This is a genomic window from Cellulosimicrobium sp. NPDC055967 (assembly GCF_042269845.1).
GTDB lineage: Bacteria > Actinomycetota > Actinomycetes > Actinomycetales > Cellulomonadaceae > Cellulosimicrobium.
Genome location: NZ_JBHJYJ010000006.1, coordinates 57,672 through 172,360 on the forward strand (window position 1 = coordinate 57,672; position 114,689 = coordinate 172,360).

Sequence of the window (114,689 nt, forward strand, 5' to 3'; positions counted from 1 at the left end):
CGCGGCCGACGCCGAGCATGTTGGCCAGCCGGGTGAGCCACTCGGGGAACAGGACGGAGAGCCCGGCGACCACGACGAACCCGACGAGCAGCAGGCGGCGGATCGCCTGGTGCCGGGCGTCGACCGTGGAGCGGGTGAGCAGGACCGTGACCACGGCGATCGCGGCGACGAGGACGATCTGGATGAGCATGTGCGCTCCCGTCTACTTGAACACGAGGTCGACCAGGATGTTCACGGAGTTCCAGAGCGACTGGCCCTTGGCCCGGGAGTAGTCCGTGTAGAGGACGTGCACGGGGTACTCGCGCCAGGGGAGCCCGGTGCGTCCGAGCTGCAGCACGATCTCGCTCGCGTGCGCCATGCGGTCCTGGCGCAGCTCGACCTGGCGCGCCGCGTCGACGCGGACGACCCGCAGCCCGTTGTGGGCGTCGGTGAGCCGCAGGCCGGTGCTCTGGTTCGTGAACCAGACGGCCGTGCGCAGGACCGCCCGCTTGAGGAGCCCGGGCCGGGTCCGCGCGTCGAGGAACCGCGAGCCGAAGACGATCGCGACGTCGTCGCGCCGGGCCAGCTCGACCATCGCGGCGGCGTCCTCCACCTGGTGCTGACCGTCCGCGTCGAACGTGACGAGGTACTTCGCTCCCGGCAGGTCGCGGGCGAACTCGATCCCCGTCTGGAGGGCGGCTCCCTGGCCGAGGTTGACGGCGTGGCGCAGGACCGTGGCGCCCGCCTCCCGAGCCCGCTGCGCGGAGTCGTCCGAGCTGCCGTCGTCGACGCAGACGATCCGGGGGAACGTCCCGAGCGCGTTCTTGACCACGTCGGCCACGACCGCGCCCTCGTTGTACAGAGGGACGACGAGGCAGGCGTCCTCGACGGGGCCGATGGCTTCGACGGGCGGGCGGCCGGGTCCCGCCGCGTCCGATTCGTGCATGTCGCTCATTGTTGCAGGCGACCGGGGAAGGTCGGGACCTTCGCCGCTCTCGGAGGGGCAGCGGCGGCAGGTAACCTTGCCGACGCGGCGTCCGCGTCCGACGTGGTCGCTGCGCACCGTCCCGACACGAAGGAGCCCGCATGGGAGTCCGGATCGCCCTGAGCGCCGACGTCGCCGACGACGCGTCGATCGGCGACGGCAGCCAGATCTGGCACCTCGCCCAGGTGCGCGAGGGGGTGTCGATGGGAGAGTCGTGCGTCGTGGGGCGCGGGGCCTACATCGGTACCGGAGTACAGATGGGCCGGAACTGCAAGGTGCAGAACTACGCGCTCGTGTACGAGCCGGCGTCTCTCGCCGACGGGGTGTTCATCGGCCCCGCCGTGGTGCTCACCAACGACACCTACCCGCGGGCCGTGAACCCCGACGGATCGCTGAAGAGCGCGGACGACTGGCACGCGGTGGGCGTGACGATCGGCGAGGGCGCCGCGGTCGGGGCCCGTGCGGTGTGCGTCGCGCCCGTGACGATCGGAGCCTGGGCCACGGTGGCCGCGGGCGCGGTCGTGACGAGGGACGTCCCCGACCACGCGATCGTCGTCGGGGTCCCGGCGCGGCGCGTCGGCTGGGTGGGGCGCGCGGGCGAGCCGTTGCGGCGCGACGGGGAGCACTGGGTGTGCCCGGTGACGGGTACGCGCTACGAAGAGCACGACGAGACCATCAGAGAGGTTGCGGCCGAATGAGCCAGACACTGATCCCCGCGGCGAAGCCGATCGTCGGGGACGACGAGCGCGCGGCCGTGGACCGCGTCCTGCGCAGCGGGATGATCGCGCAGGGACCTGAGGTCGCCGCGTTCGAGCAGGAGTTCGCCGAGGTGCTCGTCGGTGGGCGCACGTGCGTCGCGGTGAACTCCGGGACCTCGGGCCTGCACCTCGGCCTCCTCGCCGCGGGCGTCGGCCCGGGCGACGAGGTGATCGTCCCGTCCTTCACGTTCGCGGCGACCGCCAACTCGGTCGCGCTGACCGGTGCGACGCCGGTCTTCGCCGACATCGAGCCGGACCAGTTCTGCCTCGCTCCCGACGCGGTGCGGGCCGCGATCACGGAGCGGACCAAGGCCATCATGCCGGTGCACCTCTACGGGCACCCGGCGGACATGACGGCGCTGGGCGCGCTCGCGGACGAGCACGGTCTGCTCCTGTTCGAGGACGCGGCACAGGCGCACGGGGCGACCCTCGACGGACGCCCGGTGGGCTCGTTCGGCGCGTTCGCCATGTTCAGCCTCTACCCGACGAAGAACATGACGTCGGGCGAGGGCGGCATGGTCTCGTGCGCGACCGACGAGATCGCGCGCAACGTCCGTCTGCTGCGCAACCAGGGCATGGAGCGCCAGTACGCCAACGAGGTCGTCGGCTTCAACGCCCGCATGACGGACGTCCACGCGGCGATCGGCCGGGTGCAGCTCACCAAGGTCCAGGGCTGGACGGCGGACCGCCAGCGCAACGCGGCCTTCCTGTCGGAGAACCTCGAGGGCGTCGTCACGCCTCCGGTCGCGGACGGGGCGGTGCACGTCTACCACCAGTACACGATCCGTGTCGCCGACGACCGCGACCGCGTGGTGACGGCTCTCCGCGAGGAGCACGGTGTGGGTTCCGGGGTCTACTACCCGATCCCGAACCACCGCCTCGAGAGCCTGAAGCACTTCGCGCCCGGTCTCGACCTGCCCGAGACCGAGATCGCGGCGCAGCAGGTGATCTCCCTCCCCGTGCACCCGTCGCTCACCCAGGGCGACCTCGAGCGCATCGTCACCGCGGTCAACTCCGTCGTGAAGGCAGGTGCGTGATGGCAGACCTGCGTGCGGGCCTGATCGGGCTCGGAGCGATGGGGCGGCACCATGCCCGGGTGCTCCGCGAGATCGACGGCGTCGACCTCGTCGCCGTCGCCGACCCCGGCGGTGACCCTTATGGAGTGGCGGGCGACCTGCCGGTCCTGCCCGACGTCGACGGGCTGATCGGCGCCGGCATCGAGATGGCCGTCGTCGCGGTCCCGACCGTGTACCACGAGGAGATCGCGCTGGCCCTCGCTGCCGCGGGCGTGCACACCCTCGTGGAGAAGCCCATCGCGGCCACGAGCGCGGCCGGTCGCAAGGTCGCCGAGGCGTTCGCCGCGGCCGGGCTCGTCGGCGCGGTCGGGCACATCGAGCGGTTCAACCCGGCGCTCCAGGAGCTGCGTCGCCGCACGGAGGCGGGCGAGCTCGGGGAGGTCTACCAGATCGCGACCCGGCGGCAGGGGCCTTTCCCGGCGCGCATCGCCGACGTCGGCGTGGTGAAGGATCTCGGCACCCACGACATCGACCTCACGGCCTGGGTCGCCCAGAGCGCGTACCGTGCGGTCGCCGCGCAGACCACGCACCGCAGCGGACGCCCGCACGAGGACATGGTGACCGCGACCGGCCGCCTGGAGAACGGCGTCGTGACCAACCACGTCGTCAACTGGCTCTCCCCGATGAAGGAGCGCGTCACGATCGTCACGGGCGAGCGGGGTGCGTTCGTCGCCGACACGGGCACGGCCGACCTCACCTTCTACGCCAACGGCGTCATCCCGACCGAGTGGGAGGCCGTCTCGGCGTTCCGCGGCGTGTCCGAGGGCGACATCACGCGCTACGCGTTCGCGAAGCGCGAGCCCCTGCGGGTCGAGCACGAGGCATTCCGGGACGCCGTCCGGGGGATCCGCCAGGACGTCGTGACGATGGAGGAGGGCCTGCGCACCCTCGAGGTCGCCGAGGCCGTCCTGGAGTCGGCCGCGTCGGGGCAGACCGTCACGCTCTGAGCCGGCGCCCGGCGGCCCCGTGGTGGGGTCGCCGGGCCGACTCCCGACTCTCCCGGCGATCGTCCTGCGAGAACGTGCCCGCCTTGTGATACTGGCCGGGTTCGTCGGGGCGCGAGCAAGCCCTGGGTGATCTCTGCGACGACCGGGGTGAGCACGATGGCCAAGAGGTGGACGACCGTCCTGACGGTGCTGGCGGTGACCGTGACGTCGGCGGTGACGGGCAGCACCACCGCCGTGGCGGCCGGCCCCGCGACACGGGCTGCGACCTCTGCGGCTCCACGCGTCGCACCCGCCCCGCCGGCCGTGCCCGCACCGGTCGCCCCCGAGATCGACGAGACACCGCTCGAACCCGTCGACGCGTCCGGAGACGCCCCCACGGCGTCGGTGCCGTCGGAAGCGGGCGCTGCCGAGGGGCCCGGTGAGCAGGTGCTCCCCGAGGTCCCGGCCGACGACACGCCGAGCCCGGAGGGGACCTGGTCCGCGACCAGCCCGGCGACCGGTGCGACGACCGTCGTCGGCGTCACCTGGGACCTCGGGTCGGCAGGGGACGACGTCGTCGTCGAGGTGCGTTCACGTACCGGGACCGTCTGGACCGGGTGGACCGACGTCCACGCGGAGGACGCCGAGCCGACCGGGGGCGCCGGGGAGCAGCGCGACGGTACCGAGCCGCTGTTCGTCGGGGACGTCGACGAGGTCGAGGCGCGGATCCTTCCCGGGACCGGGCCGACGCCCGTCGACCCGGTCCTGGTCGTGGTCGACCCCGGCGCGGACGCCGGGACGGCGGGTGGCGGTGCGGGCGGAGCGGGCGGCCTCGGGCGGTCGCCGGCCGCGGGCCTCGTGATGCCTGCCGCCGCGCCGACGGCCGTGCTGCCCACCGCCACGAGCCGTCCGGCGGTCTACTCCCGCGCCCAGTGGGGGGCCGACGAGCGGCTGATGACGTGGACGCCCCAGACCGGCAACGTCGTCGGCGCGGTCGTCCACCACACGGCCGGTTCGAACGACTACACCGCGGACCAGCTCCCGGCACTCATCCGCGGCATCTACGCGTACCACGCGCAGTCCCGCGGGTGGGGCGACATCGGGTACAACTTCCTCGTCGACAAGTTCGGCCGCGTCTGGGAGGGGCGTGCCGGAGGGATCGACAGAGGGATCGTCGGGGCCCACGCCACGGGGGTCAACTCCCAGCGCTTCGGCGTCTCGGTCATGGGTAACTTCGACGCCGCGCAGGTCTCGGGGGCCGCGGTCGACGCGGTGTCCTCGGTCATCGCGTGGAAGCTCGACATCCACGGCGTGCGCGGAGCGGGCGGGAGCATCGTCGTCGGGCACCGGGACGTGGGGCAGACGTCGTGCCCCGGGGCCACGCTGTACGCGGCGCTCCCGCAGATCCGCTCCCTCGCGGCGGCCCGCCAGGGTCCCGTGAACGACCGTTCTCTCCGGAGGGACCTCGGGCTCGACAGCTACCCGGATCTGGTGTCGCGCACCGCGACCGGGGTCGCGACGCTCACGGCCACGGCCTCGGGGTGGGGGCAGACCCGCGCGGTCGGTTCCGGCTGGCCCGGGTCCCGGGTGATCGCCCCTGGTGACTGGAACGGGGACGGGTCCCCCGACCTCATGATCGTCGACCCGGCGTCGGGAAACCTGTGGCTGTACCCGGGCACCGCGAACGGCGGCTGGTCCGCGAAGCAGAAGATCGGGGTCGGTTGGGGCGTCGCGAACCTGATCGTCGGCGGGCACGACTGGAACGGCGACGACACGACGGACCTCCTCATGAGGCGGCACGACGGGACGCTCTGGCTCTACCCCGGCAACGGACGCGGCGGCTTCGGGACGCCGCGGCAGGTGGGCACCGGCTGGAACGCGATGAGCTCGATCGCCATGGTGGGAGACCTCGGCAACGGGCGCCCGGCGCTCGTCGCGCGGACCGGCGGCAACCTCTACACGTACACGGGTGACGGGCGCGGCGGGTTCGCGAGCGGGCGGACGCTCGTCGGGTCCGGCTGGGACGTGATGACGACCATCGTCGGCGCGGGGGACCTCAACGACGACGGGCTGCCCGACGTCGTCGCACGGGACGTCCAGGGAAACCTGTGGCGCTACGTGGGTGACGGTGCCGGACGGCTGCTCGGACGGTCGCAGATCGGGCACCAGTGGCAGGGGTTCACCGCGGTGCACCCCGCCGGTCGTGCAGGACGGGGCGAGGACTTCTTCGCGGTGGGCGCGGACGGCACGCTGCACCGTTACTCCTATCTCGGTGGCGCGGGCTTCACGCGGGCCGTGGGCACCGGCATCTCCGGCTCGGCCGTCGCCGAGGCCGTCGCTCCCGGAGACTGGAACGGTGACGGTCGGCCCGACCTCATGACCCGCCGGAGCAACGGCGACCTGTTCCTGCACGCCGGCACCGCGACCGGGAGCTTCGCGACGTCGGGGACGCGCGTCGGGACGGGCTGGGAGGTCATGACCCAGGTGGTCGGGGCCGGCGACTGGCTCGGGACGGGCGTCCCCGGTCTGCTCGCGTTCCAGCGGGGCACGGGACAGATCTGGCTGTACCCGGGGGACGGCCGGGGCGGGTTCGGGACCCGCGTCCTGATCGCCCAGGGCGCACAGTTCCTCGACCGGATCGTCTCGGCGGGCCACTGGCGCGGCGGGGCGGCGCCGGACCTCGTCGCGCGCGAGGCCGGCACCGGGCGGCTCCTGCTCTACCCGGGCAACGGCGGCGCACGGCTCGGGGCGGCCTCGGTGATCGGGACGGGGTGGGACGTCATGTCGAGCATCGTGGGTGCGGGCGACGTGGACGGCGACGGGCGACCCGACCTGGTCGCCACGCGCTCGGACAGGTCGATCGTCCTGTACTCGGGCAGCGGGTCGGGAGGGTTCCGGACGTGGCGGACGATCGCCACGGCCCCGTCGGGCGCTTCCGTCTCGTGAGCCGGTGACGCCTCAGAACGTCCTCGTGATGGCGTTCCACCCGGAGCCCACCTGCATCCGGGCGGCGAACCGCGTGCCGGTCCACGGATAGAGGTAGAACCGGCCGGCGGCGTCGGACGCGAGGAGGTCGGGGATCCCGTCCCGGCCGAAGTCGGCCACCGGGGTGAGGAGCCGCATGCCCTGCCACCCGGAGCCGATCTGCATCGGGCTGAACCCGCCCGCCCCGTCGCCGCGGTAGAGCAGGAGCCGTCCGGCGGCGTCGACCGCCAGCAGGTCCGACCAGCCGTCGCCGTCCCAGTCACCGCCGCCGCCGACCCACGAGATGACGTCCCAGCCGCCGCCCACGAGCACGGCGCTCGCGAGCCTCCCGTCGCCCAGACCGGGGTAGAGCCACATCCGGCCCGACGTGTCGACCGCCAGGAGGTCGGCGGACCCGTCGCGCCCGACGTCCCCGGGGGCGACGAGGAACCGCATGGAGCCCCAGCCATGGCCCGCCTGGACACGGGCGCCGAGCGTCCCGGCCGCCGTCGTCGGGTAGCGCCACAGGCGCCCGGCCTGGTCGACGGCGAGGACGTCGTCGCGCCCGTCGCGATCGAGATCGTTGGCGCGGACCGCGAGCCGCATCGTCTGCCAGTCGTGGCCCGCCGGGCGGCTGCCGACGAACCGGCCGTCCCCGTCCCCGAGGTATGCCGTCAGACGGCCGTCCGCCCACTGGCCGAGGACGTCCACGCGCCCGTCGTTGGTGGAGTCGCTGTCGAGCCGGCTCGTGCCGGTGAGCTTCCACCAGTCGGAGCGCAGACCGAAGGCGCTGCGGAACTGCGCGCCCGTGAGCGTGACGGAGCCTGCTGAGCCGGTGACGACGACCCGGACCACGCGCCCGCCCCACTCGCCGTCGCCGGTACGCGACATGACGTCGATGCTGCGGGGCGAGCCGATCTGCGGATACCGCGCGCCGACGTCCGCGGCCCGGAGCGAGACGCTCCACGCGTGCACCGGGTTGCCCTGCGCGTCCCACGGGTCCGGTCGGGACGGGAGGTAGGGGAAGGACCCGGCCGCGCTCCAGCCGCCGTTCGACGAGCCGAACTGGGTGAAGGCGAGGCTGCCGCCGTAGTGACGCACCTGCCCCGAGGTCGCGGCGACGGCGGCGTCCGTCGAGGCCGCCTCGTGGTGGCGCGTCTCGACCCCCGCCGAGGTGAAGCTCTTGTGCCCGGGATAGACCTGGCAGGCGGTGGTGTCGCACGTCTGCCACGAGCCCGACCGGTGCGCGCGGTCGTACGACGCGTAGGTGCGCGCGGCGACGGCCTGCGCCCGCAGCGCGTCCGCCGGCCAGCTCGACGGCGACTCCGCCGGCACGACGGAGCGCAGGTAGTCCTCGAGGCCCACCACGTTGACGGTCTGCTGCCCGGGGCTCGCCCCGGAGGGGACGGCTCGGACCGTGCCGCGGTAGTCCGTCTGCGTGCCGTCGGGCCTGATCAGACGGATGAACCCCGACGGCGCGGCGATGCTCAGGAAGCCGGGGGAGGCGCCCTGCGACCACTGTCGCCAGGTCCCGCCGACGAGCCCGTGCAGCACGAACCCGCCGGACCCACGGACGATGCGCCACTGCTGCGGCGTCGCGCCGCCGAAGCTGATCGGGGTGCCGGTCGAGACCGCGTCGCTCGCCGTCATGCCCGGGACCGCGAGGATGCGGACGTCGTTGTCCGTGTCTCCGCTGATGAGGACGCTGATCGTGCTCGCGGGCTGGGTGACCCGGGCCGTGCCGGGGTAGTACGCGTCCAGGATCTGCTGGTAGCCGACCCCCTGCGCGGCGGCCGCGCGGGCACCCCACTGCGACATCCCGCGGCCGTGGCCGAAACCTCGCCCCGCGACCGTCACCGTCGTCCCCGGACCGAGCACCACCCGCTCCTGGGTGAGCGTCTCTCCCTGCGCGGGGGAGACGCTCGCCGCGAACGACGCCCCGACCAGGACGGCCGTCAGGAGCGACGCCGTCATCCTCTTCCGTGCGCCCATGGGTGACCTCCGTAGCCCTCGGTCCGATCCACGGTAGGTCGGGTGACGAGAGGGCGCCCGGTGGGCAGGTACCCTGGTGCGTCGTCGGGCGCCGTGCCCGACCCGAGACGAGGGGGAAGACCTGGCCGGCGTCGTGCGGACAGTGCTCGGGCACTCGGCGTTCCGCTACCTGCTGGTGGGCGGCTTCGCCTTCCTCCTCGACCTCGGGCTGCTCGCCCTGAGCTACCGGGTGCTCGGCGCGCCGCTGTGGCTCGCGACGGCGATCGGGTTCTGGGGCAGCTTCGCGTTCAACTTCACGCTCCAGCGGCGCTACGCCTTCGGCGGTGCGATGCCGACCGGGCCCGCCTTGTGGCGGTACGGCGTCCTCCTGGCGGTGAACTCGCTCGCGAACATCGCGGTGGTCGGTCTCTTCGAGCACCTCGGGTGGGGCTACGCGGTCGGCAAGGTCGCGGTCACCGTCGCGCAAACCGTCTGGAACTACTTCGCCTACCGCTACTGGGTCTTCGGCGGGCGCGCGGCCCCCGCCGCTCCCGGCGACGACCGAGCAGGGCCCCAGGTGCCCGTCGAGCACGACCACAAGGAGAGCTGAGGATGTACAAGGGTGCGCGGATCGCCGCCGTCGTGCCGGCCTATCGTGAGGAGGCGATGATCGCGACGGTCGTCACCACGATGCCGGACTTCGTCGACGACATCGTCATCGTGGACGACTGCAGCCCCGACGGGACCTCCGACGTCGTCAAGGCGCTCGACGACCCGCGCGTGACGCTCGTACGGCACGAGGTGAACAAGGGCGTCGGCGGGGCGATCATCACCGGGCACCGCACCGCGATGGAGCTCGGGTCGGACGTCAACGTCATCATGGCCGGCGACGCCCAGATGGACCCGAACTACCTGCCCGACCTCCTCGACCCGGTGACGTCCGGCGGCTACGGGTTCGCGAAGGCGAACCGGTTCTTCCGCCCGGACTCGTACACCGGCATGCCTCGCTATCGCGTGTTCGGGAACATCGTGCTCTCGTTCATGACGAAGTTCGCCTCCGGCTACTGGCACCTCTTCGACCCGCAGAACGGGTACACGGCCGTCCGGACGTCCGTGCTCGAGAAGCTCGCGCTCGACCGCGTCGCGGAGCGCTACAGCTTCGAGAACGACCTGCTCATCCACCTGAACGTGGCCGGGACCGCGGCGGTCGACGTCCCGATCCCCGCCGTGTACGGCGCCGAGGTGTCCAGCATCCGTCTGGGCAAGGTCGTCCCCGAGCTGCTCAGCCTGCTCTTCCGCGGGTACTGGTACCGGATCTGGTACCGGTACGTCCTCTGGTCGTTCTCCGCCGTCGCGCTGTTGCTGTTCTCGGGCCTTCTCCTCACGCTCCTCGGCGTCGTCGCCGGGGTCTGGATCATCGCCGCGACCTGGGACTCACCGCCTGCCACGGCCGGGACGGTCCTCCTCGCGGTCACCCCGTTCGTGCTGGGCGTCCAGATGCTCGTGTCGTCGTTGCAGCTCGACATCCAGGAGAGCCCCGACACCCCGACGCTCGCACCGTTCGACGAGGGCTGACATGACTTCCCGCAGGCCACGGGTCGTCCTCGCGACGCGCATCTACTCACCCGAGCCGGCGGCGGCCTCGTTCCGTCTCCGCGCGCTGGCGCGGGCGCTCGTCGAGAGCGGCGCGGCCGTCACCGTCCTGACGACGACGGCACCTCAGGCACCCGCCCCCGAGGACCCGGACCCTGGCGTGCGCATCCGGCGATGGCCTGTGCTACGCGACCGCACCGGCTATGTCCGCGGCTATCTGCAGTACCTGAGCTTCGACGTCCCCCTCCTCCTGCGCCTGCTGTTCTCGACCCGCCCGGACGTGGTCGTGGTGGAGCCACCGCCGACGACCGGGTTCGTCGCACGCCTCGCGTGCGTGGTGCGGAGGGTCCCGTACGTGTACTACGCGGCGGACGTGTGGTCCGACGCGGCGAACTCGACCGGTGCGCCAGCGCCGGTCGTCGCCGCCGTGCGACGCGTCGAGGGCTGGGTGCTGCGCGGTGCGCGACGCGTCGTCGCGGTGACCGAGGAGGTCGCCGAGCGCACCCGGGCGCTGGGCGCCCGCGAGACCGTCGTCGTGCGCAACGGCATCGACACGGACGTCTTCCGGCCGGACGGACCCGTCCCGGACGGTGCTCCCGCCGGTCCCTACGCGATCTACGCGGGAACGACGTCGGAGTGGCAGGGAGCGGACGTGTTCGTGCGGGCCATGGCCACGGTCGCCGAGGCGGTGCCCGGCGCCACGCTCGTCGTCCTCGGGCAGGGCAGCGCGTGGGCGGACCTCGAGGCGGTGGCGCGCGCGCTGCCCGACGGCGGCGCGTGCGTCCGGATGCTACGCCCGGTCCCGCAGGCAGAGGCCGCGGCATGGCTGCGCGGCGCGGCCGTCGCCCTCGTGAGCCTGCGGCCCGGCCAGGGCTACGACTTCGCGTTCCCGACGAAGGTGCTCGCCGGCGCGGCCTCGGGGACACCCGTCCTGTACGCCGGCCCCGGCCCCGCGCGGGGGGTGATCGAGGAGAACGGCCTCGGCCGCGCTGTCGCGCACGACGTCGACGCCGTCGCTGAGGCGATGTCAGACTTGCTCGAGGCCCCCGCGGACGACGGCCCGAGGACGCGCAGCGCCGGCTGGGCGCGGTCGCACGCGTCGATCGCGGCGTCGGCGGCCGAGGTGGCGCGGATCGCCGTGGCGGCGTCGCGCGTCCCGGACCATAGACTAACGGCGCCGACACTGGGCGGCGTCCGACCATTGCCTGGTTTGACCGAGGAGCACGACGCGTGAGACAAGTCTGGGGAACCCTGCGGGACCTCCTCCCGCTCCTCCCGAGGCGCGCTCGCCGCTTCCTGGTCGGGTACTCCGTCGCGCTGAGCTCGCTGGCGCTCCTCGACGTGGCGGCGCTGGCGCTCCTCGCTCTCACCCTCACCTCGATGGTGGCGGGCGAAGGCGTGTCCCTGCCTGTTCTGGGGCAACTGCCCGCCGGAGGGATCCTCTGGATCCTGGGTGCGGTCTCCGGACTCATCGTCCTCAAGGGGCTGTTCAGCGTCGTCCTCCAGTGGGTCGCGACGCGACGGTTCGCCGCGTACGAGCTCGAGATCGGCGACAAGCTCTTCGACGCCTACATCCGCGCCCCGTGGACTGAGCGGCTCAAGCGCAACACCGCGGAGCTCGTGCGGCTCGCGGACGTCGGGATCGGCAACACGACGTCCGGCTTCCTCCTCCCCGTCGCGTCGCTCCCGGCCCTCGCGACGACGTTCCTGGCGGTGCTGACGGTGCTGGTGATCGCGCAGCCCGTGACGGCGGCGATCACCATCGCCTATCTCGGGATCATCGCGCTCTTCCTCTACCTCGCCGTCTCTCGCCGCGCGTTGGTGGCCGGTCGGGTGAACCGCGACTACTCGATCAAGGTCGGCCGGCTGATGACCGAGATGGTCGGAGCGCTCAAGGAGGTCACGCTGCGTGGCCAGGCCCCTGCGGTGGCCAGGGTGGTGCACGAGAACCGCCGCCACTCCACCCGGGCGCGATCGAACATCTCGTTCCTCTCGAGCGTGCCCAAGTACGTCCTGGAGACGGCGCTCGTGGGCGGGTTCGTCCTCGTCGGCGGCGTGACCTTCGCGCTCGACGGGCAGGCGGCCGCCATCAGCGCGGTGGCCTTCTTCGGCGTCGCCGGCTTCCGGATGGTGCCCGCACTCACCGGGTTCCAGGCCGTGATGACCCAGACCGCGTCCACGATCCCTCACGTCCGCGCGGTCATCCTGGACATCCAGGCGTCCCGCGGCTACATCGAGAGGGCGGAGCGGGTCGGGCACGAGCCCATCCACGGCGACCCCACCACGCTCGTGCTCAACGGGGTCTCCTTCACCTACCCGGGTGTCGAGACGCCCGCTCTGCGCGGCGTCGATCTCACGATCCCCCTCGGGACGTCGGTCGCGCTGGTCGGATCCTCCGGCGCGGGCAAGTCGACGCTCGTCGATCTTCTCCTCGGCCTCCTCGAACCGTCCGAAGGCTCGGTCGAGCTGGACGGCGTCCCGCTCCACGAGATTCTCGCGGACTGGCGCTCGCGTGTCGGGTACGTCCCGCAGGACGTTGCGCTCTTCGACGCGAGCGTCGCGCAGAACGTCGCTCTCACGTGGGAGGAGGACTACGACGTCGAGCGGGTGCGGTCGGCGCTTCGAGAAGCACGGTTGCTCGACGTCGTCGACGCCCGCCCCGGGGGGATCGACGCGAGGATCGGAGACCGCGGCGTCGCGCTGTCGGGCGGACAGCGGCAGCGGGTCGGCATCGCGCGGGCCCTGTACGCGCAGCCGCTGGTGCTCGTGCTCGACGAGGCGACGAGCGCCCTCGACTCGCAGACCGAGTCCGAGGTCACGGCGGCGATCAACGAGCTCCACGGCGAGGTCACGGTCATCGCCGTCGCGCACCGGCTGTCGACGATCCGCAACGCGGACATGGTGTGCTTCATGGAGGACGGAACGATCACGGCCCGGGGGACCTTCGACGAGCTCGTCGCCTCGGTCCCGGAGTTCGCCAAGCAGGCGGTGCTCGCCGGGTTGGCGGGCAGCGGCCCCGAGACGGCGCGGTGACCGTGGCGGGATCCTCCTCGCTCCCTGGCGCGCGCGGCGGGCGCAGGCCGCGGATCGCGCTGCTCGTCTTCAACGACGCGTCGACCGACGCCCGCGTGCTCAAGACGGCCGATGCGCTCGCGGCGTCCGGAGCGGTCGTCCGTCTGGTCGCGTTCTCGGCGCACCTCCAGGCACCACCCGGCCTCGTAGCGCGAGGTCGCGACGTCGAGATCCTCAGGGTTCCTGTCCTCGAGCTCGACCACGCACCGGCCCGGGCCGGTGCCTGGGCGCGTCGACAGGTCTCCCTCCTGCGACGCGGGCGTGGAGATGCCACGCCGCCGGTCGGCGCGCCGCGGAGCGACGGCCCGGGCACGACGAACGCCACGCCGGCACCGGTCGAGCTCCGCGGCGCGAAGGGCACGGTCGTCGACCTCTGGATGCGCATGCACCACACGCTGCGGCTGGCGTCGTACCACGCCCGCTCCTACCGCGCCCTGGTGTCGTGGCGACCGGATGCCATCCATGCGAACGACGCGAACACGCTCGTCCCCGCGTGGGCGGCCGCGCGGAGGCTCGGGGTCCCGTTCGTCTACGACTCGCACGAGCTCTGGACCCACCGGATCAAGGCGGGTCACCGCCCGGTGGCACGTCGGTGGGAGGCGTTCGTCGAGAGACGGCTGGCGCCCCGAGCGGCCGCCGTCGTGACCGTCTCCCCGAGCATCGCGCACCGGCTGAAGGACGTGCTGCGGCTTCGCGAGCTGCCGACCCTCGTGCGCAACGTCCCCGTGCGCTCGGGCGAGCCCGACCCCTCCCGGGGCTCGCTGCGACGGCTCGCAGGACTGTCCCCGCAGGATCGCGTCGTCGTCCACATCGGTGCCGTGACGATCGGGCGCGGGCTCGAGCAGCTCTTGTCCGTCCTGACGCACCTGCCCGCCGACGTCCACCTCGTGCTGCTCGGCCCCGCGTCGTCGACCTTCGTGGAGAAGCTCGACCGGCGCGCCGAGAGCCTCGGCGTCGGCCTGAGGGTCCATGCCGTCGGTGCGGTCCCTCCAGAGCAGGTGGCGCAGGCGGCGGCGGACGCGGACGTCTCCGTCGTCTCGATCGAGCCCCTGACCCTGAGCCTGCGCTTCTCGCTGCCGAACAAGCTCTTCGAGTCGCTCCACGCCGGGCTGCCCGTCGTCGCGTCCGACCTTCCCGACATCGGTCAGGTCGTCACCGACGCGGGTGCGGGCGTGGTCGTCGACTTCTCCGACCCGTCGGCTGCGGCGCGCCGGATCCTCGACACGCTCGAGGACGGGGACGCCTACCGCGCGGCGGCGCGGGCGGCGGCGCGCTCCCTCACGTGGCAGTCGGAGGTGCAGAACCTCGTCGAGGTCTACCGGCGGGTGCTCCTGCCCGGCACGGAGCGGCGGTCCCTCGTGCACCGGGCGGTCGCGGCCTGGACGAAGCACCGGCGGAGGCTGCCCGCCGGGCTCGGTGCGGTCGTGGACAGGGCGGTCCACCGGCTCCCCGGTCCTCTCCGGGACGCCTACGACCGTGCGGTGTTCGGGTTCTCCGCCGCGGACGAGGTCGCGCCGCCACCCCTGCCCTCGTCGGGGCGTCGGCTGTACGTCGCGCCGACGAACTACGCGGGGCAGGGAGACGCGTACGCCCGGGCCGTCGAGCGGCACGGGGGCGTGGGCGCCGTCTCGATGAAGGCGTCGCCCGGTCCCGGGACGCTCCTGTTCCCGGCGGACATGGTGGTCGGGAAGTCGGTCTACCTGGCTTCGAGCGGCTGGCAGCGCAGGCAGCGGGAGTACGTCTCGCAGTTCACCCATGTGATCGTCGAGTCGGGCCAGACCCTGTACTCGCCTGCGGTCCCGGGAGCGGTCGAGAGCGAGGTGCGCGACCTCCTGGACCACGGCGTGCGTGTCGCCCTGCTCTTCCACGGCTCGGACGTCCGCCTCCCGAGCGCCCACCTGGAGCGGGAACCGTGGTCGCACTTCGCGCACCCGCCGTTTCTCGGTGCGGAGCGGTACGAGGAGCAGGCGCGACGGAACCGCGCGCTCGCGGACGAGCTCGGGACCGCGGGCGTCCCGACGTTCGTGACCACCCCTGACCTGCTGACCGACGTCCCGTCCGCCCGGTGGGTTCCCGTCGTCGTGGACCCCGCACGGTGGTCGGGCGCCGCGCGCGAGGACGTCCTCATGCGGCGGGTCCCGGTGGTGGTGCACGCGCCGAGCAGGTCCGCGGTCAAGGGGACCGACCTCGTTGAGCCGGGCCTCGTGGAGCTGGACCGCCGGGGTCTGATCGAGTACCGACGGGCCGAGGGCCTGTCCTGGCGCGACATGCCGGCGTTCTACGGCGACGCGGACGTCGTGCTGGACCAGTTCAGGGTGGGGAACTACGGCGTCGCGGCGTGCGAAGCGATGGCCTCCGGGCGCTTGGTGGTCTCGTACGTCTCCACGGACGTGCGCGCCGAGGTGCGACGTGCCTCGGGCCTCGACCTGCCCGTCGTGCAGAGCACCGGCCCGGACGTGGTGCGCGTGCTGGCCGAGATCCTCGAGGACCGCGAGGCCGCACGTGACGTGGCGCTCAGGGGCCGGTCGTTCGTCGCCACCGTGCACGACGGGACACGGAGCGCCGAGGTGCTCAGCGCCTTTGTCGAGGGGGACGCATGACGTCCGAGCTCGTTCCCGTGGGCGCGTTCGACGCCTCCGCGGCCCGTTCGCCGCGGGTCGACGTCGTCGTCGCGGTCCACGACCTGACCCGGCCCGTCGGCAGGGCCGTGGCGTCGGCGGTCGGGCCGGCGGCAGGAAGCCCGACGGGCTCCGTCCGGGTGACGGTCGCGTGCCACGAGCTCGGTGCGGCACGGGTCGCGAACGTCCTCGACCCTCGGCTGGGCTCGTCGGTCCGCCTGCTGGAGGTGCGCGACGGCCTCGGCAGCCCGTCGGGCCCCTTCAACGCGGGGTTCGACGCCGCCACGGCGCCGTTCGTCTCGATCATCGGCTCGGACGACTTTTTCGAGCCCGGTGCGCTGCGCGCGTGGACCGACCGGGCCGAAGCGACCGGCGCGGACGTGGTGATGGCGCGGCTGCGCGCGCAGAGCGGGTCCGGCATCAACACCCCCCGCGCCCGTCCGTTCCGCAGCAGTCGTCTGGACCCGGTCAAGGATCGGCTCGCGTACCGGACGGCGCCGCTCGGACTGCTGCGTCGCGCGACGCTCGACCGGCACGCGCTCCGTCTGGACAGCGGCGTGAAGGTCGGCGGGGACCTTGCACTCGGCCTGCGGCTGTGGGCCCTCGCGGACCGCGTCGAACTCGGCCGTCAGGACCCGGCGTACGTCATCGGCGAGGACGCCGTCACACGCGTGACCACGACGCCGCGCCCGCTCACGGTCACGCTGGCACCGTACGAGTCGCTCCTCGCGCAGACGTGGTTCGCGCGGATGCCTCGGGCGTACCGCCGCGCGGTCGCGATCAAGGTGCTGCGCATCCACGTGCTCGGGGCGGTCGTCGCTCGGGGGCCGGCCGGCTCGTGGTCTGCGGCAGAGACGGCGTACCTGCACGAGGTGGCCCGCGGACTGGTGCAGGTAGAGCGCGGCGTCCTGAGGCCGTTCTCGGTCGCCGACCGCGTGCTGCTCGACGCGTGCCTCGATCCGCGGAGCGACGCGGGCCGCATCGTCACGGCCGTCGCGCGCCGTGCGCAGACGTCGCGGACCGGACGGCTGCTCCCGCCGAACCCGCTCCACGCCCTCGACCGCGAGGGCACGCTCCGCTACTTCGTCGCAGACAGGTTCTGGCGATGAGCGGCCCCGACCAGGGCGCGCTGCGTGTGGCGGTGACGACGGGCCCGGTCTCGATCCCTCCGACCTACTTCGTGGCGGAGCACCTCAGGCACATGCCGGACGTGGACGGGAGGGTCTTCGCGATCGCCGCGGACGTCACGGACCCGCGGCTCCGGGACCTCGTCACAGGGGTCGTGCCGTCCGGGGCGGGGGGGTGGCGGACCGTCCTCAGCTATCAGTCCGCCGTCCCACGGCTCCGCGCGCAGGTGCGTCGGTTCCGACCTGACCTGGTGCACCAGCACTTCGCGACGTGGAGCCTGGCGGGCGCGGGCGCGGCGGCCGACCTCGGTGTCCCGTTCCTGGCGACCCTGCACGGCTACGACGTGTTCCTCCGCTCCGCCCCGGTGAGAGACGTCTGGTCGTTCCTCACGGCGGTCAACCTCCGACGCTGCGCCAGCCGCGCGACGTCGCTCCTCACCGTGAGCGAGTGGCTCGCCGGGGAGGCCGTACGGCGCGGCTACCCGGCGCGCTCGGTGGAGGTGCACTACCAGGGCGTCGACACGGACTTCTTCACGCCCGGGACGCTGCAGGAGACCGAGCTTCCCGAGATCCTGTTCGTCGGCGGGCTCGAGGAGCGCAAGGGCATCCGCGACGCGATCCGGGCCTCGGTCATGCTCTCCGCGGACGTCCCGCACGTCCTGCGCGTCGTGGGTCACGGGAGCCTGGCAGGCGTGGTCGCGAGCGCCGCGCAGGAGCATCCGCACATCCGCCCCGAGGGACTCGTCGACCGTGAGCGCGTGCGGCAGGCGATGCGTTCCGCGGCGGTGTTCGTCATGCCGACCCAGAGCGACGGCGAGTGGCGGGAAGCGGCAGGTCTCGTCACCGCGGAGGCCCAGGCGTGCGGCGTCCCCGCGGTCGTGTACGACTCCGGAGGGGCACCGGAGATGCTCGTCGACGGCGAGACCGGGATCGTCGTCCCCGAGCGGGACACGCGCGCGCTGGCGGACGCACTCCGGGAGCTGCTCGCGCTGGACCAGCGCGAGCGGGCGACGACGGGAGCCCGGGCGCGTCGCTTCGTCGTCGAGGAGCGAGACTCACGGCAGAGCGCCGCCGAGCTGCGGGCGCGCTACGAGCTCCTTACCCACTGACCCACCTTCGAGACCCCTGGAGCGGACCCATGGCCGAGAGCAGCAGGCGGACGATGCTGATCGTGTCGTTCTCCCCGCTGGCGGGAGACGCCCGGGTGCTCAAGCAGATCCGGCACTTCGCCGCCTCGTACGACGTCACCACGTGCGGCTACGGGCCGACACCCCTGGAGGGCGTCGAGCACGTGGCGATCCCCGACGACGCGCGTCACGAGCTCGACGGACGGTTGGTGACGACCCGGGTCTACCCGCTCGTGCACCGTGCCGTCCCGGCGGTGCGGGCGGCCCGCCGCGTCTTGGCGGGTCGTCGCTTCGACGTGGCCATCGCCAACGACCTCGAGACGGTCCCGGTCGCCTTCGACGTCGCCGAGCCGGAGCACGTGCTCGCCGACCTCCACGAGTACTCGCCGCGTCTGCACGAGGACAACCCGGCCTGGGTCCGCCGGATCGCTCCGTACTACCGCTGGCTGGCCCGTCGCTATGCAGCGCGCGCCGGCGCGGCGACGACCGTCGGCGACGGGCTCGCGCGGGCCTACCGCGACGAGCTGGGCGTCGACTGCCGTGTCGTGACGAACGCCGCGCCGTACGCCGCGCTGTCGCCCGTGCCGGTCGTCGAACCGGTGCGGTTGGTCCACAGCGGAGCATGTCTCCGCAAGCGCAACCTGATGCTCCTCCTCGACGCCGTCGACGCGTCCACGACCCCGGTGTCGCTCGACCTCTTCCTCACTCCGAACGACCCTGGCTACCTGGGCGAGCTGCGCGAGCGCGCGGCGCGCAGCGACCGTGAGATCACCGTCCACGACGCGGTGCCGTACGACGAGCTCGTGGCGACGCTCAACCGGTACGACATCGGCGTGCACGTCCTCCCGCCGGTGAACTTCAACAACCAGTGGGCGCTGCCCAACAAGGTCTTCGACTACGTGCAGGCCAGGGTCGCGTTGATCGTCGGTCCGTCGCCCGAGATGGCGGCGGTGGTGCGGGAACGAGGGATCGGCCTCGTGACGGAGGACTTCTCCACGGACGCGCTGGCGCGGGTCCTCGACGCCCTGACCCCTGCGCGTGTCGCGGCGCTCAAGGCCGCCTCGGACGCGTCGGCGCACGACCTGGCGTCGGATGCTCAGGTCGCCGTCTGGGACGAGGTCATCGCGGGGCTCGCCAGGGTCGGTACCCGATGAGCGAACGCCCGTCGGTCCTCGTCCTGTCCTTCTCGAACATCGCGTCCGACGCCCGTGTCCTCAAGCAGGTACGCCTGCTCGCCCAGGACTACGACGTCACGACCTGCGGTCACGGCCCGGCACCCGAGGGAGTCACGGCGCACGTCGAGGTGCCCGCGGACCGCATGGCGTGGGTCAAGGACCGTCGGCTGCTGCTGTTGCGCCGCTACGCGGCGGTGTACCGCAGGAACTCGGCCGTGTCCTGGGCGCGGGAGCATCTCCCGGTCGGCGCGTTCGACGTGGTCCTCGCCAACGACGTCGAGGCGGTTCCGCTCGCGGTGGAGCTCTGCCCCCGTGGTGGCGTGCACGCGGACCTGCACGAGTACGCGCCGGGCCAGAACAGCGAGCTCCGGCGCTGGCGCTGGTTCGTGGCCCCCTATCTCCGTTGGCTCGTGCGGACACGGGTGCGCGGCGCCGACTCGTTCACGACCGTCGCTCCGACACTCGCACGACGCTACGCACGTGACCTGGGCGCCCCGGTCAACGTCGTCGTGAACGCCACGCCCTACGCGGACCTCGCGCCGCACCCAACGGCACGACCGGTCCGTCTCGTCCACAGCGGGGTCGCGCAGCGGAACCGCTCGCTCGAGCTCATGATCGACGCGGTGGAGGCTTCGTCGTCGGACGTCCTGCTCGACCTCTACCTCGTCCCCAACGACCCGGTGTACACCCGCGAGCTCGAGGAACGCGTCGCGGGCTCCGCGCGGGTGCGCGTGCTTCCGCCGGTCGCGTACGACGACCTCGTCGCGACGCTCAACCGCTACGACGTGGGCGTCTTCGTCCTTCCGCCGGTCAACCCCAACTATGCGGCCGCGCTCCCGAACAAGCTGTTCGACTACGTCCAGGCACGCCTCGGCGTCGTCATCGGTCCGTCTGCCGAGATGGAGGAGGTCGTGCGCGGCCATGCGCTCGGAACCGTGACGGAGTCCTTCACCGCCGAGGCGTTGCGCACGATCCTGGACGGCCTCGACGTCGAGAGGGTCGACGAGTGGCGGCGCGCCTCGGACCGCGCCGCCCGCGAGCTCTCCGCGGAGGTCAGGTCGCGGCCGTGGCTCGACGCGGTCGAGGCGCTCGTCGCCAGGAGGCCGGGGTGACCTCGGGCACGACCGACGTCGCGGGTGCTCCGCGCGTCCCGGTCCCGGCGCACGTCGACGCGCCCGCGCGCGGGTCGGCCCCCGACCTCGCGTGGTTGGACTGGCTGCGCGTGCTCGCGATCGTCGGCGTGGTCACCATCCACGTCGTCGGGTCCACGGCGCTCGCGCCCTGGGCGAGGACGTCGCGACTGGGCTGGCTCGCGATCTGGCTCGACATCGGCTTCGTCTTCGTGGTCCCGGTCTTCGTCATGATCAGCGGCGCACTGTTCCTCGACCCGGCTCGGTTTCGTGGCACGGGGGACTTCCTGCGCCGACGCGCGCTCCGCCTGCTGCCGGCACTCCTCGTCTGGCACCTCGTCTACTGGGCGTTCCGGGTGGTGTACCTTGACCAGGAGATCGGCGTCCGGGACTTCCTCGAGTTGACCGTCACAGTCGGCTCTACCCGCACCTCTACTACTTCTGGGTCGTGCTCGGCCTCGTCGTAGTGACGCCGGTGCTCGTGCCGTGGGTGGCCACGGCCCCGCGACGCTCACTCCTCCTCGCGGGGCTGTGCGCCGCGAGCATGCCCGTCCTGACGGTCGCGCTGCGGAACGGCCTCGAGGCCGCGCCCGTGTGGGTCGAGACCCCGTGGACCTGGTGGCTGTTCTATCTCGGCCTCTACCTGCTGGGGAGCGCGCTGCGGGACGTGGTCCTGCGGGGCGTGGCGCTCGTCGCTGCGGGCACCGCCGCGGTCCTGCTGGGCGCGCTGCTCACGTGGCAATGGCGCAACCCCGCGGCGCCCGGTTGGCTGCAGGTCGTCTCGCCCGTCTCCTACTACGGGCTTGGCGTGCACGTGGACGCGGTCCTCGTCCTCCTCGTCGCCCGCGCGCTCGTCAGACCGGGCGGCGTCGGCCGCGTCCTGGCACGTCCGGCTCCCGCGCGGGTCGGGCGAGTGCTCGGCGCGGCCACCCTCGGGGTCTTCTGCTCACACCTCCTCCTGGTACCGGTCGTGGCGGGGATCCCGGCGCTCGGGGGTGACGCGGCCGCGGGGTCCTCCGTCCAACTCGTCGCCCGCGTCGCGTGCGTGCTGGTGATCTCCTACACCGCCACGCTCGTCCTGCGGCGCGTGCCCGTCGTTCGGTCCGTGCTGTAGAGCGGTGCTAGCGTCGCCCTCCGTGCATGCTGATGTCTCCGCTCCCGAACGTGGACCCGACGTCGACGTCGTCGTCGCGGTCCACGACGTCCGTCGCCCCGTCGCACGGGCCGTGGGCTCGGCGCTACGGAACCGGGCGCGCGTGCGCGTCACGGTGGTCTGCCACGAGATCGGGGCGCACTCGGTGGCTCCGCTCCTCGACGGCCTGGGCGAGGGGGTACGCGTCCTGGAGCACCGGGACGGGGTCCGATCGCCGGCAGGCCCGTTCAACCACGGTCTCGACTCTGCCACGGCACCGTTCACGTCCGTCCTGGGCTCGGACGACGCGCTCGAGCCGGGGGCGGTCGACTCGTGGCTCCGGACCGCGCGGCGGGACCGTGCGGACGTCGTCGTCGCACGGGTGCGCCACGAGGCGGGCCCCCCGATGCGGACGCCGCCCGCGCGGCCCTGGCGCCGCGCGCACCTCGACGGGGTCCGCGATCGTCTGGCCTACCGCAGCGCGCCGCTCGGCCTGGTGTCGACGGCTCGGTTCGGCGCCCTGCGCTTCACCCCGGACGTGGAGGTGGGGGAGGACATCTCCTACGTGCACGCGCTGTGGTTCTCCAGTGCGGCCGTGAGTCTCGACCGCGGCCCGGCGTACGTGGTGATGGACGACACTGCGGGCAGGGTCACGAGAGAGTCCAGACCGGTCGGTACCGAGCTCGCCTACGTCCCGCGCGTCGTCCGCGAACTGCGAGACCTGCCGCAGGACGTCCGCGACGCGGTCGTACGGAAGCTCGTCCGTATCCATGTCTTCGGCGCCGTCCACAACCGGCCCGACGCCACGGCCTGGGGGCCCGACGACCGCACCGCGCTCCGGAAGGCCACGGTCGAGCTCCTTGGTGCGGCCCCCCGGGCGGCCGCGCCCTTCTCTCGTGCCGACCGGGCGCTGCTTGACGCGGTCCTGGACACGACGGTCGGAGCCGACGTCCTCGTCGCGGCCTCCGTCGCGCGGCGACGGTTCGGCCGGCCCGGGACGCTCGTGCCGCGCGACGTGCGGTGGTCGTTCCACCGCGAGGCCCCGCTACGGTTCATGGTCGCGTCGGCGCTCGCGGGTCGCTCGCGCCCGACGCGCGGGGCGGGTGCGGCATGAGGATCCTCGTGGTCACGGCGTGGTACCCCAGCGTGGACGACCCCGCGACCGGTGCGTTCGTCGAGAAGGACGTGCTGACGCTGGCGGCCGCGCACGACGTCGAGGTCCTCCATCTCGTCGCGCCCCGCCTCGCGTCCGGCGACCCGTTCTCGGTGCGTGGCGGCGTCGTCGTCCGGCAGGTGCCGATGGACCCTGCGCGGCCCGATCACTGGATCCGCGCGTCCCGGGCGGCGCGTCGTCTCGCGCGGGGGTTCGACGTCGTGCACACGATGGCCTTTCCGTCGCTCCTGCCGTTCCTCGCCCGCCGCCCGGGTGTGCCGTGGGTGCACACGGAGCACTGGTCGGGCATCTCCAACCCGAGCTCGCTCCCCTGGGCGTGGCGGGCAGCCATGCCGTTGCTCGGCCGCGCGCTCGCCCGGCCCGACGCCGTCACGGCCGTGTGCGAGTATCTCGCCCGGCCCGTCGGGCGTCTCCGGCGCGGACCGGTGGAGGTCGTGCCGTGCGTCGTGGAGCCGCCCGACGCCGTGGTGCCCCGGCCGCGGGCGGGCCGGCTCGTGGCCGTGGGCGGTCTCGTACCGGGCAAGGACCCGCTCACGGCCGTCGACGCCCTCGCGCTCCTCGCCGCGGACGTACCGGACGTGTCGCTGACCTGGGTGGGGGACGGGCCGCTGCGCGAGGACGTGCTGCGTCGGGCTGGGGAGCGGGGCGTCGCGGACCGGCTCCGGCTGGTCGGCCGCCTACCCGCACCCCGCGTGTTCGCCGAGCTCGACCGGGCCGACCTCTTCCTGCTGCCCACGCTCCGCGAGAACTTCTGCGTCTCTGCCGCGGAGGCGCTCGTCCACGGCCGGCCTGTCGTCGCCGGCGCGAACGGTGGTCACGCCGAATACCTGGACCCCGCGGTGGGAGAGCTGGTGGGCACGCAGTCCGGGGCGGCGTACGCGCGTGCGGTGTGTGCCGTCCTCGGACGGACCGCCGAGCTCTCCGCCGCGGACGTCGCCGCGACGGTCGGTGACCGCTTCTCGGCCGCGACGGTACGTCGGGGCTACGAGTCCGCGTACCGGCAGGTCATGCGCTGACCTCGCCCGGCGCGTCACGGAGCAGCACGTCGATGACGCGCTCCGCCGCGCGCCCGTCCCCGTACGGCGCGGCTCCGGTCGCTTCTGGCGCAGGACGGGTCACCGCGTCGCGGACCTGGTCCGGCTGGGCGAGGACGTTCCAGCCGAGTTCGACGGTCTCCACCCACTCGGTCTCGGTCCGCAGCGTCGTGCACGGGACGCGCAGGAGGAAGGCCTCCTTCTGCAGGCCGCCGGAGTCGGTGACGACGCCGGCGCTGGCGGAGACCGCCGCCACGAGGTCCGGATAGGCGAGCGGCGAGCGGGGACGGAGAGCTCCCGTCTCGAGCTCGATACCGTGCTCGGCGCACTTCGCGACGAGACGAGGGTGGGCGAGCAGCAGGACGGGCCGGTCGAGCCCTGCGAGGCTGGCGACGAGGTCGCGGAGCCGCGCGGGGTCGTCGGTGTTCTCGGCACGGTGCAAGGTCGCGAGGTAGTACCCCCCGGGTTCGAGGCCGGCCTCGGCGAGCAGCGGGAGCGGGCGGTCGGCAACGGCGTCGCGTACCTGGTGGAGGACGTCGGTCATGACGTCCCCGACGAGCACGGAGCGTGCCGCGAGCCCCTCGGCGGCGAGGTGGTCCATCGCCACCTGCGTCGGCGCGAGGCACAGGTCCGCGGCGTGGTCGGTGAGCACGCGGTTGTGCTCCTCGGGCATCCGACGGTTGAAGGACCGCAGTCCCGCCTCGAGGTGCGCGATCGGGCGATGGAGCTTGACGGCGCTCAAGGCCGCGGCGAGCGTCGAGTTGGTGTCTCCGTAGACGAGCACCCAGCTTGGGGCGTGAGCGTCGAGGACGGCGTCGAGCGCACCGAGGATCGCTCCGGTCTGGACGCCGTGGCTCCCGGACCCGACACCGAGGTGGACGTCCGGGTCGGGGATGCCGAGCTCCGAGAAGAAGACGTCCGAGAGCATCGGGTCGTAGTGCTGCCCCGTGTGGACGATGACGTGCTCGACGCCGGCGGCGGTCGCGGCGTGGGCGATCGGGGCGAGCTTGACGAACTGCGGGCGCGCGCCCACGACGCTGAGGATCTTCACGGACATCGATGCTAACGGGAGCCGGGCGTCAGGCTCCGCAGGGCACTCGTCGAGAGGTCGCCCTCGCGGCTGGCGTGCCCGTCGACGGCCCCGCGTGGGTGTCGGTCGGACAGCGGCTTCCTCCCCGCGTTCGGGAACGCTACGATCACGGCGCTCGGGGGGCCGTCGTCGACGGGTTCACCCGTTTCGAGCAAATCGTCGAGGAAGTCGAGATGCCCATGGCAACAGGAAGTTCGCGCACGGCCCGGTCCCGGGTCGTTGCGTTCGCGTGCGCGGTGGCGACGGTCACCGCGGGTGCCCTCTTCGCAGCTCCCGCCCAGGCCGCTCCCAGCACCCCGGACGGCGCCGACGCGGCGCTCGTCGCGGCCGCCCAGGAGCGGGTCGCCCACCTCCGGGCCTTCCGTCCCCAGGACACCGAGCCCGTTGACTCGGTCGCCGTCGAAGCCCTCGCCGCTCGGGCGTTCGGGGCCGAGCCCGCCGCGCTCGCCGTCGCGGCGGACGAGAGCGTCGACCGCGTGTACGGCCAGAACCGCTGGGAGACCGCCGTCGCCGTCTCGCACCTCTACGGCCTCGGCGACGGCGGGCGGTCCGGTGTCCTGAACGGTCGCATCGACGCCGACGAGCAGGCGGCGCCGGTGGTGTACGTCGCGAGCGGGATGGGCTACGCCGACGCGCTGTCGGCGGCGCCGGCCGCGGCGTTCAACCGCGGCCCGCTGCTCCTGACCCCGGCCGCCGCGATCCCGGAGGTCGTGCTGTGGGAGATCGAGCGCCTCCACCCGGCACGGATCGTCGTCGTCGGCGGAACCGCCTCGGTGTCCGACGCGGCGTACGCGCAGCTCGCGGCGATCCAGCCGAACATCCGGCGGGACGCCGGTCGGGACCGCTATGAGACGTCGCGCGTCGTGGTCCAGCGCGGCTTCGACTACGCCGCGCGCGGGATGGACGCCTCGAGGATCGCGTACCTCGCCAGCGGCACGGGCTACGCCGACGCCCTCGCGGCGAGCGCGGCCGCGGCGACGGTCGGTTCGCCCGTGGTGCTCGTCGACGGGCGGGCGACGACGGCCGACGCGGCGACGACGGTCCTCCTGCGCGACAGGCTCGGCGCGGAGTACCTCTTCCTCGCGGGCGGGGCGGCGTCGATCTCGTCGGCCTACGAGCGCAACCTCCTGGCTCAGCCCTGGGTGACCGTCCCGACGCGACTCGCCGGCAACGACCGGTTCGGCACCGCGAACGCGATCAACGCCTACCTCTTCGGCCTGCTCCACGCCGACGGCGTGCTGACGCCGGGCTCCGTGAACTACACCTCCGGCCTCAACTTCCCGGACGCCCTCTCAGCAGGGGCTATGGCGGGATACTTCTTCGAGCCGCTCTACCTGTCGCTGCCGTCGTGCATCCCTGCGCAGGCCGTGCGTGACCCGCGTTCGTGGGGAGTCACGAGCTTCTACGTCATCGGCGGCCCGGGCGTGCTCGATGCCGCCGTGGAGAACCTGACGACCTGCTGAGTCGCCCGGCCCTCGGTAGCCGGGGCCCTCGGACACCTCGTCCGGGGGCCCCGGTACGCTCCTGCCCGTGGCCTCCCCCCCTCCTTCCACCCCGGTGCCCTCCCGCGAGGCCATCGCGGCGTCGTCGCGGCTGCCGACCGCCGGCGTCACCGGCCTCGAATGGGTCTCGTGGCTTCGTGTCCTCGCGATCGCCGCCGTCGTGTGCATCCACGTCGTCGGTCACGACGCCATCGTCGACGGCGCCCGGGGGACGTTCCACGGCAACCTGGCGATCTGGCTCGACTTCGGATCGGACTATGCCGTCCCGGCGTTCGTCCTGGTCAGCGGGGCGTTGCTGCTCGACCCAGCACGGTATGCCGGGGCCGGGGCCTTCCTGCGCAAGCGAGCGCTGCGCCTGCTCCCCGCCGTGGTCGTGTGGCACCTGGTCTGGTGGGCCTTCTGCGTGGCGGTGCTGGGCGAGAACCTCGGCGTGCGCGCGTTCGTCGAGCAGTCCGCGACGGGGCGGCTCTACACCGCGCTCTACTTCTTCTGGATCGTGCTCGGGCTCGCGCTGGTCACCCCGGTGCTCGTGCCGTGGGTGAGCACGACAGGACGACGCCCGGTGTGCGTCGCCGGAGCCGCACTCGTCGGGATGACGGCTGCGTCCGCAGCCGCCGAGGGTGTCCTCGGGCTACCGGTCGCGTGGGTGCACACGGCCTGGACGTGGTGGATCCCGTACCTCGGCCTCTACCTGCTGGGCTGGGGCCTGCGCGACGTCGTGCTGCGCGGCTGGGTCCTCGCCGCGGCAGCCGTCGGCGCGGCGGGGATCGGCGTGGTGCAGTGGTGGCTCTGGGAGAACCCTGCGGCACCGGAGCTCGTGCGCCAGCTCCTGCCGACGACGTACTACGGCGTCCAGGTCCAGGTCTACGCCGTCCTCGTGTATCTCGTCGTCAAGAGCGTGGTGAGGCCGGGCGGTCTGCTCGGTCTGCTGGCCACGCCTCGCGCCGCTGCGGTTGGTCGTGTCGCGGGAGACGCGACGCTCGGCGTGTTCGTGCTCCACCTGATCGTGTGGAACCTGATGCTGGCGCTGCCTGTCCTGGGGGGCGCCAAGGCGGCGGGCTCGGCCCCGCTGATGCTCGGGCGTGTGGTCTTCGTCCTCGTGGTGACCTACGCGATCGTGCTCCTGCTCCGCCGGGTCCCGGTCGTCCGACGCGTCCTGTAGGCGCGTCAGGACGCGGCGCTTCTCCCGGGCCGTGATCTGGGCTAAGTTCCCTTCGTCCGCATTCTGTGTCGAGGCGGACATTCCGCGCATCCCTAGGAGGCGATCCCGTGGCGCGTCACTCTGCACGGACCACACCGAGGCCGAGCGTCACGAAGAGTGCGCCGGTGTCGGCACGTTCCGTCGCGGGCAAGGCTCTCTCGTACGGCGTCACCCCGTTGCTCGTGCTCTCCGTGGTGCTCGCACCGGCGGGGAGCGCCCTGCCCCGGTCGTCCGTGCTCGAGCCAACGGCGGGGCAGGCTGACGCGCCACCGGTCGCCGCCGCCCTGCCCCAGGTGGGTCCTCAGGCGGCTCAGGTCGAGACGCACGACGTCGCCGAGAACGGTGCCGTCGCCGTCGCGGAGAGCTTCCAGACCGCCGCCGTGACGTGGTCGTCCGAGATCGACGCAGCCGTGCCCGAGATCCGGCTGCGCGCGCGGGCCGTCGACGGGTCGTGGGGTCCATGGACCCACGTGGACCGGGCGACAGACGGAGCGGACGCCGCGACGAGCGACGTCGTGTCGTCGAGCACCGTGTACGTGGGCGACTCGGACGCGGTGGAGATCGCCACCGTCGACGACGACGCGACCCTGCCCGACGGCGTCCAGGTCACGACGGTCTCCTCCGAACCGACAGGCTCGGCGGCCGCACAGAGGTCCGGGGCCGCGCCGGTGGCTGGGGCCGCTGCGGTCTCGGCTGCGGAGACCCCCTTCCCGACGATCATCACGCGTGAGCAGTGGGGCGCGGCTCCGGCGTCCTGCGCCTGGGGCTCGGCAGCGACGCTCAAGGGCGGTGCGGTCCATCACACGGTGAACGCGAACGACTACACGTCGATGGCCGAGGCCATGCAGATCATCAGGAACGACCAGGCGTTCCACCAGTCCGGGAACGACTGGTGCGACATCGGCTACAACTTCCTGGTCGACAAGTGGGGGAACGTCTACGAGGGGGCCGATGGCAGCATCGAGCGAGCGCTCATCGGAGCGCACACCGGTGGCTTCAACACGGGCACGGTCGGGGTAGCGATGGTCGGCACCTACACGAACGTGGCACCCTCGACGGCGCAGCTCGACGGCGTCGCGAAGATCATCGCCTACCGGCTCGCGCAGTACGGCGTCGACCCGGCAGGGAAGGCAACGTTCACCGCGGCGAGCAGGACGGCCGGCGGCCGGTTCGAGGCCGGACAGTCGGTGGTCCTCCCCAAGGTCTTCGGTCACCGGGACACCCATCAGACCGAGTGCCCCGGCACGCTCGCCTACGGGAAGCTGTCGTACATCCAGAGCCGTGCCTCCCAGTACTTCGGAGAGCTCGGCACCGCGGTCGAGCGGATCTCGGGTGCCGACCGGTTCGCGACGTCCGCGGCGATCTCGGCCGCCACCTTTGCGCCCGGGGTGAAGGTCGCGTACGTCGCGAACGGCATGGCGTTCCCGGACGCGTTGTCCGGAGGACCGGCCGCTGCCGCCTCCGGTGCCCCGATGCTCCTGGTCGGGCCCACGACGGTGCCGAACCCCGTCGTGGACGAGCTCAAGCGGCTCCGACCGGAGCGGATCGTCGTCCTCGGCGGTGCCGGGGTGGTCTCCGCGGACGTGGTCACCCAGCTGAAGAGCCTGACGGCGACAGGGCAGGTGAGCCGCCTCTCCGGGGCCGACAGGTTCGCCACCTCGGCGGCGATCTCGACTGCCACCTTCGCCCCCGGAGTCGAGGTGGCCTACGTCGCGAACGGTCTGGCGTTCGCGGATGCGCTCTCCGGCGCCCCCGCGGCGGGGGCTCGGAAGGCGCCGGTGCTGCTCATCAGCCAGAACGCCGTCCCCGGGTCGGTCGCGGCCGAGCTCCGGCGGCTGCGTCCGGGCCGGATCGTCGTGCTGGGAGGCACCGGTTCGGTCTCCGCCGCCGTCGCGAAGCAGCTCGCCGAGTACACCCCGTCGAAGAGCGTGACCCGCGCCGCGGGAGCGGACCGCTCCGCGACGTCGGCCGCGATCTCGGCCGCGACGTTCGACCCTGGTGTCCCCGTCGTCTACGTCGCGAACGGGCTCAACTTCCCGGATGGGCTCTCCGGAGCGCCCGCGGCCGGAGCGGGTGGTGGGCCGGTGCTCCTCACCGTGAGGGACAGCCTTCCCGCTGCCGTGGCGGCGGAGCTCGAGCGGCTCGACCCCGCGCGGATCGTCGTGCTCGGTGGTCCGGGTGTGGTGTCCGACCCCGTGCGCGCCGCGCTCGCCGGGTACCTGAGCGAGCCCGCGCCCTGACCCACGCGCTCGGACGTGCCGCTCCTCGTCGAGGTGAGCGACCGGCTGCCGCGATGATCGGCGCCTCGCGTATCCTGCACGGTGGTCCGACCGCTCGACGCTGAACGACACCGTCGCGGTCCCCCGGATCCGGGACACGCTGCCGGACCGACCACCCGCTCGCCGGAAGGAACACTCGATGCGCATCGCCGTCGTCGCCCTGGGGAAGATCGGCCTTCCCCTGGCCGTCCAGTTCGCGTCCAAGGGACACGAGGTGATCGGAGTCGACGTCAACGCCGGTACGGTCGCCACGGTCAACGAGGGCCGGGAGCCGTTCCCGGGCGAGGCGTACCTCGCCGAGAAGCTCGCGGAGCTGGTCCCGGCCGGACGGCTGCGCGCGACCACCGACTATTCCGAGGCGATCCCGGGTGCCGACGCCGTCGTGCTCGTGGTCCCGCTGTTCGTCGACGAGGAGACGGCAGCGCCGGACTTCGGCTGGATGGACGCCGCGACGAGGTCCCTCGCGGAGCACCTGACGCCGGGGACGCTCGTCTCGTACGAGACGACGCTCCCCGTCGGCACGACGCGGAACCGGTGGAAGCCGATGCTGGAGGAGATCTCGGGACTGGTGGAGGGAGAGGACTTCCACCTGGTGTTCTCGCCGGAGCGCGTGCTCACGGGTCGGGTGTTCGCCGACCTGCGCAAGTACCCCAAGCTCGTCGGTGGGTTGTCCCCCGAGGGCGCCGTGCGCGCCCGCGAGTTCTACGAGGCCGTGCTCGACTTCGACGAGCGCCCGGACCTGGACCGCCCGAACGGCGTCTGGGACCTCGGCTCGGCCGAGGCGTCCGAGCTCGCGAAGCTCGCCGAGACGACCTACCGCGACGTGAACATCGGCCTCGCCAACCAGTTCGCGCTGTTCGCCGACAAGCAGGGGATCGACGTGCACGCCGTCATCGACGCGAGCAACTCCCAGCCGTACAGCCACATCCACCGGCCCGGCATCGCCGTCGGCGGGCACTGCATCCCGGTGTACCCGCGGCTGTACCTGTCGGTCGACCCCGACGCGTCCATCGTGCGCGAGGCCCGCGCGGTCAACGTATCCATGCCGGAACGCGTCGTGGCTCGTGCGACCGACCTTCTGGGGTCGCTCGACGGTCTGAACGCCGTCGTGCTCGGTGCCGCGTACCGCGGCGGGGTGAAGGAGACGGCGTTCTCCGGGGTCTTCGCCACCGTCCGGGCGCTGGAGGAGCGGGGTGCGTCGGTCCGCGTGCACGATCCTCTCTACTCCGACGCCGAGCTCGCCGCGCTCGGACTCGCGCCGTTCCACCTGGGTGACGAGGCGGACGTCGTCGTGGTCCAGACCGACCACGCCGACTACCGTCAGGTCGGTCGCGAGAGCGTGCCCGGCGCGCGCCTCGTCGTCGACGGTCGTGGGGTCACGGACGCCGGGCGCTGGGCCGGGGTGCCGCGCGTCGTGCTCGGGCGGGGCGACGCCCCCGACGCGGCCTGAGCCGCCGGACGGACCTCCCTCCGCGCGACGCCCGTCCGCCCGCCGGCAGGGCTCCTGACCTGCGCAGCCACCCTCAGCGGGTGGACTATCCTGCACGAGCGCCCTCGCCCGTCCCTGTCCAGCAGATCCCGAGGTTCTCCATGCGAATCGCCGCGGTCGTCGTCGCCTACGACCGACGTGACCTGCTCGTCGAGGCGCTCGACGCGCTCGCCGCGCAGACCCGTCCGCTCGACGCCGTCGTCGTCGTCGACAACGCGTCCCACGACGACTCGGCCGCGGTGGCGGGGGAGCACGTGGTGGGGGCGGACGTCGTCGAGCTGTCGCGCAACACCGGCGGGGCGGGCGGCTTCGCGGTCGGCCTCGCGCACGCGGTCGAGGCGCACGGGGCCGACCTCGTGTGGCTCATGGACGACGACACGATCCCGACGCCGACGGCTCTCGCCGAGCTGCTCGCCGCGCGCGACGCCTACCCGGGGCCGGTCGCGCTGCTGGGCAGCCGCGTCGTCTGGCACGACGGGCGGGACCACCCGATGAACACGCCGCGCCGACGGCCGGGAGCGTCCGCGGAGCAGATCGCGCACGCGCGCGAGGCCGGTGCGATGCCGGTGCGGTCGTCGTCGTTCGTCTCGATGCTCGTGGATTCCCGTGCGGTCCGGCACCACGGGCTGCCGGTCGCCGACTACTTCATCTGGAACGACGACTTCGAGTACTCGGCCCGGTTGCTGCGACGGGGGACGGGCCTGCACGTGCCCGCGTCCGTCGTCGAGCACCGGACCAAGAAGTTCGGGTCGACGGACGCGGACCCGGGCGAGCGCTTCTACTACGAGGTGCGCAACAAGCTCTGGATGCTGCTGCGGTCGCCGTCGCTCTCCCCGGAGGAGCGCGTCCTCTACCTCGGGGCGTCGCTGCGTCGGTGGGCGCGCACCTTCCGTGGCTCCCGGAACCGTGACCTCCTGCGTTCGGCAGGTCTGCGCGGTGCGCGCGACGGGCTGCTCCGCGGTCCGCGGCGCAACGCCGCGGTGCTGGCGGAGATGGGCGCGGTGACGACGGAGGTCGACGCGCTCGACGTCGGGCGCGGGCGGCGGGGGCCCGCGGCATGACCGACGCGTCGCTGCCACCGTTCTCGCTCCTGCTGCCGGTCTACCACGGTGACGACGCCGCCCACCTGCGCCGGGCCTTCCGGTCGGCGACGTCGGAGCAGGACCTCCCGCCCGACGAGGTGGTGCTCGTCCAGGACGGACCGGTGGGTCCCGCGCTCGGCGAGGTCGTCGCCGAGATCGAGTCGGTGGGGCAGAAGGTGACCGTCGTCCGGCTCGAGCGCAACGTGGGGCTCGCGCTCGCGCTCGAGGCGGGGCTCGCGCGGTGCAGCCACGAGATCGTCGCCCGCACGGACGCCGACGACGTGTGCCGGCCCGAGCGGTTCGCGCGCCAGATCCCGCTCGTCGCCGAGGGGTACGACATCGTCGGGTCCGCGATCCAGGAGTTCGTCTCCGAGGACGAGCCGGGCCTCGTGCGGGTACCGCCGCTGTCGAGCAGCGACATCGACTCGGGGGCGCGCTTCCACTCGCCGTTCAACCACCCGACGGTCGTGTACCGCCGGTCCGCGGTCGAGGCCGCGGGCGGCTACCAGGATCTGCCGCTCCTCGAGGACTACTGGCTGTTCGCCCGCATGCTCGCCCGTGGGGCCCGCGGCCGCAACCTCCCCGAGCCGCTCCTGCTCTACCGGGTGGGTGCGGGCGCGTACGCGCGGCGCGGCGGGACACGCCTGCTGCGGTCGGAGATCGAGCTCCAGCGCCGGATGCGGCGCATCGGCTTCACGTCGCGGGCACAGGCGCTGCGCAACGTCGTCGTACGGGGTGGGTACCGTCTCGTCCCGGAGAAGGTCCGGACGGCGCTGTACCGCACGTTCCTGGCGGACCGGAGAGGTTGAACGATGGCCGAGTGGCTCGCGACGTGGCCCGTCGCCGTCGCCTCCGTGCTCGTCCTGTTCCTGCCGGGCATCCTGCCCGCGTACGCGCTGGGGCTGCGCGGCCTCGTCGCGCTGGGCTCGGCACCTCTGCTCGGCGGCGGCGCGATCGGGGTCGTCGCGATCGTCGCAGGCGCCGCCGGGGTGCCGTGGGGGACCTGGCCGGTCGTCGCCGGGAGCGTCGTGATCGCCGCCGTCGCGCTCCTGCTCCGGCGGGCGTGCGGCCCGTGGGCACCCCGCCCCCGCGGCCCCCACCCGTCGCGACGCCTGCTCGCGGCGGTGGTGCTCGTGACGAGCGTGACGGCGGTCGTGCTCCAGGTGCGGCGCACGCTCGTCGCGGTCGGGGGACCGGATCGCGTGGCCCAGACCTTCGACACCCCGTTCCACCTGAACTCGGTCGCCCTCGTCCTCGATCGAGGCGACGCGTCCTCGCTCCACATGAACCTGACCGTCCCGGACACCCCGACGGCGTTCTATCCCGGTCTGTGGCACGGGATCGTCTCCCTGGTGGTCCAGCTCACCGGTACGGACATCGCCGTCGCGGCGAACTGGGTCTCGGTCCTCGTCGGCTCGGTCGTCTGGGTCGCGGGACTGCTCGCCCTCGCCCGGACGTTCCTGGGGACGTCGCCCGTGCTGCTCGGCCTGGTCGCGCCGCTGTCCTTCGCGTTCACGCAGTACCCGAACCGGCTGTTCTCGTTCGGCCTGCTGTACCCGAACTTCCTCTCCTACGCGGTGCTTCCCGCAGCCCTCGCGCTGTGCGTCCTGGCGCTGGTCCGCAGGACGGGCCCCCGCCGCCTGCCGCCCGCGGCAGGTGCCCTGCTCGGCATGGTCACTCTCGTGCTCGCCCAGCCGAACGGGCTGTTCGCGCTGTGGTACGTCGTCGTCCCGGTGGTCGTGACGGCCCTCGTCCAGACGACGGGGCGGTTGCGGCGCCGTGGCCACGGCCCGGTGGTCGCGGCGCTCCCGGCGGTGCTGACGGTGGCGGGTGCGGGGATCGGATACTGGGCGCTGGGACGGGTGTCGATGATCGACCAGTTCCGCGAGAAGAGCTCCTGGGAGGTGACGGCGTCGTGGCGGCACGCGGCGCGCGAGGTCCTCGACCTGACGGCGATGCACCCGTCGACCACGCCGAACTTCCCCGAGCCGGAGAACCTCGCGACGGGGGTCCCCAACCTGGTCGTGGCGGGTCTCGTCGTCCTCGGTGCCGTGGTGTGCCTGACCGTCGCGCGCTGGCGGTGGCTGCCCTTCTCCTACGGGATCGTCGCGGTCCTCTACGTCGTCGTCCGCGGCGTCGACAGCCCGCTGCGCCCCCTGCTCACGGGCTACTGGTACGCGGACCCGCAGCGCATCTCGGCGCTCCTGCCGCTGCTCGGCGTGCCGCTCGCGGTCGTCGGTGCGGGCTGGGCGGTGACCGCGCTGCTCCGCCTCGCGCGGGTGCCGACCGGCCCGTTCTCGCTGCACCCGGACGGACGGCGTGCGGCGCTCGTCGTCGCTGCCGTCACCGTGGTCCTCGCGGTCGCCGTGTCGGTCCTGCTCCCGCGCACCGCCACGATGCGCGAGTCCTTCGCCTACGTGTCCCACGTGTACCGGGTCGACCCGTCCGCAGAGGGGTCTGCCGGGCTGCTCGACGCGGACGAGATCGAGATCCTGGAGACGGTGGCCGAGGTCGTCCCGGAGGGCGTGGCCGTCGTGGGCAACCCGTGGGACGGGAGCTCGCTGACGTGGGCGCTCGCCGGGCGCGAGTCGGTCTTCCCGCACACGGGGATCCGGCTCGACGAGGACCGGCTCCTCGTCGCGGGCCACCTGCGCGACGCCCTCACCGACCCGAGCGTCTGCGAGGCCGTCGAGGACCTCGACGTCGGGTACGTCATGCGCGGCGGTCGGCTGCTGTGGGGGACTCCTCCGGCAGGGTTCGAGGGTCTCGACGGCCTCGTCGAGGCCGGTGTCGGCGAACTCGTCGCCCAGGAGGGCGACGCCCGCCTCTACCGCATCACCGCGTGCGGGCTCGAGGGCGACGGCGGCTCGTGAAGGTCCTGTGGCGGCTCTGCGGGGCCGACCACGCCGTCCGTCCGGCACCTGCCGAACGGCTACGCTAGTGCGGCTGTCTTCCAAGACTAGGAGTATGTGTGGACGCGGATCTTGTCGTCGTGGGCTCGGGGTTCTTCGGCCTGACGGTCGCTGAGCGGATCGCCGAGGAGTACGGCCGGAAGGTCCTCGTGATCGACCGACGGCCGCACATCGGGGGCAACGCCTTCAGCGAGGCGGAGCAGACGACGGGGATCGAGGTGCACCGCTACGGCGCCCACCTGTTCCACACGTCCAACGAGCGCGTCTGGGAGTACGTGAACCGCTTCACGGCGTTCACGAGCTACGTGCACCGCGTGTACACCACGCACCGCGGCGAGGTGTTCCCGATGCCGATCAACCTCGGCACGATCAACCAGTTCTTCCGCTCCGCGCACGGCCCCGACGCGGCGCGCGCGCTCGTCAAGGAGCTCTCCGCGGAGCTGGGCGGCAAGAGGCCGGCGAACCTCGACGAGCAGGGCGTCTCCCTCATCGGACGGCCCCTCTACGAGGCGTTCATCCGCGAGTACACCGCGAAGCAGTGGCAGACGGACCCGCGCGACCTGCCCGCGTCGATCATCTCGCGGCTGCCCGTGCGCTACACGTACGACAACCGGTACTTCAACGACGCGCACGAGGGCCTGCCGGTCGACGGCTACACGGCCTGGCTCGAGCGGATGGCCGACCACCCGAACATCGAGGTCCGCCTGGGCGTCGACTTCTTCGACACGACGCAGCCGGTCAACAAGGAGAACGTCGTCGGCAACGTCCCCGTGGTCTACACGGGGCCCGTGGACCGCTACTTCGACTACGCCGAGGGCGACCTGTCGTGGCGCACGCTCGACTTCGAGGAGGAGGTGCTCCCGGTCGGCGACTTCCAGGGCACCTCCGTCATGAACTACGCGGACGCGGACGTCCCGTACACCCGGATCCACGAGTTCCGGCACTTCCACCCCGAGCGCGACTACCCGACGGACAAGACCGTCATCATGCGCGAGTTCTCGCGGTTCGCGCAGCGCGAGGACGAGCCGTACTACCCGGTGAACACGGCTGCAGACCGGGAGCGCCTCCTGCGCTACCGCGACCTCGCGGCCGCGGAGCGCGACGTCCTGTTCGGGGGACGTCTCGGCACCTACAAGTACCTCGACATGCACATGGCCATCGGCGCTGCCCTGTCGATGGTGGACAACAAGCTCGCGCCGCACTTCGGCGGCGGGGCCGAGATCCAGAGCGGAGGAGTCGAAGAGTGACCGTCGCCCCCCAGGAGGCGTTCGTCGAGCCCGGCAAGGGAGCCGGGCTGCTCGACGTCCTCCGCCGCCGATTCCTCGCGCGCCTGCTGGTGCGCAAGGAGCTCCGGGTGCGGTACCGAGGATCCTTCCTCGGCCTGCTCTGGTCGTACGTGAAGCCGGCCGTCCAGTTCGTCGTCTTCTACTTCGCCGTGGGCGTCTTCCTGCGGATGAACGAGAACGTCGAGGACTTCGCCGTCTACCTGTTCTCCGGCGTCGTCGCCGTCAACTTCTTCAGCGAGGCGTTCGGCAACGCCACCCGCTCGATCGTGGGCAACGCCGCCCTGGTCAAGAAGATCTACCTGCCGCGTGAGCTCTTCCCCGTCGCGTCGGTCTGGGTCGCCGTCGTGCACTTCCTGCCGCAGCTCGTGGTGCTGATCCTCGGTGCGCTGATCGCGGGGTGGCAGCCGTCGCTGTTCGAGCTCGGTGCGGGTCTGCTCGGGATCGTCATCATCGCCGTCCTCTCGCTCGGCCTCGGCCTGCTCTTCGGGGCGCTGAACGTGCTGTTCCGCGACGCCGAGAACATCGTGGACCTGATGCTCATGGTCGCCACCTGGCTCTCGCCCGTGCTGTACCAGTGGCAGAACGTCAGGGACGCCATCGGGGACGGCGTCCTGTGGTGGATCTACCAGGCGAACCCCATGACCGCCGCGGTCGAGCTGTTCCACCTGTGCTTCTGGTTCCCCGGGACCGACCGGACGGGTGCCATGCCTCCGGGCCTCCTGTGGTCGACGATCTCCGCGGTCGTCCTCTCGTTCCTCGTCCTCCTCGCCGGACAGGTCGTCTTCCGGCGACTCGACGGCCGATTCGCCCAGGAGCTCTGACGTTGTCCACCATGGTCGAGACACAGCAGGCACGGATCGTCGTGGCCGGGATCGGCAAGCGGTTCGTCCTGCAGCACACCCACACGCTGAAGGACCGTGTCGTGCGCGCCATCGTCCGTCGCGGCGAGAAGCAGTCGTCCGACTTCGTGGCGCTGCACGACGTGAGCTTCGAGGTCGACGACGGCGAGGCGGTCGCGCTCCTCGGCCTCAACGGCTCCGGGAAGAGCACGCTGCTCAAGCTCATCTCGGGCGTGATGCGGGCAGACTCCGGCCGGGTCGGGGTCCGGGGCAAGATCGCAGGCCTGATCGAGGTCGGAGCGGGGTTCCACCCCGACCTGACGGGGCGGGAGAACGTCTACCTCAACGGCGCGATCCTCGGCATGACCGAGGCGGAGATCGACTCGAAGTTCGACGCGATCGTTGCCTTCAGCGAGATCGAGTCGTTCATCGACACCGAGGTCAAGTTCTACTCCTCCGGCATGTTCCTGCGGCTCGCGTTCGCCGTCGCCGTGCACACTGATCCCGACGTGTTCCTCGTCGACGAGATTCTGGCGGTCGGCGACGAGCCCTTCCAGAAGAAGTGCTTGGCGAGGATCCGCGAGCTCAAGGCGAGCGGCAAGGCGCTCGTGATCGTGAGCCACGACCTCAACATGATCGAGCAGCTGTGCGACCGGGCGATCCTGCTCGAGCACGGGCACGTCGTCAGCGACGGGCCGGTCGGAGACGCGATCGCCCACCTGCGAGGAGGAAACGGATGAGTGGACCCGACGTGAGCGAGACGCAGGGCGTGGAGGTGGAGATCGCTGCCGCGCTGACGCGTCGACTAGGGGGACGCGTCGCACGGGTCAGCCTGACCGAGACGGGACGGGGGATCGCGCAGAGGCTGGGGGCCGCGTGGTTCGACGCTGCGGTCCGCAGCCTCGCCCTGGCTCACCCCGGGGCTCCGCTCGAGCTCCTCGTCGTCTCGAGCGAGCACGAGCCCTTCCCCGCCCCGATAGACGTGGACCCAGCCGTCGCCGGCGGCCGCTTCGCCGAGGGCGACGCGGTCGGACGGGTCTCGGTCGAGGGTGAGCCCGGACGCCAGGAGGCGGTCGGCCGTACTCTCGTGGTCCCGACGACGACGCTCCTCGACGAGGCGGGCGAGTTCCACTTCCTCCAGCCCGACTCGCTCAAGCGTCGGGTCGTCGGTGGCGTGTACAAGAAGATCTACGAGAAGGCGCCGCTCCTTCTCGACGAGTGGCGTCAGGGGCGCAACACCCGTGTCGAGCACCGGCGTTCGGTCCTCCGCCCCCAGGTCGAGCACCTCACCACCGCCGGCGGCTCCCCGCTGACGACGGGGGAGGAGCCGGTGGCGTGGATCGCGATGCACTGGTTCGAGTCCGGCGGGGCCGAGTCGTGGGCCGTGCAGTCCGCCGAGCTCGCCGCGGCCGCCGGCTACCGGGTCGTGGTGACCGCGGACGTGGCCGCTCCGCAGCGCCAGCTCGACAGGATGCTCGAGATCACCGACGACGTCTTCGTCGCGGCGAACTCCCTCGCCGAGGAGGACTGGGGCGCGTTCCTCACCGCCCTCGTCCGCACGTACCGGCCGACGCTGCTGCACGTGCACCACTCGCGCCGTGCGTACGCGTTCCTGCCTGAGCTCCGTCACGTCGCGCCGTCCGTGGAGGTGCTGGACAGCACCCACATCGTCGAGCACCGTACGGGCGGGTTCGTCCGTCAGAGCATCGAGCTCTCGGACCTGATCGACGAGCACCACGTGATCTCGCCGGAGCTCCGTGACCTCTATCTGCTCGACTCGGAGGTCGACCGCCGCAAGCTCGTCTACCGGCCCCTGACCTCCGGTGTCCCGCCCGTCCCCGCGGCACGACGGCGGTCAGAGGGCCCGCTGCGGATCGGGTACCTCGGGCGCCTGGCGCCGCAGAAGCGGCCGTTCCTCTTCGTCGCGCTCGCGGCACGGCTGCACGCGAAGGCACCCGCCGACTTCGCGTTCGTCATGCAGGGCAGCGGCGTGCTCGGCGCCATGACGAGCGACCGCATCCGCAAGGAGGGCCTCGAGGGCGTGATCGAGCGGCGCCCCTGGGGGCCCGTCGGCGACTTCATGGACGACGTGGACGTGCTCGTGATCTCGAGCGACAACGAGGGACTGACGCTCACGTCCCTCGAGGCGGAGGAGCACGGCGTCCTCGTGCTGTCCGCGGACGTCGGGAGCCAGCGGACCGTCGTCGCCCCGATGCTCCTCGTCCCCCGCGCGCCCCGTGGCTTTCTCAGCGGTGCGACGCAGGCTCTCGTACGCCTGGCCGGAGACCCGGACGCCTACGAGCGCGCACGACGTGAGCAGACCCAGCTCATCCAGGCACTGCACGAGGTCGAGCCGGCCAGCGCGTTCCTCGCGCGACGGCTCGAGGAACTGAAGGAGAAGAACTGATGCGCGTCGCCGCTGTCGTCGTGACCTACAACCGTCGAGCGCTGCTCGAGCAGACGCTCGACGCGCTCGAGGCGCAGGACCGGCTGCCCGATCGCCTGGTGATCATCGACAACGCCTCGGACGACGGCACGGCCGAGTTCCTCTCGTCGCGCGAGTTCTCCGTCCCGGCCACCGTGCGCCGGCTCCCGGAGAACACCGGGGGCGCCGGGGGCTTCGCCACCGGGACCGAGCTCGCGTACGAGCTCGGGTACGACGCGATGTGGCTCATGGACGACGACACCGTCCCGCAGGTCGAGGCGCTCGGCGAGCTCGTCTCCGGGCTCGACCGCGCCACGGAGACGCTCGGGTACCTGCCGAGCTTCGCCTGCAGCATGGTCCTGTGGAAGGACGGCTCCCTCTGCGAGATGAACACCCCGGAGCCGACGTGGGACTTCGCGCGCCCGCTGGCCATGGGTGCCGACTTCACCCTGATGAAGTCGTGCTCGTTCGTCTCGGTCCTCATCACGCGAGAGGCCGTGCACGCGGTCGGCCTGCCGAGCGCGAACTTCTTCATCTGGTACGACGACGCGGAGTACACCCAGCGCCTGGCGAAGTACCGCCCGGGGATCTTCCTCCCGTCGTCGAAGGTCAACCACCTCCTGCCGCAGAACCGCGGGGTCAACTTCGGCGACGTCAACGACGGCAACATCTGGAAGTTCGAGTACGGGGTCCGCAACCAGATCGCGTCCGCGCGCGCCTTCCGCAGCCCGACGCTCGCGGCGTCGCTCGTCGAGAACATGACGAAGCAGCTCACCCGGTCGAGCGTGCCGTGGCGGCTGCGCCTGCGGCTGGTCAAGGCGGCCGCGAAGGGTGTGGTGTTCCGTCCCGAGATCGAGAAGCCGAGAACGACGCGATGACGAACGGCGCGGCGGCGTCCGCCTCTCCGGGGGCGGACGTCCCGACGACGGAGATCGGGCACGTCCGTGCCCTCACCGGAGTGCGGATCGTCGCGGCGGTCTGGGTCGTCGTCTTCCACATCCGGGGAAACCTCTACAGCGAGTTCCCCGGGACGGAGTCCTGGGCGGGGCCGCTGCTGTCGCACGGCGAGCTCGGCGTCGACCTCTTCTTCACGCTCAGCGGGTTCGTGCTGGCGCTCAACTACTCGGCCCGGATGGGTCGCTCGATGCAGCGGGTGTCGACGGCGCGGTTCTACTGGGCGCGGATCGCCCGCGTGTGGCCGGTGTTCTTCGTGACGCTCCTCGCGGCGGGTCTCTGGCACGGGCTGATCATGCGTGTCAGCACCGACCCGGTCCCGCCCCGGGACTTCACGGTGCCGAGCTTCCTGCGCCAGAGCTTCCTCGTCGCGCTGTGGACGGAGGGCGACACCGACCGCCTGATGTGGAACGGCCCGGCCTGGTCCGTCTCCGCCGAGGCCTTCGCCTACGCGCTCTTCCCGATCATGGCGCTCCTGTTCCTCCGGCTCGGCCGCTCGCTCCGGGCGACCAGCCTCTTCGTGCTCGCGTTCGTCGCACTCGTCCCGTTGCTGGTCTTCGTCGTCGCGTACGGCACGATGTACTACCCCTGGGCCTGGATGCTCCGCATCCTGTGCTGCTTCGTCGCGGGCGCCCTGGTCTACGAGGGCGTGCGACAGCTTCGGCTCACCACCCGCTCGCGCGCCGTCGCGAGCCACGCCGCGCTCGGGGTGATCCTGCTGATCCTGGCCTGGCTGTACGGGGTCGACGCCGTCGGCCACCCCGAGCTCGCACCGCTCGTGACGCCGCTGTTCGTCCTCCTCGTGGGGCTCCTGGCGATCGGGGACCGGCACGTCGTCAGGCTCCTCGGCACCCGGTGGTTCGTGATCGGCGGGGCCGCCTCGTACAGCGTCTACATGGTGCACATGCTCCTCATCGAGCCGGTGTGGTGGTCGCAGGGCCGCTTTGCGTGGATGGCGCCCGGGACGCCCGGGTCGAAGATCGCGTTCGTGCTCCTGCCGTTCGCCGCGCTCGCCGTGGGCTACGCGCTCTGGCGCTGGTTCGAGGAGCCTGCGCGGCTGGCGATCAAGCGCATGTCGTCGTCCGGGAGGACGCCGCCGCCCGGCCCGGTCGAGCGACCACGCCCGTCCGTCGGCGTACCCACGACGGCGCCCGAGGAGCGGGTCGGATGAGCGCCGGGACCGAGACACCGCGGACGACGTCCGCCGCTGGTACCGGCGCGGTGGCCGCCTCACCGCGGGCAGGGCGTGCCGTCGAGGTCGCGTGGGCGGCCTCGGGGGCGCTCGTCGTGATGCTGCTCGCCCTGGTCCCGCTCGTGCGAGCGCCTCGTTACTACTTCAACGACGACACGCAGATCGGCGCGTACGGGATCTGGTTCCGCATCGGCGAGCTCTTGCGCGAGGGCGGGTTCTCGTTCCTCGAGACGGACACCTGGGCGGCCGGGAACTACTTCGTCGAGGGGCAGTGGGGGCTGCTGAACCCCGTCGTGCTCCTGATCGGTCTTCTGGCGTCCTACGCTCCGGACGCGGTCGTGTTCTCGACCGCGGTGAAGGCGGCCGTGATGGGCGTCGCAGCCGTCGGCGCGTACGGCCTGGTCCGCGACTTCGGGGGGCACCGCCACTGGGCGCTCCTCGCGGGCATCGGCTTCCCGCTGGCGGGGTTCACCTTCTACATGGACGCGACCACCTGGGTGACGGGACTGTTCACCTCGGCGGGCATCCCGTGGTTCTGGTGGATGGCGCGCCGCGCGGCCCGCGGTCGCAACCCGGTCGGGATGCTCGTCGCCGGGTATCTCGTCGTGACGGTCGGCTACGTCCACGGCACGATCGCGCTGGTCTTCGTCATCTGTGCCGTGCTGGTCGACGCGATGATCGCGGGCCAGCGGCGGGGCGCTCTCGTCGTCCTCGGCGCGAGCGTCCTGCTCGGGCTCGTCGCCGTGGCGGTCTACCTCCCCGGCGTCCTCTCCGCCGACGTCACGGTGCGCCAGGGAAGCTCGATCCTCAACGACGGCTTCCTCGTCGCCGACCTCAACGGACTTCTCGCCTCCGCGATCTCGACGGCGAGACCCGAGGTCTCGGCCTGGTGGGGCGCGTTCGCCGTCGTCCCGATGCTCTACATCTCCTGGGCGCTCCCGCTCGTCGCGTTCGTCGACGTCCGCAAGATCGCACGCGACGCTCGGGAGCTCGTGGGGATCGGGCTGTTCCTCCTCGTCATGGTCCTGTGGGTCGTCGGGCCGAGCTATGCCGGCCCGCTCCGCATCCCGGTGCGGATGATGCCGTACGTCTCGCTCGCGGCGCTCGTCCTGCTCGCGGTCGTGCTCAGCCGCGCGCTCGTCGCGCGCGTGACCCTCGCGCGGGGCGCGGTCTTCGTCGCGCTCGTCCTGATCGGCGCCTACCTGGCGTTCGTCCAGGTACCCGGGTGGGGCAGGCCGCTCGCCGTCGCGGTGGCCGTCCTGCTCGTGGTCGGCGCGACGTACTTCGTCCTCCTCCGGACCACCGCCGGGCGGCGTGCGCTGCCGCTCGCGCTCGTGGCCGTCCTGGCGACCTCGGCGAACGTCGTGGTGCAGCACCGCTACCAGCCGGACCCACCGCTCGCCGACTTCGGCATGCCGTCGGCCGTGGCCGAGTACCAGCGACAGCTCGACGGGGTCGAGGAGAACGTGTTCGTCGTGGGTGCCCCGACGCAGGCCCCCGGCCCGGAGGTCTGGGAGGAGACGCTGCTCGCGAACACGTGGTACCTCAATCCGGCTCCGGTGCAGAACGTCTACACGCCCGTGGGGTTCGCGGCGTACTCGGAGACCCTGTGCGTGAGCAACCGGGGGGAGTCGTGCGCCGGCTCGCTCGACGCGCTGTTCGCGGAGGTGGAGGGGACGTCGTCCCCGCTCGTCGACCTCATGGGGATCGGCAACGTCCAGCTCGTCCTGTCGGCGTTCCCGGACGGTGTTCCCACGCCGCCTGCGGGCTGGCACGTCGCGACGACCGGGCACTCGACCGAGCTGTGGACCCGGGACGTCGCGGTGCCCGGACCCGGCCACGTGACCTACGCCTCCGACGGGGTCGAGGTGGTGGAGGAGTCGGTGAGCGACGACGTGACGACGCTCCGCGTGACGGACGTGCCCGAGTCCGGCGGGACGATCGTCCTCAGCCGGATGGCCTGGCCCGGGTACCGCGTCGCCGGCGGTGAGCTGGCGGCACCGACGGGAGACTTCCTCCTCACGGTCGAGCTCGACGGCGACAGCGTCGGCGAGACGGTCGAGGTGTCGTTCCGGCCGCCGGGGTGGACGCTGGAGCTCGGTGGCCTGGTCGTGGCGCTGCTGGGCGCGGTGGGGCTCTGCGCGTTCCAGGGGTTCCGGAGCCGACGGAGCACGACCCCCGCCGGCACCGAGGTGTGAGCGCGGCGGGTCAGTCTCGAGGGCGCATCCGGCGCCCGAGGACGACGTACGCCGCCCGGCGCTGCAGAGCGACGACCTTCGCCAGACGGTCACCGCGGCGCACGTCCTGCTCGGTGATCGTGGCGGGCGCCAGCTCACGCGCCAGGCGGTGGAACTCCGCCGCCTCCTCCGCCTGCTGCTGCATCAGGCGGACGGACCACTGGCTCGCGCTGACGCGGAACGACGCGAGGGACTCGCGCAGTGCGACGACCCGTCCCTGGACCATGACGTGGGCGTACGAGCCGGCGTCGATGTAGTACCGCAGGTCCTGCCACCACCCCGCGCGTCGCAGGGCGTCGGTGCGCATGAGCACGCAGGCGGGCTCGCCGAAGAGGTTCGTGCCTGAGCGCACGGTGGCCCGCAGCGCCTCGGCGCCGTCCACGACGCCGTCGAGGTCGCCCAGGCCCCGTGCACGGACGAAGACGTCTCCGCGCGCGTCGACGAGGTCTCGCTGCGACGCCACGAGCACGGCCTCCGGACCTGCCGCGTCGATCGCCGCGACCTGGCGGGCGAGCATGGTGGGGTGCACGAGGTCGTCCCCGCAGACGAGCTTGATGAGCTCACCCCGGGCGAGCTCGCTCACCCGGTTCCAGTTCCTCCGGGCTCCGCCGCCCGCGTCCGTCTGCACGAGCCGCACCCGGGGGTCGTCCGCGAACGCCTGGAGCTGCTCCCACGTGTCGTCGGTGGACGAGTGGTCCGCCACGACGAGCTCGAAGTCGTCGAAGGTCTGGTCCAGCACGGAGCGCATCGTCGCGGCGATGTAGTCGCCGTTGTTGTACGCGGGCACGACGACCGAGACGCGAGGGCTCACGTGGGGGCGTCCTTTCTGCTGTGGCTGTCGGCGGCACCGGTGTCGGCGACGTCGGGGGGCGCGGCCGCCGGTTTCTTGCGTCGGAACGAGAAGCCCTTGTGGCCGAAGTAGCTGATGAGCGCGGTGACGCAGGTGATGAGGAGCTGGGCGGGGATCGGCGCGAGCCCGAAGAGCTCGACGACGAACGGCAGGGCGACGAGGTTGACCCCGAGCGCGCTGAGGTTCACCACCTCGAAGCGGGCGAGGTCGAGCCAGACGTGCCCCGTCACCCGAAAGACGAACTTGCGGTAGAGCACGAACGCGCAGAGCACGGCCGCGACGTGCGCGCAGACGAGGCTCGCCATGTAGCCGAACCGGCCGAGCTGGTCGCGCAGGAGCATCTCGAAGACGACGAACCACGCGGTGCCGATGACGGTGTTGAGGCCGCCCACGATGAGGAACGCGACCCGCTGGTCCTTGACGAGGGTGAAGAGGGGGCCGAGCGACCCGTGCATCCCTGCGGGAGGGGCCGGGGTCGGCGATCCGGGGGCGTCCGTCGTCGGGGGCTCCGGGTCCATGACCATCGGGCGGGGTACCTCTTCTCGGAGCTCGCGGGCGCACCCGAGGGCGGACGGGCTGCGACAACCCAACGACTATAGTCTCCAGCGTGACGAACGAAGACCTCGACGGCGTCCTTCACAAGATCTCCGTCGTCGTTCCCGTGTACCAGGGTGAGCGCACGCTCCCGGCACTCCTCGAGGAGATCGAGAGGCTCTGTGTCCCGTTCGCGACACCGGCGGGGGCGCAGGCCCAGGTCACCGAGGTCCTGCTCGTCTTCGACCACGGTCCTGACGGTTCCGCGGCGGTCATCCGCGACCTCGCGGCGAAGTACGACGTCGTCCGACCCGTCTGGCTGAGCCGCAACTTCGGGCAGCATGCCGCGACCCTCGCCGGGATGGCCTCCTCGGGCGGCGACTGGATCGTCACGCTGGACGAGGACGGCCAGCACGACCCTGCGGACATGGGCGTGCTGCTGGACGCGGCGCTCGCGCAGCGGGCGACCGTCGTCTACGCGGCGCCGACCAACGCGCCTCCGCACTCCGCGTTCCGCAACGTGACGTCCAAGGCGGCGAAGCGCGTGATCGAGGCGCTCGCGGGAGGTACCGACACGTCGCTCTACCAGAGCTATCGGCTCGTCCTCGGGGAGATCGGTCGGTCCGTGGCCGCGTACGCGGGCCCCAGCGTCTATCTCGACGTGGCGCTCGGCTGGGTCGCGGGAACCGTCACCACGGCACCCGTCGCGCTCCGCGACGAGGGGGAGCGCCGTTCCGGGTACTCGCTGCGTCGGCTCCTGTCGCACTTCTGGCGGATGGTGCTCTCGAGCGGCACCCGGGGCCTGCGGATCGTGAGCGTGCTCGGTGCGGTCTTCGGCGTCGCGGGCGTGGTGGTCGCGGTCGCGCTCGCGATCGCCCGCATCGCAGGCGAGTCCGTCCCTGCCGGCTGGACGTCGCTCATCGTCGTGATGCTGCTGGCGACCGGTCTCATCCTGTTCGCGATCGGTGTGGTCGCCGAGTACATCGGGGTGGCCGTCAACATGGCGATGGGCAGGCCGCTCTATCTCATCGTGAGCGACCCTGCGCAGGGCCCGCTCGGACGCGCACGCGATCGATGAACCGTGCGGGGGGCGCGACGACCCTGGTCGTGGGCGCGGGGGGCCTGCTCGGCCGGGCCGTGACGCGCGAGCTCGACCGCCGCGGGACGTCGTCCGTCCGGGCGCGGGTCCGGTGGGGCGTGCGCGAGGACGCCGTCGACGACCTCGGGCGCTCGATCGACGAGCTGCTCCGGACGGCGGGCGGCGGGCCGTGGGCCGTGGTCTGGGCCGCGGGTGCGGGGGTCACGGCCTCGACTGCCGACGCGCTCGGCGCCGAGCTCGACGTCATCCGCGACGTGGTGTCCCGGCTGCGGGCGTTGCCTTCCGACGTCGCGGCACGGGGCGCGCTCCTCTTCGCCTCGTCGGCGGGCGGCCTCTACTCCGGGAGCGACGATCCACCCTTCACCGAGGAGACCGCGCCGCGGCCGCTGGCGGCGTACGGGCGCGCCAAGCTCGACGCGGAGGAGGCGTTCCGAGCGCTCGGCGGGGCGGGCACGCGCGTGGTGCTCGCCCGCATCGCGAACATCTACGGACCGGGGCAGAACCTCGCGAAGCCCCAGGGGCTCATCTCCCAGCTCTGCCTGGCCCACCACACCGCCCGGCCGATCGGGATCTACGTCCCCCTGGACACGCTCCGCGACTACCTCTTCGTCGACGACTGCGCGGCGATGGTCCTCGACACGCTCGACCGCGCCGCCGCACTCCCTGCGGGGAGCGACCCCGTGGTGAAGATCCTCGCGTCGCAGCAGTCGGTCTCGATCGCGACCCTGCTCGGCGAGATGCGCCGCATCTACAAGCGACGCCCCCAGGCGGTGCTGGCGGCGTCGCCGTTCACCTCTCGTCAGGCGCTCGACCTGCGGTTCCGGTCCCGCGTGTGGCCCGAGCTGGACCACCGCGCGTTCGTGCCGCTCCCGGTGGGCATCGCCGCGACGGGAGCCGACATCGGCCTCGCGCTGCGGTCACGGACGCGAGGCTGAGACCGGGGGACCGGTCGTCTAGAGTGGTCGGTCGGCCGCACGACGACTTGGCAGGAGCAGCGCACATGAAGATGCTGGTGACCGGCGGAGCCGGTTTCATCGGGTCCAACTTCGTCCACCAGAGCGTCCGGGAGCGCCCGGACGTCCAGATCACCGTCCTGGACGCGCTCACCTACGCGGGCGACCGCTCGTCGCTCGATCCTGTGGCGGACCGGGTCCGCCTGGTGCAGGGCGACATCGCGGACACCGACGTGGTGGACCCGCTCGTCGCCGAGCACGACCTGGTCGTGCACTTCGCCGCCGAGTCCCACAACGACAACTCGCTCAACGACCCGTCGCCCTTCGTGCGGACCAACGTGGTCGGGACCTTCACGCTGCTCGAGGCCGTCCGTCGGCACGGGGTGCGCTTCCACCACATCTCGACGGACGAGGTGTACGGCGACCTCGAGCTCGACGACCCGGCGAAGTTCACGCCGACGACCCCGTACAACCCCTCGAGCCCGTACTCCTCCACGAAGGCGGCGAGCGACCTCCTCGTGCGGGCGTGGGTCCGGTCCTTCGGGGTCGAGGCGACGCTCTCCAACTGCTCCAACAACTACGGGCCGTACCAGCACGTGGAGAAGTTCATCCCGCGCCAGGTGACCAACCTCATCGACGGGGTGCGCCCGCGGCTGTACGGTGCCGGGCTGAACGTGCGCGACTGGATCCACGTCGAGGACCACAACAGCGCCGTGTGGCGGATCATCGACGCGGGCCGGATCGGGGAGACCTACCTGATCGGTGCCGACGGGGAGACGAGCAACCTCGACGTGGTGCGGACGCTGCTCGAGATCTTCGGGCGGCCCTCCGACGACTTCGACCACGTGGCCGACCGCCCCGGGCACGACCTGCGGTACGCGATCGACGCCTCGCGGCTCCGCGAGGAGCTCGGCTGGGAGCCGCGCTACACCGACTTCCGGGACGGCCTCGTCGCGACGGTCGACTGGTACCGGGAGAACGAGTCGTGGTGGCGCCCGGCGAAGGCCGGCGTCGAAGCGACGTACGCCGCGTCCGGGCAGTAGGACAGGAGCTCGCGGTCGGCGGGTGCCCGGGTGCTCAGGCGCCCGTGCCCCGTCGGTCGGCGAGGAAGGACTGCACGGCGTCCCAGGTGGGCAGCAGGCCCTGCGCGTGCGCCTCGTCGAACGTCGGGGCCTGGGAGTCCTTGTCCGAGAGCCGCGGGCTGAGCGCACGGCCACGGCGGTCCGTCGTCGGCCACTCGATCGCGAGGCCCGGGTCCAACGGATGGATCCCGTGCTCTCTGCCCGGCGCGTACGGTGCCGAGCAGAGGTAGGCGACGGTCGAGCCGTCCTCGAGCGAGCAGAACGCGTGCCCGAGGCCCTCGCTCAGGTAGACGGCGCGGCGGTCGACGTCGTCGAGCAGCACCGAGTCCCAGCGGCCGAAGGTCGGCGAGCCGACGCGGATGTCCACCACGACGTCGAGCACCGCGCCGCTCACGCAGGTCACGTACTTGGCCTGGCTCGGCGGGACGTCGGCGAAGTGCACGCCCCGGACGACCCCGGCGGCGGAGACCGACAGGTTCGCCTGCCGGAGGTCGAGGTCGTGCCCGACCGTCGCAGCGAACTCGCTGCCCTGGAACCACTCGAGGAACACGCCTCGGTCGTCGCCGAACTGGCGTGGCGTGAGCTCCCACGCACCGGGGATGTCGAGCTCTCGGATCTTCACGGTCATCTCTCCGTCGGTCGGGGTTCGGGCTCGTCGTCCGTCGCTCGTCCGCCGCTGGGAACGGCCCTGCCCAGCCGCTCGGCAAGGAGGAAGACGCCGAGCGCGGCGAGCGATCCGGTGACGAGCACGGTCAGCGGGGTCGGGGCGAGGACGTCCCACCACCAGCGGGGGTCGCCGTCGAGGTTCGCCACCGGCGTCTCGATGCCGACGGTGAACCTTCGGATCGTGGTGAACAGTGCGACGGCCGCAGCGAGCGTCAGCGCCACCGCTCCGGTGACGCCTTGTGCCCGGGTCCACTCGACCTTGCCGCGCGCGGTCGCCACGGTGAGGACGCCTACGAGCAGGACGAGCACGGGCAGGAGGTAGCGAGGCTGGACGAACGAGCCGGGGAGTACTCCCGACTGCTGGTGCAGGAGCGTCGGCATGCCCCACAGCGCGCCGAGGGCGACGACCGCCGCGACCAGGGTCCGGGGCGTGGCCTTTCCGAGGCCGAGGAACACGGCGGCAGAGAGGACGGCCCAGACGAGGACGGGGACGAGGGCCGGGAGGGGGACGTCGAACCAGCCGAGGCCCCACCCGCCGACGGCTCCTATCCACAGGTCCGGGACCTCGAGCACGGTGCGGAAGGTGTCCCACACGCCGAGCGGCGGCCCTCCGGGTCCGTCGCTGAAGCCGCCGCTCACCTGGCCACCCTGCGTCGAGCTCAGGTAGAAGAGCGCGCCGACCGCCGCGATGACGGCGCCCGCCACGGCCGGGACGACGAGACGGCGGTCGCGGCGGAGGGAGAGGATCGCGACGATCACGACGGCGAGGCACGCGTAGATCCCGGCATCACCTCGCGCTCCGGCGCCGAGGAACCCGGCGAGCACGGCGAGCAGGGCGAGCCCGATCTGGCGGCGGCCCTCGACGAGCGTGCTCGCGTAGAGCGCGAGCCACGTCACGCCCGCCGCGAGGTACGCCCACGAGCTGGGGTTGGTCGACGGGACGACGAACGCCCCGAGCGGGACCGCCGTGACCGCGAACGGCAGGACGGCGCTGCGCCGCAGCCGCCGCGGGACCAGAGCGGCCACCCCGGTGACGAGCCCGACGAAGAGGAGCGCGTTGAACCCCCGCATGAGCAGGACGGACGTCTCGACGTGGTCCGAGGCGAAGACCGACATCGTCGCGTAGAAGACCGGGGGGTACAGGTGCGTCGTGTTGACCCGGTCCGTCTCGACGAGGTCTGTCGAGCCGGACCAGCAGGACGCGTCGCGAGCGGCGTCCCGGGCATAGCAGGGCTCGCCCGCGACCGCTGCCGGGACGAGTCGCGTGAGCTCTTCGGACCCTTGCTCGCACAGGCCGTCCCGCTCGCCGAGCCCGCACCAGATCGACGGGAGGTGGAAGTCGTCGTCCGGGCTCGAGCCGACCGGCGAGGCGAAGCCCCATGCGAGGAGGGCGACCAGGGCGAGGAGGGGGAGCGCGACCCAGGTGGCCGTCCGGCGGGCGCGGGAAGGTCCGCCGATCTCAGGGGTCATGGTTGGTCATCCTACGAGACGGGGGCCTCCACTACGCTCGTCTGGTCATCGCCCACAGGATCGGAGGTCGCTCGTGCACTGGTTGGTCACGGGAGGGACGGGCATGCTCGGCTCGGACCTCGCCGGCAGGCTCACCGAGCGGGGGGAGCGGGTGTGGGCTCCCTCGTCCCGGGAGCTCGACGTGCTCGACGCCCGGGTCGTGGCCGACGCGGTCGCCGAGGTCGACGTCGTGGTCAACTGCGCCGCGTGGACGGACGTGGACGGTGCGGAGCAGCACGAGGCGGACGCGTTCGCCGTGAACGCCCTCGGCGCCGACGTCCTCGCGCGAGCGTGCGCCCGCCGAGGGCGCCGGCTCGTCCACGTCTCGACCGACTACGTGTTCGCGGGGACGGCCGACACGCCCTACCGCGTCGACGACGCGCCCTCGCCCGTGTCGGCGTACGGGCGGTCGAAGCTCGCGGGCGAGTGGGCGGTGCGCGCGGCGTCCCCGGAGAACCTGGTGGTGCGCACGGCGTGGCTCTACGGTGCGCGCGGTGCCTGCTTCCCCCGGACCATCGCCCGGCTCCTGCGCGAGCGCGGCGGGGTCGACGTCGTCGCCGACCAGGTCGGCCAACCCACCTGGACGCGGGACGTGGCCGAGACCGTCGACCGCCTCGTGGTGACCGGCGCCCCCGGTGGCGTCTACCACGCGACGGCGAGCGGCGAGTGCTCCTGGTTCGAGTTCGCGCGCGCGGTCGCGGTCGCCGCCGGCCACGACCCCGAGGGCGTGCGGCCGACGACCAGCGAGGCGTTCGTGCGGCCGGCACCGCGTCCTGCCTACTCGGTGCTGGACCACGCGCCCCTGGCGGCGGCCGGGGTCCCCGTGATCGACCACTGGCAGGAGCGGTGGCGGACGGCGGCCGCCGAGGTCCTCGCGGGCTGACGGTCGGCGCACCCGCCGGGCGTCGTCAGGGTGCGAGCAGGCCCAGCAGGTAGCTCCCGTAGCCGGACTTCACGAGCTTCTCGGCGCGGGAGCGGAGCTCGTCGTCCGTGAGGAAGCCCCGTCGCCACGCGACCTCCTCGGGCGAACCGACCTTCAGGCCTTGCCGGTTCTCGATCGTGCGGACGAAGTCCGACGCCTCGAGGAGGGAGTCGAAGGTCCCGGTGTCGAGCCACGCAGTGCCGCGGGGCAGTACCTCGACGTGGAGCCGCCCCTGGCGGAGGTACTCCGTGTTGACGTCGGTGATCTCGTACTCGCCCCGGGCCGACGGCTCGAGGTCCCGGGCGATCGCCACGACGTCGTTGTCGTAGAAGTACAGCCCGGGCACCGCATAGCTCGAGCGCGGGTGCTGCGGCTTCTCCTCGAGCGAGAGGGCCTTGCCGTCCTCGTCGAACTCGACGACGCCGTACGCGGTCGGGTCGGAGACCCGGTAGGCGAACACCGCGCCGCCGTCGAGGCCCTCGAACCGCGAGAGGCGCGTGCCGAGGCCCGGGCCGTAGAAGATGTTGTCGCCCAGGACGAGCGCCGCGGAGTCCGACCCGATGAAGTCCGCGCCGAGGACGAACGCCTGCGCGAGCCCGTTGGGCTCCGCCTGGACGGTGTACGAGATGGAGATGCCGAACTGCGAGCCGTCGCCCAGCAGCCGACGGAACTGCTCGGCGTCGTGCGGGGTCGTGATGACCAGGACGTCGCGGATGCCCGCGAGGATCAGGGTCGACAGGGGGTAGTAGATCATCGGCTTGTCGTAGACCGGCACGAGCTGCTTGCTCACACCGAGCGTGATCGGGTGCAGTCGCGTGCCGGAGCCGCCGGCCAGGATGATTCCACGCATGGGCGCCATCCTCCCATGCGCGCGATCACGACGGGCTCGGCCCGCTCAACCGGGCACGTGCCCGTGCACGACGAACTCGTTGTAGACGAAGTACCGGCCCGTCCAACGGGGGAACGGGAAGGAGCGCGACCCGTCCACGACGACACCGAGCCGGTCGAGCGCCTGCGCGATCCTCCGGTCGTCGACGAAGTCGGTGTGGGTGGGGTCTGACGCGAAACCGCGCTCCTGGGGGCACACCACGAGCACCCGGGCGCCTGCGGCGAGCCGCTCGACGTACGGGCGCAGCATCTCGACCTGGCTGCCCGGCTCGAGGTGCTCGAGGACGTGCGAGACGAGGAGGGCGTCGAAGGGCGAGAGCCGCCCGTCGACGCTCGCGTCCAGGAAGCCCTCGGGGGTGAGGGCGTCCATCCCGAGGCTGCGGCAGAAGGCGACCGACGCGGGGTTGTGGTCCACACCGACGCTGCCCGGGGCAAGGTGGCGCAGGTTGCGCCCGATGCCGCACCCCAGGTCGAGCGTCCGGCGCGCCCCCAGGTGGTGCCGGACGATCCAGCGGTACGGGGCCTGCACGTGCAGGATCCGCTTCCACCGGGCGCCCTGGAGCTCGCGCAGGCGACGCGTGTACCCGGCGTCCTCCGTGCTCGCGGCGCGTGCGGTGGCGTCGTCCGGCCCGCTGGGCACGGTGTCCGCGGTCGGCCGGTCGTCGGGCTGGGTCACGGGCACCTCGCTCGGGGTCGCACCTGTCCTCGGGTCCGCCCACGATAGCCGGGCGGACTCCTCCCGGGAGGCGCCGCCGGGGCGGTCAGGCCGGCGTCACCTGCTCCTGGGCGACGAGCCGACGGAACCGCTCGGGGTCGGAGCCCAGAGCCGTCGCGGTGGCGGGAGAGACGAGGACGACGGACCCGTCGCCGGCCCAGGTCGCGAGCACCCGGAGCAGGATCGAGGCAGCCGCAGGGTCCCCGTCCCCGGAGGGCGTCGGGGACAGGAGCTGCCGACCGCCGACGGCACGCTCGACCAGGTGCGCGTGGTCCCGGGACGAGGATGGTGCGGAGAGCGCCTCCAGCCCGGGCTCGACCGCGGGCGCCCAGCCGATGCGGTCGCCGTAGGTCATGACCGCGGACGCGGCGTCGATCGCCCCTGCCGGGAGGTCCCCGTCGAACCGGCGGGCGAGCGCCGGCAGCGCGACGGCGACGAGCTCGGCGCGCGTCCCGGCCCAGCGGTCGGGGCGCGTCGTCACGACGACGTCCGGTCGCGTGGTGCCGTCACCCAGCGTAGCGTCGTCGTCGGCGGGCGTGAGCACGACCGTCGTCCCGACGCGCCATGCGGCGAGCGCCCAGACGACCGTGCGCCAATGCACGGGAAGGTCGAGAACGACCCGCGTGCCGGGGCCGGCGTCGAATTCTTCGACGAGAAGGTTGGTCGTCTTGTTGACCCAGTTCTCGAGCACCGCACCGGAGAGCTCGACGCGCTCGCCGTCGTCGCCGTACCACGTGAGCCGCGGTCGTCCGGGGTCTCGCGTGAGGAGACGCAGCAGGTCAGCGACGTGCGTGGGGCGGTCGTCGCGCGGGGTCGGGGGATGGGGAGCGGTCACCATGGACACCACCCTAGAGCGCTGATATCGCGTCCCGACATGTCGGAATTTCACCCCTCGCCTCCTCGTCGCTATCACATTTCGGCTTGACGCCCGCGGACGACACGCGTGTAATTTCTTCAATGCAGTTTCCGGCGGGGTTCTCGCCACGAGGCCCGGCGAACGGCATGAAGGGGCGCACGATGTGGAACATGCTGGACGGGACGGGAGGGGCATTCCCCTCCGACGCTGAACGAGAGGTGGAGCGCGTGGCACCGGTGCTGCCGCTCTTCGGCGAGCCGGTCGACGACTCGCTCATGGGATGGCAGGAGCGGGCGCTCTGCGCCCAGACGGACCCGGAGGCCTTCTTCCCGGAGAAGGGCGGGTCCACGCGCGAGGCCAAGAAGGTCTGCACGGGCTGCGAGGTCCGGGCCGAGTGCCTCGAGTACGCGCTCGAGAACGACGAGCGGTTCGGCATCTGGGGCGGTCTCTCGGAGCGGGAGCGCCGCAAGCTCAAGCGCCGCGTCGTCTGACGAGCGTCGCCGCGGTCCGGGTCGGCGCACGCGTCGCACCGGACCACCTCGTGACGGGGTCACGACACCCCGCCACACCGGGGCGCGCAAATGCCGCGCCCGGAGCCGTGTCCGTCGCATGATCGACGGGACATGACTTCCTCCGACCTCACCACGTCCGCGCGCAGCGCCCGCCCCGGCGACGTCACGCCGGGGGCGGCCGCGCGCGCTGCCGCCGTGCCGGGCGTCGTCGCGGCACCCGAGATCGTCGCCGCCGTCACCGGGGCGCTGCCCGTCGTCACGACCGTCACGGCCGTGGTCGTCACGCGCGGGAGCACGCCGTTCCTCGCCGCGACGATGGCCGCGCTGCGCGCCCAGACGACGAGCCCGCACGCCGTCGTCGTCGTGGACGCCGCGGCGGGTGACGCGACACGCGAGCACCAGGGCCTCCAGCTGGGGGACGCGCGGTTCGTCGCGGCCCCGCGCGCCCGCTCGTTCGGGGACGCGGTCGACGCCGCGCTCGCGCACGTCGAACCGGGCACGTGGCTCTGGCTGCTCCACGACGACTCGGCGCCCGCTCCCGACGCGCTCGCCGAGCTCCTGCGCGCGGTCGAGCACTCGACCGCGGTCGCCGTGGCGGGACCCAAGCAGGAGCGGTGGACGATCGGCACGGGGACCGAGCCCGCCCCGCCGTTCGAGCCGGGCACGGCGAGCCGCCTCGTCGAGGTCGGTGTCACGACGACGCCCCTGGGGCGTCGCATGACGGGGATCGACGACGACGAGATCGACCAGGGCCAGCACGACGCGCGCGACGACGTGCTCGCCGTCGGGCTCGCGGGCGCGCTCGTGCGCCGCACGGTGTGGCTCGAGCTCGGCGGGACCGACCCCGAGTACGGGCCGTTCGGCGACGGGCTCGACCTGTGCCGCCGGGCGCGGCTCGCCGGGCACCGCGTCATCGTCGTGCCGTCCGCGGTGGTGCGGCACGCGCAGGCGTCGCTCCTCGGGCTGCGGGACCGGCGGCGCGGGGCGACCACGCTCCCCGCGCCGGACCCCGGCTCGTCCTCCGCCGCGCGGCGCCGGTCGCAGCTGCACGCGCGACTCGTCGGGGTCGCGGCACCGTGGCTGCCGTTCGTCGCGCTGGCGATGGTCCTCGGCGCCCCGTTCCACGCCGCGTACCGGCTGCTCGTCAAGCAGCCCGGCCACGCCCGGGACGAGCTGCTCGCCCCGCTGTGGGCGCTCGCCCGGATCGGGCCCGTGTGGCGCGCGCGGCGCGCGGCCCGGCGCACCCGCAGGCTCCCGCGTCGCGCCCTGCGCCCGCTGCGCGGCACGTGGCGCGAGGTCCTCGCCGAGCGGCGCGACCGCCGTCTGGCCCGGGCGGAGCAGCGGCGCACCGCGTCGGCCCCGACCGACATCGAGCGGCGCGAGCTGCGCGCGCTCGCCCTGCGGCGACGGGCGGGCCTCGCGGCGACGGCCCTGGCCCTCGTCGCGTACACCGCCCTCGTGTTCGGCCCGCTCGCGGGGGCGCTGCTCGCCGGCGGCCGCCTCGTCGGCGGCTCGCTGCTCCCGGCGACGGGCACGCTCGGCGACGTCTGGCGCGCCGCCACGACCGGGTGGGTCACGACCGGGCTCGGCGCGCCAGCGCCGGCCGACCCCTACGTCACGGCGCTCGTCCCCGCCTCGCTGCTCGCCGGCGGCGCGACCCAGACCGCCGTCAACCTGCTCGTGCCGGCATGCTTCGTCGCCGCGGGTCTGGGCGCGTGGTTCGCCGCGGGCGCCCTGGTCCGCTCGGTCCCGGCGCGCGCCTGGGCCACGCTCGTGTGGGTCGCCGCGCCGGCCCTGCTCGCCGCCGTGGGCGCGGGCCGGGTGGGCGCCGTGCTCGTGCACGCCACCCTGCCGTGGCTCGCGCTCGCGGTGGTCCGCGCGCTCGGGCTCCAGCGCGTCGACGCGGTCGCGCCGGCCGCGCCCGGCGCCGCGCGTCCGGTCCCGCGGCGCGAGCCGGGGTCGCTCGCCGCGGCGGCGACCGCGGGCCTGCTCTTCGCCGTCGTCGTCGCCGGGTCGCCCGTCCTCCTCCCGGTCGGCGTGCTCGTGCTCGCGGTGGTCGCGGTCGGGGTGCCCGCCCACCGTCGCTACCTGGCCCTCGTGCCCGTCCCGGCCCTCGTGCTGTTCGCACCGTTCCTCGTGCACGTGGCGAGGACCGCGGGCGACGGCGGGTGGCGCCTCCTGCTCGCCGACCCCGGTGCGCCCGTCGCGGCCGCGGCGGCGCCGCCGTGGCAGCTGCTCCTCGGTCTGCCGGTGTCGCCGGGCGCGTGGTTCGGGCTCGACGGCTCGGGCGCCGTCGACCTGCTCGCGCGGTGGGCGCCGTTCGCCGCCGGGGCGGTCGTCGTGGCGCTCGCCGCCGTGGCCGTGCTCCGCGGGCGCCGCCTCGCCGTCGGCGCGTGGTTCGTCGCGGCGATCGGCCTCGCGACGGCGATCCTCGCCGGCTCGACCGTCGTCGGGGCGGGTGCGTCGCCGGGCGCCCCCGTGACGGGCTGGCCCGGCGCGGGCACCTCGCTCGCGCTCCTCGCGCTCCTCGGTGCCGCGCTCGTGGGTGCGCCCCGACTGCCCGACGGCGGCGCCCCGCCCTGGCGGTCCGGTGCCATTGTCGCGCTCGGCCTCGTCGTCGCGCTGCTCCCGCTGGGCACCGCGGCGTCGTGGACGGCGGGCGTGCTCGACCGGGACGACGCGCGGGTCGGCGACGTCCGCGCGACGACCCAGCCCGTCGTCCCGCCGGTGGGCCGCCAGATGCAGTCCTCCCCGCGCCAGGCCCGGGTGCTCAGCCTCGAGATCGGTCCGGGCGGCGTGGTCGAGTACGCGGCCCTGCGCTCGGACGGCCCGCAGGCCGTCGACTCCTCGGTCGTCGTCGAGGCGTGGCAGGCCGCGGACCCCGGCGCGACCGAGGGCGAGCTGCCCCGGGTGGTCGCCGACCTCGTCTCCGGCACGTCGGCCGAGGTGAGCGACGGCCTCGGGCGCCTCGGCGTGGGCGCGGTGCTCCTGCCGGCGTCGGCGGAGCCGGACCAGGCGCGCGCGGAGCTCGTGGCGCGGCTCGACACGGTGCCCGGCCTCGAGCGCATGACGGAGGGGCAGTCGGGGCTGGTGTGGCGCGTGGCGCCCGACGGCCTCGATCCCGCCTACGCGCGGGTCGAGTCGTCCGCGGGGTCGCAGCCGCTCGACGCGGACCGCCAGGCGCTGCGACCGGTCGACGCGGCCGTGCCGGCGGGGGCCGAGGACCGCGTGGTCGTGCTCGCGGAGGACGCCTCGTCCGGGTGGCGGGCGACGCTCGACGGCCGGCCCCTGCAGGCCGTCGACCCGTCGACCACCGGCGGGCTCCAGGCGTTCGCCCTGGGAGCCGCGGACGGGCGGCTCGAGGTGTTCCACGCGGCCGACCACCGGTCGGGCTGGATGACGGCGGCAGGGATCACCCTGCTCGTGTACGTGCTGCTCGCGGTGCCGGTGCGGCGTCGTCGGGCGGGGACGAGGTAGCGCGGTGACGACGGAGAACGAGACGGGTCAGGGCCGGGCGGTCCCGGACGACGCGCCCGCAGGGACGCCCCGCAGCAGGCGGCGCGGGGTGGTGCGCCGGATCACGACGACGGGCGCCGGCCTGGTCGGGATGCTCGCGGTGGGCGCCGTGGCCGCGTTCGGGAGCACGGGCGCGACGCTGGTCCCTGCCGCGCCGGCCCCCGCCGACCCGGTCCAGCAGGTCGCCGTCGAGCCGGCCCCGGAGGTCACGGTCTGCCCGGGACCCGCGCGCCTCACCGACCCGGAGACGGTCGGCGACGCGCAGTTCGGCCCCGCGCCGGTCGGCACCGAGAGCAGTCTGCGCGCGGTCGTGGCGGGCGCCGGGTCGGCCGAGATCGGCGCGTTCGACGGCACGGCCGCGCGCGCCGACGCTCGGGCGCTCGAGCGTGCCGCCGACGCCGACGTCACGGTGACCACCGACGAGGACCCCGCCGCGGGCACCGTCCTGACCGTCCGCCCGGGCGAGGGAGCCGCCCCGCGGGTCGCGGCGTCGGTGGGGTCCGCGACGACGGCGGGTGACCTGCGCGGCCTCGCCGCGGCGAGCTGCGCGCGACCCGGCATCAGCCAGTGGCTCGTGGGCGGGAGCACCCAGATCGGCAGCAGCACCCAGCTCGTGCTGCAGAACCCGGGGCTCACGCCTGCGGTCGTGCAGGTCGACGTCTGGGGCCAGGGCGGGGCCGCGGTGCTCTCCGGGGGCGGGCAGCAGCTCGTGGGCCCGGGCGAGGAGGTCGTGACGCTCGTCGAGGCTGCCGCCCCCGAGCAGCGGCGCCTCGTCGTGCACGTCGCGGCGACGGGCGGTCTCGTCTCCGCCTACCTCCAGCACTCGACGCTCGACGGGCTGGTCCCGCTCGGCGTCGACTACGTGGTCCCCGGCGCGGAACCCGCGCACGACCTGGCGCTCGGGGGCGTCGCGAGCGTCGGCGAGGCCGTCGACGACCCGCACGCTCCGCAGCTCCGCCTCCTCGCCCCGGGCGACCAGGCCGGGACCGCGCACGTGACGGTCTACGGGGCGGACGGGCCCGTGCCGCTGCGCGGCGTGGAGGACGTCGCCCTCACGCCCGGCGTCGTCACCGACGTCTCGCTCGGCGGCCTCCCCGAGGGGTCGTACGCCGTGGCCGTGCGCGCGGACGTCCCCGTCGTCGCCGGGGCGTCCGTCGACCGGCGCGGCGAGCCGGACCCCGACCTGCTCCACGAGGAGCGTCAGTACGACCGTGCGTGGATCGCCGCGCGGGCGCTGGTTCCCCCCGCGGAGGACGCCCCGGCCGTGGCGGACGACGCGCGGGCCGGGCAGGTCGCGCTCGTCCCCGGCACGACGTCGGTCCTGACGCTCGCGGCGGTCCCGGCGAGGGGCACGGCGGAGGACGGCGACGACGCGGCCGGACGCCTCGAGCTCCGCGTCCGCGCCTACGACGAGGAGGGCGCCGAGGCCGGGACGACGACCGTGACGCTCGACGCCGGCACGACGCAGACGCTCGACCCGTCCACGCTGCGGCCCGAGGGCTCGGACGCGGTGGTCGCGGCGGTGACGGTCGACGTCGTCGGCGCCCGCGGGGACCTGCGCCCGGCGTGGTCCGTCGTGGCGAGCGCCGGTCCGCCGAGCGGGGACGGCGACGAGACGCCGAGCCTGCTCTCGGTGCTCCTGCCCGTCGTCGACGCCCCTGCGCCCGGCACCGTCGCGGTCCGCGCCTCGGACACCGCGGGCCTCGGGGGCTAGGGACCGACGCGGGTCAGCGGTCGCCGGTGTACCGGGGGTCGATCTCCTCCGGGGTGCGCGCCAGCAGGTGGGCGACCTGCTCCACGAGCACGTCGCGGACGAGGTCCTCGAGGTCCTCCGCGTCGAACGCGCGGGCCTCGACCGGCCGTCGGTAGACGACGATGCGCGCGGGCTGTCCCGACTCCGCGGGGAAGCACCGGCCGAGCGGCACGCCGCCGTCCTCCCAGGGGGCCGGGTCGGAGGGCGGGACGTCCTCGACCGCGAACTCCGTCCCGCGCAGCTGCTTGGCCCACGAGTGCTCGACCCGCTCGACGACGTCGACGACGACGTCGTCGAACTTCTCCGCCCGCGTGCGGCTCGCCGGCGCGGTGGGCGGCAGGAGCGGCCCCCGGATCCCTCGACCACGGCGGTCCCGCCGTCGCGGCACCGGGCCCTGGCCGCCCGGTCCGGGTGCACGGGGCGGGATGACGAGCTCGTCGAACGAGACGGGGGGCGGGGCGGGGGCCGCCCGGCGCGACCAGCGGTCGCGGGCCCGGCGCCCCTTGCCGGCGGGCTCGGGCCGCGAGCCGGGGGACGGAGTGTTGCCACGCACACCACGACTCTAGCCCGCCGGCGCCCGGCGCAGCGCGCCCACCTGCGGCGGCGCGGGCGCCCGGACGGCGTGTGGCGGCCCCACGACACGCCCGGAAGGCGTAAGGTCAGCGCGTGAGATCCGTCAGGCAGTGCTCGCGCACGGCGTGCGTCCGTGCCGCCGTCGCGACCCTCACCTACGTGTACGCCGACTCCACGGCGGTCCTGGGCCCGCTCGCGCACCTCGCCGAGCCGCACAGCTACGACCTCTGCGCCGAGCACGCGGAGCGGCTCACCGCACCGCGCGGCTGGGAGGTCGTGCGGCTGTCGCCGCAGTTCGTCGAGACCGGCCCGAGCGACGACGACCTGTCGGCGCTCGCGGACGCGGTGCGCGAGGCGGGCAAGGTCAGGACCGAGCCCGAGCCGCCGGACGTCACCGAGGTCGGACGACGCGGCCACCTGCGCGTCCTGCGCGCCGAGGGCGACTGACCGCGACGCACCCCCCGCCTCGGTAGGGTGGGCGGCGTGACGACCGACCTCTCCCACCTCATCAAGGCGTACGACGTCCGCGGCACCGTCCCGGACCAGCTCAACCCTCAGGTGGCGAAGGCCATCGGCGCCGCGTTCGCGCGGGCGGTCGTGCTCCCCGAGGCGCCGACCCCCGCAGGCGACGCGCCCGCCCGGGCGAGCGTCGTCGTCGGGCACGACATGCGGGACTCCGGCCCGGAGCTCGTGGACGCGTTCGCGTCCGGGCTCACCGAGGCGGGGGTCGACGTCGTCCGGATCGGGCTCTGCTCCACGGACGGGCTGTACCACGCGTCAGGTGCTCTCGGCGTCCCCGGCGCCATGTTCACCGCGAGCCACAACCCCGCGGTCTACAACGGGATCAAGCTGTGCCGCGCGGGCGCGCGCCCGGTGGGCCAGGACTCGGGGCTCGCGGAGGTCCGCCGGCTCGCGGAGGGGTACCTCGACGACGGCCTCCCCGCCGCCGCGGACGAGCCGGCGACGGTCACCGACCGCGACACGCTCGCGGACTACGCGGAGTTCCTGCGCTCGCTCGTCGACCTGTCCGGGATCCGGCCGCTCAAGGTCGTGGTCGACGCCGGGAACGGGATGGGTGGCTACACCGTGCCGGCCGTCCTGGGCACCGGCGCGGGCCTGCCCGCGCTGCCGCTCGACGTCGTGCCGCTGTACTTCGAGCTCGACGGCACGTTCCCGAACCACGAGGCGAACCCGCTCGACCCGAAGAACCTGCTCGACCTGCAGGCCGCCGTCGTCGAGCACGACGCCGACCTCGGGCTCGCGTTCGACGGCGACGCCGACCGCTGCTTCGTCGTCGACGAGCACGGCGACCCGGTGTCGCCGTCCGCGATCACGGCGCTCGTCGGGCTGCGCGAGGTCGCGAAGGAGGTCGAGGCGGGGCGCACACCGACCGTGATCCACAACCTCATCACGTCGCGCGCCGTCCCCGACTTCCTCGGGGCCGCGGGCGCCCGGACGGTGCGCACGCGCGTGGGCCACTCGTTCATCAAGGCGCAGATGGCCCAGAACGACGCCGTGTTCGGCGGCGAGCACAGCGCGCACTACTACTTCCGCGACTTCTTCTTCGCCGACACGGGGATGCTCGCGGCGATGCACGTGCTCGCGGCGCTCGGGTCGCAGCCGCACCCGCTGTCGGCGCTGGGGGAGATGTACGAGCCGTACGTCGCCTCGGGCGAGATCAACTCGACCGTGGCCGACGTGCCCGCGGCCCGGGCGCGCGTCGTCGAGGCGTACGTGACGCAGCAGGGCGGCGGCCCGGTCGACGTCGACGAGCTCGACGGGCTGACCGTCTCGCACTGGGACTCCCACCCGCAGTGGTGGTTCAACCTCCGCGCCTCGAACACCGAGCCGCTGCTGCGGCTCAACGTCGAGGCCGCCGACGAGGACATCATGGAGAAGGTGCGCGACGACGTCCTGTCGCTCGTGCGCACGCACGACGACGAGGAGCGAGCATGAGCCTGCAGATCGACCCCTGGGTGCGCGAGGCCCTGCGGTGCCCCGTCACCGGCGCACGCCTGGTGGACGGCACCGGCCCGACGGGGGAGCCCGAGCTGCACTCCACCGACACGGACCGGCCGCTCGCGTACCCGGTGCGCGACGGCATCCCGGTGCTGCTGGAGGACGACGCGCGCCCGCTGTGACCGTGCTCGTCGGTCACGACGACGCGCCGAAGGCCGGCTCCCCCGCGGGGAGCCGGCCTTCGGCGTCGAGCCGGGGGCGTCAGACGCCCGCGGACTCCTTGAGGTCGTCGACGAACGTCGGGTTCGCCTCGAGCCAGGCCTGGACGGCCTCGGCCTCGTCGGCGTACTCGTCGGAGTTGAACATCATGTTCTCGAGCGAGAAGAGCTGCTCGTCGGTGAGCGAGAACGCGCCGAACAGCTTGGTCAGCGTCGGGTAGCGCTCCTCGAAGTCGGACGAGCCCCACATGTGGATCTTCTCGGCCTCGCCGAGCGCGCCCTCGGGGTCCTCGAGGTCGCGGACGGGGAACTCGTCGTAGGCCCAGTGCGGGCGCCACAGCGTGACGGCGATGTTCTCGCCGGCGTCGGTCGCGCCCTTGAGCTCGGCGAGCATCGCGGGGGTCGAGGAGATGGAGTAGTCCATGCCCTCGAGCCCGTAGGTCGGGATGACCTCTTCCTGCGTGATCTTGGTGAGACCGGCGCCGGCCTCGATGCCCACGAGCTTGTTGCCGTACTCGTCGGCCATGCCGGCGAGGTCCTCGAGCGACTGCGCGGGCGAGTCCTCGTTCACCGCGATGGTGAGCTTGGCGTCGTCGTACCAGTAGCCGAGGTCGGTGACCTCGTCGCCGTACTCCTCCTCGTAGGAGGCGTGCGTGTAGGGGAGCCACACGTCGAGCGTGACGTCGAAGTCGCCGCCGGCCAGGCCGGTGTAGATCACGCCGACGTCGGCGGTCTGGGAGGAGACGTCGTAGCCCTCCTCCTCGAGGATCGCCGTCCAGAGGTGGGAGACGGCGATGCCCTCGTCCCAGCCGGAGGGGATCCCGATGGAGACCGAGGTCTCGTCCTCGCCGGTGGACGACGCCCCGTCGTCGGCGCCCGACCCGGAGTCGGAGGCGCAGGCGGTGAGCGCGAGGCCGAGGACGGCGGTCGCTGCGACGGCGGCGGAGCGGCGGACGGTGCGGGTGCGTGCGGGGGTCATGCTGTCCTTCCCTGGGTCCGGGCGGACCCGGTCGGTGTGCCCGACGCCGGGGGTGCGGCGGGCGGGTTCCCGGCGCTGCGGCCGGGTTCGGTTCGTGCGCGCGACAGACGCGCCCCTCAGACGCGCGCCGCGGCGAGCGCGCGCGAGACGGGGGCGCGGTTGCCGAGGGCCGAGGTCACGCGGTCGAGGAACATCGCGAGGATGACGACGGCGAGACCGGCCTCGAAGCCGAGCGCGACGTTGACGCGCTGGAGCGCGGCGACGACGTCGTTGCCGAGGCCGCCGGCGCCGACCATGCCCGCGATGACGACCATGGAGAGCGACAGCATGATGACCTGGTTGACGCCGGCCATGATGGTCGGGAGCGCGAGCGGGAGCTGGATCTGGCGCAGGATGCGCCCCGGGGTCGCGCCGAACGCCTGGCCTGCCTCGACGACCTCCTTGTCCACCTGCCGGATGCCGAGCTCGGTGAACCGGACGCCGGGCGCCATGGCGAAGATGATCGTCGCGATGATGCCCGGGACGGGTCCCGTGAGGAAGATGACGACGGTCGGGATGAGGTAGACGAACGCCGGCATGGTCTGCATGAAGTCGAGGACCGGCCGCACCACCGCGGAGACGCGGTCGTCGCGCGCGGCCCAGATGCCGACCGGGATCGCGACGACGAGGGCCAGGACGGCGGACAGCAGGACGAGCGCGAGGGTGTCCATCGCGTTGTCCCACTGGTCGACGCCGGCGATGACGACGAACCCGACGAGCGAGCCGAGCGCGAGCTTCCAGCCCTTGGCGAGGAGCGCGAGGGCGGCGAGCGCGAGCGCGACGACCCAGAACGGCGGGCTCGACAGGATCGTGTCCAGGCCGTCGTAGATGCCGACGAGGACGTCCTTGACGAAGCGGAAGAGCGGCCGGAACGTCGTGGTCATCCAGTCGACGAACGTGTCGACCCACTCGCCGAGCGGGATGCGGGGGACGAGGGTGTCGTTCACGCGGCACCTCCCTCGGTCGTCGCAGTGGCGTCCACGGCGGCGTCCTCGACGGTCTCGTCCTGCACCGCCGGCGCGCCGAGGTCGATCTCGCCCGTGCGGGGCTGCTCGGTCGGGACCATGGCCTCGAGCAGGGTGACGCGCGGGACGACGCCGACGAGGCGGCCCTCGGTGTCGGTCACGGGCACGGGCAGCGACGACTCGGCCGCGGGCGCGAAGATCTCCGCGAGGGGGGTGTCCGGGGAGACCGGGGCGACGCCGTCGTGCACGAGGTCCCCGATGCTTTCCTTGCCCGCCTTGAGGGCGGCCACGGCGTCGTCGTCGCGCACGATGCCGTGCAGCACGCGCTGGCGGTCGACGACGTACGCGGCCGAGACCTGCGCCTCGCGCATCGCGCGGCTGGCCTGGCGCGGCCCGCCGCTGACGGGCACGACGACCGCGGGGCGCACCATGACGGACGACGCGGTGAGGACGCGCGTGCGGTCGACGTCGGCGACGAACTGGGCGACGTAGTCGTTCGCGGGGTCGGACAGGATCTGCTCGGCGGTGCCGATCTGGACGATCCGGCCGTCGCGCATGACGGCGATCCGGTCGCCGAGGTGCATGGCCTCGTTGAGGTCGTGCGTGATGAAGACGATCGTCTTGCCGAGGCGCTGCTGCAGGTCGAGGAGCTGCTCCTGCATCTCGCGCCGGATGAGCGGGTCGAGGGCGCTGAACGCCTCGTCCATGAGGAGGACGTCGGTGTCGGCGGCGAGCGCGCGGGCGAGGCCGACGCGCTGGCGCATGCCGCCCGAGAGCTGCGACGGGAGCGAGTCCTCCCAGCCGCCGAGCCCGACGAGGTCGAGCGCGGTGCGGGCCTTCTCGCGGCGCTCGGCCTTGCCGACGCCCTGGATCTCGAGCGGGTACGCCGCGTTGTCGAGCACCGTGCGGTGCGGCAGGAGCGCGAAGTGCTGGAACACCATGCTCACGCTGCTGCGGCGCAGGGCGCGCAGCTGCTTCGCGTCGGTGCTCGCGAGGTCGGTCCCGCCGACGACCACGTGCCCGGCCGTCGGCTTCCACAGGCCGTTGAGCATGCGGATGAGCGTGGACTTGCCGGAGCCGGAGAGGCCCATGACGACGAAGATCTCGCCGCGCCGGACGTCAAAGCTCGCGTCGATGACCGCGGCCGTGCCGAGCGCCTTGACGTCGTCACGGGCGGCGCCCTGCTCGAGCCGGCGGATCGCCTCGACCGGCCGACGGCCGAAGACCTTGTAGACGTCGCGGACCGAGACGGCGACGTCGGCGGGGGCCGGGGTCGACGGTGCGGGGGAGTCGACCGTCGCGTCGGTGCTGTCTGGCGGGGTGATGCTGGGAGCGGTCATGCGGGCGGGTCTCGCCACCTTCCGTGCGGGGACCGGCACGCCCCGCGCGAGGACGGCGCCAGAGGGGTCCGGCGGCGGCGTCTCGGGAGCGTGGCACGCGGCCGGTGAACGCGTCGCGGTCGGGCGCCCGGGGGGCGACCTCCGCGCTCTGCGCGCAGCGGGCCACATGCTGGTCCGACGTCAATCGGTACTCCAGCACCCTGCCTGATTCGAGGTTCAACTTCTACCTAGGGCCCGTGGATCAGGGACTGTTCCAGGACGTTTCTTGACCGATCATCGTTGCAATGACGCGGATGACGAGCGATCTCGGATCGTTATCCCTTTGTGACCTTGAGATGGTCAAGCATTCGTGTTACGCGCGCGCCCGGGCGCGCGCGCCGGACGAACGGTGTAGCCCGGGCCGGGTGCCCCGCTCGCCGGGGCCGGGCGGCGCCGTCGTCGGTAGGCTGGACCCGGGCGGGACCGTGGTCCCGCCCGGCGCGGACGGGAGCCCCCAGCGCAGCCACCGGCCGGCCACCGGCCAGCCACCCGCAGGGCCGGCACCACCGGCCCGACCGGCACCGAGTACGCACAGGAGAACCATGTCCACCACAGCGCCAGCCCCGACGACCGGAACCCCGGGAGCCGCTCCCGGCTTCGACGAGGTCCCCGGCCGCTACAAGGTCCGCGACCTGTCCCTCGCCGAGGCGGGCCGTCACCAGCTCCGCCTCGCGGAGCACGAGATGCCCGGCCTCATGGCGCTGCGCGCCGAGTACGGCGCGTCGCAGCCGCTCGCCGGCGCGCGGATCGCCGGCTCGCTCCACATGACGGTGCAGACCGCGGTCCTCATCGAGACGCTCGTCGCGCTCGGGGCGCAGGTGCGCTGGGCGAGCTGCAACATCTTCTCCACGCAGGACGAGGCCGCGGCCGCCGTCGTGGTGGGGCCGCACGGGACGCCCGAGGACCCGCAGGGCGTGCCCGTCTTCGCGTGGAAGGGCGAGAGCCTCGAGGAGTACTGGGACTGCACCGAGCAGATCCTCGTGTGGCCCGGGGACGAGTCGCCGAACCTCGTCCTCGACGACGGCGGCGACGCCACGATGCTCGTCCACCTCGGCCTGCAGTACGAGCGCGCGGGCGTCGTCCCGCCCGACACGCTGCCCGGCGAGCCCGACCACACGCACGAGATGAACGTCGTGCGCGCCGTGCTGCGCCGCGCGCTCGAGGCCGACCCCCTGCGCTGGACGACGATCGCCCAGGCGATCCAGGGCGTCACCGAGGAGACGACGACGGGCGTGCACCGCCTCTACCAGCTCGCCGAGGCGGGCGAGCTGCTCTTCCCGGCGATCAACGTCAACGACTCGGTCACCAAGTCGAAGTTCGACAACAAGTACGGCATCCGCCACTCGCTGCCCGACGGCATCAACCGCGCGACCGACGTCCTCATGGGCGGCAAGGTCGCGTTCGTCGCCGGGTACGGGGACGTCGGCAAGGGTGCGGCCGAGGCGTTCCGCGGCCAGGGCGCGCGCGTCATCGTGTCCGAGGTCGACCCGATCTGCGCGCTCCAGGCCGCGATGGACGGCTACCAGGTCGCCCGCATCGAGGACGTGCTCGGCGAGGCCGACTTCTTCATCACGACCACGGGCAACAAGGACGTCATCCGCGCCGAGCACCTCGTCGCGATGAAGGACAAGGCCGTCGTCGGCAACATCGGCCACTTCGACAACGAGATCGACATGGCCGGCCTCGCCGAGGTGCCCGGGGTGTCCCGCACCGAGATCAAGGCCCAGGTCCACGAGTGGACGTTCGCAGAGGCCGGCCCGGGCGGGCAGCCCGCCGGCCGCTCGATCGTCGTGCTGTCCGAGGGGCGCCTGCTCAACCTCGGCAACGCGACCGGTCACCCGTCCTTCGTCATGAGCAACTCGTTCTCCAACCAGGTGATCGGCCAGATCGAGCTCTACCAGGACGCGACCGGCGCCGCGCACGAGGGGCGCGAGCGGTCGTACGCGCGCCAGGTCTACCGCCTGCCCAAGGTGCTCGACGAGAAGGTCGCCCGCCTGCACCTCGACGCGCTCGGCGTGCGGCTCACCGAGCTCTCGCCGTCCCAGGCGGACTACCTCGGCGTCCCGGTCGAGGGCCCGTACAAGCCCGAGCACTACCGCTACTGAGCGCCGACAGCCCGCTCGCGCCACGAGGAGGCCGCATGGACCAGTCCCCCGCCGCGGGGGGCCCCGGCGCCCCCCCGCCCCCGGGGGGGGGGGGCGCGACGGGACAGATCGGTCCGCAGGCCGACGGCGAGCCCACGGGCCCGCCCCCGGGCGTCCGTCCGCTGTGGCACCGGGTCGGCGACCGGTGGGAGCGCGAGCCCCCGCACGACCTGCTCTACGGTGCGATCGTCGCGGGCTTCGTCATGGCGGTGTCCAGCGTGCACGCGCCGACGGGAGACCGAGTGGTCGTCGCGACGGCCCTCGTCGCGGTCGGGTACTGGCTCGCGCACTGCTACGTCGACGCGGTCAGCGGGCGGTTCCGCGACAGCGGGCACTCGCTGTGGGACCGCACCCTCGCGGCTCTGCGCCTCAACGTGGGGGTGCTGCTCGGTGCGGTCCCCGGGATCGTGGTCTACCTGATCGCGTACGCGCTCGGGCTCGACGTGGAGGACGCCGCGCTCGTCGCGGTGTGGTTCACGGTGCTCCTCCTCGGCGTCGTCGGCTTCCTCGCCGCGTACCGGGCGGGTGCCCGGGGCGCACGGCTCGTGGGGGAGACGCTGCTCGCCGCGGCTTTCGCGGGCGTGGTCATCGGCGTCAAGTACCTCCTGCACTGACCCGCGCGCCGTGGTGACCGTGCCGGCGACCGCCCGACGGGTCGCCGGCACGGGACGACACGGGGGATGTCCCCACCCCGGCGCGGCGGACGCCACCCTGTCGTCGTGACCGCGGCTCGCCGAGACTGGCACCATGACTGCCGTGACCCCTGACCAGCCGAGCGTCGTGCCGACGGGCGACCCGCCGTCGGGCACCCCGACCCCGGGTGCGGCCCACGGCCCCCTGGCCCCGACCGTCCCCGCGACGGGGGGTGCGCCCACGGGCGTCGCGGCGGCGGACGCGACGACGTTCGCCGGCACGCAGCCCGACCCCCGGTACGTCGACCACCACGAGCGCGTGTCGTTCGCGCGCGCCCCGTTCCACCGGCAGACGTGGCACGCGTACGGGTACCTGTGGCTCGTGCTGCTGCTCGCGCCGTTCGCCTTCGCGTACGCGGTGTTCACGGTCTCGTTCCTCGTGGCGATGCTCGTCCCGGTCCTGGGGCTCGTCCTCGCGGGCTGGGTCGTGCTCGGTGGGCGCGGCTGGGGCTCGATGTACCGGTCCCTGGCACGCTCGGCGCTCGGCATCGACGTCGCCGCCCCCGCGCCGTACGTCCGGCGGCGCGGGTTCTGGAGCACCCTGTGGGGCGGGATCGGCGACGGGACCGGCTGGCGGGCCGTGCTCTTCCTCTTCGTCACGTTCCCCCTCGCGATCGTGTCCTTCGTGGTGAGCACCGTCTTCCTCGCCGTCGGGCTCGGCGGCATGACGCACTGGATCTGGTCGCGCTGGCTCCCCCTGCAGCAGGCGAGCGACGGGTCGTGGCACCGCGGCGCGTCGTTCGGCGTCGACTGGTACGTGGACACCCCGGTGCGCCAGCTCGGCCTCGTCCTGGTGGGGCTGCTCTTCCTCTGGCTCTGGGCGCAGGTCACGCGGGGCTTCGCCCAGCTCTTCCGCGCGCTCACCGTGGCGCTGCTCGGCCCGACCCTGTCGAGCCTGCGCGTCGCCGACCTGGAGGAGTCGCGCGGCCGCACCGTCGAGGACGCCGACGCGAAGCTGCGGCGCATCGAGCGCGACCTGCACGACGGCACGCAGGCCCGCCTGGTCGCCGTCGCGATGCAGCTCGGGGAGGCCAAGGAGCAGCTCGCGGCGGGCGGCGACGCGGGGGAGGCGCTCGAGCTCGTGGACCTCGCGCACTCGTCGACCAAGGAGGCGCTCGTCGAGCTCCGGGAGCTCGCGCGCGGCATCCACCCGCCCGCGCTCGACAACGGGCTCGCCGTCGCGCTCGAGACGCTCGCCGCCCGCTCGCCGCTCCCGGTGACGGTCGACGTCGACCCGGCCGTCGAGGCGTCGGGCAGGCTCGCGCCGGCCGTGGAGTCGATCGCCTACTTCTGCGTCGCCGAGCTCGTCACGAACGCGGTCAAGCACGCGCGCGCCACGGGCGCGTACGTGCTCGTCGAGCGCCAGGGGAGCGGGCGCGGCGCGCGGCTGCGCCTGCGGGTGCGCGACGACGGCCAGGGCGGCGCGCGCGTCGTCCAGCCCGGGTCCGACGGCCAGCGGTCCGGCCTCGCGGGACTCGCGGAGCGCGTGCGCTCCGTGGACGGCACGTTCGACCTCACCAGCCCGGTCGGCGGCCCGACGGTCGTTACCGTCCTCCTGCCCGTGCGGGTCTGACGTGCGCACGGACCACCGTGTCCTGCCCGGGCGGGCCGGCGCCGTCGGGCACGATGTCCCCGGGGCATCCCGCCCGCCGGGGCCGTCGCACGGCCCGCCCGACCGGAAGGACACCATGCGGCTCGTCATCGCCGAGGACTCCGCCATCCTGCGCGACGGGCTCGTCGCGCTCGTCACCCGCCGCGGCCACGAGGTCGTGGCCGCGGTCGCGGACGGCGACGAGCTCGTCGCGCAGGTGGCCCGGCTCGCGGCCGAGGACGCGCTGCCCGACGTCGCCGTCGTCGACATCCGGATGCCCCCGACGTTCACCGACGAGGGCCTGCGCGCCGCCCTCGCGCTGCGCGCCGCGCACCCCGACCTCGGGGTGCTGCTGTTCTCCCAGTACGTCGAGACGCGGTTCGCGAGCGAGCTGCTCACGGGCGGCGCGCGCGGCGTCGGGTACCTGCTCAAGGACCGTGTCGCGGACGTCGGCGAGTTCGTCGACGCGCTCACGCGCATCGCGGCCGGGCAGACCGTGCTCGACCCGGAGGTCGTGAGCCAGCTCATGGGCGCGTCACGCTCCGACGACGGGCTGGCACGCCTCACGCCGCGCGAGACCGAGGTCCTGGAGCTCATGGCGCAGGGCCGCTCGAACTCCGCCATCGCGGAGGCGCTGTTCCTCTCCTACGGCGCGGTCGAGAAGAACGTCACGTCGATCTTCGGCAAGCTCGGCCTGCCCCAGGATGCGGGCGACCACCGGCGCGTGCTCGCCGTGCTGCGCTACCTCAAGGTGTAGCCGACCGTCCGTCCACCTGCCAGCACGTGCTCGCGCCCGAGCGCGACGTGCTGCTGACAGGTCGTCGGGGCCGGCCGGGGGACAACCCCCGTGCGCGGCGGTGGTCCGCCGCGGCGAGGTCGGGGGACCGTCCCGTACCGGGACGAACGGGATGTTTCGAGACTGGTGAGCACCGGGGACCCTCCCGGGCACGCCGACCTTGGAGCATCCCGTGGCCGTCCTGTCGCCGCCGCCGTCCCCGACCCGCGCGCCGTCCCGCGCCCGCCCCGCGCCCGCCCGACCGGCACCCCCGGGCGGGCCGCGCGCCCACCGGTACCGACCGCCGTCGGGCACCGCCCGGACGCCCGGCACCGCCCCGCTCCCCGGAGGGGACGGTCCGCGCCGGCCTCGCCGCGACGTGTTCGTCGACGCCGTGCGGGCCCTCGCGACGCTCAGCGTCCTCACGGTGCACTGGCTCATGGCGGACGCGACGTGGGACGGCGAGCACCTGCGCATCGGCAACGCCCTCGCGCACGGCGCGGGCTGGACCGTCACCTGGCTGCTGCAGGTCCTCGCGCTCCTGTTCTTCGCCGCCGGAGCCTCGGCCGCGTACGGGCTGCGGCGCGGGCCCGACGGCGGTCGCGCCCCCGGGCTCGCGGGCGCCGCGCGGGTGGTGGCCCGCCCGAGCGTCCTGGCCGACCTCGCCGCCGGCGCGCGGCTCGCCGGGCGGCGCGTGCCCCGGCTCCTGCGGCCCGTCGGGGTGTTCGTCGGGGCGTGGGTCGTCGCGATCGGGGCGCTGCTCGCCGCGGGGCTGCCCGGGGACGCCGTGCGCTCGCTCGCGACGCTCGCGCCGCAGCTCCTGTGGTTCCTCGCGGTGTACCTCGGCCTCGTCGTGCTCACGCCGCTCCTGCGCCGCGCGCTGCACGCCGCGGGCTGGTGGACCGTCGCCGCGCTCGTCGCCGCACCGCTCGCCGTCGAGGCGCTCCGATTCGGCGCCGGTGCGGAGCGCCTCGCGCTCGTCGACGTCGTGCTCGTGTGGGCCGTGCCGTACGCGATCGGGCTCCTGTACGCCGACGCGCGCGCCGGGACGCAGGTCGTGCGCCGGGGCCGCGTGGTGCCGGTCGCCGTCCTCCCGCGACCGCTCGTGCTCGTCGGGGCCGGGCTCGCGGCGGCGGCGCTCGCGGCCCTGCTCGTCGCCGTCGGGCCGTACCCGGTGTCGCTCATCGGCATGCCGGGCGACGCGATGTCGAACCTCGGCCCGCCCACGGCGCCCGTCGTCCTGCACGCGGTCGCGCTCGTCGCCCTCGCGCTCGCCGCCCGCGGACCGCTCGTGCGCTGGGCGGACGGGCGCGGCCGGACGGTCGTCGCGGGCCTCGCCCGACGGTCGATGACGGTCTACCTGTGGCACCTCACGGCGATGATCGTCGTCGTCGGGACGGTGCTCGTGGTGCTCGGTCAGCAGCTCCCGGCCCCGGGCAGCGCCGACTGGTGGGCGAGCCGCCCGGTCTGGTTCGGCGCGTTCGCGCTCGTGCTCCTGGGCATCTCCCGCCTGGTGGGCCGCTTCGAGGACGCCCGCCCCGCGCGACCTGTCAGCAGCAGCACGCGCTCGAGCGCGACGAACCGCTGACAGGAGCGGGAGGACAGGTGTCGTGGCGTCAGCGCGTGGGGTCGGGGATCGAGTAGGGGAGCCGGTGCAGCAGCTCGGCCTGCTCGCCGGCGAGCGCCTGCGCGCGCTGCGCCGTCGCCCAGTCGCGGTCCCGCCGCTCCGCGAGCACGGCCAGCAGGAACGTCTCCGGGTGCGTGCCGGGCGGCGGGCCCGGCGCGACGTACCGCTCGACCTGTCCCGCGAGCTCCTGCCCCAGCCGGGCCCGCGACGCCGGGTGGAGCTTGTGCGCACGCGCGAGGAACTGCCGCGCGGCGAGCGCGAGGCCGTCGGGCAGGCGGCGCATGTCGGCGTGGGACGCCCACGCGGCGAGGTACGGGGGCATGACGAGCGGCGCGAGCGTCGGCCGCCCGCCCCGCACCCGGATCGCGTACGTCCCCGCCGCCATGTCGCCGAGGCGCTTGCCCTTGTCGTTCGTCAGCGACGCGACGAGCGCGACCGAGCCGAGCGTCAGCCAGATCTCGCCGATGCCGACCAGGGCGCGCAGGAAGGCGTGCCGGAAGCGGACCGGGCCACCGTCGTCGCGCACGACCCGGATGCCCAGCGCGAGCTTGCCGAGCGAGCGCCCGCGCGACAGCGTCTCCACGGTCGTCGGGACGACGACCATGACGAGGACGGCGAGCGCGATCGCGATGGCCGGGGCGAAGTCCGGGTCGACCAGCTCGAGCGAGCCCGACGTCGCGAAGAGCAGCGCGAACAGCCCCACGCACAACGTCAGCATGTCGAGGAAGAGCGCGAGGCCGCGCGTGGCGAACGACGCCGGTCGTGCGTCGAGGACCACGCCCTCGCCGATCAGGATGCCGTCCCGCACGCTGCTCCTCACCCTCGTCCGTCACGGGTCCGTGCCCGCGCGCCGGTCGGCGCACCGGCGGCACGCCCCGTGTTGCAGGGTATCGGTCGTGGACCTCGACGCCTTCACCGACGTGCACCGCGCGCAGTGGGACCGCCTGGAGACCCTCACCTCGCGGCGCACGCTCGACGGCGCCGAGGCGGACGAGCTGGTCCGGCTGTACCAGGCCGTCGCGACGCACCTGTCGACCGTCCGGTCCGTCGCGCCGGACCCCGTGCTCATCTCGCGCCTGTCCGTGCTCCTGGGCAAGGCCCGCACGCGCATCGCGGGGGCGCACGAGCCCGCGTGGCGCGACGTCGTGCGGTTCCTCGTGGTGTCCCTGCCCGCCGCGCTGTACCGGATCCGGTGGTGGTCGGTCGGCGTGACGGTCGCCTGCCTCGTCGTGGCGCTCGTCGCCGGGGTCTGGGTCGCGACGACGCCCGAGGGGCTCGCGTCGATGGGCCCGCCGAGCGTCCAGGAGAACTACGTGAACGAGGCGTTCGCGTCGTACTACGACCCCGGGCTCGACTTCGCGACCGTCGTCTGGACCAACAACGCGTGGATCGCGGCGCAGTGCATCGGGCTGGGCATCACGGGGATCTTCCCCGCGTACGTGCTGTTCTCGAACGCCGTGGCCATCGGCTCGACCGGCGGCATGATGGCCGCGCACGGCGAGCTCGGGCTGTTCCTCCAGCTCATCGCGCCGCACGGCCTGCTCGAGCTCATGTCGGTCTTCGTCGCCGGTGCCGCGGGTCTGCGGATCTTCTGGGCCTGGGTCGACCCCGGCCCGCTCCCGCGCTCGCGCGCGCTCGCCCAGGAGGGCCGCGCGCTCGTCACGGTCGCGATCGGGCTCGCGATCGCCCTCGCGGTCTCCGGCGTCATCGAGGGCTTCGTCACGGGCTCGACCATGCCGTGGTGGCTCAAGATCGTCATCGGCGCGATCGCGCTCGCCGCGTTCTGGGTCTACACGATCGTGCTCGGCCGTCGTGCGGTGGCGGCCGGCGAGACCGGCGACCTCACCGCCGACCACGCGGGCGACGTCGCCCCCGTCGCGGCCTGACGGTTCTTCCGGGCTCCGGGCTCCGGGCTCCCGCTCTGCTCCCGGGCCCAGGCTCCCGGCTCGGTGCCGGTGGGAGACCGGTCAGTCGTGCACGACGACGCGCGCCCGCGCGCCCGGCCAGGCGCACCGGACCCAGTCCTCGGCCCGCGCGACGACCGCGTCGCGCACGCCCGGCTCGCGGAGCCGGTCCGCGGGGGAGCGACGGACGTCGGGGACGCCCACCCCGCCCGCGCCCGTGCCGCGTCCGGCCACGTCACCCGCGGGGCCGCGCAGCGGGCGCACCTCGACGTGCACGACGTCGTCCGCAGCCTCGTCGGGCGGGGTCGCCCCGGTCGTGGCCCGGCTGGGGGCGGACGGGGTGATCGGGCGCGCCGTCCACGCCCCAGCCACGCGCCCGTCGACGAGCACCGTCGCCGCGACCTGCCCGTTGATGCTCACGACGCTCTTGACCGGGACGTCGCCGAGGATCCGCGTCCGGTCGTCGTGCGCGAGGACGAGGTTGTCGAAGTCGCCCGCGAGGATCGTCGGCACGGGCGCCTCGCCGGGCGGTCGGGGCGCGTCGGGGAGGTCGAAGAGCTCCTTGCCGTCCGGGCCGGTGAACGTCACCAGCTCGGGACGCAGCACCTCGAACGCGGCCTTGAGCCGGGTCAGGCCCGACCACCGCTGCGCGTCGACCACGGAGGCCGGGCCGAACGCCGCCAGGTAGCGCCGCACCAGCCCGACGCGCGTCACGAGGACGGCGTCGGGGTCCGTGCCGTGCGCGACCGCGTCGAGGACCGGGTCGGACCGGCCCAGCCACGCCTGCGCCGTCGTCCACGTGGTCGTGGTGCCCGGCCCGCTCGCGCCCCAGAGCCCGCGCGGCGGCACCTGGACCAGCGGCAGCAGGCAGCGCGCGCCGTACGCGAGGTGCTTGGGGTCGACGTCGGGCCACCGCTGCGCGAGCCGCCTGCCGAGCTCGACCGAGGTGAGCGGCTCGTCGAGCAGGTCGCGCGCGACCTCCTCGAGATCGTCGAGGTCCACGTCCGCGAGGGCCGCGCCGTGCTGGTTCTTCGCCCGCAGGTACGCGGCGAGCGTCGGCCGCACCAGCGCGGTGAGCCCCAGCGCGTCGTCCGCGGCGACCAGGTGCACCGTGCCGCGCAGCGCACCCACGCGCACGACCTCACGGTCGGTGAGCAGCGCGCCCAGGTCGTCGGGCGCGAACGCCGCGAGCCGCGACCACAGCGCCGGGTACGGCGACGACGGCACCTGCGACTGGAGCCCCACGAGATGCCGCACCTCGTCCAGCACCGACGTCTCGCAGGGGGCGTCGAGGTGCTGACGCGCGAGCAGCGCGCGGTTGAGGTCGTCGTGGCTCAGCCGCGGCCCGAACCGCCCGTCGCCCATCGGCGGGTCAGGACAGCACGATCGCGAGCGCGGGGATGAGGAACGTCGCGAGGAGCGCCGCCACGACGATCATCGCGACGCGACGGTTGCGCCGTGCGCGCTGTCGGGGATCGGTGGGCTGCCAGGCCACGGGGTACTCCTGAGCTCGGTGGAACGACCCGCACGACCCTACCTCGCCCCTGAAGGAACGGCCGCGACCGCCGAGGTAGAACCGCCGGTCGCGAGGTAGCACGCGCGGAGCTCTCTCTCGTGACCGGAGGTTCTACCTCACGGTCGGCTGACCGGGCCTCGGCCCGGACGTCAGAGGCGGCCGGCGGCCTTGAGCGCGAGGTAGGTGTCGGCGAGGCGGGGGGCGAGGTCGTCGGGGAGGGCGTCGACGACCTCGACGCCGCGCTGGCGCAGGACCGTCGTCACGGCGGCGCGCTCGATCTCACCGCGGGCCGCTGCGGCGGCGTCGTACGCCTCGGCGGTGCCGCTGCGGTCGTCGCGCAGGGCGGCGACCTCGGGGTCGCCCGCGGCGGCGAGCACGACCTGGTGCTTGGTCGTGAGCTGCCCGACGACGGGGAGCAGCCCGGTCTCGACGGCGGCGGGGTCGAGGGTGGACAGGAGCACGACGAGCGCGCGCTGGGACAGGCGCTCGTGGACCGCACCGACGAGCCCGGGCCAGTCGGTCTCGAGCAGCGCGGGCTCGAGGGGCGCGAGCGCGTCGGCCATGGCGGGCATGAGGCGCGGGCCGGCGGCCCCGGCGACGCGCGAGCGCACGGTGCGGTCGTACGCGACGAGCTCGACGCGGTCGCCCGCGCGGCCGGCGAGCGCGGCGAGCAGGAGCGCCGCCTCGATGCTCGCGTCGAGGCGCGGCTCGTCGCCGACGCGGGTCGCGGACGTGCGGGACGTGTCGACGACGATGAGCACGCGCCGGTCGCGCTCGGGGCGCCACGTGCGCACGACCATGTCCCGACCGCGGGCGGACGCGCGCCAGTCGATCGAGCGGACGTCGTCGCCGAGCACGTACTCGCGCAGCGAGTCGAACTCGGTGCCCTCGCCGCGCACCTGCACCGCGGCGCGACCGTCCATCTCGCGCAGGCGCGCGAGCCGGCTCGGCAGGTGCCGGCGGGACGCGAACTCGGGGAGCACGCGCAGCCGGCCGGGCACGGTGATCGAGGCCTGGCGCGCGGCGAGGCGCAGCGGGCCGAACGAGCGGATCGTGACCCGGTCGGCGACGCGCTCGCCGCGGCGGGTGGGCACGAGGACGGTCGTCACGCGCGTGGCCTCGCCGGGCGGCAGGTCGACCGGGTGCCGGTTGACCTGGGTCCCCGCGGACGGCGGCCACGCGTCGCGCACGAGCGCGCGGAGCCGTCGGGGCGCGAGGTTGGTGAGGGTGAGGCGCGACGTCGTCGTGTCGGTGAGGCGGACCGAGCCCGGCACGCGCCGCTCGATCGCGACGCGCCGCGGGGACGCGGCGAGCGACGCGTCGAGCGCGCACAGCGCGACGACGAGCAGCGTCCACACCAGCACCGTCCCCGGCACCGGGAACAGCAGCACGGGGACGATCCCGAGCGCCGTCAGCACGACGGCGCGCCACGTCAGGGCCACGTGCGACGCCTCAGCGGGGGACGGGGACGGACGCGAGCACGGTGTCGAGCACGCTCTCGGCGGTCACGCCCTCGAGCTCGGCCTCGGGCCGGAGCTGCACGCGGTGGCGCAGCGTCGGGTGCGCGAGGGCCTTGACGTCGTCGGGCGTCACGTAGGAGCGGCCCGAGAGCCACGCCCACGCGCGCGACGTGGCGAGCAGCGCCGTCGCGCCGCGCGGGGAGACGCCGAGCGAGAGCGAGGGGGAGTGGCGCGTCGCGCGGCACACGTCGACGGCGTAGCCGAGGACCTCGCGCGCCACCTGGACGCGCGCGACCTCCGCGCGAGCACGGTCGAGCACGTCGCGCCCGGCGACGGGGCGCACGCCCGCGCCCGCGAGGTCGCGCGGGTTGAACCCGGCGGCGTGGCGCGCGAGCACCTCGACCTCCTGCTCGCGCTCTGGCAGGGGCAGCACGACCTTGAGCAGGAAGCGGTCGAGCTGGGCCTCCGGCAGCGGGTAGGTGCCCTCGTACTCGACGGGGTTCTGCGTCGCGATGACGAGGAACGGGTCGGGCAGCGGGCGCGGGGTCCCGTCCACCGACACCTGGCGCTCCTCCATCGCCTCGAGGAGCGAGGCCTGCGTCTTGGGGGGCGTGCGGTTGATCTCGTCCGCGAGCAGGAGGTTCGTGAAGACGGGGCCCTCGCGGAACGAGAACTCGGCGGTCCGCGCGTCGTACACGAGCGAGCCCGTGACGTCGCCGGGCATGAGGTCGGGCGTGAACTGCACGCGCTTGGTGCCCAGGTCGAGCGACGCGGCGAGCGTGCGCACGAGCAGCGTCTTCGCGACGCCGGGCACGCCCTCCAGCAGCACGTGGCCCTTGCACAGCAGCGCGATGAGCAGGCTCGTCACGGCCCCGTCCTGCCCGACGACGGCCTTGCCCACCTCGGTGCGCACGGCGGCCAGGGCCTGGCGCAGCTCGGGGGACGGCGCGGGCGGGGCGTCGTGCGCGGGTGCCGGTGCGGGGACGCCTGGCTGACCGTGGCCGGCCGAGGGCGCGGCGGCGTAGCCCGGCGTCGGGGCGCCGGGACCGTGCGGTCCGGGCTCGTGCGCGGGCGCGCCGGCGGCCGCGCTCACGCGGTCGGCGACGCTCGGGTCCTGGGTGTACGGCTGCCCCTGGTGCGGTGGCGGCGCGTAGCGGTCGGGCTGCGGCACGGAGCCGTCGGGGTGGTGCGTCACGAGTGGTAGACCTCGCTCTCGATCCGGTCAAGGTGACGCGCGAGCTCGAGCAGCGCCGCGTCGTCGGCGGGTGGTGGTCCGTACAGCAGCTGGGCGACCTGCTCGCCCGGGCGGCCCGTCGCGCGGGCGACCGCGTCGACGAGGGCGGGCGCGTCGGCGGAGCGCGGGAGGCCGAGCCGGCTCGCGAGCCGGTCCGCGGCGCTCGCGCGCAGCCCGGCGGCGGCGTGCCCGCGCGCCCCGGCGCGCCGGTAGAGGCGGCCCCGGCCGCGCGTCGTCTCGGCCGCGCGCACGACGACCGGCAGGTCCTCCGTCACGAGCCGGCCGAGCCGGCGGCCGCGCCACAGCGCGACGACGAGCGCGACGACGAGCACCTGGAGCGCGACGACGCCGAACCACGGCGGGAGGGAGAGCGCCGGGGTCTGCTCGTCCTCGCCGCCGCCGAGCGACGTGTCGAACGGGTCGGGCACGAGCCACACGAGGCGGTCGTGCGCACCGAGCGTCCACAGGGCCAGGGCGGCGTTGCCGTCGTCGGTGACCGAGTCGTTGCGCAGCACGGCGGTCGTGTCGACGGCGCGCACGCTCCGCTCGTCGGTCTCGTGCACGAGGTAGGCGCCGATCGACGGGTCGTCGGCGGAGGGGAAGCACAGGACGGTCGTCCGGTCGAGCGCGAGGAAGCCGACGCCGTCGGAGCGCAGCGCTCCGGCCGCCTCCGCGGCCGGGTCGTCGCAGCGTGCCGACCGGGCGGACGACCCCGACCCCCAGTCGTAGGCGAGCTCCGCGCCGTCGTCGGTCGCGGACGAGAGCAGGAAGTCGGGCGGAGCCACCAGGACGAGGTCGGTCGGCGTGCGGACGAGCGCGTCGACCTGCTCGTCGAGCAGGAAGTCGCCCTGCGCGACGAGCAGGGTCCCCCCGTCGGCGGACGCCGCGACCGCGTCCGCGACCGTCGTCACGTACGTGATCTCGACGCCCTGGTCGCGCAGCACCTCGGCGACGGCGCGCGCGCCGTCGGGGCCGGGGTTGTCGGGTGCCAGGGGCGTGGCCGAGGTCGTGGGGCGCGCGATCGCGGACAGGCCGGCGAGCACGAGGAGCGCGACGACCACCGTGACGGGCCAGCGGGCGCGTCGCCACCGGCTCCGGGCCCGTGACCCGGCGGTCGTGCCGTCGCCGACGACGGGCACGTGCGCCGTCGTGACGGCCCGGGGGCCGTCCCCGGACGGAGGCGCGGACGTCGTGGTGCTCACGCGTCGTCACCGTCCGGGGTCGGGGCGGCCGTCGTCGCGAGCTCCGGCCGCAGGGCGGGGCGCGTCGCGAGGGTGCGCTCGTCGAGCGCCCGCAGGAACGCGTCCGCCTCGGGCCCGACGGCGGCCTTGCCGTAGGCGACGTCGTCGAACAGGTGCGCGCCGCGGGCGAGGCCGTCGGCGACGTCGGGCACGCGCTCGCCCGCGGCCTCGGCGGCCTCCCACGCGGTGCGCCCGGGACGGGCGTCGAGGACGGCCCGCTCCTCGAGCGAGCGGACGACGGCGCGGAAGCGCTCGAGCGTGGCGGTCGCCCAGTCGGCCCGGGACGCCGCGGCGTCGGCCGCCGCGCGCATCTCGGCGGCGGTCCGCGCGTCGTCGTCGTGCACCACGACGGACGACGTCGCGCGGCGCGACAGGCGCACCGGGCCCGCGACCCAGTAGGCGATGCCGGCCACGAGGAGCACGACCGCGACGACGAGCACGGCGGTGAGCGGGCCGCCCAGGTCGATCGTGGGTGCGCCGTCGAAGAGCCCCTGGAGCCATTCGAGGAACCGCTGCAGGAGCGACGGCTCCGTGCGGTACTCGGGCTTCGCGAGCTCCTCGACGAGCCACCGGCGCGCCTCGTCGGCGCCGGGCTGCACCGGCACGTCGGCCGCGAGCGACCGCAGCGTCATGCGGGCGGCTGCGCGTTCGCCGCGGCGGCGAGCTCGACGTCCAGGCCCTCGCGCCGCATGCGCACGTCGATGTAGAGCAGCGCCACGACGCTCCCGAGGAACAGCGCGGTCGCGATCGTGGAGACGGCGACACCGAGCGTGATGAGGGCGTTCCCGGCGAAGCCCTGACCGACGCCGATGAGCACGCCGCCGACGAGGCTGAACGGCGAGACGAGGATCTGCGCGACGAAGCCCATCGCGATGTAGGCGAGCAGGAGGATGCCGAAGAGCCGCCAGTAGCTGCCGCGAGACAGCAGCCAGGAGCGCTTCACCGTGGCCCAGAAGGGCTGGCCCTCGAGGGCGAGCGCGGGTGGGACGAGGACGGTCCGGATCCACAGCCACGCGCCGAGGACGGCCAGGCCGGGAAGGGCGACGACGAGGAGCGTGACCCCGAGCCACGTCGTGACGGCGAACCCGGCGACGACGAGCAGGACGGCGAGGACGACCAGGACCGCCCAGCCGAGGCTGAACAGGAGCGAGAACCCGATGAGGAACCACGCCCGGCGCCCGACCTGCGACCACACCTCCCCGACCGACACCTTGCGCCCGATGACCGACTGCCCGATCGACACCGTGAGCAGGCCGCTGACGATCGGGGTCGCGAGGCCGGTGGTGAGCGCCGTGCCGTAGAGGTTCGCGTACATGACCGCGAACTCGTTCTCCATGCCCCCGAGCCCCGAGTCGGAGGGCACGCTGAGGAGGAAGTCCGCGACGTACCCGGAGAATGCCCATCCGAGCAGGGCACCGAGGATCGTCGCCACGACGACCACGAGGGAGCTCATGCCGAGCATGACGCGCGGGTTGTGGCGGATGGCGCCGAACGCGCCGTCGAAGATCTCGCCGAGCGACAGCGGGCGCAGCGGGACGATCCCCGGCTTCGCGGCGGGCGGCACGTAGGGCGCGCCCGCGAACCCGGCGGGCGGGCCGTAGCCGGGTGCGCCGTACTGCTGCTGGCCGTACTGGCCCTGCCCGTAGCCCGGCTGGCCGTACCCGCCCGGGGGCTGCGGCGCGGACCGGCCGTACTGCGGCTGCCCCCACCCGCCGGGTGCGGCGGGCGCGGGCGGCTGGTCCGCCGTCGGGACCTGGCCCGGCCCGTACCCGGGGGCGTACTGGCCGTACTGGGGCTGGGGCTGGGGCTGCTGCGGGGCGGGGCTGCCCGGCGCACCGTAGCCGGGTGCGCCGTACGCGGGGGCTCCCCAGCCGGCGTCGTCGCCCGGGACGGGTCCGACGGGCGTGGTCGGACCGGGTGCCGCCGTCGGGTCCGGCGTGGCACCGTCCGGCGTGCCGGAGGTGTCGGGTGTGCTCATGTGCTCGTGGTCCCCCGGGTCGGCTCGGGCGTCGTTCCTGGCCGCCGTGCGAGGATCGGGCGACGGCGGCGAGGCCACCCTAGTACGCGGCCCTGCGCGACGGCGGTCGCGGCCCGCCGCGTCCTGCCGGCACGGCGGGGCTGCACGACGGGTCGGCACCGGGCGACGGCCGGGCGGGTTCACCCGCGCCGCGGGCGTCGGGCCGCTCCGAGCGGCGGCCCGTCGATGGCAAGATGTCCGCATGAAGGTTCGTGTGCTCGTGGTCGACGACGACACCGCTCTGGCCGAGATGATCGGGATCGTCCTGCGCTCCGAGGGCTTCGAACCCGTCTTCTGCGCCGACGGCGACCTCGCGCTCGAGACGTTCCGCAGCACCCAGCCGGACCTCGTGCTCCTCGACCTCATGCTCCCGGGCAAGGACGGCACCGAGGTGTGCCGCCTCATCCGCGCCGAGTCGGGCGTGCCCGTCATCATGCTCACGGCGAAGAGCGACACGGTCGACGTCGTGCTCGGGCTCGAGTCGGGCGCCGACGACTACATCTCCAAGCCGTTCAAGCCCAAGGAGCTCGTCGCCCGCATCCGGGCGCGCCTGCGCCGCACGGAGGAGCCCGCCCCCGAGCACCTGTCGATCGGCGACGTCGAGATCGACGTGACGGGCCACCGCGTCTCGCGCGGCGGCGAGCAGGTCGCGCTCACGCCGCTCGAGTTCGACCTGCTCGTCGCGCTCGCGCGCAAGCCGTGGCAGGTGTTCACGCGCGAGGTCCTCCTCGAGAAGGTGTGGGGCTACCGGCACGCCGCGGACACGCGCCTCGTCAACGTCCACGTGCAGCGCCTGCGCTCGAAGATCGAGCACGACCCTGAGAACCCGGAGATCGTGCTGACCGTCCGCGGCGTCGGGTACAAGGCGGGCGCGACCCGCACGTGAGCGCGACGGCCGGCACCACCGACGGGCGCTGGCGGGGGCTCTGGCGCCGGGTCCGGCGCCGCGTGCGCGCCACCGCCCGCCGCGTCGTGTGGCGCTGGCGCTCCTCGATGCAGCTGCGCGTCGTCACGTCCGCGCTCGTCGTGGGCGTCCTCACCGTCGGCGCGCTGGGGGCCTACCTCACCGACGCGATGCGCGACGGGCTCTACGAGCGGCGCGCGGACGAGGTCGACCTGGAGAGCGCGCAGTCGACGCAGCAGGCGCGCAACACGCTCGACGCGTCGCCCGCGGCCAACGCGACCGAGGCGCAGTCGCTGCTGTTCGACCTGTTCTCCATGCTGCAGAGCACGGGCTCGTCGCGCGACGTCTTCCTCTGGCAGGCCGGCGGGTCGAGCACCGTCGGGTTCCTCGACCTGTCGACGAACCCGCAGCTCACCGACCTCGTGACCCCGGAGATGCGGGCTGCGACGGTCGCCGCCGACGGCGAGCAGTACCTCCAGTCGGTCGCCATCCCGGTCGACCCGGCGGACCCGGACTCGCCGGTCGTGCCGGGCATCGTCGTCGGCTCGACGGTCGAGGTGCCCGTCGCCGGGACATGGGAGCTCTACTACCTCTACGACCTGAAGGCGGACCAGGAGACGCTGCGCTTCCTGCAGTCGGTGCTGCTCGTCGGCGCGCTCGTGCTGCTCGCCCTGCTCGTCGGCATCACCGCGCTCGTCACGCGCCAGGCCGTGCTGCCCGTGCGGCAGGCGGCGACCGTCGCGGAGCGCCTCGCCGACGGTCGCCTCGACGAGCGGCTCCCGGTCAAGGGGCACGACGAGATGGCGTCGCTCGCGCACTCGTTCAACGAGATGGCGCAGGGTCTGCAGGAGCAGATCGGGCGCATGGAGGAGCTGTCGATGCTCCAGCGCCGGTTCGTCTCCGACGTCTCCCACGAGCTGCGGACGCCGCTGACGACCATCCGTATGGCGTCCGAGGTGCTGTACTCCTCGCGCGAGGACTTCGACCCCGTCTCGAAGCGCTCGACCGAGCTGCTGCAGGCCCAGCTCGACCGGTTCGAGGACCTCCTCGCGGACCTGCTCGAGATCAGCCGGTTCGACGCCGGTGCCGCGGTCCTGGACGCCGAGCGGCGCGACCTGCGCGACGTCGTCAACGCCGCGGTCGACCACGCCGCCCCGCTCGCCGAGCGCAAGGGCGTGTGGCTGTCGGTCCACCTCGGGGACGAGCCCGTCACGGCCGACATCGACCCGCGACGCGTCGAGCGCATCGTCCGCAACCTCGTCGTCAACGCGATCGAGCACGCCGAGGAGCGGCCCGTCGAGATCACGGTCGAGGGCGACGGGCACGCCGTCGCGATCACGGTGCGCGACCACGGCGTCGGGATGACCCCGGACGAGGTCCAGCACGTCTTCGACCGCTTCTGGCGCGCGGACCCCGCGCGCGCCCGCACGACCGGCGGCACGGGCCTCGGCCTCGCGATCTCGCTCGAGGACGCGCACCTGCACGGCGGCTGGCTCGAGGCGTGGGGGCGTCCCGGCCGCGGCGCGAGCTTCCGCCTCACGCTCCCGCGACGTGCGGGCATCCGGCTCCAGTCCTCGCCGCTGCCGCTCGTCGCCGAGGCCGCGGCCGGTCGGGGGCTCCCCGCCGAGTGGAGCGCGACGACCGCCGTCGTCGAGGACGTCGAGGGGACGGCGGGTCCTGCCGACCTCCCGTCGGTCACGGGCGGCATCCCCGTCGTCCTGCCGCGCGAGCAGGCCGGGCACCCCGGCAGAGGGGCCGAGCCCGGACCCGGCGACGGCCCGGGGCACCTGGCCAGCGACGACGTGCAGGAGGCGCGATGACCACGACCGGGACCCTGCGCCGTCGGACCCCGCGCCGTCGGGCTCTGCGGCGGCGGGCCGGGCACGCGCTCGCCGCCGGGCTCGCGACGGCGCTCGTCGCCGCGCTCGGCGCGTGCGCCTCGATCCCGACCTCCGGACCCGTCACCGAGGGGCAGGCCACCCCCGAGGACCCGGGCCAGCCGTTCGTCAGCGCCGCGGCCCCGATCCGGGACGCGTCGCCGACCCAGATCGTCCAGGGGTTCCTCGCGGCGCAGGCCCAGGGCGCGCGGAGCTCGTTCGACGTCGCCTCGGAGTTCCTCACGTCCGACGTGCAGGAGGAGTGGTCGCCGCTCGCGCAGGTCGCGATCCTCGCGGGCGAGCCGGAGCTCGTCGTGGACGAGTCGACGCTCGAGGACGGGACCACGACGGTCCGCACGACCGCGGAGCTCAGCGGCACCGTCGACGAGCACGGTGTCTACACCGAGCAGGCCCCCGGGCAGACCATCGAGATCTCGTACGGGCTCGTGCGCGACGACGACGACCAGTGGCGCATCGACGCCGTCGACGACGGCCTGACGATCACCGAGGCGAGCTTCGCGCAGACGTACAAGCAGGTCAACCTCTACTTCCCGACGATCGACCGCGCCTACCTCGTGCCCGACGCGCGCTGGTTCCCCAGCCGCAACTGGCAGGCGCTCGCGGTGCGCGAGACGCTGCGCGGTCCCTCGGAGTGGCTCGCGGGCTCCGTGGCGACCGTCGCCCCCGAGGGCACCGCGCTGAGCATCGACTCGGTCCCGCCGGGGGAGGGCGCCGTCATCGTGCCGCTCAACGAGCCCGTGACGGAGGCGTCCCCCGCCGACCGCGCCCTCCTGCTGGCCCAGCTCCAGGCGTCCCTCGGCGGACGGGTCGAGATCACGACCGGGGTGGGCGGCTCCACCCTCTCCGCGGACGAGGTCCCGACCATCGGCGTCGCGACCACCCCCGACGACCCCGTGGTCCTGTCCGGGGACCAGATCATGAGCCTCGAGGGCCGCACGACCAAGGCCGTCGCGTCCGCCGCGCCGCTCACCGGGCTCCAGCCCACCGCCCTCGCGTTCCGCGGACGGTCCTCCGACGCGGCGTACGTGGTCCGCGACGGGGGCGGACGCATCGTCACGGCACCCACCGCGGAGTCCGGGCCGACGACGCTGCTCAGCGGGTCGAACCTCCTCGCGCCGACGATCGACCGCTTCCAGTACCTGTGGAGCGGGCCGCAGGTCCAGGCGGGCACGCTCCAGGTCGTCGACCTCCGCGAGGCGGGGTCCGACGCGGCGGTCTCCACCGTTGCGGCCCCCTGGCTCGAGGGCCGCACGATCATGTCGGTGCGCGTGGCGCCGGACGGCGCACGGGTCGCCGTCGTGAGCGACGCCGGGAGCGGGGCGCAGATCCAGGTCGCCGGCATCGTCCGCGACGAGGCAGGCCGCCCGACCCAGCTCTCGGAGCCGGTCCGCGTGGGGCAGCCCGTGCTCGCCGCCACCCAGGTCACGTGGGTGGACCGTGCCCTGCTCGGGGTGCTCGGCCGCACCGTCGGGACGTCCGACCCCGTGGTGCAGCGCGTCCCCGTCGGCGGTCCGACGATGGCCTCGTCACCGGTCGAGGACGCCGTGTCCCTCGCCTCGGCGACGGGCATCGCCACGACGCTGGTCGGGACCAGCGACAGCAGCCTCTACGCCGCGGGCACGTCGACGCTCTGGACGAAGGTCGCGACCGAGGTGCGCCTGCCCACGTACCCCGGCTGACCGGGGCCGCGGTCTCGCCGTCGTCGGGGCCCGACCACAGGCCGGCCGTCGTCCACAGGCCCGCCGCCGCGCCCGCGCGCAGGCGGCGCCGCGGGCATGCTGGTCCGGTGCTCCTCCGTGCTCTCGACGACGCCGCGCGCCTCGTGCTGCCGGTCGCGTGCCCCGGGTGCGACCGTCCCGACGTCCGGTGGTGCCCCGACTGCCTCGCGCCACTGCACGCCCCGCTGCGGCGGCGTGAGCAGGCGGCACCCCGCCTCGACCGGCTCGACGGCGTCGCGCCCCTCCCCGTCTGGGCCCCGGCGCACTACGCGGGGCCGGTGCGCGGCGTCGTCGTCGCCTGGAAGGACCGTGGCCGGGCCGACCTCGACCGCCCGCTGGGCACCGTCGCGCGACGGGCGGGCGTCGCGCTGGGCCGGCTCCTCGGTGGCCGCCCCGGCGCCCTGGCGGGGCCGGTCCTCGTCGTGCCCGCGCCGACGTCGGCCGCGGCGCGTCGGACGCGCGGGCGCGACCCCGTCACCGTGCTCGCGCGCGCCGTCGCCGCGGGACTCGTCACCTCGGGGACGCCGACGCGGACGGTGCCCCTGCTCGTCCAGCGGGGACCGGTCCGCGACCAGGTCGGGCTCGGTTCCCGGGCGCGTGGCGCCCGCCTCGGGGCCGTCCGCCTCGCGGCGGGACCCGTGACCGGACGGCGGGCGCGGGAGGCCGTCCGGGAGGGGCTCCCGTGCCTGCTCGTCGACGACGTCCTCACCACCGGGGCCACCCTCGCCGCGTGCGAGACCGCCCTCGCCCGCGCCGGGATGCCCGTGCTGGGAGCCGTCGTGCTGGCCGCGACGCCCGCGCCGTCGACGCGTCGGCAGGCGCCGGGGGAGACGGGTGGCACGCCGTCGGGAGGGTGGGGCCGAAGGTCCTCCGGTTCACCTCCCGTTGGTGCTGCCGACACCCCGGGACGCGGGTTAGTCTGAGGGCCAGTCGCCGCGGACGACGGAGGTGCTGGGCACGTCCGACGCCGCGCGAGCGTACCGAGCGCGCGGCCTCGCGCCGCAAGGAGGTGGTAGCCCACCGCACCTGGGAACGGGTGCTCCTACCGAATCCGAACGAGGCGCTCGGACGCACCGGCCGGGCGCCGCACAAGATCCTCGCGGAGGCTCACATGGAGATCGTCGTCGTCGGCAGGCACACGGAAGTGGCAGACCGCTTCCGCCGGCACGTGGAGGACAAGCTCGCCAAGGTCCAGCAGCTCGCGCCCACCGCGCAGCGCGTGGACGTCGAGGTCACCCACGAGAACAACCCGAGGCTCTCCGGGGTTCGCGAACGCGTCGAGCTGACCGTCCGCGCCAAGGGACCCGTCGTCCGCGCCGAGGCAGCGGCAGACGACCGGTTCGGCGCCCTCGACCTCGCGATGGACAAGCTCGCCGAGCGCCTGCGCCGTGCCCGCGACCGTCGCAAGGACCACCGCAACCACACGGTCGTGCCGCCCGTCGACGTGCGCCCCTACGACCCGGCCACGCACGCCGCACCCCCGCCGCCGGCGCCGACCGCGCCCAGCGAGCCCGGGGAGGCCGTCGAGACCACCCTCGGCGACTCGCCCGTCGTCATCCGGCAGAAGCTGCACTCCGCGGAACCCATGACCGTGGACGACGCGCTGTACGAGATGGAGATGGTCGGCCACGACTTCTTCCTCTTCGTCGACGTCGAGACCTCCCGTCCGTCCGTCGCCTACCGGCGCCGGGGCTGGACCTACGGGGTCGTCGCGCTCGACACGTCCTGCGACTGCGCCGACGCCGCGGTCGAGAAGACCGCCTGACCCTCACGGACGCGCCCGGACCCCTCAGGGTCCGGGCGCGTCGCGCTGTCCGCACCCGGCCGACCGCGGGGCGGCGTGTGGGTGGGGTCGGGCAGGATCGGGGGGTGGTCGCCACGCCGTCGAGGTCCGAGTCGATGTCCCTGTCCCAGGCGCGCCGTGTCGCGCTCGCCGCGCAGGGGCTGCACCGCGCGCGTCCGTACGACGGCACCGACGGGCGGGCGCCGACGATGCGGCAGGTCCAGGGCGTGATCGACCGCCTCGGGCTGCTGCAGATCGACTCGGTGAACGTGCTCGCGCGGGCGCACCTCATGCCGCTGTACGCGCGCCTCGGCCCGTACGACACGGCGCTGCTGGACCGCGCGGCAGGTCGTGCCCCGCGCCGGCTCGTGGAGACGTGGGCGCACGTGGCGTCGTACGTCCCGCCGAGCACGTGGCCGCTGCTGGAGTGGCGCCGCCGTCGGTACCGGACCGAGGCGTGGGGGACGATCAGCGCGGTGGAGATGAGCCACTCCGAGGCGGTGGCGGACGTGCGTCGCCTCGTCACGGAACGCGGCCCGATCACGGCGAGCGAGGTGCACGAGATCCTGGAGGCCGAGGGCCGCGCGCACCCGCGGGACCGGTCGCAGTGGGGTTGGAACTGGACGGTCGCCAAGCGCGCGCTCGAGTTCCTCTTCTTCACGGGCGAGATCACCTCGGCGCGTCGCAACGGTGCGTTCGAGCGCTGCTACGACCTCACGGAGCGCGTGCTCCCGCCGGAGGTCGTCGCGGCGCCGCCCGTCGGGGACGCCGACGCCGTGCGCGCCCTGCTCGAGATCGGCGCCCGGGCGCACGGGGTGGGGACGCTGCGCTGCTTCAAGGACTACTTCCGGCTCCGGGGGCCCGCGGTCCGCACGGCGTTCGACGAGCTCGTCGAGTCCGGGACGCTGCGGCGCGTGACGGTGCGCGGCTGGGACGAGCCGACCTACCTGCACGCCGACGCCGCGCTCCCGCGTCGGGCGACGGCGACGACGCTGCTCAACCCGTTCGACCCGCTCGTGTTCGAGCGCACGCGGCTCGAGCGGCTGTTCGACGTGCACTACCGGATCGAGATCTACGTGCCGGCTCCGAAGCGGGTGCACGGCTACTACGTCCTGCCGTTCCTCGAGGGCGAGGACCTCACGGCGCGGGTCGACCTCAAGGCCGACCGGCGGGCGGGTGTGCTGCGGGTCCTGTCGGCGCACCGTGAGCGGGCGGCGGGGGAGCAGACGGCGGCCCGTCTGGCCGCCGAGCTGCGGGTGCTCGGGGGGTGGCTGGGCGTGCCCGAGGTCGACGTCGCCGCGTCGGGCGACCTGGCCCCGGCCCTCGCGGCCGAGGTGGCGGCCGCCTGACCGTGACGCCCGCCGCGGACGGTGGGCGGTCCGCCGGAGCGGGCCCCGTCGTCGTAGGCTGGCGCGGGTCTCGCCGGCGAGGTTCGTCGTCGGCGAAACCCGGGCGGGTCCGACGTCGCTCCGACTCGCCTACGATGTTGTGTGACGTTGCCGACGTCCGCTGCCGTGCGCGCCCGCGCGGCAGAGCGTCGGCGCTGCTCCCGGACCACCCGGCCCGGGCACCGATCGATACGGGAGTCCTGCGTGCCTTCGATCCTCGACAAGGTCCTTCGCATCGGCGAGGGCCGGATCCTCAAGAAGCTGTCCGGCCTCGCCGACCAGGTCAACAAGCTCGAGCCGGGCTTCGAGGATCTCACCGACGAGGAGCTGCGGGAGGAGACCGACCGCTTCAAGGCGCGCCTCGAGGCCGGCGAGTCCCTCGACGACCTGCTCCCCGAGGCGTTCGCCGCGGTGCGCGAGGCGTCGCGCCGCACGCTCGGTCAGCGGCACTTCGACGTCCAGCTCATGGGCGGCGCGGCGCTGCACCTCGGCAACATCGCCGAGATGAAGACCGGTGAGGGCAAGACGCTCGTCGCGACGACGGCCGCGTACCTCAACGCGCTCGAGGGCAAGGGCGTGCACGTCGTCACGGTCAACGACTACCTCGCGAAGTACCAGAGCGAGCTCATGGGCCGCGTCTACCGCTTCCTCGGCCTGACGACCGGCGTCATCCTGTCCGGGCAGACGCCCGCGCAGCGTCGCCAGGAGTACGCCGCGGACATCACGTACGGCACGAACAACGAGTTCGGCTTCGACTACCTGCGCGACAACATGGCGTGGTCCACCGACGACCTCGTGCAGCGCGGCCACCACTTCGCGATCGTCGACGAGGTCGACTCGATCCTCATCGACGAGGCGCGCACGCCGCTCATCATCTCGGGTCCCGCGTCGGGCGACACGAACCGCTGGTTCGGCGAGTTCGCGAAGGTCGTGCGACGCCTGAACCCGGGGCCCGACTACGAGGTCGACGAGAAGAAGCGCACCGTCGGCGTGCTCGAGCCGGGCATCGAGAAGGTCGAGGACTACCTCGGTATCGACAACCTCTACGAGTCGCTGAACACGCCGCTCATCGGCTTCCTCAACAACGCCATCAAGGCGAAGGAGCTCTTCAAGCGGGACAAGGACTACGTCGTGCTGAACGGCGAGGTCATGATCGTCGACGAGCACACCGGGCGCATCCTGCCCGGCCGCCGGTACAACGAGGGCATGCACCAGGCCATCGAGGCCAAGGAGGGCGTGCAGATCAAGGCGGAGAACCAGACGCTCGCCACGATCACGCTGCAGAACTACTTCCGCCTGTACTCCAAGCTCTCGGGCATGACCGGTACCGCGGACACGGAGGCGGCCGAGTTCCAGGGCACGTACAAGCTCGGCGTCGTGCCGATCCCGACGAACCGGCCGATGCAGCGCGTCGACCAGCCCGACCTCGTGTACAAGAACGAGGAGGGCAAGTTCGACGCGGTCGTCGCGGACATCGTCGAGCGCCACGCGCAGGGCCAGCCGGTGCTCGTCGGCACGACGAGCGTCGAGAAGTCCGAGCTGCTGTCGTCCAAGCTCAAGAAGCAGGGCGTGCCGCACGAGGTCCTCAACGCGAAGCAGCACGAGCGCGAGGCCTCGATCGTCGCGCTCGCGGGCCGCAAGGGCGCCGTGACGGTCGCGACGAACATGGCCGGCCGTGGTACCGACATCATGCTCGGCGGCAACGCCGAGTTCATGGCGGTCGCGGACCTCGCGGCGCGCGGCCTCGACGCCGCGGAGAACCCGGAGGAGTACGAGGCCGCCTGGCCCGACGCGCTCGAGAAGGCGAAGGCCGCGGTCGCGGCGGAGCACGACGAGGTCCGGGAGCTCGGCGGTCTCTACGTGCTCGGCACCGAGCGCCACGAGTCGCGCCGCATCGACAACCAGCTCCGCGGTCGTTCCGGCCGTCAGGGCGACCCGGGCGAGTCGCGGTTCTACCTGTCGATGCAGGACGACCTCATGCGCCTGTTCAACTCGACCCTCGCCGAGTCGATGATGAACCGCGCCGGGTTCCCCGACGACGTGCCGCTCGAGTCGAAGATGGTCACACGCGGCATCGCGAGCGCGCAGGGCCAGGTCGAGTCCCGCAACTTCGAGATCCGCAAGAACGTCCTCAAGTACGACGACGTCCTGTCGCGCCAGCGTACGGTCATCTACGACGAGCGTCGTCGCGTGCTCGAGGGCGAGGACCTGCAGGAGCAGGTGCAGCACTTCCTCACCGACGTCGTCACCGCGTACGTCGAGGGCGCGACGGCCGAGGGCAACCCGGAGCAGTGGGACCTGGACGGTCTGTGGACCGCGATCAAGGCCGTCTTCCCGATCTCGATCGAGCCGGACGAGGTCGTCGAGCAGGCGGGCGGAGAGACCCGGCTGTCGCAGGACCTGCTGCTCGAGGAGATCCTCTCCGACGCCCGCATCGCCTACCAGAACCGCGAGGAGCAGCTCGGTGCGGCGAACATGCGCCAGCTCGAGCGCCGCGTGACGCTCTCGGTCCTCGACCGCAAGTGGCGCGAGCACCTCTACGAGATGGACTACCTCAAGGAGGGCATCGGGCTGCGCGCGATGGCGCAGCGCGACCCGCTGGTCGAGTACCAGCGCGAGGGCTTCCAGCTCTTCCAGGCGATGACCGAGGCCATCAAGGAGGAGACGGTCGGGTACCTCTTCAACCTCGAGGTCAAGGTCGCCGAGCCGGGCGCGGCACCGGGCCAGGCCGCGGCGATCTCGGTCGCGGACGCGGCGCAGGCGGCTCAGTCGGCGGCCGGCCAGGCGCTCGGCGGGGCGGCCGGTGCGGCCTCGGCCGGTGCTGCGGCAGGACTCGCGGCGGCGGCCCAGCAGGCCGCTGCTCCGACGCAGGACGCCCCCGTGGCGGACGCTCCCGTCGCGGACGCACCTGCGGCGGCCGACGCCCCGACCCAGGACGCCCCGGTCGAGGCCGAGCCCGTCCCGGTGACGACCCCGGCGGCGTTCGGCGGTCCGCGCGGCGACCGCCCGGGGACGCTCATCGCGAAGGGCCTCGACGGCCCCGACCGTCAGGTGCCGCTGTCGTACAGCGCGCCGAGCGAGGACGGCACCGGCCAGGCCGTCGTCTCGGGCGACGCGAGCCGGCGCTCGCGCCGGGCGCTGCACGGCGAGGCGAGCGCGGTCGAGAGCGACGGTCGCACGTTCCCCGGGACGCCGCGCAACGCGCAGTGCCCGTGCGGCTCGGGCAAGAAGTACAAGGTCTGCCACGGTCAGAACGAGGAGTGATCCTCGCCCCGTCCGGCCTGCGCCGTGACGGGACCGACGACGGCGGGGCGTGCCACCAGGGGTGGCGCGCCCCGCCGTCGTCGGCCCCGAGGGCGGTCGGTCACCCGATCTCGAGGGCGACGACGCGCCACGTGCCCCGGCGCGCCTCGAGCCGCGCCGCGGCGGCCCGCACGCGGTCACCGTCCTCGACCACGACGGTGCCCTCCGCGACGCCGTCGCCGATCCGCAGGACGCGGGCGCGGCGCACGGTGACGGGCCGGGTCGTCGTGGGGCGTGGACCGTCGGCGACCAGGCGCGACCGTCGGGCGAGCGTCTCGTAGATCTCGGGAGACACCCACCGGGCGAGCTGCCCCACGGTGCGCTCGCCGCGAACGACCTCGACGGCGGCGCGCACGACCGCGCAGCACAGGGCCGTCGGGTCGGGGAGCGGGAGCGGCGCCGTCGGCGGCGCGAGAGGACGTCCCCGCACGACGTGCTGCGGTGCCCGCGCGGTCGCGATGTCGCGCAGGTCCACGGTCGGGACGGGGCGCTCGCCGACGCACCGCAGCAGGCGAGCGGGCGGGTCGGCGGGCACGCTCGTGGAGCGGGCGGGTCGCGCGGGCCCTTCGGGCGAGGCGGGGGCGGCCCGGCGGTGCGACGGGGCGGCGACGTTGGTCGCGAGCTGGACGTCCGCGGTGGTCAGCAGGGGAGCGGTCACGGTCGGGCTCCTTCGTGGCAGGCGGTCGTCAGGCGCTCGGTGCGACGAGCACCTGGCCGGGGCGGACGAGGTCGGGGTCGTCCCCGACGACCTCGACGTTCGCGGCGTACCAGCGCTGCACCGCGTCGGCGACCTGTGTGTCGGACGCGCCGTCCGGCAGGTGGCGTGCGGCGATCGACCAGAGCGAGTCGCCGCGCACGACGACGACCTCGGGCGGCCCGTCCGGGGCGACGTCCCGCACGACCGTGAGCGCGGCGTCGCGCTGCTCGGTCGTGGCGCTCCGGCCCTCGGGCGCGCGTGCGGGTGCTGCGGGTGCCGAGGTCTCGGTCGTCGCGGTGCCGGGGGCGGTCGCGCCCGCCGGTTCCCCGGTAGAAGGCATGCTCGGCACGGCGCTCGGCGCGCTCGGTGAGTCCGGCAGGTCCAGCACGTCTGGGGTAGCCGACGAGGTCGTCGGCGCGTCCGGCACGACCGCGTCGGGGCGGGAGGGCTGCGCGGCCGGGGCGGAGACCGCCGGCCCGGGCCGTTCTGCGGTCGTCGGCGGCGCGGAGCGGGTGTGCGGCGCCGCGGGGGCCGACTCGTCCGTCGGGAGGGGAGCAGGCTGCGCGGGCCCGACAGGTTCGGTCGCCGGCGCCGAGGTCTGCCAGCCCAGGTCGACCGCCACGACGCCGGGGTCGGCGTCGGGGGTGGTGGCGGCCTGCGCCGTCCCTCCGGCGAGGACGAGGCCCGCGCCGACGGTCAGCCCCACGCCCGCCCGCACGGCCTGGCGGACGACGGCCGGTGCCACGCGGAGCACGAGCCGCTCGCCCGCTCCCCACGAGCGGCCCAGCGCGCGCACGACCACGCAGCCCAGGCCGAGCAGCGTGCTGACCCCCACCCAGGTGGCCGCCGCGGCCCCGAGCGCCACGGCGAGAAGCTCCACGTAGGGCTCGGGGCGGGTGCCGGGGAGGGTGCCCACGAGGTGCGTGGCGCGCAGCGCGAGCGCCGAGACGGCACCGCTCATGACGAGGAGGAGCGCGAGGAGGACGGTGACTCCTCCGGCTCGCGCGGGTACGGCGGTGCGACGGTCCATCGGTGTGCCCCCTGCGTGGCCGTCCGTCGAGGACGGCTCTTGACGTCGTTTGATGTCGTTTGATCGCGACGAGTCGATCTAAGCGCGACCCGGCCCGCCTGTCCAGAGGACTTCTCGTGATGTGGACACGGCGCGGGTCGTCGGTGCGGTGGACCGCTACGGTGTCCCGGTGCGATGGGACGCCCTCTTCGACGACCTCGCGGCACAGCTCGTCGCCGCGGAGACCCAGGACCGGGCCACGGCCGTCGCCGACCTCACCCGCGCGGAGCACGCGACGATCACGCTCGTCGAGCGGCTGCGTGGCACGCCCGGCACCGTCACGCTCGAGCTGCGCGACGGGTCCGCCGTCACCGGGGAGCTGCGCGAGGCGGCGGAGGAGTGGGTGCTCGTGGGCGAGGCCCGGCGCCAGCACCTCGTCCCGACCGTGGCGATCGCCGCCGTCCAGGGCCTCGGCCGCCACGCGCAGCCGGCACCCTCGACCCGGTCGGCACGGCTCGGCCTCGGCCACGCCCTGCGCGCGCTGATGCGCGACCGACGACCCGTCCAGGTGCGCACCGCGGCCGGGACGTACCCCGGCTGGGTCGCGCGCGTCGGCAAGGACCACGTCGACCTGGAGGTCGCCCCGGGCAGCGGGCACGGGTCGCGGGTCCTGCCCTGGTCCGCGCTCCTGTGCGTCAGCGAGTCGGAGGCGGGGTTCGTCCCGCGGTGAGCAGCCTGCAGGGGAGCGCGCGACGCGGACGCCGGCGTCCGCACGGCACGGGGGGCGAGGGGGCGAGGGTCGGTCAGCCGTCGAAGTCGCCGGCCTCGATGCGCTGGCGCGTCTGGGCGTACATCCGCTGGATGTACGCCTCGAGCTCGCTGACCTCGACGCGCCACTGGCCCCGGCCGCCCACCTGGATCGCGGGGAGCTCCCCGGAGCGGACGAGCGCGTACGCCTGCGCCGCGGAGATGTTGAGCTCGTCCGTGACGTCGGCGAGGGTGAGGAACCGCTGGGCCATGGCGTCAGTCTGGCACGCGCGCGCCGCCGCCCGGCGCTCGTCCACAGGGTCTGCCGCGCGAGGCGCGGACCGGGGATCATGAAGCCGCGGCACGGCTGACGTGCCGGACCACCGAGGGGGAGAAAAGATGACGACGACCACGGAACGACCCGTGCGGGCCGAGCCCGCACCACGGCCTGCCGCGCGCCTGCGGCGACCCGGCTGGAAGGACCCGCGGCTCCTCGTGGGGATCGTCGTGGTCGCGCTGTCGGTGGCCCTGGGTTCGTGGGCCGTGAGCACCGCGAGCCGGACCGTCACCGTGTACGCGGCCGGGGCGGCGCTGACGCCCGGGACGGCCGTGACCGCCGCGGACCTGCGGACGGTCGAGGTGCGGCTCGGCGCGCAGACGGACCGCTACCTGCTCGTGGCGGACGGGCTCCCGGGCGAGGCCGTGGTCCTGCGGACCGTCGCCGAGGGCGAGCTGGTCCCCGCGTCGTCGCTCGGTGCGGCGTCCGACCTCGCGGTGCGCGCGGTCGCGGTCCCCGTGACGACGGGCCTCTCGGAGCGGATCGTCGCCGGGGCCGCGGTCGACGTCTGGTACGTCCCCGAGGTACCCGCGCCGACGGCCGGTGCCGAGCCGGGTGCCGCCGCGGACGACGAGGCGCCGCAGCCCGAGCTGCTCGTCGGCGGTGTCACCGTCGCGCAGGTCGACGAGGGCGAGGGGACGCTCGTCGTGGGTGGGCCGACGACGGTCCACCTCCTCGTCGGCGTCGACGACCTCCCGGCCGTGCTGGCGGCGGTGGCCGGGGACGGGACGATCGCGCTCGTCCCGGTCGGAGGTGCGGGATGAGCGGCGCGACCACGGTCGCGACCGTCCTGTGCGCGGTCCGCGGCGCGCGCGAGGCCGAGGTGGTCACGACGCTCGCCGCTCCGGGGCTCCAGGTCACGCGGCGGTGCGCCGACGTCGTCGAGCTGCTCGCCGCGGCCGCGGCCGGTGCGGGCCGGGTCGCCGTGGTGTCGTGCGACCTGCCCGCGTTGGACCGGCAGGCGATCGTCGACCTGCACGCCCACGGCGTCCGGGTCGTCGCGCTCGCCCCGGGCGGGACGTGGGAGGAGGGGCGGCTGCGCGCCTACGGGGTCGACGCGGTCGTGGACCTGGACTCCGCCCCGGACGCGCTGCGCGACGTCGTCCGCGCGGTCCTGCCGCTGCGCGAGGCGGAGCCGGGCGCGCCCGGCGCGGTCCGGCCCGTCGCAGGCGGCGCCACGGCGGACCCGGGGCCGGCGCCCCGCCTCGGACGGACCGTCGCTGTGTGGGGACCGACGGGGGCTCCCGGTCGCACGACGGTGGCGACGAACCTCGCCGCCGAGCTCGCGGGACCGCCGCCCGCGCGGCGCGCTCGTCCGCCGCGCCGGGAGCGGCGCCCCCCGGACGTGGACGTCCCGGCCGCGGTCCCGCCGTCGCCCGACGCGGAGGTCCTGCTCGTCGACGCGGACACGTACGGCGGGAGCGTCGCCCAGCGCCTCGGCCTGCTCGACGAGTCGCCGGGGCTGGCGGCGGCCGCCCGCAGCGCGCGTCAGGGCGTGCTCGACGCCGCAGGCCTGGTCGCGCTCGCTCCGACGGTCCTGCCGCGGGTCCGGGTGCTCACGGGCCTGACCCGGGCGGCCCGCTGGCCGGAGCTGCCCGGGGCGTCGCTCGACGCCGTGTGGGAGGTCGCGCGGTCGGTCGCCGACTGGACGGTCGTCGACTGCGGCTTCGGGATCGAGCGGGACGAGCTCCTGACATACGACACCCGCGCCCCGCAGCGCAACGACGCGACCTGGAGCGCGCTCGCGGCGGCGGACGTCGTGGTCGTCGTCGGCGCGGGCGACCCCGTCGGGCTCCAGCGCCTGGTCCGCGCGCTCGACGAGCTCGCCGAGACGGGCGCGTGCGTCGGCGCGGCGCGCGCCGTCGTGGTGAACCGTGTGCGCGCGAGCGTCGTCGGCCCCCGGCCGGAGCGAGCGGTGCGCGACGCGATGTCCCGCTACGCGAGCGTCGACGACCTGCACGTCGTCCCCGAGGACGCCGCGCTCGACCTCGGGCTCCGGGAGGGCCGCACGCTCGCCGAGTCGGCGCCCGCGAGCCCCGCCCGCCGCGCCCTCGCGCAGCTCGCCGCGCACGTGCGGGAGGCAGCACCGCCCGGGCGTGGTGCGGCGCACGGACCCGTGCTGGAGGCGGCACACTGAACCCATGCGCATCTACCTCCCCGCGACGCTCGACGAGCTCGACGCCGTCACCGTGACCGCCGACGCCGCCCGCTGGACCGTCGCCCCGCGCGGCGCCCACGCCGTGACCGCCGCGCTGACGCGCGCGCTGCCCGACGAGGACGAGGAGGGGCTGGAGTACGCGGCCGCGCTCGAGGCGGCGGACGACTCGCTGGCGCTCGTCGCCGCGCGACCGGACGCGCCGCGCCAGCGGCTCGTCGTGACGCTCGAGGTGCCCGACGGCGCGGTGCAGGTCGTGGGCGGGGACGACTCCGACGACGAGGACGCGCCCGCGCCCAGCGCCGTCGAGGTCCTGCGGACCGTGCCCGACGTCGCGATCGTGTGCGTGCACGTCGACGAGCCGGAGGCGGTCGAGGACGTGGAGGCGGTCCTCGCCGCGGCCGACGACGACGGCCCCGGCGCCGACGAGGCGCTCGACGCCGCGATCGACCGCGTGGGCGAGCGCGACCTGCTCTGGTACGACTGGTCGGAGCTCAAGGACGTGCCGCGCGGCTGACGTCCGCGCGGTGCGGCCGGCCCGCCGCCGTCGGGCGGTGCCCGACGGCGGTCCGCCTCAGCCGAGGCGGCCGAGCACCTCGTCGTGCAGCAGCCCGTTCGTCGCGACGGCGTTGCCGCCCCACGGGCCGTCAGCGCCGTCGAGCGACGTGAACCGGCCGCCGGCCTCGGTGACGATGGGGACGAGCGCGGCCATGTCGTAGAGCTCCAGCTCGGGCTCGGCCGCGGCGTCGACCGCGCCCTCGGCGACGAGCATGTACGACCAGAAGTCGCCGTAGCCGCGCGTGCGCCACGCGCCGCGCATGAGGTCGAGGAACGGGTCGAGCTTGCCGCGCTCCTCCCAGCCGTCGAGCGACGCGTAGGCGAGCGACGCGTCGGACCAGGACGAGACGCCCGACACCCGCAGCCGCGACGCGGCCGCGAGCGACTTGCCCGTCCACGCGCCGGTGCCCTTCGCTGCCCACCAGCGCCGGCCGAGCGCGGGCGCCGAGACGAGCCCGACGACGACCTCGTCCCCGTCGGCGAGCGCGATGAGCGTCGCCCAGACGGGCACCCCGCGCACGAAGTTCTTGGTCCCGTCGATCGGGTCGACGATCCAGCGCCGGGCGCCGTGACCGGTCTCGCCGTACTCCTCGCCGACGATCGCGTCGCGGCCGCGTGCGCGGCCGAGCTGGCCGCGGATGATCTCCTCGGCCGTGCGGTCGGCGTCGCTCACGGGCGTCGAGTCCGGCTTCGACTCGACGTGCAGGTCGAGCGCCTTGAAGCGCGACATCGTGTGCGCGTCGACCTGGTCGGCGATCACGTGGGCGAGGCGCAGGTCGTCGTCGTAGCCGCGCGTCGAGGGGGGCGTCATGGCTCACACCGTAGCGGCGAGCCGGTCGTGACGTGAGAGCGCCACGCGTGGGAGGCGGAACGCGGCGACGGCGCGCCTCGCGGGCGGGCCGGTGCCCCATCGGGCAGGGACGGTGCGCGCCCGGGCGCGCGATCGTGCTGGAGGGCGGGGCGCGGTCGTCGCATCCTGGCAGCGGGAGGGGCTCATGGGCAGGAGCCGCGGCGCTGTGCACGGGGTCGAGCCGGGCGCTCCGCGTGGCAGGGCGGCGGCGCCGAGGGCGTCCGTCGCGGCGCCGGCCGCGCAGCGCGGACGCGCCGGGCCGGCGCTCGCCGCGGGTCCGGTCGCGAGCGTGTCGGGGCTCGCGCTCGCCGGGGGGCTCCTGCAGCAGCTCCAGTCGGCGGCGGGCAACGGTGCGGTGACGAACGTGGTGTCGGTGCCGCCCGTCGTGCCGACGGTCGTCGTGTCGAGAGACCCCGACACCGGGCCGCGGCCGGCGGACGACGCACCGGCCGACGTGCCGGCGAGGTACGCCCGGCTGCTGCGACCGAGCCTCACCGAGGCGCAGACCCAGGCGCTCGGACGTGCCGTCGGCGGCGCCCCGCTCGTCGAGGCCGTGCGGCGGCGCGACGCGCTGCGGCTGCGGCTGGAGCAGCTCGACCGCGACCGGCCCTCGGCGGGGGTGGAGCCCGCGGAGGTCGTCGCCGCGCGGGAGGACGCGCGGGCGCAGGAGCGGGAGCTCACCGCGAGGATCGAGCGGGAGCTCGCGGCGCTCGGCGTCCCCGACGAGCGCGCGCTCGTGGCCCTCGTGGAGCGGGACTTCCCCGAGCAGTTCCTGGAGCACGCGAAGACCGTCGCGCAGGAGCTGCTCGCCGACAACGAGCGGGAGGCCCTCGCGGAGCGGGACCGCTACGCGCTGCAGGTGTGCTCGCCCGACCTCGAGGGGCTGCTCGAGGCGGACCGGACGCTCGCGAGCCTCGACTACCGGTCGCTCGAGATCTCCGTGGCCGCGGCCGAGCGGGTGCTCAGCAGGTACGCGCCGTCGGCCGGCGTCCTCACGCCGGCCGAGCTGGTGCAGAGCCTCCCCGAGAGCGAGCGGTCGGTGGGGGTGGACATCGCGAACCTCGACCGGAACCGGCAGCAGCTCCCGAGCAGGCGCGCCGTCTACGACCGTGCCCGCCTCGGGCTCGGTCGGCGCTTCCCCCTCCTGCTCAGCGACGGCTACCGGCCAGGTTCCTTCGCCGGCGCGCCGCCCGAGGAGCTCGGGCGTCTCACGGGCGAGCCGATCGCGGTCGTCGTCGAGAACATCGCGCGCGTGCGGGAGGCGATCGACCGGGACCGGCTCAAGGTCTGGAACCTGCGCTTCGTGGTCCGCCTCACGCAGGAGCGGCTGGGCGTGGACGATCCGGTGCTGCTCGCGGCGGTGCACCGGCGGATCGAGCTCGCGGAGGCCGACGAGTCGTTCCTCGCGGCCGCCAAGGTGGCGCTCGCGATCACGACGTCGTTGCTCGCCGGCGCTCTCCTCACCCCGCTGGCGGGAGCGGCCGTCGCGGCCGCCTGGGGCGTCGAGACGCTCACGGGCGACGTCACGGCCTACCGGGACGAGTCGGCGGCCGAGGGCGTCGCCCTCGACGCGGCCGTCGCCGACCTGTCGCTCGACGAGCCGACCCTCACGTGGATCGTCCTCGACGCGATCTTCCTGGCGCTCGACGTCGGGGCGGTGGCGCGCGGGCTGCGTCCGGTCGGCCGGGCGCTCACCGCGGCGCCGTCCGCGCTCCGTCTCCGCGCGTTCCGGGGCAGGGCCGCGGTCTTGTTCGGCGAGGACGTCGCCGAACGGCTCGCGTCGCGCGCCGCGAGCCGGTTCGGCATCACCGCGGCGGGCCGGGAGCTCGCCGAGCAGCAGCTGCGGGCGGCGCGCCAGGTCCTCGCCGGGCTCGACCTGTCCGACGAGGCGGTCGCGCGCGTGCTCGCGAAGGGCACCCACGTCGAGCACCTCAAGGGCCAGCTCGTGGAGGAGCTCGCGCACCGCGACATCGCCCGGCGCCTCGCGCAGGGTGCCGACCGCACGCTGGGGGTCGCGGACCGGACGGGCCTCGAGGTCCTCGAGGGGCACCGGCTCAGCGACCTGAGCGGTCGGGAGCTCACCGACGGCATGATCGTGCGTCGCGGACGCGACGGCGTGCTCGACGTCGTCACCGTCGTCGAGGCCAAGGCCGGTCCCAGCGCCGCCCAGGGGCTCCGCCGCACCGCCTCCGAGCTGGGAGACCCCGAGGAGTTCGCGCGCTTCGTCATCGAGCAGGAGCGGAGCCGCGTGGTGACGGTGCTGCGCACCGCAGGTCTCGGGGCCGACGCCGACGCCGTCGCGCGCGGGGCCGTCGGCGTCTCCGACGCCGCGGTCGACGCGATCGCGCGCGAGCAGAGCCTGCGGCGCGTCGTGACCCAGGCCGAGCTCGGCGGCCAGGTCCGCCGGGACGTCGAACGCCTCGCGCCGGGGGCGGACGACGCCGGCGACGTCGTCACGATCCTGGTCGACGGCGCACCCACCCCGGTCCGGCTCAGCCCGACGCGGACGCGCTTCGTCGGCGCGCTGCCGTCGGACGTGCCGGCGGCCGCCATCGAGGCCGACCTCGCCCGGCAGGGCTTCTCCTACGCGACGCTCCCGGTCGACGTCCCGGCGGCGCGGGTGACCGCGCTGGCCGAGCGGCTCGCCACCGTTGTGGCCGCGGCCCCGGCGCCGTGAGCGCGGCCCGGGGAGGGCGGCGGCCGCGGGACGGGCTCAGGCCGCGCCGGTGCGCGAGGCGAGCACGCGGCGGAACGACTCGAGCCGCGCGGCGCGGGCCGCGCGGGTCTCGTCGTCGGGCGACGCCTCGACCCACTCGTCGAGCGCGCAGTCCGGGGCGTCGTCGAGGTGGGTGCACCCGCGCGGGCAGTCCGCGGCGACCGCGTCGAGGTCCTCGAACGCGTGCAGCAGGTGGTCGACCTGCACGTGCGCGAGGCCGAACGACCGCACGCCGGGGGTGTCGATGACCCACCCGCCGCCCGGCAGGCGCAGCGCGACGGCCGACGTCGACGTGTGCCGGCCGCGACCCGTGACGTCGTTGACGTGGCCCGTCGCACGCTGCGCGTCCGGGACGAGCGCGTTGACGAGCGTCGACTTGCCGACGCCCGAGTGCCCGACGAACACGGACGTGCGTCCGGCCAGCGCAGCGCGCACCGCGCCGAGCGGCTCGATCGCCCAGCCGTCCGGCGCGAGGCCGTCGGGCGCGCGGCGCGTCACGACGACGGACACCCCGAGCGGCTCGTACAGCGCGCGCAGCGGCTCCGGGTCGGCGAGGTCCGCCTTGGTGAGGCACAGCAGGACGTCCATGCCGGCGTCGTACGCAGCGACCACGCACCGGTCGATCATGCGTGTGCGCGGCTCGGGCTCGGCGAGCGCGGTGACGACGACGAGCTGGTCGGCGTTGGCCACGATCACGCGCTCGTAGGGGTCGGTGTCGTCGGCCGTGCGGCGCAGCACCGACGACCGGTCCTGGATGCGCACGATCCGCGCGAGCGACCCGTCGTCGCCGGTCACGTCCCCGACGAGGTCCACCCGGTCCCCGCACACGATGCGGGTGCGGCCGAGCTCGCGCGCCTTCATCGCGAGGACCGTGCGCTCGTCCTCGCCGGTCGCGTCGCCGCCGTCCGGGCCGTCGTGCCCGACGAGCAGCGTGTACCGGCCGCGGTCCACGCCCGTGACGAACCCCGTCACCGCGTCCGCGTGCTCGGGCCGCTGCTTGGTGCGGGGACGGCTGCCGCGCTTGCCGGGGCGCGAGCGGAAGTCGGACTCGTCCGGGACGCGGCGGGCCATCAGCGGGCCGCCGCTCCCTCGCCGGGTCCCGTCCCGCCGCCGAGCATGCGCTGCCACATGTCCGCGAACCCGGGCAGCGTCTTGGCCGTCGTCTCGACGTTCTCGACGCCGACCCCCGGGACGCGCAGGCCGATCACGGCCGCGGAGGTCGCCATGCGGTGGTCGTGGTAGGTGCGGAACAGCGCGCCGTGCAGGGGGCGCGGCGTGATGACGAGGCCGTCGCGCGTCTCCTCCGCCTGCCCGCCGAGGCGCGTGATCTCCGTCGCGAGCGCGGCCAGCCGGTCGGTCTCGTGCCCGCGCAGGTGGGCGATGCCGCGCAGGCGGCTGGGGGAGTCCGCGAGGGCAGCCAGCGCGGCGATCGTCGGCGCGAGCTCGCCGGCGGCGTGCAGGTCGACGTCGACGCCGCGCACCTCGCCGGTGCCCGTCACGGACAGCACGTCGCCGTCCAGCGACGCGGTCGCGCCCATCGACTCGAGCAGCTCCGGGACCATCGCGCCGGGCTGGGTCGTCGCCGTCGGCCAGCCCGTGACGCGGACGGTGCCGCCCGCCACGAGCGCGGCCGCGAGGAAGGGCGCGGCGTTCGACAGGTCCGGCTCGACCTGCACGTCGCGCGCCGCGATCGGACCGGGCTCGACCCGCCAGATCGCGGGCCGCGAGTCGTCGACGACGACCCCGACCTCGCGCAGGACCTCCACCGTCATCTCGATGTGCGGCATGCTCGGCAGCGTGTGGCCGATTTGCCGGACGGTGAGGCCCTGGTCGTAGCGCGCGGCCGCGAGGAGGAGCCCGGAGACGAACTGGCTCGACGCCGACGCGTCGACGTCGACCGACCCGCCGCGCACCCGGCCGCGGCCGCGGATCGTGAACGGGAGCGTCGTCGGGAGCCCGTCGCCGTCGCCGTCGACCGGCACGTCGAGCGCGCTGAGCGCCGCGAGCACCGGGCCCATGGGGCGCACGCGCGCGCCCTCGTCGCCGTCGAACCGGACCGTGCCGTCGGCGAGCGCCGCGAGCGGCGGCAGGAAGCGCATGACGGTGCCGGCCAGGCCGCAGTCGACCTCGACGGGCCCGCGCAGCGGTCCGGGGGTCACGTGCAGCTCGCTCGGCGACGCGCCCTCCTCGACGCCGACGCCGAGCGTGCGCAGGGCGGCGATCATGAGGTCCGCGTCGCGGCTGCGCAGCGCACCGCGCAGCGTCCCGGGGCCGTCGGCGAGCGCGGCCAGCACGAGCAGCCGGTTCGTGAGCGACTTGGACCCCGGGACCTCGACCGTCGCGTCGAGCGGCCCGCCCGCCGTGGGCGCGGCCCAGCCCTCGTCGACGGCGGGGGGCACGGGCGCGGCGGAGGGCGTGGTCGTCATGGCCTCCAGGCTAGTGGAGGCACCGTGCCCGACGGCGGACGGTACCGCCGGGCGGACGCGTCCCGACCGCGTCAGGCGACCTTCGCGCGGACGGCGGCCTCGGCGTCGTGCACGGCGTCCGCGGCGAGGCCGGCGGCGTGCTGGGCCGCCTCCTGGGCGGCCTTCGTGGCGCGCCGCGCCGAGCGCCCGGCCTCCTTGGCCGCGCGCTTCGCCGCGCTCTTCGTGGAGCGGCTCGCCTCCTTCGCCGCTCCCCGGGCCGAGGCCGAGACGTCCTTCACGGCCCCCTTCGCGCTCGCGACCACGGCCTCCTGCTTCGCCTGCTTGGCGAGCGCGAGGTCGTGCCGGGCCTTCTCGAGGCGCCACTGCACGCCCGGGCGGCCCTCGTAGTCCGCGCCCGCGATGAGCGCCGCGCCGATCGCGCCGACGTTCGCCACGAACTTGCGCGTGCGCTCGGCGCGCGTCGCCCCGCCCGAGGTGAAGGGCTGGTTGACGACCGCGAGCGGCACCGTGAGCGCGGCGAGGGTCAGGGCCGCCGTGCGGGGCGCCTTGCCGACGGCGAGGAACAGCCCGGCGACGGCCGTCGCGGCCCCGTGGGCGCGCACGAGCACCGCGACCTGCTTCTCGCTGAGCGGAGCCTCGATGCCGGCGCTCTTCTCGACGAGCTCGACGCCCGAGCGCGCGGCTCGCACGTGCTCGGCGGGCTTGAGCGCGGCCTGGAGCCCGTCGTAGACGAACCACGAGGCCAGCATGGGCCTCGCGAGGTGACGCAGCAGCATCGGTTCTCTCCTCATCGCCGGTGACTCGCCGGGGTCCGCCGCAGGCGTCCACCGGTCGGTCCCAGCCTGCCGCGACCGCCGGGACGGCGCCACCCGCGGACCGTGAGGCACGCCTCACGTCGGAGCGTCAGAGCCTCGGCGGGGGCGGGAATGCGCGCGGGCACGCGGGGGTTGCACCACTCGTGACCGTCCTGCTCGAGACTCCCGCACCCGCCGCCCGGGCCGCGTCGTCGACCCCCGGGGCGCCGACGGCGGACGCGGCGTTCGCCGCCGCGTGGTCGGCACCGGTCACGTCACCGGACACCCAGACGAACAGGGGACTAGGCTCGTTGTTGATGACAGAGCGAATCTCCGGCAGCGACGTCTCCGGCAGCCCCGCGACGACGTCGGGAACGACGCCGGTCGAGGGCACGACGCTGCCCACGGACACGGACGCCGAGGACACGAACCGCGCGCCGCAGACCGAGAGCGACGCCGCGCGCGCCGCGCGGTTCGAGCAGGACGCGCTGCAGTACCTCGACCAGCTGTACTCCGCGGCGCTGCGCATGACGCGCAACCCGTCGGACGCCGAGGACCTGGTGCAGGAGACGTTCGCGAAGGCGTTCGCGGCGTTCCACCAGTACCGGCCGGGCACGAACCTCAAGGCGTGGCTGTACCGCATCCTCACGAACACGTTCATCAACACGTACCGCAAGAAGCAGCGCGAGCCGCAGCAGGCGCAGACGGACGACGTCGAGGACTGGCAGATCGCGCGCGCCGCGTCGCACACGTCGCAGGGGCTGCGCTCCGCCGAGGCGGAGGCGCTCGACCGGCTGCCGGACTCGGACGTGAAGCGCGCGCTGCAGGAGCTGCCCGAGGACCGACGCATGGTCGTGTACTACGCGGACGTCGAGGGCTTCCCCTACAAGGAGATCGCGGAGATCATGGGGACACCGATCGGCACGGTCATGTCCCGCCTGCACCGAGGCAGGCGCCAGCTGCGCGAGCTGTTGGCCGACTACGCCGTGAGGCGAGGACTGGTGGGGGCCAAGACCCCCGGAGGTGAGTCGTGAGCACGTCAGAGAGCCGGATCCCGGGGCGCGGCCCGGCCGAGGAGACGGTGACGCCCATCCCGCACTCGACCGCGGGGGAGTCGGAGTGCGAGCACGCGCTCACGCACCTCTACGAGTACCTCGACTCGGAGATGACGCCGGACGACGAGCTGCGCATGCGTGCGCACGTCGCGCACTGCTCGCCGTGCCTCGCCGAGCTGAGCGTCGAGGAGCTCGTCAAGCAGCTCGTGCGCCGCTCGTGCCACGAGAAGGCGCCGGCGGGGCTGCGGGAGCGCATCCACACGCAGCTCACGGTCATGGTCACGACGACGACCGTCGTCGAGACCCGCTGAGACCCGCCTGAGGGGCCGCCGGCCGCCGCGGGACCGAGAAGAGCGAGAGGGCCCGGACCGACGTCGTCGGTCCGGGCCCTCTCGCCGTCCCCCGGAGGGGTGCGCCGTCTCAGGCGTTGGGGCGCTTGCCGTGGTTCGCGGCGTTGCCCTTGCGGCTGCGACGCTTGCGTCCGCGCTTGCTCATGGTGTTCTCCTGACGATCGGGGGAGCCCCGCCGGTCTCGGCGGGTCAAGTCCGCCCACCATCGTCCCACACGCGACCCCTTGCCTCGGCCGAGCACGCGATATATCGTGTCTTGCGAAACGAGATATATCGCGAGTGTCCCACGCGACCGCTGCCATGGCGCAGGGGCGCGACCACGGACGGAGCACAGGATGACGCAGGAGAGCTGGACCGTCACCGGTCCGCAGGCCATCGACCTCGCGCGCGTGCGGACGCTCGACGCGACCGTCATCGGCGGACGCATCGACGTCGTCGCGCACGACGACCCGACGCGCACCGACACGCGCGTCGAGGTCCACTCGGTCGTGGGCCGCCCCCTGGAGGTGCGCCTCGAGGGGACCACGCTCCGGGTCGGCTACGGCCCCTTCGTCGCGGGCTGGAAGGGCTTCCTCGAGCGCTTCCGCACCTACACGGGCAAGGACGCGGCCGACGTCCACGTCGCCGTGCCGGCGACGACGACGGTCAAGGTCGCGACCGTGCAGGGCGAGGCCCTCGTCGCGGGCGTGCGCGACGGCGCCCGGCTGGCGACCGTCTCCGGCTCCGTGATGACGAGCCGCACGCGCGGCGAGCTGCGCGTCGACACGGTCTCGGGCGAGGTCTCGGCGAGCGAGCACGACGGCCCGGTCCGCATGGACTCCGTGTCCGGCGGCCTCACCGCGACCGGTGCGCTCCGTGCGCTGCGCCTCGACTCCGTCTCGGGGTCCGTCACCGTCGACACCCGGACGACCCCGTCCGAGATCACCGTGAGCGCCGTCTCCGCCGACGTGCTCGTGCGCCTGCCCGACCCCGACGCGATGGACTACGCGATCCGCTGCGTGAGCGGGCGCCTCCTCGTGGACGGCGCGGAGCAGCGCGGGTCCGCACGCTCGTTCCACCAGCCCGCGCGGTCCGGGAAGGGGTCGCCGGTTCGGGTCTCCGCCGTCTCCGGCGACGTGACCGTCCTGCGCGGGGCGCCGGAGGAGACGTCGTGGGACGCGGCCGGGCACCCGGTCGAGGACGCCCCGGCCGACGCCGACGCCCCCGTGTGGGGGGCCCCGGGGGCTCGCGGCGGCGCGCCGTCGAGCGGGCCGGTGGACCGCTGATGGCCACCGTCTTCGCGCACGGCGAGCTCCGGCTCTACCTCCTGGCGCTCCTCGACACGGGGCCCAAGCACGGCTACGAGCTCATCACCGAGCTCTCGGAGCGCTTCGGCGGCACCTACCGACCGAGCGCCGGGACCATCTATCCCCGCCTCGCGCGGCTCGAGGACGAGGGCCTCGTGCACCGCAGCGCGGACGGTCGCAAGACGACGTACGAGCTGACGCCCGCCGGTCGCGCGGAGATCGAGGCGCGTCGCGCGGACGTCGCGGCGCTGGAGCACGGCATCGCCGAGACGGTGCGCCAGCGCGCCGAGGCGCTGCGCGCCGACGTGCAGGGCTCGCTGAAGGGCCTGCGGGCCGAGCTCGCGGCCGCAGCGCAGACCGCGCGCGCCCGCCCGCGCGACGGAGAGGCCGACCCACGGCGCCGCGAGTCGTACGCGTGGCGCATGGAGGCCGAGGCGCTGCTCCAGCGATTCCGCGAGGACGTGCGCGCCGACCTGCGCCGGGCCGACGCGGCGAGCGTCGTCTCGGAGCTCACGGTCGACACCCTGCGCACCGTGCTCGACAGCGCGCGCAAGGCCGTGCGAGCGACCCTGCCCTGACCGACGATCACGAGAAACCCCTCGACGAACGACCAGCACCGCACCCCTGAACCGCAGCACCGAACGAGGAGAAGCGCATGAGCACCGAGTCCTGGGTCATCAACGCCCCCCAGACCGTCGACGTCGCCGACGTCCGGCGCGTCGTCGTCCAGCTCACTGACGGCGCGGTCGACGTCGTCGCCGACCCCGCGCGCGAGGCCGGGGCGCACCTCTACGTCAGCGAGGTGTCCGAGCGCCCCCTGCAGGTGAGCGTCCACGACGGCGAGCTGCGCGTCGGCTACGACTTCGCCGGCGTCGAGGGCCTCGTCGAGCGGGCCAAGGGCCTGCGCGACAAGGACCGCGCCGTGGTCCGCCTCACCGTCCCCGCCCACGTGCCGGTCAAGGTGACGACCGCGCGCGCCGCGGCCTCCGTCGTCGGGACGCGGGCCGACCTGTCCGTGACGACCGCGAAGGGCGCGGTGCGCGTCCAGGGCGTGTCGGGCACGGCGTCGATCAAGACGGCGACCGGCGCGGTCGACGTCGGCGAGCACGTCGGCGACGTCCACGTGAGCACCGCGTCCGGGGCGGTCACGCTCGGCGGGACCCTCGGCCGGGTGTCCGTCAACACCGTGACGAGCGGCGTCGAGGTCGTGGCGCGCGAGAGCACACCGCTCGTCGACGCCCGCACCGTCTCCGGCGACGTGGCCGTGCGCCTCGGCGCCGGGTCGCCGGTCAACCTCAAGGCCCGCAGCGTCACCGGCAAGGCCGTGCTCGACGGCGTCCGCCTGGACTCCGCCGCGCAGCGCACGACGTCGGTCGACCACGTCGACCAGCCGGGCGCCGGCGGCGCGTACGTCTCCGCGAACACCGTCTCGGGCGACCTCACGGTCTCGCGCGGCTGACGCCGACGCGCCGACGGCCCGCCGTCCCAGGAGTGGTCCTGGGGCGACGGGCCGTCGGCGTGCGTGGTCGGTTCAGACCGTGTCGTCCGGCAGGCCCAGCCACGCGTGCCAGCCCGTGTGCAGGACGAGCCAGGCCATGAGCCCGTAGCCCGCCTGCCCGGGGAACCCGTTGCCGCTCTGGGCGAGGTCCGCGAGCCACTGCTCGTGCGTCACGAGGGGGCTGAACGTGTCCACGTACGGCACGCGGCGCCGGTTCGCGACGTCCGAGAAGGCGTGCGAGAGCTCGGCGAGCCGCTCGGCGTCCTGCGCGTGGCCCGGCGGGGGGCCCACGACGAACGTCGGCAGGCGGTGCGACTCCGCGACGTCGAGCACGTTCGCGAGGTTGAGGCGCGAGCGCGCGACCGAGAGCCCCGCGTCCAGGTCGTGGCGGCCGAGGCCGATGACGAGGCGGTTGTCCACGTCCGGCTCGGGGGCGAACCGCCGCGCGGTCTCCGCCTCCCAGCGCTGGCTGAGCGCCGTCGTCGTCTCGCCGGGGATGGCGAGCGGGAACACGTAGGCCGGCTGGGGGAAGCGTGTGCGCGCGACGACGCGCCCCGCCCACCCCAGGGCCTTCGCGTCGCCGACGCCGGCGCTCAGCTCGTCGCCGACGACGCAGATCCGTACCTCACGACTCACGGCGTCCTCCACGGGCGCCATTCTCCCCGACGCGGACCGCGTGGGTCGAAACCGCCTCGTGGCGACGGCGTGTCCAGCCGGGCATATCGGACGGACCGCCCACGACCTGGCGGGTCAGAGCAGCGTCGCGCCCCAGACGACCTCGTGCGAGGCGCCCGGCTCGAGCCGGACGAGGCGGTCGCCGGTGCGGAACGCGTCCGCGATGCAGCTCATCGGCTCCGCGGCGACGCCGGACCGACGGAACGCGACGTCCCCCACGTGGTCGCCCGTGCAGACCTGCCACGTGTCCATGGAGCCGTCCATCCAGACGGCGGACGTGCGGCCGTCGGGGGCGGACAGGCGCATCCAGGACAGGCCGTCGGCGTCGCGCAGCACGTCGACGTAGGCGTCGTCGAGGTCGACGCCCGCGAGCAGGCGCGGCTCGCGCAGGTCGTAGCTCCCCGCGACGGGCTCGGTGCCGGTGGGCAGGAGCCGCTCGTCGGTCGTGACGCGGGTCGCGGCGTCGAGGCGCAGCGTGCACTCGTCGAGGTTCGCGCCGTCGGCGGACAGCCAGGGGTGGAAGCCGATCCCGTAGGGGGCGGTCGCGCCGCCGACGTTCGTGGTCCGCACGTGGACGCGCAGCCCCGCGTCGTCGAGCGAGTAGGTGACGCGCGTGACGAGGTCGAACGGGTAGCCGGGCGACGGCGGCAGGTGCAGCTCGAGCGTCGCGCGCGCGGCCTCGTGCTCGACGACGACCCAGCGCTGCCAGCAGGCGAGCCCGTGGAGGGCCGTGCCGCGCTCGGGCTCCGACACGGGCACCTGGTACGCCGTGTCGTCCACCTCGTACGCGCCGTCGCGCAGCCGGTTGGGCCAGGGGAGCAGGACCGCGCCGTTGAACGCGGGTGCGACCTCGTCCTCCGCGAAGGGGGTGAAGACGGGCCGGCCGCCCACCGCGTACTCGCGCACGGCCGCTCCCACCTCGGTGATCGTCGCTGCGTGCTCGCCGTGGGCGATGCGGACCTGGGTCCCCGAGGGGGCATGGGTGTTCACGCTCACATACGGTACTCGGCGTGCGAGCGTGCGCGATGCGCTCTCGGCAGTCAGACTCGGTGCCCGGGTGTGTCTCCCGACGCACCCGACGCAGCACGAGGAGGAACGATGGAACGACAGGTGCTCGGACGCACGGGACGGCTCGTCTCGGTCGTCGGACTGGGAACCTGGCAGCTCGGCGCCGACTGGGGCGACGTGAGCGAGGACGACGCGCGCGCCGTGCTCGACGCCTCGGCCGAGGCCGGCGTGACGTTCTTCGACACCGCGGACGTCTACGGCGACGGGCGCAGCGAGCAGATCATCGGCGGCTACCTCGCGGACAACCCGGGCCACGCGATCACTGTCGCGACTAAGATGGGACGCCGCGAGGCCCAGGACGCGGACAACTTCACTCTCGCGAAGTTCCGCGAGTGGACCGACCGGTCGCGTCGGAACCTCCGGACGGACCGCCTCGACCTCGTCCAGCTCCACTGCCCCCCGACGGCGGTCTACTCGCGCGACGAGGTCTATGACGGGCTCGACACGCTCGTCGCCGAGGGCGCGATCGCCAGCTACGGCGTGAGCGTCGAGACCGTCGACGAGGCGCTCACCGCGATCGCGCGCCCCCGTGTCGCGACCGTGCAGATCATCCTCAACGCGTTCCGGCTCAAGCCGCTCGACGCCGTGCTGCCCGCGGCGTCCGCCGCCGGGGTCGGCGTCATCGCGCGCGTGCCGCTCGCGTCCGGGCTGCTGTCGGGGAAGTACACGAAGGACACGACCTTCGCCGCCGACGACCATCGCACGTACAACCGCGACGGCAGCGCGTTCGACGTCGGCGAGACGTTCTCGGGCGTCGACTTCGAGACCGGCGTCCGGGCGGCGGGCGAGTTCACCACGCTCGTGCAGGACGTCGTCGGGCAGGAGCTCACGCCCGCCCAGGTCGCGATCGCGTGGGTCTGGCAGCAGCCGGGCGTGTCGACCGTCATCCCCGGCGCGCGCAACGTCGAGCAGGCCCGCTCGAACGCCGCCGCGGGCGACGCCGACGTCCTCGGCCCGCTCTTCACCTCGGGCGTCCGCGAAATCTACGACCGCCACCTGCGCGCGGCGGTCCACGACCGCTGGTGACCCGCGAGATCGACCCGTACGTCGCCAGATCGACCCCCTGAGGGTCGATCTCGGACGCTCGGGTCGATCTCGCGTTGGCGGCGACGACTCCCGGGCTCCCGGGCGCGACAGTGCCGCACGCACCGACGACGAAGACCCCCTCCGCGAGGGGGCCTTCGTCGTGTCCGGGGCCGGAGCCCGGCCGCGTCAGCGGGCGAACGCCTGCTCGAGGAGCACGGCCTGCTGGGCCTGGTGCTTCTTCGCCGTGCCCGCGGCGGTCGACGCCGACGCCGGACGCGAGACGACGCTCACGCGCGGCAGGTCCTCGGGCAGGTTGATGTGCACGAACGACCAGGCGCCCTGGTTCTCCGGCTCGTCCTGGACCCACACGACCTCGGCGCCCGGGTACTTCGCGAGCTCGGCCCGGATGCCGTCGACGTCGAGCGGGTAGAGCTGCTCGAGGCGGACGAGCGCCACGCCCTCGTCGCCGCGCTTGGTGCGCTCGGCGAGGAGGTCGTAGTAGACGCGGCCCGTGCTGAGCAGCACGCGGTCGACCTTCGCCGGCTCCGCGGTCGCGTCCGGGAGGACGGGCCGGAACGTGCCGGTCGTGAAGTCCTCGACGCTCGACGCGGCGGCCTTGAGGCGCAGGAGCTGCTTCGGCGTGAAGACGATGAGCGGACGACGTGGGCGGGCGTACGCCTGCTGGCGCAGCAGGTGGAAGTACGACGCGGGCGTCGACGGCTGCGCGATCGTCATGTTGTCCTCGGCGGCGAGCTGCAGGAACCGCTCGATGCGCGCCGACGAGTGGTCCGGCCCCTGGCCCTCGTAGCCGTGGGGGAGCAGCATGACGACCGAGGAGTGCTGGCCCCACTTCTGCTCGGCGGACGAGATGAACTCGTCGATCACCGTCTGGGCGCCGTTGACGAAGTCGCCGAACTGCGCCTCCCACAGCACGAGCGCGTCTGGGCGCTCGACGGAGTAGCCGTACTCGAAGCCGAGCGCGGCGTACTCGGACAGGGACGAGTCGTAGACCCAGAACTTGGCCTGGTCCGCCGACAGGTACAGCAGCGGCGTCCACTCGGCGCCCGTCTCGCGGTCGTGCAGGACGGCGTGGCGCTGCACGAACGTGCCGCGGCGCGAGTCCTGCCCGGCGAGGCGCACGGGCGTGCCCTCCGCGAGGAGCGAGCCGAACGCGGCGAGCTCGCCGAAGCCCCAGTCGATGCCGCCCTCGACGGACATCTGCCGACGCTTCTCGAGGAGCTGCGCGAGCTTGGGGTGGACGGTGAAGCCCTCCGGCGGCGCGACGTGCACCTGGCCGACGCGCTCGAGGACCGAGCGGTCGATCGCCGTCTTCCAGCCGACCATCGTGCCGGCGTCCTCGAGCTGGGACTCCGGGCGCTCGAGGCCGGCGATCGGCTCGCGGTCCGCGGCGGGCGTGAAGCCGCCCTCCTTGGTCTCGGTGAACACGCGCTCGAGCTGGGCCTGGTAGTCCTGGAGGACGTGCTCGGCCTCCTCGAGCGTGATGTCGCCGCGCGCGACGAGGTTCTCGGTGTAGAGCTTGCGCACCGAGCGCTTGGCCTCGATGAGGTTGTACATGAGCGGCTGCGTCATCGAGGGGTCGTCGCCCTCGTTGTGACCGCGGCGGCGGTAGCAGATCATGTCGATGATCACGTCGCGGTCGAACTGCTCGCGGAACGCGAAGGCCAGCTCCGCGACGCGCACGCACGCCTCCGGGTCGTCGCCGTTCACGTGGAAGATCGGGACCTGGTAGCCCTTGGCGACGTCGGTCGCGTACGTCGTCGAGCGCGACGACGACGGGCCGGTGGTGAAGCCGACCTGGTTGTTGATGAGCACGTGCACCGTGCCGCCCGTGCGGTACCCGCGCAGCTGCGCGAGGTTGAGCACCTCGGGCACGACGCCCTGGCCCGCGAAGGCCGCGTCGCCGTGGATGAGGATCGGCAGGACGGAGAAC

The 114,689-nt window shown here is 74.0% G+C and carries 99 protein-coding genes (2 of these 99 cut by a window edge); 65 read left to right on the top strand and 34 right to left on the bottom strand.

The features are described 5' to 3' along the window. On the bottom strand, window positions 1-190 hold the start of the coding sequence (locus ACFC2L_RS10055; protein WP_253053131.1) for a DUF2304 domain-containing protein. It extends 215 nt beyond the left edge of the window; 190 of the gene's 405 nt are visible here — the first part of the coding sequence; it begins with the start codon at window positions 188-190; its stop codon lies beyond the left edge, outside the window. Between the two features lie 12 nt (window positions 191-202). Next, a complete protein-coding gene (locus tag ACFC2L_RS10060) occupies window positions 203-925 on the bottom strand; it encodes a glycosyltransferase family 2 protein (RefSeq protein ID WP_375824177.1) in 723 nt (240 codons plus the stop codon). Between the two features lie 140 nt (window positions 926-1,065). Here ACFC2L_RS10060 and ACFC2L_RS10065 point away from each other — a divergent pair, with 140 nt between their 5' ends. From ACFC2L_RS10065 to ACFC2L_RS10080, 4 genes are all read left to right on the top strand, one after another. Then, on the top strand, window positions 1,066-1,662 hold the full coding sequence (locus tag ACFC2L_RS10065) for an acyltransferase (RefSeq protein WP_375824178.1): 597 nt from the start codon (window positions 1,066-1,068) through the stop codon (window positions 1,660-1,662). Next, on the top strand, window positions 1,659-2,759 hold the full coding sequence (locus ACFC2L_RS10070; RefSeq protein ID WP_253053137.1) for a DegT/DnrJ/EryC1/StrS aminotransferase family protein: 1,101 nt from the start codon (window positions 1,659-1,661) through the stop codon (window positions 2,757-2,759). The genes ACFC2L_RS10065 and ACFC2L_RS10070 overlap by 4 nt, the downstream gene beginning before the upstream one ends. Beyond that, window positions 2,759-3,745, top strand: coding sequence for a Gfo/Idh/MocA family oxidoreductase (locus tag ACFC2L_RS10075; protein WP_375824179.1), 987 nt, complete (start codon window positions 2,759-2,761; stop codon window positions 3,743-3,745). The genes ACFC2L_RS10070 and ACFC2L_RS10075 overlap by 1 nt, the downstream gene beginning before the upstream one ends. 126 nt (window positions 3,746-3,871) lie before the next feature. After that, window positions 3,872-6,670, top strand: a complete 2,799-nt coding sequence (locus ACFC2L_RS10080) for an FG-GAP-like repeat-containing protein (RefSeq protein WP_375824180.1) — start codon at window positions 3,872-3,874, stop codon at window positions 6,668-6,670. A 12-nt stretch (window positions 6,671-6,682) separates the two neighbouring features. On the opposite strand, the gene ACFC2L_RS10085 is transcribed toward ACFC2L_RS10080, so the two are convergent. After that, window positions 6,683-8,680, bottom strand: coding sequence for a SpoIID/LytB domain-containing protein (locus ACFC2L_RS10085; protein WP_375824181.1), 1,998 nt, complete (start codon window positions 8,678-8,680; stop codon window positions 6,683-6,685). A gap of 133 nt (window positions 8,681-8,813) precedes the next feature. On the opposite strand from ACFC2L_RS10085, the gene ACFC2L_RS10090 reads away from it, so the two are divergent. From ACFC2L_RS10090 to ACFC2L_RS10150, 13 genes are read left to right on the top strand one after another with little or no spacing between them, the layout of a single operon-like run. Further along, window positions 8,814-9,269, top strand: coding sequence for a GtrA family protein (locus tag ACFC2L_RS10090; RefSeq protein WP_375824182.1), 456 nt, complete (start codon window positions 8,814-8,816; stop codon window positions 9,267-9,269). 2 nt (window positions 9,270-9,271) lie between these two features. Further along, window positions 9,272-10,234 (top strand): glycosyltransferase family 2 protein, encoded by a 963-nt coding sequence (locus tag ACFC2L_RS10095; RefSeq protein WP_375824184.1) that lies wholly within the window; start codon window positions 9,272-9,274, stop codon window positions 10,232-10,234. A gap of 1 nt (window position 10,235) precedes the next feature. Then, complete coding sequence (locus ACFC2L_RS10100) at window positions 10,236-11,486, top strand: glycosyltransferase family 4 protein (protein WP_375824185.1); 1,251 nt, start codon at window positions 10,236-10,238, stop codon at window positions 11,484-11,486. Then, window positions 11,483-13,285, top strand: coding sequence for an ABC transporter ATP-binding protein (locus tag ACFC2L_RS10105; protein ID WP_375824186.1), 1,803 nt, complete (start codon window positions 11,483-11,485; stop codon window positions 13,283-13,285). Before ACFC2L_RS10100 ends, ACFC2L_RS10105 begins: the two co-directional genes overlap by 4 nt. A 2-nt stretch (window positions 13,286-13,287) precedes the next feature. After that, window positions 13,288-15,924, top strand: a complete 2,637-nt coding sequence (locus ACFC2L_RS10110; RefSeq protein ID WP_375824187.1) for a glycosyltransferase — start codon at window positions 13,288-13,290, stop codon at window positions 15,922-15,924. Next, entirely contained in the window at window positions 15,921-17,051 is a 1,131-nt protein-coding gene (locus ACFC2L_RS10115; RefSeq protein WP_375824188.1) for a glycosyltransferase, read from the top strand. Before ACFC2L_RS10110 ends, ACFC2L_RS10115 begins: the two co-directional genes overlap by 4 nt. After that, on the top strand, window positions 17,048-18,178 hold the full coding sequence (locus ACFC2L_RS10120; RefSeq protein WP_375824189.1) for a glycosyltransferase: 1,131 nt from the start codon (window positions 17,048-17,050) through the stop codon (window positions 18,176-18,178). Before ACFC2L_RS10115 ends, ACFC2L_RS10120 begins: the two co-directional genes overlap by 4 nt. Window positions 18,179-18,207: 29 nt before the next feature. Further along, entirely contained in the window at window positions 18,208-19,350 is a 1,143-nt protein-coding gene (locus tag ACFC2L_RS10125; RefSeq protein WP_375824190.1) for a glycosyltransferase family 1 protein, read from the top strand. Continuing rightward, the gene (locus ACFC2L_RS10130; protein ID WP_375824191.1) at window positions 19,347-20,483 is read left to right on the top strand and encodes a glycosyltransferase family 1 protein; all 1,137 of its coding nucleotides are present in this window, start codon (window positions 19,347-19,349) and stop codon (window positions 20,481-20,483) included. The genes ACFC2L_RS10125 and ACFC2L_RS10130 overlap by 4 nt, the downstream gene beginning before the upstream one ends. Next, window positions 20,480-20,968: an acyltransferase family protein gene (locus ACFC2L_RS10135; RefSeq protein WP_375824192.1), complete on the top strand. Its 489-nt coding sequence runs from the start codon at window positions 20,480-20,482 to the stop codon at window positions 20,966-20,968. The genes ACFC2L_RS10130 and ACFC2L_RS10135 overlap by 4 nt, the downstream gene beginning before the upstream one ends. A gap of 8 nt (window positions 20,969-20,976) precedes the next feature. Beyond that, window positions 20,977-21,615 carry a hypothetical protein gene (locus tag ACFC2L_RS10140; RefSeq protein ID WP_375824319.1) on the top strand — a complete coding sequence of 213 codons (639 nt, stop codon included), beginning with the start codon at window positions 20,977-20,979 and terminating at the stop codon, window positions 21,613-21,615. Window positions 21,616-21,637: 22 nt separating this feature from the next. Then, a complete protein-coding gene (locus ACFC2L_RS10145) occupies window positions 21,638-22,747 on the top strand; it encodes a glycosyltransferase (RefSeq protein ID WP_375824193.1) in 1,110 nt (369 codons plus the stop codon). Further along, window positions 22,744-23,823 (top strand): glycosyltransferase, encoded by a 1,080-nt coding sequence (locus tag ACFC2L_RS10150; protein ID WP_375824194.1) that lies wholly within the window; start codon window positions 22,744-22,746, stop codon window positions 23,821-23,823. The genes ACFC2L_RS10145 and ACFC2L_RS10150 overlap by 4 nt, the downstream gene beginning before the upstream one ends. Here the strand turns inward: ACFC2L_RS10150 and wecB are convergent. After that, window positions 23,813-24,892 carry a non-hydrolyzing UDP-N-acetylglucosamine 2-epimerase gene (gene wecB, locus ACFC2L_RS10155; protein WP_353708688.1) on the bottom strand — a complete coding sequence of 360 codons (1,080 nt, stop codon included), beginning with the start codon at window positions 24,890-24,892 and terminating at the stop codon, window positions 23,813-23,815. The genes ACFC2L_RS10150 and wecB overlap by 11 nt on opposite strands. Before the next feature lie 218 nt (window positions 24,893-25,110). Between wecB and ACFC2L_RS10160 the strand changes: the two genes are divergently transcribed. From ACFC2L_RS10160 to ACFC2L_RS10225, 14 genes are all read left to right on the top strand, one after another. Continuing rightward, complete coding sequence (locus ACFC2L_RS10160; RefSeq protein ID WP_375824195.1) at window positions 25,111-26,394, top strand: cell wall-binding repeat-containing protein; 1,284 nt, start codon at window positions 25,111-25,113, stop codon at window positions 26,392-26,394. A 67-nt stretch (window positions 26,395-26,461) separates the two neighbouring features. Further along, complete coding sequence (locus ACFC2L_RS10165) at window positions 26,462-27,595, top strand: acyltransferase (protein WP_375824196.1); 1,134 nt, start codon at window positions 26,462-26,464, stop codon at window positions 27,593-27,595. A 164-nt stretch (window positions 27,596-27,759) separates the two neighbouring features. Next, entirely contained in the window at window positions 27,760-29,874 is a 2,115-nt protein-coding gene (locus ACFC2L_RS10170; protein WP_375824197.1) for a cell wall-binding repeat-containing protein, read from the top strand. Window positions 29,875-30,052: 178 nt separating this feature from the next. Then, window positions 30,053-31,363: a nucleotide sugar dehydrogenase gene (locus ACFC2L_RS10175; RefSeq protein ID WP_375824198.1), complete on the top strand. Its 1,311-nt coding sequence runs from the start codon at window positions 30,053-30,055 to the stop codon at window positions 31,361-31,363. A gap of 140 nt (window positions 31,364-31,503) precedes the next feature. Then, on the top strand, window positions 31,504-32,463 hold the full coding sequence (locus ACFC2L_RS10180) for a glycosyltransferase family 2 protein (protein ID WP_375824199.1): 960 nt from the start codon (window positions 31,504-31,506) through the stop codon (window positions 32,461-32,463). Further along, the gene (locus tag ACFC2L_RS10185; protein WP_375824200.1) at window positions 32,460-33,293 is read left to right on the top strand and encodes a glycosyltransferase; all 834 of its coding nucleotides are present in this window, start codon (window positions 32,460-32,462) and stop codon (window positions 33,291-33,293) included. The genes ACFC2L_RS10180 and ACFC2L_RS10185 overlap by 4 nt, the downstream gene beginning before the upstream one ends. A 3-nt stretch (window positions 33,294-33,296) precedes the next feature. Next, a complete protein-coding gene (locus tag ACFC2L_RS10190) occupies window positions 33,297-35,357 on the top strand; it encodes a DUF6541 family protein (protein ID WP_375824201.1) in 2,061 nt (686 codons plus the stop codon). Window positions 35,358-35,455: 98 nt separating this feature from the next. Continuing rightward, complete coding sequence (gene glf, locus ACFC2L_RS10195) at window positions 35,456-36,643, top strand: UDP-galactopyranose mutase (protein ID WP_375824202.1); 1,188 nt, start codon at window positions 35,456-35,458, stop codon at window positions 36,641-36,643. Continuing rightward, complete coding sequence (locus ACFC2L_RS10200) at window positions 36,640-37,503, top strand: ABC transporter permease (RefSeq protein WP_375824203.1); 864 nt, start codon at window positions 36,640-36,642, stop codon at window positions 37,501-37,503. The genes glf and ACFC2L_RS10200 overlap by 4 nt, the downstream gene beginning before the upstream one ends. Before the next feature lie 11 nt (window positions 37,504-37,514). Continuing rightward, a complete protein-coding gene (locus ACFC2L_RS10205; RefSeq protein WP_253053187.1) occupies window positions 37,515-38,261 on the top strand; it encodes an ABC transporter ATP-binding protein in 747 nt (248 codons plus the stop codon). Next, a complete protein-coding gene (locus ACFC2L_RS10210) occupies window positions 38,258-39,928 on the top strand; it encodes a glycosyltransferase (RefSeq protein WP_375824204.1) in 1,671 nt (556 codons plus the stop codon). The genes ACFC2L_RS10205 and ACFC2L_RS10210 overlap by 4 nt, the downstream gene beginning before the upstream one ends. Then, complete coding sequence (locus ACFC2L_RS10215; RefSeq protein WP_253053191.1) at window positions 39,928-40,824, top strand: glycosyltransferase family 2 protein; 897 nt, start codon at window positions 39,928-39,930, stop codon at window positions 40,822-40,824. Before ACFC2L_RS10210 ends, ACFC2L_RS10215 begins: the two co-directional genes overlap by 1 nt. After that, on the top strand, window positions 40,821-42,071 hold the full coding sequence (locus ACFC2L_RS10220) for an acyltransferase family protein (RefSeq protein WP_375824205.1): 1,251 nt from the start codon (window positions 40,821-40,823) through the stop codon (window positions 42,069-42,071). The genes ACFC2L_RS10215 and ACFC2L_RS10220 overlap by 4 nt, the downstream gene beginning before the upstream one ends. Continuing rightward, window positions 42,068-44,290, top strand: a complete 2,223-nt coding sequence (locus tag ACFC2L_RS10225) for a hypothetical protein (protein ID WP_375824206.1) — start codon at window positions 42,068-42,070, stop codon at window positions 44,288-44,290. The genes ACFC2L_RS10220 and ACFC2L_RS10225 overlap by 4 nt, the downstream gene beginning before the upstream one ends. 10 nt (window positions 44,291-44,300) lie before the next feature. Here ACFC2L_RS10225 and ACFC2L_RS10230 read toward each other — a convergent pair whose 3' ends face one another. Together ACFC2L_RS10230 and ACFC2L_RS10235 are read right to left on the bottom strand one after the other, a co-directional pair. Further along, window positions 44,301-45,140, bottom strand: coding sequence for a glycosyltransferase family 2 protein (locus ACFC2L_RS10230; protein ID WP_375824207.1), 840 nt, complete (start codon window positions 45,138-45,140; stop codon window positions 44,301-44,303). Continuing rightward, window positions 45,137-45,697: a GtrA family protein gene (locus ACFC2L_RS10235; protein WP_375824208.1), complete on the bottom strand. Its 561-nt coding sequence runs from the start codon at window positions 45,695-45,697 to the stop codon at window positions 45,137-45,139. The genes ACFC2L_RS10230 and ACFC2L_RS10235 overlap by 4 nt, the downstream gene beginning before the upstream one ends. Window positions 45,698-45,786: 89 nt before the next feature. On the opposite strand from ACFC2L_RS10235, the gene ACFC2L_RS10240 reads away from it, so the two are divergent. From ACFC2L_RS10240 to rfbB, 3 genes are all read left to right on the top strand, one after another. Beyond that, window positions 45,787-46,791 carry a glycosyltransferase gene (locus tag ACFC2L_RS10240; protein WP_253053201.1) on the top strand — a complete coding sequence of 335 codons (1,005 nt, stop codon included), beginning with the start codon at window positions 45,787-45,789 and terminating at the stop codon, window positions 46,789-46,791. Beyond that, on the top strand, window positions 46,788-47,747 hold the full coding sequence (locus ACFC2L_RS10245; protein WP_375824209.1) for an NAD-dependent epimerase/dehydratase family protein: 960 nt from the start codon (window positions 46,788-46,790) through the stop codon (window positions 47,745-47,747). The genes ACFC2L_RS10240 and ACFC2L_RS10245 overlap by 4 nt, the downstream gene beginning before the upstream one ends. A 65-nt stretch (window positions 47,748-47,812) precedes the next feature. Next, window positions 47,813-48,808, top strand: a complete 996-nt coding sequence (gene rfbB, locus ACFC2L_RS10250) for a dTDP-glucose 4,6-dehydratase (RefSeq protein WP_253053205.1) — start codon at window positions 47,813-47,815, stop codon at window positions 48,806-48,808. Window positions 48,809-48,842: 34 nt separating this feature from the next. Here the strand turns inward: rfbB and ACFC2L_RS10255 are convergent, their stop codons facing one another. Together ACFC2L_RS10255 and ACFC2L_RS10260 are read right to left on the bottom strand one after the other, a co-directional pair. After that, entirely contained in the window at window positions 48,843-49,469 is a 627-nt protein-coding gene (locus ACFC2L_RS10255) for a dTDP-4-dehydrorhamnose 3,5-epimerase family protein (protein ID WP_375824210.1), read from the bottom strand. A 2-nt stretch (window positions 49,470-49,471) separates the two neighbouring features. Beyond that, window positions 49,472-50,983, bottom strand: a complete 1,512-nt coding sequence (locus ACFC2L_RS10260; protein ID WP_375824211.1) for a DUF2142 domain-containing protein — start codon at window positions 50,981-50,983, stop codon at window positions 49,472-49,474. A gap of 73 nt (window positions 50,984-51,056) precedes the next feature. Here ACFC2L_RS10260 and rfbD point away from each other — a divergent pair, with 73 nt between their 5' ends. Next, a complete protein-coding gene (gene rfbD, locus ACFC2L_RS10265) occupies window positions 51,057-51,905 on the top strand; it encodes a dTDP-4-dehydrorhamnose reductase (RefSeq protein ID WP_375824212.1) in 849 nt (282 codons plus the stop codon). 25 nt (window positions 51,906-51,930) lie between these two features. On the opposite strand, the gene rfbA is transcribed toward rfbD, so the two are convergent. From rfbA to ACFC2L_RS10280, 3 genes are all read right to left on the bottom strand, one after another. Next, window positions 51,931-52,794 (bottom strand): glucose-1-phosphate thymidylyltransferase RfbA, encoded by an 864-nt coding sequence (gene rfbA / locus ACFC2L_RS10270; protein ID WP_375824213.1) that lies wholly within the window; start codon window positions 52,792-52,794, stop codon window positions 51,931-51,933. A 45-nt stretch (window positions 52,795-52,839) separates the two neighbouring features. Beyond that, entirely contained in the window at window positions 52,840-53,508 is a 669-nt protein-coding gene (locus ACFC2L_RS10275; RefSeq protein ID WP_375824214.1) for a class I SAM-dependent methyltransferase, read from the bottom strand. 85 nt (window positions 53,509-53,593) lie between these two features. Then, the gene (locus ACFC2L_RS10280) at window positions 53,594-54,385 is read right to left on the bottom strand and encodes a TIGR03089 family protein (RefSeq protein WP_375824215.1); all 792 of its coding nucleotides are present in this window, start codon (window positions 54,383-54,385) and stop codon (window positions 53,594-53,596) included. A 179-nt stretch (window positions 54,386-54,564) separates the two neighbouring features. Here ACFC2L_RS10280 and ACFC2L_RS10285 point away from each other — a divergent pair, with 179 nt between their 5' ends. The 3 genes from ACFC2L_RS10285 (at window position 54,565) to ACFC2L_RS10295 (ending at window position 60,145) form a co-directional block, all read left to right on the top strand. Further along, window positions 54,565-54,894: a WhiB family transcriptional regulator gene (locus tag ACFC2L_RS10285; protein ID WP_275892227.1), complete on the top strand. Its 330-nt coding sequence runs from the start codon at window positions 54,565-54,567 to the stop codon at window positions 54,892-54,894. Between the two features lie 132 nt (window positions 54,895-55,026). Then, a complete protein-coding gene (locus ACFC2L_RS10290; protein WP_375824216.1) occupies window positions 55,027-58,392 on the top strand; it encodes a glycosyltransferase in 3,366 nt (1,121 codons plus the stop codon). 4 nt (window positions 58,393-58,396) lie between these two features. Then, complete coding sequence (locus ACFC2L_RS10295; protein WP_375824217.1) at window positions 58,397-60,145, top strand: DUF5719 family protein; 1,749 nt, start codon at window positions 58,397-58,399, stop codon at window positions 60,143-60,145. Between the two features lie 13 nt (window positions 60,146-60,158). Here the strand turns inward: ACFC2L_RS10295 and ACFC2L_RS10300 are convergent, their stop codons facing one another. Next, on the bottom strand, window positions 60,159-60,737 hold the full coding sequence (locus ACFC2L_RS10300; RefSeq protein ID WP_375824218.1) for a metallopeptidase family protein: 579 nt from the start codon (window positions 60,735-60,737) through the stop codon (window positions 60,159-60,161). Window positions 60,738-60,850: 113 nt separating this feature from the next. Here ACFC2L_RS10300 and ACFC2L_RS10305 point away from each other — a divergent pair, with 113 nt between their 5' ends. The 3 genes from ACFC2L_RS10305 to ACFC2L_RS10315 are packed head-to-tail and all read left to right on the top strand — an operon-like array spanning window position 60,851 to window position 62,898. Next, complete coding sequence (locus ACFC2L_RS10305; protein WP_047232115.1) at window positions 60,851-61,204, top strand: DUF3499 domain-containing protein; 354 nt, start codon at window positions 60,851-60,853, stop codon at window positions 61,202-61,204. 36 nt (window positions 61,205-61,240) lie between these two features. Further along, entirely contained in the window at window positions 61,241-62,713 is a 1,473-nt protein-coding gene (locus ACFC2L_RS10310) for a phosphomannomutase/phosphoglucomutase (protein ID WP_375824219.1), read from the top strand. Continuing rightward, window positions 62,710-62,898 carry a Trm112 family protein gene (locus tag ACFC2L_RS10315; protein WP_375824220.1) on the top strand — a complete coding sequence of 63 codons (189 nt, stop codon included), beginning with the start codon at window positions 62,710-62,712 and terminating at the stop codon, window positions 62,896-62,898. The genes ACFC2L_RS10310 and ACFC2L_RS10315 overlap by 4 nt, the downstream gene beginning before the upstream one ends. A gap of 79 nt (window positions 62,899-62,977) precedes the next feature. Here the strand turns inward: ACFC2L_RS10315 and ACFC2L_RS10320 are convergent, their stop codons facing one another. The 3 genes from ACFC2L_RS10320 to ACFC2L_RS10330 form a co-directional block, all read right to left on the bottom strand. Next, the gene (locus tag ACFC2L_RS10320; protein WP_375824221.1) at window positions 62,978-63,913 is read right to left on the bottom strand and encodes a glycine betaine ABC transporter substrate-binding protein; all 936 of its coding nucleotides are present in this window, start codon (window positions 63,911-63,913) and stop codon (window positions 62,978-62,980) included. A gap of 116 nt (window positions 63,914-64,029) precedes the next feature. Then, entirely contained in the window at window positions 64,030-64,899 is an 870-nt protein-coding gene (locus ACFC2L_RS10325; protein ID WP_375824222.1) for an ABC transporter permease, read from the bottom strand. After that, window positions 64,896-66,257, bottom strand: a complete 1,362-nt coding sequence (locus ACFC2L_RS10330) for a glycine betaine/L-proline ABC transporter ATP-binding protein (protein WP_375824223.1) — start codon at window positions 66,255-66,257, stop codon at window positions 64,896-64,898. Before ACFC2L_RS10330 ends, ACFC2L_RS10325 begins: the two co-directional genes overlap by 4 nt. A gap of 581 nt (window positions 66,258-66,838) precedes the next feature. Here ACFC2L_RS10330 and ahcY point away from each other — a divergent pair. From ahcY to ACFC2L_RS10355, 5 genes are all read left to right on the top strand, one after another. After that, window positions 66,839-68,401: an adenosylhomocysteinase gene (gene ahcY / locus ACFC2L_RS10335; protein ID WP_375824224.1), complete on the top strand. Its 1,563-nt coding sequence runs from the start codon at window positions 66,839-66,841 to the stop codon at window positions 68,399-68,401. Window positions 68,402-68,436: 35 nt separating this feature from the next. Beyond that, complete coding sequence (locus ACFC2L_RS10340) at window positions 68,437-69,054, top strand: hypothetical protein (protein ID WP_375824225.1); 618 nt, start codon at window positions 68,437-68,439, stop codon at window positions 69,052-69,054. Between the two features lie 133 nt (window positions 69,055-69,187). Beyond that, window positions 69,188-70,705 (top strand): sensor histidine kinase, encoded by a 1,518-nt coding sequence (locus tag ACFC2L_RS10345; RefSeq protein ID WP_375824226.1) that lies wholly within the window; start codon window positions 69,188-69,190, stop codon window positions 70,703-70,705. 115 nt (window positions 70,706-70,820) lie between these two features. After that, entirely contained in the window at window positions 70,821-71,480 is a 660-nt protein-coding gene (locus ACFC2L_RS10350) for a response regulator transcription factor (RefSeq protein WP_375824227.1), read from the top strand. A gap of 211 nt (window positions 71,481-71,691) precedes the next feature. Further along, a complete protein-coding gene (locus ACFC2L_RS10355; RefSeq protein WP_375824229.1) occupies window positions 71,692-73,086 on the top strand; it encodes an acyltransferase family protein in 1,395 nt (464 codons plus the stop codon). A 28-nt stretch (window positions 73,087-73,114) separates the two neighbouring features. Here ACFC2L_RS10355 and ACFC2L_RS10360 read toward each other — a convergent pair whose 3' ends face one another. Then, on the bottom strand, window positions 73,115-73,933 hold the full coding sequence (locus ACFC2L_RS10360; RefSeq protein ID WP_375824230.1) for an RDD family protein: 819 nt from the start codon (window positions 73,931-73,933) through the stop codon (window positions 73,115-73,117). An 88-nt stretch (window positions 73,934-74,021) separates the two neighbouring features. On the opposite strand from ACFC2L_RS10360, the gene ACFC2L_RS10365 reads away from it, so the two are divergent. Continuing rightward, the gene (locus tag ACFC2L_RS10365; protein WP_375824231.1) at window positions 74,022-75,011 is read left to right on the top strand and encodes a stage II sporulation protein M; all 990 of its coding nucleotides are present in this window, start codon (window positions 74,022-74,024) and stop codon (window positions 75,009-75,011) included. A gap of 81 nt (window positions 75,012-75,092) precedes the next feature. Here ACFC2L_RS10365 and ACFC2L_RS10370 read toward each other — a convergent pair whose 3' ends face one another. The 7 genes from ACFC2L_RS10370 to ACFC2L_RS10400 all read right to left on the bottom strand — a co-directional run bounded on the left by ACFC2L_RS10370 (window position 75,093) and on the right by ACFC2L_RS10400 (window position 82,458). Next, window positions 75,093-76,394, bottom strand: coding sequence for a winged helix DNA-binding domain-containing protein (locus ACFC2L_RS10370; protein WP_375824232.1), 1,302 nt, complete (start codon window positions 76,392-76,394; stop codon window positions 75,093-75,095). Between the two features lie 7 nt (window positions 76,395-76,401). After that, window positions 76,402-76,524, bottom strand: a complete 123-nt coding sequence (locus tag ACFC2L_RS10375) for a hypothetical protein (protein WP_255318720.1) — start codon at window positions 76,522-76,524, stop codon at window positions 76,402-76,404. Between the two features lie 170 nt (window positions 76,525-76,694). Beyond that, window positions 76,695-77,987 carry a DUF58 domain-containing protein gene (locus ACFC2L_RS10380; RefSeq protein ID WP_375824233.1) on the bottom strand — a complete coding sequence of 431 codons (1,293 nt, stop codon included), beginning with the start codon at window positions 77,985-77,987 and terminating at the stop codon, window positions 76,695-76,697. Window positions 77,988-77,997: 10 nt separating this feature from the next. After that, a complete protein-coding gene (locus ACFC2L_RS10385; protein ID WP_375824320.1) occupies window positions 77,998-78,939 on the bottom strand; it encodes an AAA family ATPase in 942 nt (313 codons plus the stop codon). Window positions 78,940-79,196: 257 nt separating this feature from the next. Next, a complete protein-coding gene (locus ACFC2L_RS10390) occupies window positions 79,197-80,441 on the bottom strand; it encodes a DUF4350 domain-containing protein (RefSeq protein WP_375824234.1) in 1,245 nt (414 codons plus the stop codon). Continuing rightward, window positions 80,438-81,112 carry a DUF4129 domain-containing protein gene (locus tag ACFC2L_RS10395; protein WP_375824235.1) on the bottom strand — a complete coding sequence of 225 codons (675 nt, stop codon included), beginning with the start codon at window positions 81,110-81,112 and terminating at the stop codon, window positions 80,438-80,440. Before ACFC2L_RS10395 ends, ACFC2L_RS10390 begins: the two co-directional genes overlap by 4 nt. Continuing rightward, window positions 81,109-82,458 (bottom strand): hypothetical protein, encoded by a 1,350-nt coding sequence (locus ACFC2L_RS10400; protein WP_375824236.1) that lies wholly within the window; start codon window positions 82,456-82,458, stop codon window positions 81,109-81,111. The genes ACFC2L_RS10395 and ACFC2L_RS10400 overlap by 4 nt, the downstream gene beginning before the upstream one ends. A gap of 241 nt (window positions 82,459-82,699) precedes the next feature. Between ACFC2L_RS10400 and mtrA the strand changes: the two genes are divergently transcribed. From mtrA to secA, 7 genes are all read left to right on the top strand, one after another. Next, a complete protein-coding gene (mtrA, locus tag ACFC2L_RS10405) occupies window positions 82,700-83,383 on the top strand; it encodes an MtrAB system response regulator MtrA (RefSeq protein ID WP_047232133.1) in 684 nt (227 codons plus the stop codon). Continuing rightward, on the top strand, window positions 83,380-85,221 hold the full coding sequence (gene mtrB, locus ACFC2L_RS10410) for an MtrAB system histidine kinase MtrB (protein WP_375824237.1): 1,842 nt from the start codon (window positions 83,380-83,382) through the stop codon (window positions 85,219-85,221). The genes mtrA and mtrB overlap by 4 nt, the downstream gene beginning before the upstream one ends. Further along, a complete protein-coding gene (locus ACFC2L_RS10415; protein WP_375824238.1) occupies window positions 85,218-86,978 on the top strand; it encodes an LpqB family beta-propeller domain-containing protein in 1,761 nt (586 codons plus the stop codon). Before mtrB ends, ACFC2L_RS10415 begins: the two co-directional genes overlap by 4 nt. A 107-nt stretch (window positions 86,979-87,085) precedes the next feature. Continuing rightward, complete coding sequence (locus ACFC2L_RS10420) at window positions 87,086-87,940, top strand: ComF family protein (RefSeq protein ID WP_375824239.1); 855 nt, start codon at window positions 87,086-87,088, stop codon at window positions 87,938-87,940. A gap of 188 nt (window positions 87,941-88,128) precedes the next feature. Continuing rightward, window positions 88,129-88,782, top strand: a complete 654-nt coding sequence (gene hpf / locus ACFC2L_RS10425; protein ID WP_047232136.1) for a ribosome hibernation-promoting factor, HPF/YfiA family — start codon at window positions 88,129-88,131, stop codon at window positions 88,780-88,782. Window positions 88,783-88,916: 134 nt separating this feature from the next. Continuing rightward, window positions 88,917-90,149, top strand: coding sequence for a winged helix-turn-helix domain-containing protein (locus ACFC2L_RS10430; RefSeq protein ID WP_375824240.1), 1,233 nt, complete (start codon window positions 88,917-88,919; stop codon window positions 90,147-90,149). Between the two features lie 243 nt (window positions 90,150-90,392). Beyond that, on the top strand, window positions 90,393-93,452 hold the full coding sequence (secA, locus tag ACFC2L_RS10435; RefSeq protein WP_375824241.1) for a preprotein translocase subunit SecA: 3,060 nt from the start codon (window positions 90,393-90,395) through the stop codon (window positions 93,450-93,452). A gap of 100 nt (window positions 93,453-93,552) precedes the next feature. On the opposite strand, the gene ACFC2L_RS10440 is transcribed toward secA, so the two are convergent. Both ACFC2L_RS10440 and ACFC2L_RS10445 read right to left on the bottom strand, forming a co-directional pair. Further along, window positions 93,553-94,149, bottom strand: coding sequence for an Rv3235 family protein (locus ACFC2L_RS10440; RefSeq protein WP_375824242.1), 597 nt, complete (start codon window positions 94,147-94,149; stop codon window positions 93,553-93,555). Between the two features lie 28 nt (window positions 94,150-94,177). Next, window positions 94,178-95,218, bottom strand: a complete 1,041-nt coding sequence (locus ACFC2L_RS10445; protein WP_375824243.1) for a LysM peptidoglycan-binding domain-containing protein — start codon at window positions 95,216-95,218, stop codon at window positions 94,178-94,180. A 169-nt stretch (window positions 95,219-95,387) separates the two neighbouring features. Between ACFC2L_RS10445 and ACFC2L_RS10450 the strand changes: the two genes are divergently transcribed. Then, on the top strand, window positions 95,388-95,927 hold the full coding sequence (locus ACFC2L_RS10450) for a hypothetical protein (RefSeq protein ID WP_375824244.1): 540 nt from the start codon (window positions 95,388-95,390) through the stop codon (window positions 95,925-95,927). Between the two features lie 73 nt (window positions 95,928-96,000). Here the strand turns inward: ACFC2L_RS10450 and ACFC2L_RS10455 are convergent, their stop codons facing one another. Further along, the gene (locus tag ACFC2L_RS10455; RefSeq protein ID WP_087472469.1) at window positions 96,001-96,216 is read right to left on the bottom strand and encodes a helix-turn-helix domain-containing protein; all 216 of its coding nucleotides are present in this window, start codon (window positions 96,214-96,216) and stop codon (window positions 96,001-96,003) included. A gap of 127 nt (window positions 96,217-96,343) precedes the next feature. Between ACFC2L_RS10455 and ACFC2L_RS10460 the strand changes: the two genes are divergently transcribed. Genes ACFC2L_RS10460 through ACFC2L_RS10470 form a run of 3 tightly spaced genes read left to right on the top strand, consistent with a single transcriptional unit; the run spans window position 96,344 to window position 98,953 of the window. Further along, window positions 96,344-97,045 (top strand): SAF domain-containing protein, encoded by a 702-nt coding sequence (locus tag ACFC2L_RS10460; RefSeq protein ID WP_375824245.1) that lies wholly within the window; start codon window positions 96,344-96,346, stop codon window positions 97,043-97,045. After that, window positions 97,042-98,418 (top strand): CpaE family protein, encoded by a 1,377-nt coding sequence (locus tag ACFC2L_RS10465; RefSeq protein ID WP_375824246.1) that lies wholly within the window; start codon window positions 97,042-97,044, stop codon window positions 98,416-98,418. Before ACFC2L_RS10460 ends, ACFC2L_RS10465 begins: the two co-directional genes overlap by 4 nt. A gap of 4 nt (window positions 98,419-98,422) precedes the next feature. Then, a complete protein-coding gene (locus ACFC2L_RS10470) occupies window positions 98,423-98,953 on the top strand; it encodes a DUF6912 family protein (protein WP_253053279.1) in 531 nt (176 codons plus the stop codon). 57 nt (window positions 98,954-99,010) lie between these two features. On the opposite strand, the gene hisN is transcribed toward ACFC2L_RS10470, so the two are convergent. Further along, window positions 99,011-99,805, bottom strand: coding sequence for a histidinol-phosphatase (gene hisN, locus ACFC2L_RS10475; protein WP_375824248.1), 795 nt, complete (start codon window positions 99,803-99,805; stop codon window positions 99,011-99,013). Between the two features lie 184 nt (window positions 99,806-99,989). Between hisN and ACFC2L_RS10480 the strand changes: the two genes are divergently transcribed. Then, window positions 99,990-102,521 carry a hypothetical protein gene (locus ACFC2L_RS10480; RefSeq protein ID WP_375824250.1) on the top strand — a complete coding sequence of 844 codons (2,532 nt, stop codon included), beginning with the start codon at window positions 99,990-99,992 and terminating at the stop codon, window positions 102,519-102,521. A 36-nt stretch (window positions 102,522-102,557) separates the two neighbouring features. On the opposite strand, the gene rsgA is transcribed toward ACFC2L_RS10480, so the two are convergent. The 3 genes from rsgA to ACFC2L_RS10495 all read right to left on the bottom strand — a co-directional run bounded on the left by rsgA (window position 102,558) and on the right by ACFC2L_RS10495 (window position 105,762). Beyond that, window positions 102,558-103,631, bottom strand: coding sequence for a ribosome small subunit-dependent GTPase A (gene rsgA / locus ACFC2L_RS10485; RefSeq protein WP_375824251.1), 1,074 nt, complete (start codon window positions 103,629-103,631; stop codon window positions 102,558-102,560). Continuing rightward, entirely contained in the window at window positions 103,631-104,986 is a 1,356-nt protein-coding gene (gene aroA, locus ACFC2L_RS10490) for a 3-phosphoshikimate 1-carboxyvinyltransferase (protein ID WP_375824253.1), read from the bottom strand. The genes rsgA and aroA overlap by 1 nt, the downstream gene beginning before the upstream one ends. Before the next feature lie 71 nt (window positions 104,987-105,057). Continuing rightward, on the bottom strand, window positions 105,058-105,762 hold the full coding sequence (locus tag ACFC2L_RS10495) for a DoxX family membrane protein (RefSeq protein ID WP_375824255.1): 705 nt from the start codon (window positions 105,760-105,762) through the stop codon (window positions 105,058-105,060). 335 nt (window positions 105,763-106,097) lie between these two features. On the opposite strand from ACFC2L_RS10495, the gene ACFC2L_RS10500 reads away from it, so the two are divergent. Both ACFC2L_RS10500 and rsrA read left to right on the top strand, forming a co-directional pair. After that, window positions 106,098-106,814, top strand: coding sequence for a sigma-70 family RNA polymerase sigma factor (locus ACFC2L_RS10500; protein WP_255318746.1), 717 nt, complete (start codon window positions 106,098-106,100; stop codon window positions 106,812-106,814). Then, entirely contained in the window at window positions 106,811-107,146 is a 336-nt protein-coding gene (gene rsrA / locus ACFC2L_RS10505; RefSeq protein ID WP_375824256.1) for a mycothiol system anti-sigma-R factor, read from the top strand. Before ACFC2L_RS10500 ends, rsrA begins: the two co-directional genes overlap by 4 nt. 109 nt (window positions 107,147-107,255) lie before the next feature. On the opposite strand, the gene ACFC2L_RS10510 is transcribed toward rsrA, so the two are convergent. Beyond that, window positions 107,256-107,330, bottom strand: a complete 75-nt coding sequence (locus ACFC2L_RS10510) for a 50S ribosomal protein bL37 (protein ID WP_099052597.1) — start codon at window positions 107,328-107,330, stop codon at window positions 107,256-107,258. A 190-nt stretch (window positions 107,331-107,520) separates the two neighbouring features. Between ACFC2L_RS10510 and ACFC2L_RS10515 the strand changes: the two genes are divergently transcribed. The 3 genes from ACFC2L_RS10515 to ACFC2L_RS10525 all read left to right on the top strand — a co-directional run bounded on the left by ACFC2L_RS10515 (window position 107,521) and on the right by ACFC2L_RS10525 (window position 109,930). Then, the gene (locus ACFC2L_RS10515) at window positions 107,521-108,450 is read left to right on the top strand and encodes a DUF4097 domain-containing protein (RefSeq protein ID WP_375824257.1); all 930 of its coding nucleotides are present in this window, start codon (window positions 107,521-107,523) and stop codon (window positions 108,448-108,450) included. Next, complete coding sequence (locus ACFC2L_RS10520) at window positions 108,450-109,049, top strand: PadR family transcriptional regulator (protein WP_375824258.1); 600 nt, start codon at window positions 108,450-108,452, stop codon at window positions 109,047-109,049. The genes ACFC2L_RS10515 and ACFC2L_RS10520 overlap by 1 nt, the downstream gene beginning before the upstream one ends. A gap of 77 nt (window positions 109,050-109,126) precedes the next feature. Continuing rightward, window positions 109,127-109,930, top strand: a complete 804-nt coding sequence (locus ACFC2L_RS10525; RefSeq protein WP_375824259.1) for a DUF4097 domain-containing protein — start codon at window positions 109,127-109,129, stop codon at window positions 109,928-109,930. A 72-nt stretch (window positions 109,931-110,002) separates the two neighbouring features. Here ACFC2L_RS10525 and ACFC2L_RS10530 read toward each other — a convergent pair whose 3' ends face one another. Together ACFC2L_RS10530 and ACFC2L_RS10535 are read right to left on the bottom strand one after the other, a co-directional pair. Then, window positions 110,003-110,626, bottom strand: coding sequence for a GDSL-type esterase/lipase family protein (locus ACFC2L_RS10530; RefSeq protein ID WP_047232150.1), 624 nt, complete (start codon window positions 110,624-110,626; stop codon window positions 110,003-110,005). Window positions 110,627-110,719: 93 nt separating this feature from the next. After that, window positions 110,720-111,634 (bottom strand): aldose 1-epimerase family protein, encoded by a 915-nt coding sequence (locus ACFC2L_RS10535; protein ID WP_375824260.1) that lies wholly within the window; start codon window positions 111,632-111,634, stop codon window positions 110,720-110,722. 108 nt (window positions 111,635-111,742) lie between these two features. On the opposite strand from ACFC2L_RS10535, the gene ACFC2L_RS10540 reads away from it, so the two are divergent. After that, complete coding sequence (locus tag ACFC2L_RS10540; RefSeq protein ID WP_375824261.1) at window positions 111,743-112,738, top strand: aldo/keto reductase; 996 nt, start codon at window positions 111,743-111,745, stop codon at window positions 112,736-112,738. A gap of 186 nt (window positions 112,739-112,924) precedes the next feature. On the opposite strand, the gene ACFC2L_RS10545 is transcribed toward ACFC2L_RS10540, so the two are convergent. Next, on the bottom strand, window positions 112,925-114,689 hold the final stretch of the coding sequence (locus ACFC2L_RS10545) for a multifunctional oxoglutarate decarboxylase/oxoglutarate dehydrogenase thiamine pyrophosphate-binding subunit/dihydrolipoyllysine-residue succinyltransferase subunit (protein WP_375824262.1). It continues 2,024 nt past the right edge of the window; only the last 1,765 of its 3,789 coding nucleotides appear in the window; its start codon lies beyond the right edge, outside the window; its stop codon occupies window positions 112,925-112,927.

Excerpts from the sequence above, each read along its gene's own strand:
- ACFC2L_RS10540 (WP_375824261.1), top strand. The coding sequence starts at position 111,743 with ATGGAACGACAGGTGCTCGGACGCACGGGACGGCTCGTCTCGGTCGTC.
- ACFC2L_RS10175 (WP_375824198.1), top strand. The coding sequence starts at position 30,053 with ATGCGCATCGCCGTCGTCGCCCTGGGGAAGATCGGCCTTCCCCTGGCC.
- ACFC2L_RS10235 (WP_375824208.1), bottom strand. The coding sequence starts at position 45,697 with ATGGACCCGGAGCCCCCGACGACGGACGCCCCCGGATCGCCGACCCCG.
- ACFC2L_RS10340 (WP_375824225.1), top strand. The coding sequence starts at position 68,437 with ATGGACCAGTCCCCCGCCGCGGGGGGCCCCGGCGCCCCCCCGCCCCCG.
- ACFC2L_RS10115 (WP_375824188.1), top strand. The coding sequence starts at position 15,921 with ATGACGTCCGAGCTCGTTCCCGTGGGCGCGTTCGACGCCTCCGCGGCC.
- ACFC2L_RS10350 (WP_375824227.1), top strand. The coding sequence starts at position 70,821 with ATGCGGCTCGTCATCGCCGAGGACTCCGCCATCCTGCGCGACGGGCTC.
- aroA (WP_375824253.1), bottom strand. The coding sequence starts at position 104,986 with ATGACGACCACGCCCTCCGCCGCGCCCGTGCCCCCCGCCGTCGACGAG.
- ACFC2L_RS10430 (WP_375824240.1), top strand. The coding sequence starts at position 88,917 with ATGTCCCTGTCCCAGGCGCGCCGTGTCGCGCTCGCCGCGCAGGGGCTG.
- ACFC2L_RS10075 (WP_375824179.1), top strand. The coding sequence starts at position 2,759 with ATGGCAGACCTGCGTGCGGGCCTGATCGGGCTCGGAGCGATGGGGCGG.
- rsgA (WP_375824251.1), bottom strand. The coding sequence starts at position 103,631 with ATGGCCCGCCGCGTCCCGGACGAGTCCGACTTCCGCTCGCGCCCCGGC.
- rfbA (WP_375824213.1), bottom strand. The coding sequence starts at position 52,794 with ATGCGTGGAATCATCCTGGCCGGCGGCTCCGGCACGCGACTGCACCCG.
- ACFC2L_RS10525 (WP_375824259.1), top strand. The coding sequence starts at position 109,127 with ATGAGCACCGAGTCCTGGGTCATCAACGCCCCCCAGACCGTCGACGTC.
- ACFC2L_RS10460 (WP_375824245.1), top strand. The coding sequence starts at position 96,344 with ATGACGACGACCACGGAACGACCCGTGCGGGCCGAGCCCGCACCACGG.
- ACFC2L_RS10515 (WP_375824257.1), top strand. The coding sequence starts at position 107,521 with ATGACGCAGGAGAGCTGGACCGTCACCGGTCCGCAGGCCATCGACCTC.
- ACFC2L_RS10315 (WP_375824220.1), top strand. The coding sequence starts at position 62,710 with ATGAGCCTGCAGATCGACCCCTGGGTGCGCGAGGCCCTGCGGTGCCCC.
- ACFC2L_RS10455 (WP_087472469.1), bottom strand. The coding sequence starts at position 96,216 with ATGGCCCAGCGGTTCCTCACCCTCGCCGACGTCACGGACGAGCTCAAC.
- ACFC2L_RS10210 (WP_375824204.1), top strand. The coding sequence starts at position 38,258 with ATGAGTGGACCCGACGTGAGCGAGACGCAGGGCGTGGAGGTGGAGATC.
- mtrA (WP_047232133.1), top strand. The coding sequence starts at position 82,700 with ATGAAGGTTCGTGTGCTCGTGGTCGACGACGACACCGCTCTGGCCGAG.
- ACFC2L_RS10215 (WP_253053191.1), top strand. The coding sequence starts at position 39,928 with ATGCGCGTCGCCGCTGTCGTCGTGACCTACAACCGTCGAGCGCTGCTC.
- ACFC2L_RS10070 (WP_253053137.1), top strand. The coding sequence starts at position 1,659 with ATGAGCCAGACACTGATCCCCGCGGCGAAGCCGATCGTCGGGGACGAC.
- ACFC2L_RS10320 (WP_375824221.1), bottom strand. The coding sequence starts at position 63,913 with ATGACCCCCGCACGCACCCGCACCGTCCGCCGCTCCGCCGCCGTCGCA.
- ACFC2L_RS10495 (WP_375824255.1), bottom strand. The coding sequence starts at position 105,762 with ATGCTGCTGCGTCACCTCGCGAGGCCCATGCTGGCCTCGTGGTTCGTC.
- ACFC2L_RS10160 (WP_375824195.1), top strand. The coding sequence starts at position 25,111 with ATGGCAACAGGAAGTTCGCGCACGGCCCGGTCCCGGGTCGTTGCGTTC.
- ACFC2L_RS10470 (WP_253053279.1), top strand. The coding sequence starts at position 98,423 with ATGCGCATCTACCTCCCCGCGACGCTCGACGAGCTCGACGCCGTCACC.
- ACFC2L_RS10520 (WP_375824258.1), top strand. The coding sequence starts at position 108,450 with ATGGCCACCGTCTTCGCGCACGGCGAGCTCCGGCTCTACCTCCTGGCG.
- ACFC2L_RS10130 (WP_375824191.1), top strand. The coding sequence starts at position 19,347 with ATGAGCGAACGCCCGTCGGTCCTCGTCCTGTCCTTCTCGAACATCGCG.
- ACFC2L_RS10125 (WP_375824190.1), top strand. The coding sequence starts at position 18,208 with ATGGCCGAGAGCAGCAGGCGGACGATGCTGATCGTGTCGTTCTCCCCG.
- ACFC2L_RS10150 (WP_375824194.1), top strand. The coding sequence starts at position 22,744 with ATGAGGATCCTCGTGGTCACGGCGTGGTACCCCAGCGTGGACGACCCC.
- ACFC2L_RS10095 (WP_375824184.1), top strand. The coding sequence starts at position 9,272 with ATGTACAAGGGTGCGCGGATCGCCGCCGTCGTGCCGGCCTATCGTGAG.
- ACFC2L_RS10065 (WP_375824178.1), top strand. The coding sequence starts at position 1,066 with ATGGGAGTCCGGATCGCCCTGAGCGCCGACGTCGCCGACGACGCGTCG.
- ACFC2L_RS10060 (WP_375824177.1), bottom strand. The coding sequence starts at position 925 with ATGCACGAATCGGACGCGGCGGGACCCGGCCGCCCGCCCGTCGAAGCC.
- ACFC2L_RS10220 (WP_375824205.1), top strand. The coding sequence starts at position 40,821 with ATGACGAACGGCGCGGCGGCGTCCGCCTCTCCGGGGGCGGACGTCCCG.
- ACFC2L_RS10290 (WP_375824216.1), top strand. The coding sequence starts at position 55,027 with ATGACTTCCTCCGACCTCACCACGTCCGCGCGCAGCGCCCGCCCCGGC.
- ACFC2L_RS10205 (WP_253053187.1), top strand. The coding sequence starts at position 37,515 with ATGGTCGAGACACAGCAGGCACGGATCGTCGTGGCCGGGATCGGCAAG.
- ACFC2L_RS10185 (WP_375824200.1), top strand. The coding sequence starts at position 32,460 with ATGACCGACGCGTCGCTGCCACCGTTCTCGCTCCTGCTGCCGGTCTAC.
- rfbB (WP_253053205.1), top strand. The coding sequence starts at position 47,813 with ATGAAGATGCTGGTGACCGGCGGAGCCGGTTTCATCGGGTCCAACTTC.
- ACFC2L_RS10285 (WP_275892227.1), top strand. The coding sequence starts at position 54,565 with ATGTGGAACATGCTGGACGGGACGGGAGGGGCATTCCCCTCCGACGCT.
- ACFC2L_RS10345 (WP_375824226.1), top strand. The coding sequence starts at position 69,188 with ATGACTGCCGTGACCCCTGACCAGCCGAGCGTCGTGCCGACGGGCGAC.
- ACFC2L_RS10370 (WP_375824232.1), bottom strand. The coding sequence starts at position 76,394 with ATGGGCGACGGGCGGTTCGGGCCGCGGCTGAGCCACGACGACCTCAAC.
- ACFC2L_RS10120 (WP_375824189.1), top strand. The coding sequence starts at position 17,048 with ATGAGCGGCCCCGACCAGGGCGCGCTGCGTGTGGCGGTGACGACGGGC.
- ACFC2L_RS10395 (WP_375824235.1), bottom strand. The coding sequence starts at position 81,112 with ATGACGCTGCGGTCGCTCGCGGCCGACGTGCCGGTGCAGCCCGGCGCC.
- ACFC2L_RS10415 (WP_375824238.1), top strand. The coding sequence starts at position 85,218 with ATGACCACGACCGGGACCCTGCGCCGTCGGACCCCGCGCCGTCGGGCT.
- ACFC2L_RS10260 (WP_375824211.1), bottom strand. The coding sequence starts at position 50,983 with ATGACCCCTGAGATCGGCGGACCTTCCCGCGCCCGCCGGACGGCCACC.
- ACFC2L_RS10085 (WP_375824181.1), bottom strand. The coding sequence starts at position 8,680 with ATGGGCGCACGGAAGAGGATGACGGCGTCGCTCCTGACGGCCGTCCTG.
- ACFC2L_RS10225 (WP_375824206.1), top strand. The coding sequence starts at position 42,068 with ATGAGCGCCGGGACCGAGACACCGCGGACGACGTCCGCCGCTGGTACC.
- ACFC2L_RS10190 (WP_375824201.1), top strand. The coding sequence starts at position 33,297 with ATGGCCGAGTGGCTCGCGACGTGGCCCGTCGCCGTCGCCTCCGTGCTC.
- ahcY (WP_375824224.1), top strand. The coding sequence starts at position 66,839 with ATGTCCACCACAGCGCCAGCCCCGACGACCGGAACCCCGGGAGCCGCT.
- hisN (WP_375824248.1), bottom strand. The coding sequence starts at position 99,805 with ATGACGCCCCCCTCGACGCGCGGCTACGACGACGACCTGCGCCTCGCC.
- ACFC2L_RS10180 (WP_375824199.1), top strand. The coding sequence starts at position 31,504 with ATGCGAATCGCCGCGGTCGTCGTCGCCTACGACCGACGTGACCTGCTC.
- ACFC2L_RS10465 (WP_375824246.1), top strand. The coding sequence starts at position 97,042 with ATGAGCGGCGCGACCACGGTCGCGACCGTCCTGTGCGCGGTCCGCGGC.
- ACFC2L_RS10100 (WP_375824185.1), top strand. The coding sequence starts at position 10,236 with ATGACTTCCCGCAGGCCACGGGTCGTCCTCGCGACGCGCATCTACTCA.
- ACFC2L_RS10400 (WP_375824236.1), bottom strand. The coding sequence starts at position 82,458 with ATGAGCACACCCGACACCTCCGGCACGCCGGACGGTGCCACGCCGGAC.
- ACFC2L_RS10500 (WP_255318746.1), top strand. The coding sequence starts at position 106,098 with ATGACAGAGCGAATCTCCGGCAGCGACGTCTCCGGCAGCCCCGCGACG.
- ACFC2L_RS10480 (WP_375824250.1), top strand. The coding sequence starts at position 99,990 with ATGGGCAGGAGCCGCGGCGCTGTGCACGGGGTCGAGCCGGGCGCTCCG.
- ACFC2L_RS10530 (WP_047232150.1), bottom strand. The coding sequence starts at position 110,626 with ATGGCGCCCGTGGAGGACGCCGTGAGTCGTGAGGTACGGATCTGCGTC.
- ACFC2L_RS10445 (WP_375824243.1), bottom strand. The coding sequence starts at position 95,218 with ATGGACCGTCGCACCGCCGTACCCGCGCGAGCCGGAGGAGTCACCGTC.
- hpf (WP_047232136.1), top strand. The coding sequence starts at position 88,129 with ATGGAGATCGTCGTCGTCGGCAGGCACACGGAAGTGGCAGACCGCTTC.
- ACFC2L_RS10280 (WP_375824215.1), bottom strand. The coding sequence starts at position 54,385 with ATGGTGACCGCTCCCCATCCCCCGACCCCGCGCGACGACCGCCCCACG.
- ACFC2L_RS10330 (WP_375824223.1), bottom strand. The coding sequence starts at position 66,257 with ATGACCGCTCCCAGCATCACCCCGCCAGACAGCACCGACGCGACGGTC.
- ACFC2L_RS10245 (WP_375824209.1), top strand. The coding sequence starts at position 46,788 with ATGAACCGTGCGGGGGGCGCGACGACCCTGGTCGTGGGCGCGGGGGGC.